The organism is Bradyrhizobium sp. OK095, from assembly GCF_900109945.1.
Taxonomy (GTDB): Bacteria; Pseudomonadota; Alphaproteobacteria; order Rhizobiales; family Xanthobacteraceae; genus Bradyrhizobium.
Genome location: NZ_FOBX01000007.1, coordinates 338,725 through 447,235 on the forward strand (window position 1 = coordinate 338,725; position 108,511 = coordinate 447,235).

General features: G+C 63.1%; 108 protein-coding genes, 3 tRNA genes and 3 pseudogenes (1 of these 114 cut by a window edge). 37 read left to right on the forward strand and 77 right to left on the reverse strand.

Annotated elements, in window-relative coordinates:
• The 4 genes from BMW89_RS20575 to BMW89_RS20585 form a co-directional block, all read right to left on the reverse strand.
• On the reverse strand, positions 1–840 hold the 5' portion of the coding sequence (locus tag BMW89_RS20575) for an MFS transporter (protein ID WP_092028808.1). Its footprint begins 411 nt before the window's first position; the window shows 840 of its 1,251 coding nt (coding positions 1–840); it begins with the start codon at positions 838–840; its stop codon lies beyond the left edge, outside the window.
• An 83-nt stretch (positions 841–923) separates the two neighbouring features.
• Complete coding sequence (gene panE / locus BMW89_RS20580; protein ID WP_092028809.1) at positions 924–1,844, reverse strand: 2-dehydropantoate 2-reductase; 921 nt, start codon at positions 1,842–1,844, stop codon at positions 924–926.
• Between the two features lie 3 nt (positions 1,845–1,847).
• Complete coding sequence (locus BMW89_RS38570; protein WP_283805329.1) at positions 1,848–1,982, reverse strand: hypothetical protein; 135 nt, start codon at positions 1,980–1,982, stop codon at positions 1,848–1,850.
• A gap of 183 nt (positions 1,983–2,165) precedes the next feature.
• Entirely contained in the window at positions 2,166–2,753 is a 588-nt protein-coding gene (locus BMW89_RS20585) for a bifunctional transcriptional activator/DNA repair enzyme AdaA (protein WP_092028810.1), read from the reverse strand.
• Between the two features lie 212 nt (positions 2,754–2,965).
• On the opposite strand from BMW89_RS20585, the pseudogene BMW89_RS38270 reads away from it, so the two are divergent.
• Positions 2,966–3,151: pseudogene (locus BMW89_RS38270) on the forward strand (glutathione-dependent disulfide-bond oxidoreductase); the annotation flags it as partial.
• A gap of 348 nt (positions 3,152–3,499) precedes the next feature.
• On the opposite strand, the gene BMW89_RS20595 reads toward BMW89_RS38270, so the two are convergent.
• Genes BMW89_RS20595 through BMW89_RS20615 form a run of 5 tightly spaced genes read right to left on the reverse strand, consistent with a single transcriptional unit; the run spans position 3,500 to position 8,904 of the window.
• Positions 3,500–4,543: an ABC transporter ATP-binding protein gene (locus tag BMW89_RS20595; protein ID WP_092028811.1), complete on the reverse strand. Its 1,044-nt coding sequence runs from the start codon at positions 4,541–4,543 to the stop codon at positions 3,500–3,502.
• On the reverse strand, positions 4,536–5,516 hold the full coding sequence (locus BMW89_RS20600; RefSeq protein WP_092028812.1) for an ABC transporter ATP-binding protein: 981 nt from the start codon (positions 5,514–5,516) through the stop codon (positions 4,536–4,538). The genes BMW89_RS20595 and BMW89_RS20600 overlap by 8 nt, the downstream gene beginning before the upstream one ends.
• Positions 5,513–6,334: an ABC transporter permease gene (locus BMW89_RS20605; protein ID WP_092028813.1), complete on the reverse strand. Its 822-nt coding sequence runs from the start codon at positions 6,332–6,334 to the stop codon at positions 5,513–5,515. Before BMW89_RS20605 ends, BMW89_RS20600 begins: the two co-directional genes overlap by 4 nt.
• A complete protein-coding gene (locus BMW89_RS20610; protein ID WP_092028814.1) occupies positions 6,331–7,254 on the reverse strand; it encodes an ABC transporter permease in 924 nt (307 codons plus the stop codon). The genes BMW89_RS20605 and BMW89_RS20610 overlap by 4 nt, the downstream gene beginning before the upstream one ends.
• Before the next feature lie 60 nt (positions 7,255–7,314).
• Entirely contained in the window at positions 7,315–8,904 is a 1,590-nt protein-coding gene (locus BMW89_RS20615) for an ABC transporter substrate-binding protein (protein WP_092028815.1), read from the reverse strand.
• 264 nt (positions 8,905–9,168) lie between these two features.
• Between BMW89_RS20615 and BMW89_RS20620 the strand changes: the two genes are divergently transcribed.
• Positions 9,169–10,050: a hypothetical protein gene (locus BMW89_RS20620; protein WP_092028816.1), complete on the forward strand. Its 882-nt coding sequence runs from the start codon at positions 9,169–9,171 to the stop codon at positions 10,048–10,050.
• A gap of 41 nt (positions 10,051–10,091) precedes the next feature.
• Here BMW89_RS20620 and mtnK read toward each other — a convergent pair whose 3' ends face one another.
• From mtnK to BMW89_RS20755, 27 genes are all read right to left on the reverse strand, one after another.
• Complete coding sequence (mtnK, locus tag BMW89_RS20625; protein ID WP_092028817.1) at positions 10,092–11,381, reverse strand: S-methyl-5-thioribose kinase; 1,290 nt, start codon at positions 11,379–11,381, stop codon at positions 10,092–10,094.
• 33 nt (positions 11,382–11,414) lie between these two features.
• Entirely contained in the window at positions 11,415–11,762 is a 348-nt protein-coding gene (locus BMW89_RS20630) for a hypothetical protein (protein ID WP_092028818.1), read from the reverse strand.
• A gap of 48 nt (positions 11,763–11,810) precedes the next feature.
• Entirely contained in the window at positions 11,811–12,086 is a 276-nt protein-coding gene (locus BMW89_RS20635; protein WP_092028819.1) for a DUF1467 family protein, read from the reverse strand.
• Between the two features lie 9 nt (positions 12,087–12,095).
• A complete protein-coding gene (mce, locus tag BMW89_RS20640; protein ID WP_092028820.1) occupies positions 12,096–12,500 on the reverse strand; it encodes a methylmalonyl-CoA epimerase in 405 nt (134 codons plus the stop codon).
• Positions 12,501–12,568: 68 nt separating this feature from the next.
• Positions 12,569–14,239, reverse strand: coding sequence for a ribonuclease J (locus BMW89_RS20645; RefSeq protein ID WP_092028821.1), 1,671 nt, complete (start codon positions 14,237–14,239; stop codon positions 12,569–12,571).
• Positions 14,239–15,045: a biotin--[acetyl-CoA-carboxylase] ligase gene (locus tag BMW89_RS20650; RefSeq protein WP_092028822.1), complete on the reverse strand. Its 807-nt coding sequence runs from the start codon at positions 15,043–15,045 to the stop codon at positions 14,239–14,241. Before BMW89_RS20650 ends, BMW89_RS20645 begins: the two co-directional genes overlap by 1 nt.
• Before the next feature lies 1 nt (position 15,046).
• Entirely contained in the window at positions 15,047–16,483 is a 1,437-nt protein-coding gene (gene nuoN, locus BMW89_RS20655; protein ID WP_092028823.1) for an NADH-quinone oxidoreductase subunit NuoN, read from the reverse strand.
• A gap of 22 nt (positions 16,484–16,505) precedes the next feature.
• A complete protein-coding gene (locus tag BMW89_RS20660; protein WP_092028824.1) occupies positions 16,506–18,014 on the reverse strand; it encodes an NADH-quinone oxidoreductase subunit M in 1,509 nt (502 codons plus the stop codon).
• Positions 18,015–20,090 carry an NADH-quinone oxidoreductase subunit L gene (nuoL, locus tag BMW89_RS20665; protein ID WP_092028825.1) on the reverse strand — a complete coding sequence of 692 codons (2,076 nt, stop codon included), beginning with the start codon at positions 20,088–20,090 and terminating at the stop codon, positions 18,015–18,017. It lies immediately after the preceding gene.
• An 8-nt stretch (positions 20,091–20,098) separates the two neighbouring features.
• Positions 20,099–20,407, reverse strand: a complete 309-nt coding sequence (gene nuoK / locus BMW89_RS20670; RefSeq protein WP_092028826.1) for an NADH-quinone oxidoreductase subunit NuoK — start codon at positions 20,405–20,407, stop codon at positions 20,099–20,101.
• Positions 20,404–21,042 carry an NADH-quinone oxidoreductase subunit J gene (locus tag BMW89_RS20675; RefSeq protein WP_092028827.1) on the reverse strand — a complete coding sequence of 213 codons (639 nt, stop codon included), beginning with the start codon at positions 21,040–21,042 and terminating at the stop codon, positions 20,404–20,406. Before BMW89_RS20675 ends, nuoK begins: the two co-directional genes overlap by 4 nt.
• A 9-nt stretch (positions 21,043–21,051) precedes the next feature.
• Positions 21,052–21,540 (reverse strand): NADH-quinone oxidoreductase subunit NuoI, encoded by a 489-nt coding sequence (nuoI, locus tag BMW89_RS20680; RefSeq protein ID WP_026232873.1) that lies wholly within the window; start codon positions 21,538–21,540, stop codon positions 21,052–21,054.
• A 14-nt stretch (positions 21,541–21,554) separates the two neighbouring features.
• The gene (gene nuoH / locus BMW89_RS20685) at positions 21,555–22,622 is read right to left on the reverse strand and encodes an NADH-quinone oxidoreductase subunit NuoH (RefSeq protein ID WP_092028828.1); all 1,068 of its coding nucleotides are present in this window, start codon (positions 22,620–22,622) and stop codon (positions 21,555–21,557) included.
• 4 nt (positions 22,623–22,626) lie between these two features.
• Positions 22,627–24,702, reverse strand: a complete 2,076-nt coding sequence (gene nuoG, locus BMW89_RS20690) for an NADH-quinone oxidoreductase subunit NuoG (protein WP_092028829.1) — start codon at positions 24,700–24,702, stop codon at positions 22,627–22,629.
• 13 nt (positions 24,703–24,715) lie between these two features.
• Positions 24,716–24,925, reverse strand: coding sequence for a hypothetical protein (locus BMW89_RS20695; protein WP_092028830.1), 210 nt, complete (start codon positions 24,923–24,925; stop codon positions 24,716–24,718).
• Positions 24,926–24,930: 5 nt separating this feature from the next.
• Entirely contained in the window at positions 24,931–26,256 is a 1,326-nt protein-coding gene (gene nuoF / locus BMW89_RS20700; RefSeq protein ID WP_092028831.1) for an NADH-quinone oxidoreductase subunit NuoF, read from the reverse strand.
• A 15-nt stretch (positions 26,257–26,271) separates the two neighbouring features.
• The gene (locus BMW89_RS20705) at positions 26,272–26,478 is read right to left on the reverse strand and encodes a hypothetical protein (RefSeq protein ID WP_092028832.1); all 207 of its coding nucleotides are present in this window, start codon (positions 26,476–26,478) and stop codon (positions 26,272–26,274) included.
• Positions 26,478–27,089 (reverse strand): NADH-quinone oxidoreductase subunit NuoE, encoded by a 612-nt coding sequence (nuoE, locus tag BMW89_RS20710; protein WP_092028833.1) that lies wholly within the window; start codon positions 27,087–27,089, stop codon positions 26,478–26,480. Before nuoE ends, BMW89_RS20705 begins: the two co-directional genes overlap by 1 nt.
• A 10-nt stretch (positions 27,090–27,099) precedes the next feature.
• A complete protein-coding gene (locus BMW89_RS20715) occupies positions 27,100–28,062 on the reverse strand; it encodes an FkbM family methyltransferase (protein WP_177196203.1) in 963 nt (320 codons plus the stop codon).
• The gene (locus BMW89_RS20720; RefSeq protein WP_092028835.1) at positions 28,062–29,258 is read right to left on the reverse strand and encodes an NADH-quinone oxidoreductase subunit D; all 1,197 of its coding nucleotides are present in this window, start codon (positions 29,256–29,258) and stop codon (positions 28,062–28,064) included. The genes BMW89_RS20715 and BMW89_RS20720 overlap by 1 nt, the downstream gene beginning before the upstream one ends.
• 2 nt (positions 29,259–29,260) lie before the next feature.
• Positions 29,261–29,875, reverse strand: a complete 615-nt coding sequence (locus BMW89_RS20725; RefSeq protein WP_092028836.1) for an NADH-quinone oxidoreductase subunit C — start codon at positions 29,873–29,875, stop codon at positions 29,261–29,263.
• An 11-nt stretch (positions 29,876–29,886) separates the two neighbouring features.
• Entirely contained in the window at positions 29,887–30,474 is a 588-nt protein-coding gene (locus BMW89_RS20730) for a NuoB/complex I 20 kDa subunit family protein (RefSeq protein ID WP_092028837.1), read from the reverse strand.
• On the reverse strand, positions 30,465–30,830 hold the full coding sequence (locus BMW89_RS20735) for an NADH-quinone oxidoreductase subunit A (protein ID WP_007603535.1): 366 nt from the start codon (positions 30,828–30,830) through the stop codon (positions 30,465–30,467). The genes BMW89_RS20730 and BMW89_RS20735 overlap by 10 nt, the downstream gene beginning before the upstream one ends.
• A gap of 261 nt (positions 30,831–31,091) precedes the next feature.
• Positions 31,092–31,307 (reverse strand): hypothetical protein, encoded by a 216-nt coding sequence (locus BMW89_RS20740; RefSeq protein WP_092028838.1) that lies wholly within the window; start codon positions 31,305–31,307, stop codon positions 31,092–31,094.
• Positions 31,307–32,443, reverse strand: a complete 1,137-nt coding sequence (locus tag BMW89_RS20745) for a PepSY-associated TM helix domain-containing protein (protein ID WP_092028839.1) — start codon at positions 32,441–32,443, stop codon at positions 31,307–31,309. The genes BMW89_RS20740 and BMW89_RS20745 overlap by 1 nt, the downstream gene beginning before the upstream one ends.
• 22 nt (positions 32,444–32,465) lie before the next feature.
• Positions 32,466–34,757 carry a TonB-dependent siderophore receptor gene (locus BMW89_RS20750; RefSeq protein ID WP_502686397.1) on the reverse strand — a complete coding sequence of 764 codons (2,292 nt, stop codon included), beginning with the start codon at positions 34,755–34,757 and terminating at the stop codon, positions 32,466–32,468.
• Positions 34,758–34,929: 172 nt separating this feature from the next.
• Entirely contained in the window at positions 34,930–35,445 is a 516-nt protein-coding gene (locus BMW89_RS20755) for a MarR family winged helix-turn-helix transcriptional regulator (RefSeq protein ID WP_092028841.1), read from the reverse strand.
• Between the two features lie 193 nt (positions 35,446–35,638).
• Here BMW89_RS20755 and BMW89_RS20760 point away from each other — a divergent pair, with 193 nt between their 5' ends.
• The 4 genes from BMW89_RS20760 to BMW89_RS20775 all read left to right on the forward strand — a co-directional run bounded on the left by BMW89_RS20760 (position 35,639) and on the right by BMW89_RS20775 (position 38,765).
• Positions 35,639–36,829 carry an aromatic ring-hydroxylating dioxygenase subunit alpha gene (locus BMW89_RS20760; RefSeq protein WP_092028842.1) on the forward strand — a complete coding sequence of 397 codons (1,191 nt, stop codon included), beginning with the start codon at positions 35,639–35,641 and terminating at the stop codon, positions 36,827–36,829.
• Between the two features lie 62 nt (positions 36,830–36,891).
• Entirely contained in the window at positions 36,892–38,184 is a 1,293-nt protein-coding gene (locus BMW89_RS20765) for a spinster family MFS transporter (protein WP_092028843.1), read from the forward strand.
• 140 nt (positions 38,185–38,324) lie between these two features.
• Entirely contained in the window at positions 38,325–38,528 is a 204-nt protein-coding gene (locus BMW89_RS20770) for a hypothetical protein (protein ID WP_092028844.1), read from the forward strand.
• Positions 38,529–38,688: 160 nt separating this feature from the next.
• Positions 38,689–38,765 (forward strand) — tRNA-Asp (locus BMW89_RS20775).
• Positions 38,766–38,975: 210 nt separating this feature from the next.
• On the opposite strand, the gene BMW89_RS20780 is transcribed toward BMW89_RS20775, so the two are convergent.
• Positions 38,976–40,844, reverse strand: a complete 1,869-nt coding sequence (locus BMW89_RS20780) for an acyltransferase family protein (protein ID WP_092028845.1) — start codon at positions 40,842–40,844, stop codon at positions 38,976–38,978.
• A gap of 229 nt (positions 40,845–41,073) precedes the next feature.
• Here BMW89_RS20780 and BMW89_RS20785 point away from each other — a divergent pair, with 229 nt between their 5' ends.
• From BMW89_RS20785 to BMW89_RS20815, 7 genes are all read left to right on the forward strand, one after another.
• The gene (locus BMW89_RS20785; protein WP_283805330.1) at positions 41,074–41,427 is read left to right on the forward strand and encodes an HU family DNA-binding protein; all 354 of its coding nucleotides are present in this window, start codon (positions 41,074–41,076) and stop codon (positions 41,425–41,427) included.
• A 103-nt stretch (positions 41,428–41,530) separates the two neighbouring features.
• Positions 41,531–42,781 carry a peptidase T gene (gene pepT / locus BMW89_RS20790; protein WP_092028847.1) on the forward strand — a complete coding sequence of 417 codons (1,251 nt, stop codon included), beginning with the start codon at positions 41,531–41,533 and terminating at the stop codon, positions 42,779–42,781.
• A 323-nt stretch (positions 42,782–43,104) separates the two neighbouring features.
• Positions 43,105–43,392: a hypothetical protein gene (locus BMW89_RS20795; protein ID WP_244547643.1), complete on the forward strand. Its 288-nt coding sequence runs from the start codon at positions 43,105–43,107 to the stop codon at positions 43,390–43,392.
• Positions 43,393–43,448: 56 nt separating this feature from the next.
• Positions 43,449–44,723 (forward strand): divalent metal ion exporter subunit IhpA, encoded by a 1,275-nt coding sequence (gene ihpA, locus BMW89_RS20800; protein WP_092028849.1) that lies wholly within the window; start codon positions 43,449–43,451, stop codon positions 44,721–44,723.
• Positions 44,720–45,697: a divalent metal ion exporter adaptor subunit IhpB gene (gene ihpB, locus BMW89_RS20805; protein WP_092028850.1), complete on the forward strand. Its 978-nt coding sequence runs from the start codon at positions 44,720–44,722 to the stop codon at positions 45,695–45,697. Before ihpA ends, ihpB begins: the two co-directional genes overlap by 4 nt.
• Positions 45,690–48,899, forward strand: a complete 3,210-nt coding sequence (gene ihpC / locus BMW89_RS20810; protein ID WP_092028851.1) for a divalent metal ion exporter subunit IhpC — start codon at positions 45,690–45,692, stop codon at positions 48,897–48,899. The genes ihpB and ihpC overlap by 8 nt, the downstream gene beginning before the upstream one ends.
• A gap of 2 nt (positions 48,900–48,901) precedes the next feature.
• Complete coding sequence (locus BMW89_RS20815; protein ID WP_177196204.1) at positions 48,902–49,852, forward strand: cation diffusion facilitator family transporter; 951 nt, start codon at positions 48,902–48,904, stop codon at positions 49,850–49,852.
• 129 nt (positions 49,853–49,981) lie between these two features.
• On the opposite strand, the gene BMW89_RS20820 is transcribed toward BMW89_RS20815, so the two are convergent.
• The 8 genes from BMW89_RS20820 to clpX form a co-directional block, all read right to left on the reverse strand.
• On the reverse strand, positions 49,982–50,842 hold the full coding sequence (locus BMW89_RS20820) for a class I SAM-dependent methyltransferase (RefSeq protein ID WP_177196218.1): 861 nt from the start codon (positions 50,840–50,842) through the stop codon (positions 49,982–49,984).
• A 120-nt stretch (positions 50,843–50,962) separates the two neighbouring features.
• The gene (locus BMW89_RS20825; protein ID WP_177196205.1) at positions 50,963–51,952 is read right to left on the reverse strand and encodes a metallophosphoesterase family protein; all 990 of its coding nucleotides are present in this window, start codon (positions 51,950–51,952) and stop codon (positions 50,963–50,965) included.
• Between the two features lies 1 nt (position 51,953).
• On the reverse strand, positions 51,954–52,793 hold the full coding sequence (locus BMW89_RS20830; RefSeq protein WP_092028854.1) for a hypothetical protein: 840 nt from the start codon (positions 52,791–52,793) through the stop codon (positions 51,954–51,956).
• 3 nt (positions 52,794–52,796) lie between these two features.
• Positions 52,797–53,441: a hypothetical protein gene (locus BMW89_RS20835; protein WP_092028855.1), complete on the reverse strand. Its 645-nt coding sequence runs from the start codon at positions 53,439–53,441 to the stop codon at positions 52,797–52,799.
• Positions 53,442–53,699: 258 nt separating this feature from the next.
• Positions 53,700–53,776 (reverse strand) — tRNA-Val (locus BMW89_RS20840).
• A gap of 64 nt (positions 53,777–53,840) precedes the next feature.
• Positions 53,841–54,245 (reverse strand): GFA family protein, encoded by a 405-nt coding sequence (locus BMW89_RS20845; RefSeq protein ID WP_092028856.1) that lies wholly within the window; start codon positions 54,243–54,245, stop codon positions 53,841–53,843.
• A 69-nt stretch (positions 54,246–54,314) separates the two neighbouring features.
• A complete protein-coding gene (gene lon, locus BMW89_RS20850) occupies positions 54,315–56,738 on the reverse strand; it encodes an endopeptidase La (protein WP_092028857.1) in 2,424 nt (807 codons plus the stop codon).
• Positions 56,739–57,063: 325 nt separating this feature from the next.
• Positions 57,064–58,335: an ATP-dependent Clp protease ATP-binding subunit ClpX gene (gene clpX, locus BMW89_RS20855; RefSeq protein ID WP_045003136.1), complete on the reverse strand. Its 1,272-nt coding sequence runs from the start codon at positions 58,333–58,335 to the stop codon at positions 57,064–57,066.
• A gap of 177 nt (positions 58,336–58,512) precedes the next feature.
• Here clpX and BMW89_RS37400 point away from each other — a divergent pair, with 177 nt between their 5' ends.
• Positions 58,513–58,719, forward strand: a complete 207-nt coding sequence (locus BMW89_RS37400; protein WP_143062800.1) for a hypothetical protein — start codon at positions 58,513–58,515, stop codon at positions 58,717–58,719.
• A gap of 75 nt (positions 58,720–58,794) precedes the next feature.
• On the opposite strand, the gene BMW89_RS20860 is transcribed toward BMW89_RS37400, so the two are convergent.
• The 3 genes from BMW89_RS20860 to BMW89_RS20870 form a co-directional block, all read right to left on the reverse strand.
• A complete protein-coding gene (locus tag BMW89_RS20860; RefSeq protein WP_092028858.1) occupies positions 58,795–59,427 on the reverse strand; it encodes an ATP-dependent Clp protease proteolytic subunit in 633 nt (210 codons plus the stop codon).
• A 302-nt stretch (positions 59,428–59,729) separates the two neighbouring features.
• Positions 59,730–61,091 carry a trigger factor gene (gene tig, locus BMW89_RS20865; protein ID WP_092028859.1) on the reverse strand — a complete coding sequence of 454 codons (1,362 nt, stop codon included), beginning with the start codon at positions 61,089–61,091 and terminating at the stop codon, positions 59,730–59,732.
• Positions 61,092–61,270: 179 nt separating this feature from the next.
• A tRNA-Leu gene (locus tag BMW89_RS20870) sits at positions 61,271–61,355 on the reverse strand.
• Between the two features lie 153 nt (positions 61,356–61,508).
• Between BMW89_RS20870 and BMW89_RS20875 the strand changes: the two genes are divergently transcribed.
• Positions 61,509–62,822 (forward strand): multicopper oxidase domain-containing protein, encoded by a 1,314-nt coding sequence (locus BMW89_RS20875; protein ID WP_092028860.1) that lies wholly within the window; start codon positions 61,509–61,511, stop codon positions 62,820–62,822.
• A gap of 4 nt (positions 62,823–62,826) precedes the next feature.
• On the opposite strand, the gene BMW89_RS20880 is transcribed toward BMW89_RS20875, so the two are convergent.
• From BMW89_RS20880 to BMW89_RS20895, 4 genes and pseudogenes are all read right to left on the reverse strand, one after another.
• Entirely contained in the window at positions 62,827–63,114 is a 288-nt protein-coding gene (locus BMW89_RS20880) for an addiction module antidote protein (protein WP_092028861.1), read from the reverse strand.
• A gap of 1 nt (position 63,115) precedes the next feature.
• Positions 63,116–63,412, reverse strand: a complete 297-nt coding sequence (locus tag BMW89_RS20885) for a type II toxin-antitoxin system RelE/ParE family toxin (RefSeq protein WP_092028862.1) — start codon at positions 63,410–63,412, stop codon at positions 63,116–63,118.
• A gap of 9 nt (positions 63,413–63,421) precedes the next feature.
• Positions 63,422–63,885: pseudogene (locus tag BMW89_RS20890) on the reverse strand (GNAT family N-acetyltransferase).
• Positions 63,885–65,384, reverse strand: coding sequence for an NAD(P)H-hydrate dehydratase (locus tag BMW89_RS20895; RefSeq protein WP_092028863.1), 1,500 nt, complete (start codon positions 65,382–65,384; stop codon positions 63,885–63,887). The pseudogene BMW89_RS20890 and the gene BMW89_RS20895 overlap by 1 nt, the downstream one beginning before the upstream one ends.
• Positions 65,385–65,764: 380 nt before the next feature.
• On the opposite strand from BMW89_RS20895, the gene BMW89_RS20900 reads away from it, so the two are divergent.
• Complete coding sequence (locus BMW89_RS20900) at positions 65,765–66,103, forward strand: P-II family nitrogen regulator (RefSeq protein ID WP_007603495.1); 339 nt, start codon at positions 65,765–65,767, stop codon at positions 66,101–66,103.
• A gap of 153 nt (positions 66,104–66,256) precedes the next feature.
• On the forward strand, positions 66,257–67,666 hold the full coding sequence (glnA, locus tag BMW89_RS20905) for a type I glutamate--ammonia ligase (RefSeq protein WP_092028864.1): 1,410 nt from the start codon (positions 66,257–66,259) through the stop codon (positions 67,664–67,666).
• A 215-nt stretch (positions 67,667–67,881) separates the two neighbouring features.
• On the opposite strand, the gene BMW89_RS20910 is transcribed toward glnA, so the two are convergent.
• Positions 67,882–68,145, reverse strand: coding sequence for a tautomerase family protein (locus BMW89_RS20910; RefSeq protein WP_092028865.1), 264 nt, complete (start codon positions 68,143–68,145; stop codon positions 67,882–67,884).
• 148 nt (positions 68,146–68,293) lie between these two features.
• On the opposite strand from BMW89_RS20910, the gene BMW89_RS20915 reads away from it, so the two are divergent.
• A complete protein-coding gene (locus BMW89_RS20915) occupies positions 68,294–69,271 on the forward strand; it encodes a GlxA family transcriptional regulator (protein WP_092028866.1) in 978 nt (325 codons plus the stop codon).
• A gap of 7 nt (positions 69,272–69,278) precedes the next feature.
• Here the strand turns inward: BMW89_RS20915 and BMW89_RS20920 are convergent, their stop codons facing one another.
• The 4 genes from BMW89_RS20920 to BMW89_RS20935 all read right to left on the reverse strand — a co-directional run bounded on the left by BMW89_RS20920 (position 69,279) and on the right by BMW89_RS20935 (position 71,677).
• Positions 69,279–69,656, reverse strand: coding sequence for a helix-turn-helix domain-containing protein (locus BMW89_RS20920; RefSeq protein ID WP_092028867.1), 378 nt, complete (start codon positions 69,654–69,656; stop codon positions 69,279–69,281).
• A 9-nt stretch (positions 69,657–69,665) separates the two neighbouring features.
• Entirely contained in the window at positions 69,666–69,944 is a 279-nt protein-coding gene (locus tag BMW89_RS20925; protein ID WP_244547639.1) for a type II toxin-antitoxin system HigB family toxin, read from the reverse strand.
• A gap of 137 nt (positions 69,945–70,081) precedes the next feature.
• Entirely contained in the window at positions 70,082–70,690 is a 609-nt protein-coding gene (locus BMW89_RS20930; RefSeq protein ID WP_092028869.1) for a hypothetical protein, read from the reverse strand.
• Positions 70,691–70,903: 213 nt separating this feature from the next.
• Positions 70,904–71,677 (reverse strand): gamma-glutamyl-gamma-aminobutyrate hydrolase family protein, encoded by a 774-nt coding sequence (locus BMW89_RS20935; protein ID WP_092028870.1) that lies wholly within the window; start codon positions 71,675–71,677, stop codon positions 70,904–70,906.
• A gap of 262 nt (positions 71,678–71,939) precedes the next feature.
• Between BMW89_RS20935 and BMW89_RS20940 the strand changes: the two genes are divergently transcribed.
• Positions 71,940–73,079 (forward strand): AI-2E family transporter, encoded by a 1,140-nt coding sequence (locus tag BMW89_RS20940; RefSeq protein WP_092028942.1) that lies wholly within the window; start codon positions 71,940–71,942, stop codon positions 73,077–73,079.
• Positions 73,080–73,083: 4 nt separating this feature from the next.
• Here BMW89_RS20940 and BMW89_RS20945 read toward each other — a convergent pair whose 3' ends face one another.
• From BMW89_RS20945 to BMW89_RS20970, 6 genes are all read right to left on the reverse strand, one after another.
• A complete protein-coding gene (locus BMW89_RS20945; RefSeq protein WP_080136963.1) occupies positions 73,084–73,380 on the reverse strand; it encodes an antibiotic biosynthesis monooxygenase family protein in 297 nt (98 codons plus the stop codon).
• Between the two features lie 114 nt (positions 73,381–73,494).
• Positions 73,495–73,731, reverse strand: a complete 237-nt coding sequence (locus BMW89_RS20950; RefSeq protein ID WP_092028871.1) for a hypothetical protein — start codon at positions 73,729–73,731, stop codon at positions 73,495–73,497.
• A 57-nt stretch (positions 73,732–73,788) separates the two neighbouring features.
• Complete coding sequence (locus tag BMW89_RS20955) at positions 73,789–75,021, reverse strand: GGDEF domain-containing protein (RefSeq protein WP_092028872.1); 1,233 nt, start codon at positions 75,019–75,021, stop codon at positions 73,789–73,791.
• A gap of 229 nt (positions 75,022–75,250) precedes the next feature.
• A complete protein-coding gene (gene rpsI, locus BMW89_RS20960) occupies positions 75,251–75,730 on the reverse strand; it encodes a 30S ribosomal protein S9 (RefSeq protein ID WP_092028873.1) in 480 nt (159 codons plus the stop codon).
• A 2-nt stretch (positions 75,731–75,732) separates the two neighbouring features.
• Positions 75,733–76,197, reverse strand: a complete 465-nt coding sequence (rplM, locus tag BMW89_RS20965; RefSeq protein WP_092028874.1) for a 50S ribosomal protein L13 — start codon at positions 76,195–76,197, stop codon at positions 75,733–75,735.
• A 158-nt stretch (positions 76,198–76,355) separates the two neighbouring features.
• Positions 76,356–76,784: a PaaI family thioesterase gene (locus BMW89_RS20970; protein WP_092028875.1), complete on the reverse strand. Its 429-nt coding sequence runs from the start codon at positions 76,782–76,784 to the stop codon at positions 76,356–76,358.
• 86 nt (positions 76,785–76,870) lie between these two features.
• Between BMW89_RS20970 and BMW89_RS20975 the strand changes: the two genes are divergently transcribed.
• The 3 genes from BMW89_RS20975 to BMW89_RS20985 all read left to right on the forward strand — a co-directional run bounded on the left by BMW89_RS20975 (position 76,871) and on the right by BMW89_RS20985 (position 79,724).
• Positions 76,871–77,695, forward strand: a complete 825-nt coding sequence (locus BMW89_RS20975) for an enoyl-CoA hydratase (protein WP_092028876.1) — start codon at positions 76,871–76,873, stop codon at positions 77,693–77,695.
• 25 nt (positions 77,696–77,720) lie between these two features.
• Positions 77,721–78,305 (forward strand): CoA-binding protein, encoded by a 585-nt coding sequence (locus tag BMW89_RS20980; RefSeq protein WP_092028877.1) that lies wholly within the window; start codon positions 77,721–77,723, stop codon positions 78,303–78,305.
• Positions 78,306–78,443: 138 nt separating this feature from the next.
• Positions 78,444–79,724 (forward strand): O-acetylhomoserine aminocarboxypropyltransferase, encoded by a 1,281-nt coding sequence (locus BMW89_RS20985; RefSeq protein WP_092028878.1) that lies wholly within the window; start codon positions 78,444–78,446, stop codon positions 79,722–79,724.
• A 65-nt stretch (positions 79,725–79,789) separates the two neighbouring features.
• Here the strand turns inward: BMW89_RS20985 and BMW89_RS20990 are convergent, their stop codons facing one another.
• Together BMW89_RS20990 and BMW89_RS20995 are read right to left on the reverse strand one after the other, a co-directional pair.
• On the reverse strand, positions 79,790–79,975 hold the full coding sequence (locus BMW89_RS20990) for a hypothetical protein (RefSeq protein WP_092028879.1): 186 nt from the start codon (positions 79,973–79,975) through the stop codon (positions 79,790–79,792).
• Positions 79,976–80,575 (reverse strand): ADP-ribosyltransferase domain-containing protein, encoded by a 600-nt coding sequence (locus BMW89_RS20995; RefSeq protein ID WP_092028880.1) that lies wholly within the window; start codon positions 80,573–80,575, stop codon positions 79,976–79,978.
• A gap of 148 nt (positions 80,576–80,723) precedes the next feature.
• Between BMW89_RS20995 and BMW89_RS21000 the strand changes: the two genes are divergently transcribed.
• A complete protein-coding gene (locus BMW89_RS21000; RefSeq protein WP_092028943.1) occupies positions 80,724–81,068 on the forward strand; it encodes a hypothetical protein in 345 nt (114 codons plus the stop codon).
• A 19-nt stretch (positions 81,069–81,087) separates the two neighbouring features.
• Here the strand turns inward: BMW89_RS21000 and BMW89_RS21005 are convergent, their stop codons facing one another.
• Entirely contained in the window at positions 81,088–82,170 is a 1,083-nt protein-coding gene (locus BMW89_RS21005) for a COX15/CtaA family protein (RefSeq protein ID WP_092028881.1), read from the reverse strand.
• A 94-nt stretch (positions 82,171–82,264) separates the two neighbouring features.
• On the opposite strand from BMW89_RS21005, the gene BMW89_RS21010 reads away from it, so the two are divergent.
• Entirely contained in the window at positions 82,265–82,486 is a 222-nt protein-coding gene (locus tag BMW89_RS21010; RefSeq protein WP_092028882.1) for a DUF2842 domain-containing protein, read from the forward strand.
• Here the strand turns inward: BMW89_RS21010 and BMW89_RS21015 are convergent.
• Positions 82,476–83,519 carry a polysaccharide deacetylase family protein gene (locus tag BMW89_RS21015; RefSeq protein ID WP_092028883.1) on the reverse strand — a complete coding sequence of 348 codons (1,044 nt, stop codon included), beginning with the start codon at positions 83,517–83,519 and terminating at the stop codon, positions 82,476–82,478. The genes BMW89_RS21010 and BMW89_RS21015 overlap by 11 nt on opposite strands.
• A 129-nt stretch (positions 83,520–83,648) precedes the next feature.
• On the opposite strand from BMW89_RS21015, the gene BMW89_RS21020 reads away from it, so the two are divergent.
• A complete protein-coding gene (locus tag BMW89_RS21020) occupies positions 83,649–84,830 on the forward strand; it encodes a GNAT family N-acetyltransferase (RefSeq protein WP_092028884.1) in 1,182 nt (393 codons plus the stop codon).
• Between the two features lie 5 nt (positions 84,831–84,835).
• On the opposite strand, the gene BMW89_RS21025 is transcribed toward BMW89_RS21020, so the two are convergent.
• Entirely contained in the window at positions 84,836–87,094 is a 2,259-nt protein-coding gene (locus tag BMW89_RS21025) for a GumC family protein (protein ID WP_092028885.1), read from the reverse strand.
• A gap of 203 nt (positions 87,095–87,297) precedes the next feature.
• Between BMW89_RS21025 and BMW89_RS21030 the strand changes: the two genes are divergently transcribed.
• The 3 genes from BMW89_RS21030 (at position 87,298) to BMW89_RS21040 (ending at position 91,511) form a co-directional block, all read left to right on the forward strand.
• Positions 87,298–88,431: a glycosyltransferase family 4 protein gene (locus BMW89_RS21030; protein ID WP_092028944.1), complete on the forward strand. Its 1,134-nt coding sequence runs from the start codon at positions 87,298–87,300 to the stop codon at positions 88,429–88,431.
• A gap of 120 nt (positions 88,432–88,551) precedes the next feature.
• On the forward strand, positions 88,552–90,099 hold the full coding sequence (locus tag BMW89_RS21035; RefSeq protein ID WP_092028886.1) for an undecaprenyl-phosphate glucose phosphotransferase: 1,548 nt from the start codon (positions 88,552–88,554) through the stop codon (positions 90,097–90,099).
• A 155-nt stretch (positions 90,100–90,254) separates the two neighbouring features.
• Positions 90,255–91,511 carry an O-antigen ligase family protein gene (locus tag BMW89_RS21040; protein WP_177196206.1) on the forward strand — a complete coding sequence of 419 codons (1,257 nt, stop codon included), beginning with the start codon at positions 90,255–90,257 and terminating at the stop codon, positions 91,509–91,511.
• Here the strand turns inward: BMW89_RS21040 and BMW89_RS21045 are convergent.
• Positions 91,480–91,956, reverse strand: a complete 477-nt coding sequence (locus BMW89_RS21045) for a MarR family transcriptional regulator (protein WP_177196207.1) — start codon at positions 91,954–91,956, stop codon at positions 91,480–91,482. The two genes, BMW89_RS21040 and BMW89_RS21045, sit on opposite strands and share 32 nt — an antisense overlap.
• Positions 91,957–92,103: 147 nt before the next feature.
• Here BMW89_RS21045 and BMW89_RS21050 point away from each other — a divergent pair, with 147 nt between their 5' ends.
• Positions 92,104–93,300, forward strand: a complete 1,197-nt coding sequence (locus tag BMW89_RS21050) for an FAD-dependent monooxygenase (protein WP_092028889.1) — start codon at positions 92,104–92,106, stop codon at positions 93,298–93,300.
• Between the two features lie 108 nt (positions 93,301–93,408).
• On the opposite strand, the gene BMW89_RS21055 is transcribed toward BMW89_RS21050, so the two are convergent.
• From BMW89_RS21055 to BMW89_RS21070, 4 genes and pseudogenes are all read right to left on the reverse strand, one after another.
• Positions 93,409–94,590 (reverse strand): saccharopine dehydrogenase family protein, encoded by a 1,182-nt coding sequence (locus BMW89_RS21055; RefSeq protein ID WP_092028890.1) that lies wholly within the window; start codon positions 94,588–94,590, stop codon positions 93,409–93,411.
• 28 nt (positions 94,591–94,618) lie between these two features.
• Complete coding sequence (locus BMW89_RS21060; RefSeq protein WP_092028891.1) at positions 94,619–95,797, reverse strand: saccharopine dehydrogenase family protein; 1,179 nt, start codon at positions 95,795–95,797, stop codon at positions 94,619–94,621.
• A gap of 15 nt (positions 95,798–95,812) precedes the next feature.
• Positions 95,813–96,596: pseudogene (locus tag BMW89_RS21065) on the reverse strand (DUF169 domain-containing protein).
• Positions 96,597–96,655: 59 nt separating this feature from the next.
• The gene (locus BMW89_RS21070; protein ID WP_244547640.1) at positions 96,656–97,372 is read right to left on the reverse strand and encodes a YdcF family protein; all 717 of its coding nucleotides are present in this window, start codon (positions 97,370–97,372) and stop codon (positions 96,656–96,658) included.
• A gap of 235 nt (positions 97,373–97,607) precedes the next feature.
• On the opposite strand from BMW89_RS21070, the gene BMW89_RS21075 reads away from it, so the two are divergent.
• The 3 genes from BMW89_RS21075 to BMW89_RS21085 all read left to right on the forward strand — a co-directional run bounded on the left by BMW89_RS21075 (position 97,608) and on the right by BMW89_RS21085 (position 99,495).
• On the forward strand, positions 97,608–98,549 hold the full coding sequence (locus tag BMW89_RS21075) for an acetamidase/formamidase family protein (protein WP_092028893.1): 942 nt from the start codon (positions 97,608–97,610) through the stop codon (positions 98,547–98,549).
• Positions 98,550–98,748: 199 nt separating this feature from the next.
• Positions 98,749–98,946 (forward strand): hypothetical protein, encoded by a 198-nt coding sequence (locus tag BMW89_RS21080; protein ID WP_007603456.1) that lies wholly within the window; start codon positions 98,749–98,751, stop codon positions 98,944–98,946.
• A gap of 72 nt (positions 98,947–99,018) precedes the next feature.
• Positions 99,019–99,495 carry a GcrA family cell cycle regulator gene (locus tag BMW89_RS21085; RefSeq protein WP_092028894.1) on the forward strand — a complete coding sequence of 159 codons (477 nt, stop codon included), beginning with the start codon at positions 99,019–99,021 and terminating at the stop codon, positions 99,493–99,495.
• Between the two features lie 268 nt (positions 99,496–99,763).
• Here BMW89_RS21085 and BMW89_RS21090 read toward each other — a convergent pair whose 3' ends face one another.
• Positions 99,764–101,320, reverse strand: a complete 1,557-nt coding sequence (locus tag BMW89_RS21090) for a porin (protein ID WP_092028895.1) — start codon at positions 101,318–101,320, stop codon at positions 99,764–99,766.
• Between the two features lie 408 nt (positions 101,321–101,728).
• On the opposite strand from BMW89_RS21090, the gene BMW89_RS21095 reads away from it, so the two are divergent.
• Positions 101,729–102,235 carry a MarR family winged helix-turn-helix transcriptional regulator gene (locus tag BMW89_RS21095; protein ID WP_177196208.1) on the forward strand — a complete coding sequence of 169 codons (507 nt, stop codon included), beginning with the start codon at positions 101,729–101,731 and terminating at the stop codon, positions 102,233–102,235.
• A 24-nt stretch (positions 102,236–102,259) separates the two neighbouring features.
• On the opposite strand, the gene BMW89_RS21100 is transcribed toward BMW89_RS21095, so the two are convergent.
• Together BMW89_RS21100 and BMW89_RS21105 are read right to left on the reverse strand one after the other, a co-directional pair.
• Positions 102,260–103,375 (reverse strand): alpha/beta hydrolase family protein, encoded by a 1,116-nt coding sequence (locus BMW89_RS21100; RefSeq protein ID WP_092028897.1) that lies wholly within the window; start codon positions 103,373–103,375, stop codon positions 102,260–102,262.
• Positions 103,376–103,650: 275 nt separating this feature from the next.
• Positions 103,651–104,622 (reverse strand): SDR family NAD(P)-dependent oxidoreductase, encoded by a 972-nt coding sequence (locus BMW89_RS21105; RefSeq protein WP_092028898.1) that lies wholly within the window; start codon positions 104,620–104,622, stop codon positions 103,651–103,653.
• Between the two features lie 505 nt (positions 104,623–105,127).
• Here BMW89_RS21105 and BMW89_RS21110 point away from each other — a divergent pair.
• Entirely contained in the window at positions 105,128–105,295 is a 168-nt protein-coding gene (locus BMW89_RS21110; protein ID WP_244547641.1) for a hypothetical protein, read from the forward strand.
• Between the two features lie 124 nt (positions 105,296–105,419).
• Here BMW89_RS21110 and BMW89_RS21115 read toward each other — a convergent pair whose 3' ends face one another.
• Positions 105,420–106,385, reverse strand: coding sequence for an alpha/beta fold hydrolase (locus tag BMW89_RS21115; protein WP_092028900.1), 966 nt, complete (start codon positions 106,383–106,385; stop codon positions 105,420–105,422).
• Between the two features lie 125 nt (positions 106,386–106,510).
• Here BMW89_RS21115 and BMW89_RS21120 point away from each other — a divergent pair, with 125 nt between their 5' ends.
• The 3 genes from BMW89_RS21120 to BMW89_RS38275 form a co-directional block, all read left to right on the forward strand.
• Positions 106,511–107,134 carry a TetR/AcrR family transcriptional regulator gene (locus BMW89_RS21120; protein WP_092028901.1) on the forward strand — a complete coding sequence of 208 codons (624 nt, stop codon included), beginning with the start codon at positions 106,511–106,513 and terminating at the stop codon, positions 107,132–107,134.
• 212 nt (positions 107,135–107,346) lie between these two features.
• A complete protein-coding gene (locus BMW89_RS21125; RefSeq protein ID WP_092028902.1) occupies positions 107,347–108,327 on the forward strand; it encodes a hypothetical protein in 981 nt (326 codons plus the stop codon).
• Positions 108,324–108,511: hypothetical protein (locus BMW89_RS38275; RefSeq protein ID WP_210187577.1), on the forward strand; the 188-nt coding region annotated here is incomplete at its 3' end. The genes BMW89_RS21125 and BMW89_RS38275, both read left to right, overlap by 4 nt.

Sequence of the window (108,511 nt, forward strand, 5' to 3'; positions counted from 1 at the left end):
TGCGGAGATTGTTGTCAGGCTCACGGCGAGCGCTGCGCCACTGGCACCAAATACGGGCGAAACCCGCGTGAGGAGATGAGACAGCAGACCGACTTGCGCAAAGAGCGCGAGCGCAAAGGCGGCAGTCAATGTCTGAAATTCCCTGGTTCTGATCAACGAGCTGCGCGAAAGACGTTGGACCGGGTCTGGCTCACTTCGTGGCGGTAACGGTAGGCCGCCATCGGCCGTGAGACCGAGATCCGCCGGCACTTTTCGGAGGTAGAAATGAGCCAGAGACCCGACAACCAACAGGACAGCAATGGCGACCAATATCGCAGTCGCCTGAAGGCCGATGCTCGCAATCAGCTGCACCAGAAGCGGCGGAAACACGATACCTGCGACACTCGCTCCATTGAAAGCAAGGCTGATCGCCTTCGGGCGATCTCGATCGAACCAAGGAGCAACCATGGCGTTTATTGCCGCACCACTCGTTACGGCCCATCCGCAACCGGAGATCAGGGCCGCAATGAAGAGCTGCCACGGTGCAATCGCCATCGACCAGGCGACGACGCCCACCGCCGTGAAGGCGGCGCCACAAATCGTGGTGGCCGCCAAACCAAAAGCGCGGTGCACTTCCGGCAGAAAAACAATGATCGCTGCCCCGCCGAAGAAGTGCGTCGTGATTGCGGCCGAGATCACCGCAATCGACCAGCCCTTCGTCTCGTGCAAGCTGTGAAGTAATACCCCGAGGCCATGGAAGCCGACGCCCCAGGCAAAAACGGCGACCACGAACGCAACCCAGGCGACCGACCAGCCGGCAAAACGTGCCGGCACTGCTTCCGATGCTGAACTGCACGCCATGATTGACCCGATTCTTATGATGCCAAATTGCCGGCCGGGCGATGAGGCGCAGCACCTGCATCCCACGGGTCGCGCACGCGCGATCAGCTGCGCGTTTGTTCGTAAGCCTTCAGATGCGTATAGGCCGTGCGCAGCCGCGGCACCGGAACTTTTGCGGTGTCAGCGCGCGCAATCAGGTCGCCAATCACATGATCGGCTTCGATCGGTTGGCCTGCCTTGATGTCGCGGAAAATCGATGCGGTGAGCGTCGAGCCTTCCGTGGTCAACATCCCTGTCGCGCGTTCCAGCGCAGGCGCGCGGGGCGGATAGCCCCCGGCGGTCGCGACCGCCCTGCATTCGTCGAGAATGCCAAGCAGGAAGTCCTTACCGCCGGGCGCCGCCAAGATCATGCCGATCGGGGCGCGCATCAAGCTGGTCGAGGCCGCGTTCGACGCGAGGAAAACCCATTTCTCCCACATGTCCTCCAGGACGGTTTCGCTCGCCGCGCCGTCGAAATTGCAGCTTCTGACGACGTCCGCGATGGCGCGAACCCGGTCTGACATTTTGCCGTCGCGCTCGCCGAAACCAAGCGATTGCACCGGGCCCAGCTGGACCACTTCGCGCTTCTCGTTCAGTGTCATCGCAGTCAGGCAGAGCCCTCCGAGCACGTGGCTCGCACCAATTTTTTTGTCGAGAACGTCCAGATGACGCATACCGTTGAGCAGCGGGATGATCGCGGTCCTCTCGCCTACCGCCGGCGCGAACGACTTGACCGCGTCGTCGAGGTCGTAAGCCTTGCAGCTCAACAGCACCGCGTCAAACTTGTCCTTGATGGTGTCGGCCTGGACGACAGGCGGATTCTTCAGCGTGACATCGCCGTTCGGGCTTTTGATCACGAGGCCTACGGCGGCAAGCTCCGAGGCACGGCGCGGCCGCACCAGAAAGGTGATGTCGCGACCGGCTTGCAGCATCCTGCCGCCGAAGTATCCGCCAATGGCCCCCGCGCCAACGATGAGAACGCGCATCTCTCAATTCCTCTTGTTGTTGCTAAAATAGCCGGTGCTGCAGCCGGCATTCGCGAGCAACACGACCGGAATGCCGGATCCCTCAAGGATGCATTCGGGCGTCGCGCCGCCGACCTTGATGTTTCGGTGCTGCTGCAATCTCAGTCTCCCGCAAATCGGCTGACGTTAGGTCCCAACCCGTCTCATGGCGGGCGGATCACCGTCCTGAGTGCTCGCGATCAGATGTATTGGGTCCAAACGGCCGTTGCTGGCCAAAACCGGACTCCATCCCCGAAAGGGAGCCTGGTCGGGGAGAGGCGGCGAATATTATCGCTCTCGTGGTTAGCGCCGCTTGCGACGAATCTCGCTTGGCGATCTGCCGTAGACTTCAGCAAAGGCGGAGTTGAAGCGTCGCAGGCTCCCGAATCCTGCCTGCATTGCGATCTCGGTCATCGGCAGGCTGGTCTCGTTGAGCAGGCGTTTAGCTCGCTGGACACGTGCGGTCCTTGCCACTTCTGAAGGACTAGCCTCGAGATAGCGCGCGAATAGTCGCGTCAGCTGCCTTGATCCCATGCCGAGGCGGTAGGCCAGGCGCTCGACAGTGACTCCCTCCTGATCGAGTGCTCGCTCTTCGAGGATGAGCCGTAGCGCCCGCTCGACGGTCGTCCGGCTGCCGATCCAGGCGTTGGAAAACGGAGCGGTTTCGGGCCGGCAGCGCAAGCAAGGGCGGAAGCCAGCCGTCTCCGCCGCAGCGGCCGACGGGAAGAACGAAACGTTAGCCGACCGGGGGCGCGCCGGACAGACCGGACGGCAGTAGATGCCCGTGGTACGAACGGCGGTATAGAAGAGCCCGTCATAGGCCGCGTCTCGCGCTATGCGCGCCCGATCACATTCCGCAAAGTCGAACGACAGGGGCTCCGGAGGGCGCATAAGTCATTGATCCTTGTTCTCGTCGTGGGAAAGGTGATTTACGAGAAGACGGCCGCCTTTGCGCCTGATGTCCGCGGACTGTGCCCTCCAGGTCTCCTTCCGTCAGCATATAGGTATCGCTAGGCAGATAGTTCGGTCTCGGCCGAAGCATGCCGCGTCGAGTTCGGCCTAGTCTGTGAGCGACACGCCCTTCTGCCAACATGGAGAGGTCGATGAGCACAAACGACGACGCTCCGCCGAAGGTGCAGACGCATCTCAAGCCGAATGGCGGCGTCTTCGAATCCATCAACCGCCCGAGCGCCGGAGCGACGTTCGAACGGGACCTGCCGAAAGGCAAACATCCGCTGCAACTGTACAGCCAGGACACTTGGAACGGCATGAAGGTCACGATGTTGCTCGCATTGTCTCGATCACGAATGTTCTTCGGAAAGTCTTTTCGACTTTCACACCCAACTTCATGCGGACCTCCTATCGGAGCGAGATGCTCTTGGATTTAGGAACGCTTCACGCCTGAATTCAGCAAAATCTCCGAGAAGCCTGCATGCTCTCGCACTAGATACGATTCACAGGCAACCTTGGGTTACACTCGCGGTATCGTTTGACGCCGACGTCTCAAGCATCATCCACCCGCGCCGGCAGCGGCTCTCCGAGAGCGCGCTCGTGCGTCCTCGATCAACTCGACAGTAATGTCGTCACGAGATCATCGCGGCCGTCGCCCTTCGAGGGCCGCTGAAGAAGCGGCCACCTCAGGGTGACGGTGATAGAGCGACGCTCGCTGCACCGATCTCCTCAGCCCGCCAACACCTCACCGCGTGCCCATCGGCCCGCGTCTCCAGCACCGGCCCCGGCTCGTGGCGGCACACGTCTTCCGCATAACGACAGCGCGGGCTGAACGCGCAGCCATTCGGCGGATTGAGCGGATTGGGAAGATCGCCCCCTGTCGTCGCCAGCGGCGCATGGCGCAGCGGATCGGGAATCGCGGCGATCAGCGCCTGCGTATAGGGGTGCGCCGGCCGCTCAAAAATTTCGCGCCAGTCGCCGTTCTCGACGATGCGGCCGAGATACATCACGGCGACCCGGTCGCTCATGTGCTCGACGACGCCGAGGTCGTGGCTGATCATGATGTAGGAGAGGCCGAGGGTGTCCTTCAATTCCAGCAGCAGATTGATGATCTGGGCGCGGATCGAGACATCGAGCGCAGAGACGGGCTCGTCGCAGATGACGATTTTGGGATTGAGGATCAGCGCGCGGGCAATGCCGATGCGCTGGCGCTGGCCGCCCGAGAATTCATGCGGGTAGCGGCCCGCCTGTTCGGGCCGCAGGCCGACATGCCGCAACATGGTCGCGACGCGGTCCTCGATCTCGCTTTTTGCGGTCACGCCGTGCACGCGCAAGGGATCTTCCAGCGTGCGGCGAACGGTCTGGCGCGGATTGAGCGAGGCGTAGGGATCCTGAAATACCATCTGCACAATGCGGGCCAGCGCCTTGCGCTCACCGGAGGGCCTGTTCGTCACGACCTGCCCGTCCACCACGATGCGGCCGCGCGTCGGCGCCAGCAGGCCAAGGATCGACAGCGCGACCGTCGATTTGCCGGAGCCGGACTCGCCGACGAGGCCAAGGCATTCGCCGCGCTTCAGGGTGAGATCGACGCCGTCAACCGCACGGAGCAGCCGCCGGTCGCGGCCGAGCCAGCCGCCGCCCATCGGAAAATGAACTGCGAGATCCTCGACGCTGAGGATGAGATCGTCATCTGGCCTCCCCTCACCCGATTTGTGCTTGGGCTCATGCATGGTGATGGCACCTCACCAGACCGCCAGCCGCCAGCAGATCCGTTGCCGGCGCGGTGGCGCGGCAAATATCAGTCGCCTGCGCGCAACGCGGATTGAATCTGCAGCCATCGGGGAAAGCCGTGATCGCCGGGACGACGCCCGCGATCTCCTTGAGCCTGGTCCTGCCAAGCGCAGCGCGACTGCCCAACCGTGGCAGCGAGGCCACCAGGCCCTGCGTATAGGGATGCGCCGGTGCGCGAAAAACATCGGCCGAGCCGCGCTCCTCGACGATGCGGCCGGCATACATGACGGCAACGCGGCGGCAGACGTTTGCGACCAAGCCGAGATCGTGGCTGATCATCAGGATCGCAGTGCCCCGCTCGGCGCACAGATTCCGCATCAGCTCGATGATTTCAGCCTGCACGGTGACATCGAGCGCGGTGGTCGGCTCGTCCGCGATCAGGAGATCCGGACCGCATGCCAGCGCAATGGCGATCATCACGCGCTGGCGCATCCCGCCGGACAGCTGGTGCGGGTAATCCTTCACGCGCCGCTCGGGCGCGGGAACGCGGACGCTCGCCAGCGCCTCAACCGCGAGTTGATTGGCCTCACGCCAGCTCTTGCCCATGTGCAGCACGAACATCTCGGCGATCTGCCGGCCCACCGGCGAGACCGGGTTCAGCGCCGTCATCGGCTCCTGAAAAATCATGGCGATGCGATTGCCGCGCAGCTCGCGCTGTTTGGCCGCCGAAAGGTGCTGGATCTCCCGCCCCTCAAACCGGATGACGCCGCTGCCGATCGACAAGGGCTGCCGCAACAGGCCAATCAGAGCGAGCGCCGTGATGCTCTTGCCGCAGCCGGATTCGCCGACCAGGCCGAAGGTCTCGCCACGATCGATGCGGAATGAAATGCCCTCGGCCGCCGCGACACGTCGCGATCCATCGTCGAGATCGATGCGCAAATCCTCGACTTCGATCAGCGGCACGCCTGTCATGACCGCCGGCTCCGCGACTGCGGATCGAGAATGTCGCGCAGGCCGTCGCCGAGCAGATTGAGGCCGAGCACCGTGAGGAAAATGGCAAGGCCCGGAAAAACCGAGAGCCACGGCGCCGTGGTGATCTGGTCGCGGGCGTCCGACAACATGCTGCCCCAGCTTGGAAACGGCGGGCGAACGCCGAGGCCGAGGAACGACAACGCCGCTTCCGACAAGACCGCACTGCCCATGCCCAGCGTACCGATGACGATGATGGGTCCGAGCATGTTCGGCAACAGCTGCGTGATCATGATGCGGAGATCGCCGTAGCCGAGCACGGTTGCCGCCTGCACGTAGCCCTGGCTCCTCAGCGACAACGCCGAGGCTCGCGCGATCCGGCACGTGAAGGACCAGTTGGTCAGCCCGAGTGCGATCAGCAGGCTGGTCAGGCCGGGTCCCAGCACCGCCATGATCGCAAGCGCGAAGATCAGCGAGGGGATCGCGAGCATGAGATTGGTCAACCCGTTGACGACATCGTCCCACCAGCCGCCCCAATAGCCGGCGCTGAGGCCCAGTGCCACGCCGATGACGCTGTTGATCAGCTGCGAGACGATGCCGACCGTCAGCGAGATCCGTGCGCCATAGACGACGCGCGAATAGATGTCGCGGCCCTGGTCGTCGGTGCCGAACCACCAGGTCCAGCTCGGAGGCTCTTCCGCATTCAGCAGGTTCGCGTCCAGGACGGGATCGGTGTGCGCCAGCCGGGGCGCCAGCAGACCGACCAGGATCGCAAGCGCGAACAACGCGCCACCGATGATGAGATTGGCGCGGAGCTTCATGCGTATCTGATCCTGGGATCGATCACCCCGTAGAGCAAATCGATCAGCAGATTGATCGCGAGAAAGGCCAGCACCACCACGAGAATGGAGCCCTGGACAGCGGGAATGTCGCGCTGCAGGACGCTGTCCACGAGCAGCGAGCCGATTCCCGGCCACGAGAACAGTTTTTCGACCACGACCGCCTGCCCCATCAGTGCGCCGAACTGCAGGCCAACGGTGGTGAGAATGATGACGAGCGCATTGCGCATCACATGCCACTTCACCACCCTTGTCTCGCTCATGCCCTTGGAGCGCGCGGTACGGACGAAATCAGCGGTCATGATCTCGAGGACAGCAGCGCGCGTCGTCCGGGCGAACAGCGCCATCGGCGAGACGCCGAGCGTCACGGCCGGCAGGATCAGATATTTCAAACCCCCGTCGCCATAGCCGAAACTCGGCAGCCAGCCGAGCTTCAACGCAAACAGATACATCAGCACCAGCCCGAGCCAGAACTTTGCAATGGAAAGGCCGGACACAGCCACGACCATGGCCAGCGTGTCGACGATGCCGCCGGGTTTCAGCGCTGCGATGAAGCCAAGCGGTACGCCGATCACGACGGAAAACGCCATGGCGGCGAAGATGAGCTGCAGCGTCGGCCACATCCGTTTGGCGATCATGGTCGTCACAGGCTCGCGCGTGCGGAACGAGGTCCCGAAATCACCTGTGGCGAGCTTGGCGATGTAGGCGCCGAACCGCACATAGACGGGCTGGTCGAGGCCGAGCTGCTTCTTCATGCGCAGCTCGATCTGCGGATCGCTGTCGTCGCTCATGGAGGAGACGATGCTGCCGGGAACGACGCTGAACAGCACGAAGACCAGCAGCACGACGGCGAGCACGGTCGGAATGGTTTGCAGGAGACGACGGATCAGAAAGGAGAGCATCTCAACTTTTCCTCGCTCCCTCCATCGTTCATCGCGATGGAGGGAGCGCGAGAGCGCGTGTCACTTCGCGGGCGAGGTCTCGTCGACCCAGAGGTCTTCGACGTTCTGGTGGGTCAGCTCCGTCGGGTTCAGCTGAACGCCATGGAGCCACGGCTGCACGGCCATGACCGCCTTGTTGTAGTTGAAGAACCAGACCGGAGCCTCCTCATAGAGCAGCGCATTGGCCTTTTGCAGCAGCTGGGTGCGCTTTGCGACGTCGTCGGCCTGCCCTGCCTCGTCAATCAGCTTGTCGAACTCGGCATTGCTGAATTTCATGTAGTTGCAGGCCGGCTGCGGCGTCGACGAGTGGAAGCATTTGAGCGCGGCCTGGGGATCCGGGCCGGTCGCCTGGGAATAGATGAAGGCCTGGTAGTCGCCGCTGCGCACCACCTCCGCCAGCACCGCGGTCTCGACCTGCTTGACCTTCGCCTTGATGCCGACCTTGTCCAGCATCGGGATCACGGCCGAGACGATCGGCAGGCCCCAGCTCTCATTCTGGCTGGTGGTCCATTCGAATTCGAAGCCTTGGGGATAGCCGGCCTCCGCGAGCAGCTGCTTGGCCTTGGCCGGATCGTAGGCGTAGGGCTTCATGGCCTTGTCGTAGGCGGGCGAGGTCAGCGGCAGCCAGCTGGTGGCGCGATAGGCCTTGCCCTTGACCAGCTTGTTGATGATCAGATCGGTATCGATCGCGTAGTTGATGGCCTGCCGGACGCGCTTGTCGGCGAACGGCTTGAACGCGGTATTCATACCCATGTAACGTGTGAAGACCTCGGCGACCTCGACGACGGTGCCCTTGAGATCAGCGTCGTTCTGATAGGCGACGTACTGCGCAGGCCCGAGCACCGAGGTGTCGATCTCCTTGTTGCGGAAGGCGACATCGCGGGCCGCGGCCTCGCCCATGACCGATACGATGACCTTGTCGGCATAGGGCTTGCCGGGCTTGTAGAACCGGTCCCAGCGCTCCAGGACGATGCGCGATCCCGGCACATGCTCGACGAATTTGAACGGTCCGAGACCGATCGGCTTCTGGATGAAACTTTCCTTGGCGGCTTCGTCCGCAGGATAAATCGACGTCAAAGCGGTGAAGAAATAGAAGCCGGGATCGACTTTCTCGGTCAGCTTCATCTCGATGGTGAAGTCGTCGATCTTCTTCAGGCCGGATATCTCCTTGGCCTGCCCCTTCTCGACTGCGGCCGCGCCCTCGATGACGCGAACGTAGCGCGCGCCGGGATAGGCCTTGGTGCCGTCCATGATGCGGTTGTAGGACCAGATGACGTCGTCGGCCGTCATCTTGCGGCCGTTGTGGAAATAGGCGTCGTCGCGCAGCTTGAAGGTGTGAACCAGACCTCCGCCCGAGACGACGTCCTCCTTGGCCAGTTCCAGAACCGGTTTGCCTTCCGCGGAATTCCAGATGTAGAGCGAGCGATGCAGGGCCTTGGCGTAGATTTCGTCCTGGGCGCGCTGTGTGGTGTGAATGTCCAGGCTGGTGAAACTCGAGCCGTAGGGCGCGGTCATGCGGATGGTTCCGCCCTTGCGCGGCGTCTCGGCCTGCGCCGTGGCGACGAGCGCCAGTCCCAAACCAGCGGCGATCGCCACTCTTCTCAACATCATAGGCCCTCCGGCAACGCGTATTCCGATCAGGGAGTTGACCATTCGTCGCCTGTCGAAAGCAAGCTTCGTTTTGGTGGCAATTGATGCCGGTTCCTGAGGCAGCGACCTCGTGGGTGAGGTTGCATGCTGCGGCGATGCAAGCCGACGATTGACGCGGTGCGTCATGGATCGAGACGACCAGTGAACATTTTTCGTGATCGATGCGACCAAGCTCAGGATCGTTATCTAAGTCCCGGGAATCGCGGAAAATCAGGATCGCGGAAAATGAAAGGCCGAACGTTAGGTATCCTGCTCGCGGGCAGTCTGGTTGCCGCGACAGCGGCGCTGGCGATGCCCGTCACCCCGGACCCTGCCCGGGACGGTTCGAGCGATACCATCCAGGCCGGCTGGTCCCACACCTCACGGTCAAACGGGGATGTCGCCGACATCTGGTGGGCGCTCAGGGACCGCTGCTCCCCCGACTATCTCGGTGAGCGCCTGCTCTGCGACGGCCTCAGGATGCTGGCGCGGGCCGCAAGCCGAACCTTCGAGAGCAAAGTGTCCACAGAGGTGGGCCTGCCACTCCCCGCGGGCTGGGGCCTGATCACCGCGAACAACTCGCCCTTCATCCGGTCGGCTCACGTCGAGCTCCCACTCGATCTCAAGACCGTGCTCGGCTTCTATCGCGCCGCGCTCACCAAAAACGGCTGGATCGAGAACGATGGCGCGGCGGTCGAGGCTGATCGGGCCGCGGTCGGCTTCACGACGTCAAATGGACCTGCCTCGCTTCGGCTCACCCGTCAGGACGGCAGAACCATCGCCGACCTTTCGCTGCACAAGTCGCGCGTCGCAACGGCAGGATTCCTGCCAAAGCCGGAGCAAGGACGGCTGATGCTCGGCAACAGGACGGACGACGCGGCCGTCGTCACCGTCAACGAGCGGACCATCAAGCTGGCGGCGCGCGCCGGAGAGAACCTGGCGAGTTCGGACGACGCAGCCGGCAAATTGCCGGACAGCCAAAAGCTCGATCTATCGCCGGGCAAATACAAGGTCACCCTGACGATGGACGGCAACGAGGCACGTAGCCGGGAATTCGAGGTTGCGGCCAACGAGACCTGGGGTCTGCTGGTCGAGCATGGCGTCCTGATGCCGGTGCATCTCTACTGAGGCGACGCCCGAGGGCCCTTCCCGGTATGGCCGCGACGCCCTCAGCTCGATAATTCCGGCATCCAATCCCTCAGCTTTCGCGCGGCGCCGGTGACGTCCGCGATCGTCCGAAACGCGACCGCTTCCACCATCATCCCGCGCGCCAGCCGCACGGCACGGGCTTCGCTGATCGCGCGCTTGCGCGAGTCTTCTATCAGCTCGAAATCGATGTTGTGGGCGAGGCCGAAGATGCGGCGGATGGTTTTGGCGGCGGCGAAGCCGACGGTGTCGGCGAACAACCGCTGCATATAGGCCTGCCGCTCGGCTTCCAGGCGCGCGGCTCCCTTCTCGCCGGCGAAGAGCGCGGGCGGGTAGGCATCGCCACGCGCTTCCGACCGCCAGAGGTCGAGGAATTTTCGCGAAAACTCGTTCCAGACCTGCTCGACCGTATCGAGCACCCAGCCCTCGAAGACCTGCCGCTCGCCGGGCGCGCGCTCGTGACCGGCGGAAGCAAAATAGGCCATCAGCAGGTTCGCCAGCACGGCGCCGACGTCGAATCCCATCGGACCGTAGAACGCGAATTGGGGATCGATCACCCGCGTCTCGCTCTCCGTGACCATGATCGAGCCGGTGTGGAGGTCGCCATGGAGCAGCGCTTCCGGGCTTGCCATGAATTTCAGCTTCAGCCGGGAGACCGCGACATGCAGGTCCATGTCATCGCGGAGGTGAGCTGCCAGGCCATCGAGATACGGCGCGGTCCAGCGGTTCTGTTCGGCGATGCGATAGGGATCGGTGAAGATCAAATCCTCGGTGATCTTGCAGAGCGCATGGTTGCCGGCAAAGGCCGCGATGGCTTCCTTCTTCTCGGCGGCGGAGAGCGCGAGGTCGGAGCTGAAGAACAGGGTTCGCGCCATGAAGGTGGTGATGTCATCGACAAAGCGCAGATATTGCGTCCCGGCGACCATCCCCTTGCGCATGATGATGTGGGGCTCGAGCAGCTCCATCACCGTCAGCGCCAGCGTCTCGTTGTGGTGCAGCAGGGCCGGCACGAGGCCCGGCGCGAGCTCGGCCTGTTTCGAGAGGGCGAGATACTCGTAGTGAGCCCGCGACAGCGGCAGCGGCCAACTCTCGCCGACGAGGCGGACGTAAGGCAGCGCCTGTTTCACGGCGACGCCACCCCTCGCGCCCTTTACAATGAAGACGAGGTTGAGATTGCCGTCGCCGACCTCGGTGATCGACCACGCAGCCGGCTCGCCGCCGAGCAGCGCCGCAAGTTTCGGTTGGCCTGCGAGACAGTCCCGCAAGTCGGCCTCATGCAGAATCCGATAATCCCCTGCCCGGTCCCCGGCCATGACGATCCCATCCCATTTGTATGGGCCGGATCGTTACTCCCGCTCCAGGAAGCTCGAGCCGATCTCGGCCTTTCTTTTGATGGGATCGTAATCACAATAAACGTTGTCCGCCACCAGCGTGTAGCTGGCGCTGACGTTGTATTTGTCCAGCTTGACCGAGTTGAGCCCGATCACCGAGGTGCTCTTGCCGCCGTTCCATTTGAACGGCGTCGAGCTCTTGGCCTGCTCACAGGCCAGCACCGCTTCGTTGAAGACATAGCCCTCGACGAACGCCTTCAGGGTGCGCACCTGTACCGCCATCCGCCACTCGACATAGCCGATGCCGCCGAGACCGGCGACGATCAGCACCAAAAGCGCGATGACGATCCTCTGAAAGGTCATTTGTTTTCCCCAAAACTACAACGCAACTGCGAAAATCCAGCAAGAAACCTAGAACGGCATTCCCATCAGCTTCGACAGGCGTTCGATCGAGAGATAGCCGGCGTGGTAGGCGGCCATCGCGAGGGCGTAGATGATCGCCGAGATGATCGTCGTCCAGATCAGCTTGCTCCTCATCCGCGTCAGGATCGGCGCGCCGGGGTCGGTGCCGGGCGTACCGACGCCGTCCTCGTGCTGGCTACGGACGCCGAACGGCAGCGTCAGGAACAGTGCGATCCACCAGATGACGAAGTAGATCGCGATCGCGGTCGATATCTGGATGGCCATGGGGCGGCCCTATGCCTGCTCGATTTCGACGAGCGCGCCGGAAAAATCCTTCGGATGCAGGAATAGCACGGGCTTGCCGTGGGCGCCGATCTTCGGCACGCCGTCGCCAAGCACCCGCGCCCCCTCTTTCACCAGCGTATCGCGCGAGGCGATGATGTCGACGACCTCATAGCAGATGTGGTGGATGCCGCCGTCGGCATTGCGCTCAAGGAATTTTGCGATCGGCGAGGTCTCGCCGAGCGGCTCGATGAATTCGATCTTGGTGTTGGGCAGCGTCGCGAACACGGTGATGACGCCATGCTCGGGCAGCGGAACCGCCTCTGAAATCTGCGCCCCGAACGCCGCGCCATAGATCTTGGCAGCCTTGACCGCATCCTTGGTCGCGATCGCGACATGGTTGAGCCGGCCCAGCATGTTTCTCTCCCTTAGAGCATGATCCGGAAAAGTGTGAAGCGGTTTTCCGAAGAGATCATGCTCAAACTTTACACTGTCAGGACGTGTACCAGACAGTTGGGCTTTTTGCCCCAATGTTCGTTGATGACCGACCGGACCGCGCGTCGCACTGACTCGGCCAAGGCGTCAGGATCGCGGCGGCGCGCCTTCGGAAGGCCTTCGATGGTGGAGACCACGGCGTCGAAGACGAGGTCGTCGAAGGGCTCGCCGGCCTTGTTTTTCTCGGGGATTCCGACCAGATCGACCTCGGGGTCGTCTACGAGCTCTCCTTGCGCGTTCATGGCGAAGGCGACGAAGGCGCAGCCGGAGAACGCCATGCGCCGCCGCTCAGTCACTGCACGGGACTTGGAATCCTCGAGGATGTTGCCGTCTTTGTAGAGACGGCCGGACGGCACCTCGCCGATCACGCCGGGATCGCCGGGGCCGAGCTTGACGAGATCGCCGTTGCGCACGACCAGCACGCGCGGCACGCCGGCGGCGCGCGCGAGTTTTGCGTGCTCATGCAGATGCAGAGCCTCGCCGTGGACGGGGATGAGGAGCTGCGGCTTCACCCAGGAAATCATGTCGCGCAGCTCGTCGCGGCGGGGATGGCCGGAGACGTGGACCAGATGGTCGCGGTCGGTGATGACCTCGACGCCCTGGAGGATCAGATTGTTGATGATCGCGCCGACGGCCTTCTCGTTGCCGGGAATGGTGCGCGAGGAGAAGATCACGCTGTCGCCGCGGTTGAGCGTGATCTCGGGATGGTCGTCATTGGCGATGCGTGCCAGCGCGGCGCGGGCTTCGCCCTGGCTGCCGGTGCACAGCGCCAGCACCTTGTCCTGCGGCAGATGGCCGTAGACGTCGATTGAGCGGAAGTTCTGCACGCCGTCGAGAAAACCGGTTTCGCGCGCGACCTGCGACACGCGCTCCATGGCGCGCCCGACCACGACCACCTCGCGGTCCGCGGCCTTCGCGGCATCGGCAACCGCCTTGATGCGCGCGACGTTGGAGGCGAAGGTCGTGACTGCAACGCGTCCCTTGGCGGCCTTGACCAGCTTGGTAATGGTCGCGGCGACCTCGGCTTCGGAGGGCGAGCGTCCATCGCGCACGGCATTGGTGGAATCGCCGATCAGGGCCATCACGCCCGCATCGCCCAATTCGCGCAGCCGCTTTTCGTCAGTCGGGCGGCCGATGATCGGGGTCGGATCGATCTTCCAATCGCCGGTGTGCAGCACCGTGCCGACCTCGGTGTGGATCGCCAGCGCATGCGATTCCGGAATCGAATGCGCGACAGGGATGAATTCGACGTTGAACGGGCCGATATCGACGCGCCCGCCTGATGGCACCACCGTCACCGGGATTTTCGGCGCGTTGCGCTCGGCCGCAAGTTTTGCCTCGAACAGCGCGGCGCTGAACTGCGTCGCATAGATCGGGCATTTCAGCCTGGGCCAGAGGTCGATGATCGCGCCAAAGTGGTCCTCATGGGCGTGGGTCAGCACCAGGCCCATCAGGTTCTTGCGTTCCTTCTCGAGGAAGCTGATGTCGGGCATGATCAGGTCGATGCCCGGCAAATGCTCCTCGTCGCCGAAGGAGACGCCGAGATCGACCGCGAGCCAAGCACGCTGCTGGCGATTGCCGAGGCCGTAGATCGACAAATTCATGCCGATCTCGCCGACGCCGCCAAGCGGTGCAAATACCAGTTCGTCAGACTTCGCCATCACGCAGCTCCCACGGAGGCGGCCGATCCAAAGAACACCTCGCCGGCCGCCACCGGCAGGCGTCGGCCGTCAGCGGTGCGGACGATCAGGCAACCGCTGTCGTCGATCGTGTCGAAAATGCCCTCGATCGTCATCGCTCCCGTGTTGATCGCGACCCGCTCGCCAAGACCGGCGGCGCGCTCCAGCCACAGCTTTCGGATCTCGGCAAAGCCGCGGCCATTGTCCCAGATACCACGGAACTCGACCCAGGCGTCCGAGAGCGCCAAGAACAGCTCTTCCGCGCTGATCTGGACGCCGAGTGCGGCCAGCGACACGGCGGGCGTGGGCGTCCCCTCGGGCGCCGCCACGACGTTGGTGCCGATGCCGACGACGATGGCCAGGCGATCGCCGACGGCCTCCGCTTCCAGGCCGATACCGACGAGTTTCTTGCCGTTGGCGAGGACGTCATTCGGCCATTTCAGGGCGTAGCGGGGCCTGTCAGGACCAAGCCGCAGCGCGGCCTCGAGGCTAACCTTCTCCAGGGCGGCCTCTTCCGCCAGCCCCGCCGCAAACCCGATGGTGGCGGCTACGCCGGGTGCGACGTCCAGGAGTTCGAGGACGCTGGCGGCGAGATTGCCCTTGGGCGCGATCCAGGCGCGCTGACGGCGGCCGCGGCCGGCGGTCTGCTCGGATGTGACGAACCACATCTGGCCGCTTTCGCCGGCCCGCGCGTGCTCGATCGCGTCCGTATTGGTCGAGCCGGTCCGCTCAAAAGCTGCGAGCCTGTAGCCCGCCGACAATGCGCGAGGACCGAGCGCGAAGCCCATCCTAAAACAGCGACTTGGCGGCGGCGGAGGCGATGCTCACCACGGGACCTGCGAACAGCGCGAACAGGATGGTGAACAGGCCCGCAACCGCCAGCACCGTCTTCACCTCGACGCGCATCGGATCGACCTGGCCGGCCGGCTCGTCGAAATACATCGTCTTGACGATGGTCAGGTAGTAGTAGGCGCCCACCACGCTGGAGAGCACGCCGATCACGGCGAGCGCGAACAGGTTCGCCTTGATCGCGGCGACGAAGACGTACCATTTGGCGAAGAAGCCGGCGAGCGGCGGAATGCCGGCGAGCGAGAACAGCAGCATCGCGAACATGAAAGCGAGCAGCGGATTGGTGCGCGAGAGACCTGCGAAGTCGCTGATCTGCTCCACGGCCTGGCCGTTGCGCTTCATGGCGAGGATGACCGAGAACGAGCCGAGCGTCATCGCGACATAGATCACGATGTACATCAGCACGCCCTGCGCGCCTTCGACTGTGCCGGCGGCAAGCCCGACCAGCGCGAAGCCCATGTGGCCGATCGAGGAATAGGCCATCAGGCGCTTGATGTTGCTCTGTCCGATCGCTGCAAAGGAGCCGAGCACCATCGAGGCGATCGCCACGAACACCAGGATCTGCTGCCACTGCGAGACGATGCCCGGGAAAGCTGTCAGCGTGACGCGGGTGAAGACGGCGAGTGCGGCCACCTTCGGCGCCGAGGCGAAGAAGGCGGTGACCGGGGTCGGGGCGCCTTCATAAACGTCCGGCGTCCACATGTGGAACGGCACGGCCGACACCTTGAAGCAGAGACCGGCGAGCAGGAAGACCAGACCGAACACCAGGCCGACATTCGAGGCCGTGGCCGCAGTCGCGATGCCTGAGAAGGTCACCGTACCCGTGAAGCCATAGATCAGCGAGGCGCCGTAGAGCAGCATGCCCGACGACAGCGCGCCGAGCACAAAATACTTCAGGCCGGCTTCGGTCGACTTGGCGTTGTCGCGGTTCGAGGCCGCCACGACATAGAGCGCGAGCGACATCAATTCGAGGCCGAGATAGAGCGAGATCAGATCGCCGGCCGAGATCAGCACCATCATGCCGAGCGTCGAGAGCAGCACCAGGATCGCGTATTCGAAGATGCGGCGCGACGGATCGGACAGGAACTCGGTCGACAGCACCAGCGTCACCGCCGAGCCGATCAGGGCCAGGATCTTCATGAAGCGCGCGAAGTCGTCGACGATGAAGCTGCCGCCGAAGGTCACCTGCTTGCCCGCGGGAAGCATGTATTCGAGCACGCCAACCACGACCAGGAGCAGCACCGCAAGCGAGGTAACCGCCCTGGTGGTCTCCTGCCCGCGATAGGCGCCCAGCATCAGGAGCGCCATGGCGCCGATCGCGAGCACGAGCTCGGGCAGCACCGGCGCCAGTTGATAACCTGCAGTCGAAAAGCTCATGGCGATATCCTGACCTGCCCGATCAATGGAGCAGTGCGGCGGCCTTCACGGCCGTCACAGCGGTGTTGTAATTGTTGACGAGTTGCTGAACCGAGGCGGCCGACATGTCGAGCACCGGCTTCGGATAGACGCCGAACAGGATCGTCAGCGCGATCATCGGGAACAGCGTCACGCATTCACGCAAGGTGAGATCCTTCATGCTCGCCAGCGACGGCTTGACCAGCGCCCCGAACACGACCTTGCGGTAGAGCCACAGCGCGTAGCACGCCGACAGGATCACGCCGAAGGTGGCGAAGAACGCGGTCGGGACCGAGACCTTGAAGGTGCCGAGCAGCGTCATGAACTCGCCGACGAAGCCCGACGTGCCGGGCAGACCGACATTGGCCATGGTGAAGACCATGAAAGTCAGCGCGTAGAGCGGCATCCGGTTGACGAGGCCGCCATAGGCCGCGATCTCGCGGGTGTGCAGGCGGTCGTAGACGACGCCGACGCAGAGAAACAGCGCGCCGGAGACGATGCCGTGCGAGATCATCTGGAACACGCCGCCGGCGACGCCCTGCATGGTGCCAGCGAAGATGCCCATGGTGACGAAGCCCATATGGGCGACCGACGAATAGGCAATCAGTTTCTTCATGTCCTCCTGCATCAGCGCCACCAGCGAGGTGTAGACGATGGCGATGGCCGAGAGCGTGAACATCAGCGGCGCGAAATCGTGCGAGGCCAGCGGGAACATCGGCAGCGAGAAGCGCAGGAAGCCGTAGCCGCCCATCTTCAGCATGATCGCGGCGAGGACCACCGAGCCTGCGGTCGGCGCCTCGACGTGCGCATCGGGGAGCCAGGTGTGCACCGGCCACATCGGCATCTTCACCGCGAAGGAGGCGAAGAAGGCCAGCCACGCCCAGGTCTGCAACGACCGCGGCACGGCGGTGTGCATCAGGGCCGGGATGTCGGTCGTGCCGCCGTTCCAGTACAGCGCCATGATGGCAAGCAGCATCAGCACCGAGCCGAGCAGCGTGTAGAGGAAGAACTTGAACGAGGCGTAGACCCGGCGCGGACCACCCCAGACGCCGATGATCAGGAACATCGGGATCAGGCCGCCCTCGAAGAACAAATAGAACAGCACGAGATCGAGCGCCGAGAAGGTGCCGATCATCAGCGTTTCCAGGATCAGGAACGCCATCATGTATTCACGGACGCGCTTGGTGATCGCCGTCCAGCTCGCAATGATGCAGAACGGCATCACGGCGGTGGTCAGGATCACGAGCGGCAGCGAAATGCCGTCCACGCCCATGTGGTAGGTGATGCCGGTGGCGAGCCAGTTCGCCTTCTCGACGAACTGGAAGTCGGCGCTGTTGGAGTCGAAGCGCATGACCAGGATCACCGACACCGCAAAGGTGATCAGCGTGGTCCACAGCGCGATCCAGCGCGAGTTGCGCTTGGCCGCCTCGTCATCGCCGCGGCTGAGATAAACGATCAGCGCGCCGACCAGCGGCAGGAAGGTCGTGACGGAAAGGATTGGCCAGGTCGTCATTTACTGGCCCCCAAAGCCGAACATGAACCACGTGATCAGGCCGGCGGCGCCGATCAGCATGGCAAAGGCGTAATGATAGAGATAGCCGGTCTGGATCTTCACGACGTTGCGGGTGATGTCCAGCACGCGGGCCGAGACACCGTCGGGGCCGAGACCGTCGATGATGAAGCCGTCGCCCTTCTTCCAGAGCTGGTAGCCGATCCACTTCGCCGGACGGACGAAGATGAGGTCGTAGAGCTCGTCGAAGTACCATTTGTTGAGCAGGAACTTGTACAGCATCGGCTGCGTGTTCGCGAGCTCGACCGGGAGATAAGGCCGGCGGATGTAGAACAGGTACGAGACCAGGAAGCCCAGCACCATCATCACCGTCGGCAGCAACGCGATGGACTCGGGGATGTGGTGCATCTCCTCGATGATGTGCGGGTTCATCTTCACGGACTCGCGGAAGAACTCCTCGATACCGTGACCGGCGAACAGCTCCTTGAACGGAAAGCCGGCGAAGATGGAGCCGACCGCGAGCACACCAATCGGGATCAGCATCCAGATCGGTGCCTCATGCGCAGCTTCGTAGTGCTGCTCGTCATGCGCCTCACCGTGGAAGGTCTTGAAGATCAGGCGCCAGGAATAGAACGAGGTCAGGCCGGCGGCGATGACCGTCATCAGGAAGCCGTAGGTCGCGAACGGGTTGTGCGAGGCGTAGGCCGCTTCGATGATCGCGTCCTTGGAGAAATAGCCGGCGGTGAGCGGGAAACCGGTGAGCGCCAAGGTGCCGATCACCATCACCGCGTAGGTGTACGGAATCTTCTTCCAGAGGCCGCCCATGTTGCGGATGTCCTGCTCGTGGTGCATCGCGTAGATCACCGAGCCGGAGCCCAAGAACAGCAGCGCCTTGAAGAAGGCGTGCGTGAACAAATGGAACATGCCGACCGAATAGGCCCCTGCTCCCATCGCCACGAACATGTAGCCGAGCTGCGAACAGGTCGAGTAGGCGACGATGCGCTTGATGTCGTTCTGGACGAGGCCGATGGTCGCCGCGAAGAACGCCGTGGTGGCGCCGAAGAACATCACGACGGCCTGCGCGTTCGGCGCCAGCTCGAACAGCGGCGACAGGCGCGCCACCATGAAGACGCCGGCGGTGACCATGGTCGCGGCGTGGATCAGCGCCGACACGGGCGTCGGGCCTTCCATCGCGTCCGGCAACCAGGTGTGCAGCAGGAACTGCGCCGACTTGCCCATCGCGCCCATGAACAGCAGCAGGCAGGTCAGCGTCAGCGCATCGGCATGCCAGCCGAGGAAGTCGATGGTCTTGCCGGTCAAGCTCGGCGCGGCGTGGAAGATGGTCTCGAAATCGGTCGAGCTGGTGAGATAGAAGATCGCGAAAATGCCGAGCGCGAAGCCGAAATCGCCGACACGGTTGACCACGAAGGCCTTGATGGCGGCGGCGTTCGCCGTTGGCTTCTGGTACCAGAACCCGATCAGCAGATAGCTGGCGAGACCCACGCCTTCCCAGCCGAAGAACAGCTGCACGAGGTTGTCGGCGGTCACCAGCATCAGCATGGCGAAGGTGAACAGGCTGAGATAGCCGAAGAAGCGCGGCCGGTTCGGATCCTCGTCCATGTAGCCGATGGAATAGAGGTGCACGAGCGAGGACACGGTGGTGACCACCACCAGCATCACCGCGGTGAGCGTATCGACCCGCAGCGTCCACCAGACCTGGAGGTCGCCGGAGAAGATCCAGGGCATAAGCTGGATCCTGATGTCGTGATGCATGAAGCCGACATCGACCAGCGTCATCCAGGACAGCGCCGCCGAGACGAACAGCAGCGCCGTGGTGACCAGCTCGGCACCGCGCGAGCCCGCCGCCGGCGGCTCGGCCGGACCATGGTCGTCGTGAGCGTGGTCGTCGTGGCCATGGTCATCATGGGTGGCCGACGCATGCGCGTCGCCGTGACCGTGCGCATCGTCGTGATGCTCGACCGTGTCGCCCGAGGGATTGCGGGCATGCGCGCCGAACAGCGCGATCAGGCCAGCAAGAATGGCGCCCAGCAGAGGCAGAAAGACAATTGCCTGGACCATGACTGAGCTCAGCCCTTCATCAGATTGACGTCCTCAACCGCGATCGAGCCGCGGTTGCGGAAATAGACTACCAGGATGGCGAGACCGATCGCGGCTTCAGCAGCCGCAACAGTCAGCACCAGAAGTGCGAAGACCTGACCGACGATGTCGCCGAGGAAGGTCGAGAACGCGACGAGGTTGATGTTGACCGAGAGCAGGATCAGCTCGATCGACATCAGGATGACGATGATGTTCTTGCGGTTCAGGAAGATGCCGAGAATCCCGAGCGTGAACAGGATCGCGCCGACCGCCAGATAATGTCCGAGCCCGACCGTCATTTCACCCACTCCGCCGCGTCAGAGTCCTGCAGCCCCTGCCCCGGTGCCACCTTGCGCATCGCCATCGCCATCTCGGGCGTGCGTGCGTTCTGAACGTTGATGTCCTGCCGCTTCACGCTCGCCTTGTGGCGCAGCGTCAGCACGATGGCGCCGATCATGGCGACCAGCAGCACCATGCCCGAGAGCTGGAAGTAGTGGATGTACTTCGTATAGAGCACCAGCCCCAGCGCCTCGGTGTTGGAGACGTTGGCCGGGATCGGCGCCGTGATGGTCTTGCTGACGCTGGGATTGATGACCCAGGCGCCGACGGTCAAGAGCAGCTCGAACAGGAAGATGCCGCCGATCACGACACCGACCGGCAAATACTGGATGAAACCTTCGCGCAGCTCGAGGAAGTCGACGTCGAGCATCATGATCACGAACAGGAACAGCACCGCGACCGCGCCGACATAGACGACGATCAGGATCATTGCGAGGAATTCGGCGCCCATCAGCACGAACAGGCCGGAGGCGTTGACGAAGGCCAGGATCAAATACAGCACGGAGTGCACGGGATTGCGCGAGACAATCACCATCACCGCCGAGGCGACACAGACGCCGGCGAAGAGATAGAAGAACAGCGCGGGAAGGATCATGCTCTCATCTCACCGGTACGGCGCGTCGAGCTCGATCGCTTTTGCGATCTCGCGTTCCCAGCGGTCGCCATTGGCGAGCAGCTTGGCCTTGTCATAGAACAGTTCCTCGCGGGTCTCGGTCGCGAACTCGAAGTTCGGACCTTCGACGATGGCGTCGACCGGACAGGCCTCCTGGCAGAGGCCGCAATAGATGCACTTCACCATGTCGATGTCGTAGCGCACGGTGCGGCGGGTGCCGTCGTTGCGGCGCGGGCCGGCTTCGATGGTGATGGCCTGCGCCGGGCACACCGCTTCGCACAGCTTGCAGGCGATGCAGCGCTCCTCGCCGTTCGGATAGCGGCGCAGCGCATGCTCGCCGCGGAAGCGCGGCGAGATCGGGCCCTTCTCGAAGGGATAGTTCAGCGTCGGCTTCGGCTGGAAGAAGTAGCGCATGGCGAGAAAGAACGCCGAGACGAATTCCGACAGAAGCAGCGAGCGTGCGGTGGCGTTGATGTTGATACCCATGACGGCCCTCACTTCGGCGCGATGTCGGCGAAGTGCAGCACACCGGCCACCACGATCACCATCGCCAGCGACAGCGGCAGGAACACCTTCCAGCCGAGGCGCATCAGTTGATCGTAGCGGTAGCGCGGCACGATCGCCTTTGCCATCGCGAACAGGAAGAACATGAAGAACAGTTTTAGCGAGAACCAGATGATCCCCGGCACCCAGTTGAAGGGCGGCAGATCCACCGGCGGCAGCCAGCCTCCCAGGAACAGGATCGTCGCCAGCGCGCACATCGTGGCAATCGCGACATACTCGCCGAGCATGAACAGCAGATACGGCGTCGAGCCGTATTCGACCATGAAGCCGGCGACGAGCTCGGATTCAGCTTCGACGAGGTCGAAGGGCGGACGGTTGGTTTCCGCCAGCGCCGAGACGTAGAAGATCACGAACATCGGGAACAGCGGCCAGACGTACCAGTTCAGGATGGTGAGCTGGGGCAACCCGATCAGGCTGGCAAGACCGCGGACATGCTGGGCCTCGACCACCGCCGACAGGTTCAGCGTGCCGGCGCAGAGCAACACCGTGATGATGACGAAGCCGATCGAGACCTCGTAGGACACCATCTGCGCCGCCGAGCGAAGTGCTGCCAGGAACGGGTATTTCGAGTTCGACGACCAGCCGGCCATGATGATGCCGTAGATCGACAGCGACGAGATCGCGAAGATGAAGAGGACGCCGACATTGATGTCGGAGATCACCCAGCCGAGATTGGTCGGAATCACCGCCCAGGCCGTGAGCGCGAGCACGCACGAGACCAGCGGAGCCAGCAGGAAGACGCCCTTGTTGGCGCCGGCCGGGATGATCGGCTCCTTCAGCACGAACTTGAGCAAATCGGCGAAGGATTGCAGCAGGCCCCACGGGCCGACCACGTTCGGGCCGCGGCGAATCTGCACCGCCGCCCAGATCTTGCGGTCGGCGAGCAGGATGTAGGCGATCGCGACCAAGAGGACGACGAGCACCAGGACGCTCTCCGCGATCATGATGATCAGCGGCCAGAGGAAACCAGTCCAGAATGCGCTTGCGAAGAATTCCATGAGCTCACTCCGCTGCGGTCAGCATCTGCCCGGAGGCAAGCCGCGAACATTCCGCCATCACGGCGGACGCACGCGCGATTGGGTTGGTCAGATAGAAGTCCTCGACCAGCGGCTTGAACGGCGCCTTCTCCGGCGAACCGCCCTTCCCCGCCAGCTTCTTGATCTGGTCGACGGAGCCGGCCTCGATCTGGTCGAGACGGATCAGATGCGGCACGGCCTTGAAGATCGCCTGGCGCAAGGCCGAGAGCGAGTCATAGCCGAGCTTCTTGCCGAGCGCTTCCGAGAGCGCACGCACGACCGCCCAGTCCTCGCGGGCTTCGCCCGGTGGGAACGCGGCGCGGCCTGTCATCTGCACGCGGCCTTCGGTGTTGACGTAGATCGCCGACTTCTCGGTGTAGGCGGCGGCCGGCAGGATGACGTCGGCGCGATGCGCGCCGCGGTCGCCATGGGTGCCGATATAGACGACGAAGGTGCCGTCCGACGGCTTGATCTCGTCGGCGCCGAGCAGGAACAGCAGGTCGAGCGTGCCGAACGTCGTCATCTGCGCGGCGTTCAGGCCACCGGCAGCGGCGGTAAAGCCGATATCGAGCGCACCGACGCGGGAGGCAGTCTCGTGCAGCACGCCAAAGCCGTTCCAGCCGTCCTTGAGCGCGCCGACATCGAGCGCGAGCTTGGCGGCGGCGGCGAGAATGGCGGCGCCATCGTGGCGCGAGGCGGCGCCTGCGCCGACCAGGATGATCGGATTCTTGGCGTTCTTCAGCACGTCCATGAAGGAGTGCTTGCCGGCCGCGAGCTCACTGAGCGTATCGGTGCCCGCACCGAGATGGTCGTAGTCGTAAGTGAGATCGGCCTTGGTGCCGATCACGCCGACCTTGAGTCCACCCGAGCGCCAGCGCTTGCGGATGCGGGCGTTGAACACGGCCGCTTCCTTGCGCGGATTGGCGCCGACGATGAGCAGCGCGTCGGCCTGCTCGACGCCTGCAAGCGTCGGATTGAAGATGTAGGAGCCGCGGCCGAGCGCGGGATCGAAGGCGTCGCCGCCCTGCACCGCAAGATTGCCCGAGCCGTACTTGGACAAGAGGTCCTTCAGCGCGAACATCTCTTCGACGCCGGCGAGGTCGCCGGCGATCGCGCCGATGCGCTTGCCGTCAGTGCGCGCCGCCTTGGACGCGATCGCGGCAAAGGCCTCGGGCCAGGTCGCGGCCCGCAGCTTGCCGGCTTCGCGGATATAGGGCCGGTCGAGACGCTGGGTGCGCAGGCCGTCGACGACGTGGCGGGTCTTGTCGGAGATCCACTCCTCGTTCACGGCCTCGTTGATGCGCGGCAGCACGCGCATCACTTCACGGCCGCGGGTGTCGACGCGAATCGCAGATCCAACGCCGTCCATGACGTCGATCGACTGGGTCTTGCCGAGCTCCCACGGGCGCGCCGCGAACGCATAAGGCTTCGAGGTCAGCGCGCCGACCGGGCAGATGTCGACGAGGTTGCCTTGCAATTCCGACGTCAGCGCGTGCTGGAGATAGGTCGTGATCTCCATGTCCTCGCCGCGGCCGGTGGCGCCCATCTCGGGGGCGCCTGCGACTTCCGCCGAGAAGCGGACGCAGCGCGTGCACTGGATGCAGCGGTTCATCGAGGTCTTGACCAGCGCGCCGAGGTATTTGTCCTCGACCGCGCGCTTGTTCTCGGCGAAGCGGCTGGTGTCGACACCATAGCCCATCGCCTGGTCCTGAAGATCGCACTCGCCGCCCTGGTCGCAGATCGGGCAATCCAGCGGATGGTTGATGAGAAGGAATTCCATCACGCCTTCGCGCGCCTTCTTCACCATCGGCGAACGGGTCGATATCTCCGGCGGCTCACCCTTCGGGCCGGGACGGCAATCGCGCACGCCCCAAGCGCAGCTCGCGACCGGCTTCGGGCCGCCCTTCACTTCAACGAGGCACATCCGGCAATTGCCGGCGATCGACAGCCGCTCGTGATAGCAGAAACGCGGAATCTCGGCGCCAGCGGCTTCGCAGGCCTGAAGCAGCGTGTATTCGGCCGGGACATCGATCTCTTTGCCGTCGATGATGAGCTTGGTCATTGGCTCAGTTCTCTCAATGCGTTGCGTCGGTCAGTTCGAGGCGTCTCTCGATCCGGTCGACGCGAATCTCCAGCCGATCAAGTCTACGGTTTACCCCGGCCAAGCCCTCTTCCATCCCGGTCACACGCACCTTCAGATCTTGCAGATCCTCTGCCATCCGCTCGGTCCGCTGATCGATCTTGCGCAACAAGGCAAGCACGATGTTGTCGGGTTCGTCGGTCATTCTTCCTACTCCGCCGCGACCATGTTCACGGGATCGCGGACGCCGGCATCGTCGATGTCGGCCTTGTGCGAATACTGGTCGATGCGCGCTTCGATCTCATGACGGAAATGCGCGATCAGGCCCTGGATCGGCCATGCGGCTGCGTCGCCGAGCGCGCAGATGGTGTGGCCTTCGACCTGTTTTGTGACTTCCAGCAGCATGTCGATCTCGCGCTTGTGGGCACGGCCATCGGCCATGCGGGTCAGCACGCGCCACATCCAGCCGGTGCCTTCGCGGCACGGCGTGCACTGGCCGCAGCTCTCATGCTTGTAGAAATAGGAGATGCGGGCGATGGAGCGGATCAAATCGGTCGACTTGTCCATCACGATCACGGCCGCGGTGCCGAGGCCCGAGCGCAACTTGCTCAGACTGTCGAAATCCATCGGCGTGTCGATGATCTGCTCGGCCGGCACCATGCGCACCGACGAGCCGCCGGGGATCACGGCCTTGAGGTTGTCCCAGCCGCCGCGGATGCCACCGCAATGCTTGTCGATCAGCTCACGGAACGGAATGCCCATGGCTTCTTCGACGTTGCAGGGCCGCTCGACATGGCCGGAGATGCAGAACAGTTTCGTGCCGACATTGTTCGGACGGCCGATGCCGGCGAACCACGCCGCGCCGCGGCGGAGAATGTCCGGCGCAACCGCGATGGACTCGACGTTGTTGACGGTGGTCGGGCAGCCGTACAGGCCGACATTGGCCGGGAACGGCGGCTTCAGGCGCGGCTGGCCCTTCTTGCCTTCGAGGCTTTCGAGCAGCGCGGTTTCCTCGCCGCAGATATAGGCGCCGGCGCCGTGCGCGACGTAGATGTCGAACGGCCAGCCGTTGACGTTGTCCTTGCCGACCAGCTTGGCCTCATAGGCCTGGTCGATCGCGGCCTGGAGATGCTCGCGCTCGCGGATGAACTCGCCGCGGACATAGATGTAGCAGGCATGCGCGTTCATCGCGCAGCTCGCGATCAGGCAGCCCTCGATCAGGAGATGCGGATCGTGCCGCATGATCTCGCGATCCTTGCAGGTGCCGGGCTCGGACTCGTCGGCGTTGACGACGAGATAGCTCGGACGGCCGTCGGTCGATTCCTTCGGCATGAAGGACCATTTGAGACCAGTCGGGAAGCCGGCGCCGCCGCGGCCGCGCAGGCCCGACGCCTTCATCTCGTTGATGATCCAGTCGCGGCCCTTGTCGATGATGTTCTTGGTGCCATCCCAGGCGCCACGGCGCCGCGCGCCCTCGAGCCCCCAATCGTGGAGGCCGTAGAGGTTCTTGAAGATGCGGTCCTTGTCCTCGAGCATATCAGTGCTTTCCGATCAACGGTTGGCTTGCTTGTAGGCAAGCCCGGCGGCGCAAACGGCGAAGGCCAGCGCCCAGAGCAGACTGGTTTCCAGCGATTCATGCATCACGAAACGCTGCAACAGGAACATGAAGGCGGCCGCGGCTGCGGCGTGCATCGCGATGAAGCCCCACTTCTTCACGGCGCCGCTCCCCTCCACTTGTGATGACGAAAGATCACGCATCAGGAGGTCTCCTTCAGCGTGGTCGGTCCGCCCGCCGGCGCCGAGAACTGGCGGCCGTTCTGCGGACCGGGCTTTGGCGGATTGCCCGAAGCAAAGCCGTCGAGCACCTTGCCGAAGCTTTCCTTGGTCAAATCCTCATAGGTGTCCTTGCCGATCATCACCATCGGCGCGTTCACGCAGGCGCCCAGGCACTCGACTTCTTCCCAGCTGAAATCGCCGTCCTTGGAGAGATGGAAGGGATCATGATGGATGCGGCTCTCGCAGACGTGGATCAGATCTTCGGCGCCGCGCAGGCGGCACGGCGTGGTGCCGCAAACCTGAACGTGGGCCTTCTTGCCGACCGGTGCGAGCTGGAACATCGTGTAGAAGGTCGCAACTTCCAGCACGCGGATATAGGGCATGTCGAGCATGTCGGCGATGACGCGGATGGCGGCTTCCGAGACCCAGCCGTCGTGCTGCTCCTGCGCGCGCCAGAGGATGGCGATCACCGCGGAGGCCTGACGTCCGGCCGGATATTTCGCGATCTGCTGTTTCGCAAACGCGATGTTCTCGGCCGTGAACGCGAAGCTCGCGGGCTGGACTTCCTTCGGTGCTAATCGGCGAACGGACATATCTTATCTCTCACTGCATGCGGCGCGCGGATTTGGCATTCAGGGCTTCGATCCTGTCCTGCCAGAATGCGCTTGCGGTGCCGAAAACGTTGTAGCCAACATGAGTCGAGACCTTGATGCGGTCGAGAATTGACAGCTCGGTCACGGTCTCCAGCCGGTTGGTGCGCGGATCGAGTACGATCAGCTTCATCGGGGTCTGTTCGAGGATGTAGCGCGACACCGCATGAGAGCGGTCGCTGCCGTGCTCCTCGCACATGATGACGCTGTCGGCCTGGAGCAGCCGGGCGCCGCCCTTGATCGCCTCGATCTCGACGCCCTCGACGTCGAGCTTGATCAAATACTTGCCGTTGGCCGCAACCTTGCCGTCGTCGATGAGGTTGTCGAGCGCGAGCACCGGCACTTCTTCACCGCCATCCGACGGAGCACCGGCGATGCTGAAAGCCTCGTGCTTGGTGCCTGACAGCCGCGCGGTGCCGCGCGAGGCGCCGATCGCGCATTTCAGGGTCTCGAAGCGGTTGCCGTTGACGCGGGCGTTGTTGGCAAGCTTCGGATAGTTCTGCCCCGACGGCTCGATCGCGATCGCCTTGTGCGAGCCGAACGGCTTGCTCGACACCAGCACCGACCAGTAGCCGTAATTGGCGCCGCAATCGAGCAAGGTGTAGTCGACGTCGATGGAGTCCGAGAACAGCAGCTCCAGCTCGTCCTCATAGCTGTAGGAGCGGTTGAGCAGCTTGCTCCAGTAACCGTCGCCGTAAGGGAATTCGAACACGGCGTCGGGGTTGAGCTTGATCGCGATGTCGCGCTTGGGCAGCGTCTTCGCCAACAGATTGGCGCAGGCGATGTAGCCCATATGCGAGAAATGCGACGAGATCTTCGATCCCGTCACCAGCGCCAAGGCAGCCGTCCGCTCCCACAGGTTGGCCCCTTCAAGGGCCCCCGAGGCACGGTCAAACTGGATTGGCGCCTGCGCCATCACCGATCGACCTCTCCGAACACGATGTCGAGCGAACCGAGGATCGCCGATACGTCGGCGAGCAGATGGCCGCGGCAGATGTGGTCCATTGCCTGAAGATGCGCAAAGCCCGGCGCGCGGATCTTGCACTTGTAGGGCTTGTTGGTGCCGTCGGAGATCAGGAAGACGCCGAACTCGCCCTTGGGCGCTTCGACCGCGGCATAGACTTCGCCCGCCGGCACGTGAAAGCCTTCGGTGTAGAGCTTGAAGTGATGGATCAGCGCTTCCATCGAGCGCTTCATGTCGCCACGGCGCGGCGGCGCGACCTTGTTGTCCTCGACGACGACGGGTCCCTTGCCGTCAGGCGCGTTCAGCTTCTGGATGCACTGCCTCATGATGCGCACGGACTGACGCATCTCTTCCATGCGGATCAGGTAGCGGTCGTAGCAGTCGCCGTTCTTGCCGATCGGAATGTCGAAATCCATCTCGGCGTAGCATTCATAGGGCTGCGACTTGCGCAGATCCCAGGCGGCGCCCGAGCCGCGCACCATCACGCCCGAGAAACCCCACTCCCAGGCTTCCTTCAGCGACACCACGCCGATGTCGACGTTGCGCTGCTTGAAGATGCGGTTGGCGGTCAGCAGCCGGTCGAGATCCTCGACCACTTTCAGGAACGGATCGCACCAGGCCTCGATATCGTCGACCAGCCTCTGCGGCAGGTCCTGATGCACGCCGCCGACGCGGAAGTAGGCTGCGTGCATACGGCTGCCCGAGGCGCGCTCGTAGAACACCATCAGCTTCTCGCGCTCTTCGAAACCCCACAGCGGCGGGGTCAGCGCGCCGACGTCCATCGCCTGCGTGGTAACGTTGAGCAGATGAGAGAGAATGCGGCCGATCTCGCAATAGAGCACGCGGATCAGCTGGCCGCGGCGCGGCACCTCGATGCCCAGCAGCTTTTCGGCCGCCATGCAGAAGGCGTGCTCCTGGTTCATCGGCGCGACGTAGTCGAGCCGGTCGAAATACGGGATCGCCTGCAGATAGGTCTTCTGCTCGATCAGCTTTTCGGTGCCGCGGTGAAGCAGGCCGATATGGGGGTCGACACGGGCGACGACTTCGCCATCCAGTTCGAGCACGAGACGCAGCACGCCATGCGCCGCCGGATGCTGCGGGCCGAAATTGATGGTGAAGTTGCGGAGAACTTCGGGTTGCTCGTTCATGATCAGACCTTCGGCCCTGCTTTTTCATCACCCGGAAGCACCGGATAATCGGCGCCCTCCCACGGAGACAAAAAGTCGAACTTGCGGAATTCCTGGTTGAGCCGGACGGGCTCGTACACCACCCGCTTCTCCTGGTCGTCGTAGCGGACCTCGACGAAACCGGTGGTCGGGAAATCCTTGCGCAGCGGATGGCCCTCGAAACCGTAATCGGTCAGCAGGCGGCGCATGTCGGGATGGCCGACAAAGAACACGCCATAGAGGTCGTAGGCCTCGCGCTCGAACCAGTCGGCGCCGGGGAACACCTCGATCAGCGACGGCACCTGCGTGGTCTCGTCAGCCTGGGCCTTGAGCCGGATCCGCGTGTTCAGGGCCGGAGAGAGGAAGTGATAGATCACGTCGAAGCGCTTTTCGCGCGAGGGATAGTCCGCCGCCGTAATGTCGGTGAAGTTGATGAACCGGCAGCTCGGGTCGTCGCGGAGGTACTTGACCACCTCAACGATCTTGCTGGCCTCGACATCGACCGTGAGCTGGTTGAAGGCCACGGAATGACCGATGGCGGCGCCCGGAAGCGCGCTCACGATCGTCTGCCCCAGGGCGTCGAGCTTGGCGTCGTCCATGACGTAAAACCTTAGCGTTCGATGGTGCCGGTGCGGCGGATCTTCTTCTGCAGCAGCAGCACGCCGTAGAGCAGCGCTTCCGCCGTGGGCGGGCAGCCCGGCACGTAGATGTCGATCGGCACGATGCGGTCGCAACCGCGCACGACCGAGTAGGAATAGTGATAATAGCCGCCGCCATTGGCGCACGAGCCCATCGAGATGACGTAGCGCGGCTCGGGCATCTGGTCGTAGACCTTGCGCAGCGCGGGTGCCATCTTGTTGGTCAGCGTGCCCGCGACGATCATCACGTCGGACTGGCGCGGCGAGGCACGCGGGGCGAAGCCGAAGCGCTCGACGTCGTAGCGCGGCATCGACACCTGCATCATCTCGACGGCGCAGCAGGCGAGACCGAAGGTCATCCACATCAGCGAGCCGGTACGCGCCCAGGTGATGAGGTCGTCGGTCGCGGCCGTGAAGAAGCCCTTGTCGGACAGCTCGGAATTGACCTCGAGGAAGAACGGATCATTGGCCCCGACCGGACGGCCGGTCGACGGATCCAAAATGCCCTTGGGGGCCGGCGCGATGGCCGGGCCAGCGGACGATGAAGGGTTCAATCCCATTCCAGTGCCCCTTTCTTCCATTCATAGGCGAACCCGACCGTGAGCACGCCGAGGAACACCACCATGGACCAGAAGCCGGTCGCGCCAAGCTTGCCGAACGCCACTGCCCAGGGAAACAGGAATGCCACCTCGAGGTCGAAGATGATGAAGAGGATGGCGACCAGATAGAAGCGAACGTCGAACTTCATGCGGGCGTCGTCGAAGGCGTTGAAGCCGCACTCATACGCCGACAGCTTTTCCGGGTCCGGCTGCTGGAACGCCACGATGAAGGGCGCGATCAGCAGCACCAGGCCAATGAGGCCCGCTACCCCTATAAAGACGACGAGTGGAAGATAGTTCTGTAGAATGCCGCTCATTGACGAGCCCTTTTTCCCGCGGCCTCGGGACAGCCACGGATTCGTCCAGTTTGGAATTGTTCTGAGCCTTAGCGCAGTGCACCAATGGGCGCAAGACACGCTCTTTTTAGGCCCTTTGCTGCTCCCAGACCGGTGGAAATCCCGGAATCACCCCGCGCTGGTATGGAGCAGATCGGAAAAGCCAGCAAGGGTGGCCACAGTTTTGCAGGGCAGCGCTTCTGAGATTGCGGCGCACGCGCCGAGGCAGCTACTTGCTGCGCATCACCCGGTCAAATGCTTGGATTTTTGCGTGCGGCGGCGCACCCAAACCCAGCAGATGACCAGCACCGGGGCCCCGACCGTCACCCAGGCGACATACTGGCCGACCGTTCCCCAGAGCAGCGCGGCCAGCAGACCCGTGATGGTCGAAACCGCGAGCACGATAGGTGCAGCAAAGACACGTATCCACAGGCGCGAGCGGTCAGGGGAGCCATGCATCAGGAAAGGACCGGGGCTCGTCTGGCGAATGCGTCGGCCTTGGCAGGCGCGCGCTTGCGCCGCCGCGCCAGCCAGAGATAGAGGCCGCTGCCGATCACAACGATGGTGAGCCCGTCGAGCGCGGCCCAGATCACCTTGAGCGGCAGCCCGCCATAGTCGCCGAAATGCAGCGGCTGCGAGATCAGCAGCGCCTGGAGATAGACCGGCAGCGCCCGGCTGTCGGCGACCTCCCCGGTTTCGCCATCGAGCAGCACCGGCTTGAGCAGCCGCGCGGTCAAGGCCGTATCGCCGCGCATAAAGGCGGCGAAGTGGTGCGAGGAGGTGAAGGGCGTACCCGGAAACGCGATGAAGGCGACCTCCATCCCGGGCGCGGCCTGCCTGGCGCGCGCGACAACGGCATCGAGCGTGGCGAGACGCGTCGGCGGCGGCTTGCCGGCATAGGGCGCGACCATGCTGGCGAGCTCGGTCACCTTCCACTGACTGAGCATCAGCTCGGCCCAGGTGTTGACGACGCCGGTTAGGCCCACCACCAGCGCCCAGGCGACCGTCACGACGCCGATCAGATTGTGCCAGTCGAGCCAGCGCACACGGCGCGAGGTGCTGTCGCGAATGGTGGCAAAGCGCAGCCGGCGGCTGAACGGCCAGTACAGCACCACGCCGGAGATGATGGCGATGGCGAACAGCAGCCCCATCCCGCCGAGGAACAGCTTTCCGGGCTGGCCGACGAACATGTCGGTGTGCAGCTTGAGCATGATCAGCATCGGGCCGACACCGACCGCCCCGAGCAGCTTTGTCGAGACCGCATCGAAAGCACGGACAGTGGTGTTGTCAGGTAACCCATCGACAGCGCTGTTGGTGAAGGCGGTGACGGTGCCGGGCTCGTCCTTATCCCACGAGATATATTGCAGCACGTGGCCGGGATCGGCGGCGAGCGCGGCGTCGGCGACCGCCTGGGTCGTCGCACGCGCCGCGCCCGCATGAGCTTCGGGCCGGGGGGCATAGCCCAAGAGCTCATCGATCTCGTGATGGAAGATCAGCGGCAGGCCGGTGAGGCAAAGCAGCAGCAGGAAAACGGTCGAGATCAGGCTGGTCCAGCTGTGGACCACGGACCAGAGCCTGACAGTGCGTGCCTTCACGAGGCCCTCCCCTCGCCCGCGCTTACCATTTGTAGGAAAGGCTCCCGGTTATGCGTCGGCGGTCTCCGTAGAAACAGGAACCAGCCGATGAACAACTCGCGACATAGATCGTGTCCGCAATGTTGATGAAGTTGACCGCCGCCCGCCAATTTTGCCACTCGTAGTGTACGGCAAGATCGCCGAGAACGACGGATGGCACCACCATCGTATTGGCTGTGTCCGCGAACGACGAGCCGACATATCGAACGCCGCCGCCAAAGCCGACCCCACTCAGCGCTCCCTCGCGGAATGTGTAATCACCCCAGAGCGAGGCAAGCTGCCTCGGCGTGTTCGTCGGAACAGTTCCAATCAGGGACGTATTGAGGTCCTTGCTGACGAACAGGTCGAAGTTGGTGTAGCTCGCTGTGACCTTGAAATCCGGCGTGATGTTGGCGACAGCCTCGAGTTCCACACCACGCGAGGTGACCTCTCCTGTCTGGATGGATCCGACGACGAAGGTCGGATCGCTGGTCAGAACGTTCTTTCGCTTCAGATCGAACAGCGAAATTCCGAAACGGGCGTTCAATCCTACCGGCTGGTACTTCAATCCGATTTCGGCCTGTTCACCGGTTTCAGGCACAAGCAGGTTGCCGGTGGAAGAATTGGTGCCGATGACCGGATTGTAGCTCGTCGCGTAGGAGACATAAGGAGCCAAACCCATATCGAAATTATAGATCGCGCCGACACGGCCCGAAAAACGGCTGTCCTCGCGGCTCTGATCTGCCCCGACATGATTGTTGTTGACGGTGCTGACCCAATCATTGCGTCCGGACAACACGAAAGTGAAACGTCCCAGCTTCATCTGATCCTGAACATAGAGCGCCTTCTGACTCTGCGTCAGATAATGGTTCGTGCCGGCCACCCCGCTGAACTCGGCCGTCGGCGCATACACCGGGTTGACGAGATTGAGCCCAGTGGCGCCGCCAAACCCTTGATAGTCGTCAATTCCGTAATGCTTCAGGTCGAGCCCGACGAGGAACGTGTGCGCGACGGGGCCTGTCGCCACCCGGTACTCGAATTGGGTGTCCACGTCGGCCTGCCCCGCCTTGTCGCGAACGAAGAAGTTTCCTCTGTTCAAAGTCACGTCGCCAGGCGTGGTCGTGCCCAGCCCGAACAGAGTTGAATAGAGCACGTCCACGTGGGCGTAACGTGCGTTCTGGCGGATCGTCACGCTGTCCGAGAGGTTCTTTTCGAATTGATAGCCGATCATCTCCTGATCGCGCCGCAAGCGATCAACGCTGGGATCGCTCGCGAACAGGCTGGTGGAAATGCGTCCATAAGGAGCGTTCACGACCGTCCCGACATACGGCAGGAAATTTTGACCACGGGTGTCGGTGTGGGAGACCTGGGCATACAGCGTGAAGCGGGTGTCGCTATCGGGCATCCACGTGAACGACGGCGAAAGAAAATAGCTGTTGTCGTTGGTAAAATCGACCTGCGTTCCACCACCGTGAACCTGACCGACGAAGCGATAGAAGAGCTTCCCGTCGGACTGGCTTAGTGTCGCCGGTCCACCAACGTCAAACTGGACATAGGAGTTGCCGAAGTTGTTGACCCCCGCCTCGATGAAGCGAATGGGTTCGCCGTAAGCGAGCTTGCTGACCGCGTTCACGATGCCGCTGGGGCTTGAGCCGCCGTACAGAACTGCAGACGGTCCTCGCAGAACTTCAACGCGATCAAGGCTCCACGGCTGAAGCTTCCAGGTCCCGAACGCAGTCGAGAACAGCTGCAGGCCATCCAGGAAAGTGCCGACGTCCTGAGACGGGAAGCCTCGGATCTGAAACCAATCCTGACGCGTGTCGTTGCCGAACGTACCGGCGAAAACGCCGGGAGTGTAGCGCAAGGTCTCGTCGAATTTCGTGTTGACATTTTGATCGCGAATTTGTTCGGCCCCGATCACAGACAACGATTGCGGAGTTTCCATGATCGGCGTGTTTGTCTTGGTGCCTGTCAACGAGCGGTTCGCGACGTAGCCGGTGACGGGCCCATTCGCGCGTTCGCTGGTGCCCGAGGCTGCAGAGCGGTCGGCCGCTGGTGCAGGGGCCGCGGCTGAGTTTGCACGTGTCCTTGCGCGAGCCGCCGTTCTCAAACCGCGCGCCTGGCGTTGAGCGGCAACTGCGGGCCGCGCTTGTTGCTTGGATGCCTCGACCGTCACCGACGGCAGATTCTGCGCGCCGCTTTGCGTTGACGATTGTGCGAGCGATGCCTCGGGCATCAATACCAAAGCGGACGCGGTCGCCAGGACGGCTGACCGCAACATACGAAGACTGTTCAACGCGCACCCCAAGATGTCTGTTTGCTTGCGTCATGCCGTCGTTCCCCCAACGGCATGCGTTTGCGGTGACGCTTAGGTGAGCGCGCGCGAATTCCCTAATTGAAAACTTCTTAGAGCAACTCTTAGAAAGGCTCTTAGAAGCGATCCAACATTTGCGGAGATTGCTGCGAGATCAGCGCGGAGTCTTCTCGGCTTCGAGCAACTTCTCGGCCGTCGCCGTGAGGCGATCGATCTGCGCCAGGAGGGTCTGGAACTCGTCCTTGCTCAACTGCTCCAGCAATTGGCGATTGCGGTCCTGCGCGCCTTCGACGATGGCATCATGCGCCGCGAGCCCTGCCGCGGTCAGCGAGACCAGCACCTCGCGGCTGTCCTTCGGGTTCGCCGATTTCGCGATCAGCTTGCGCGAGACGAGTTCGGCGAGCGCGCGGCTGATCTGTCCCTTGTCCTGGCCGACGGCTTCGGCGAGCCGCGCCACGCTCATCGGCGCGCGGCGGCCGAGCGAAGCGACGAGGCCGAACTCAACCGAGGACAATCCGGCAAGCCGCTTGTAGCGCAGGATGGCGCCGCGCTTGAGCAAATTGGCCAGCACCATCAACCGCGACGACAGCATCACGGTGATCGGCGCCGGCGAGTGGCTTTCGTCCGCATCGGGCGACGCGTGCCCATCCCTGCTCGATGTCTGGCTCATGATCCACCTCTGCCAAGAAAGCCGGGGCGTGCCAAGTGCTGGTCGTGTCTTGGTAGCGCAACCTCCCCAGCCTCATCGAAATGCGAAAAAGAGGCACTCGGAAGATCGTTGACATTGTCATTGAATTATTTTTCACTGGGACACCGCATCAAGAAGCGACCCGGCCACCAAGGCCCGCGGCGGGAGGAACAACATGACGATGACCCAGCGGGATCGCGATCTCGGCACCGGCTATGCGATGAAGCCGGCACACACGCGCAGCGAGCTCACCTCGGTCGTCCGGGGAACGCCGATGGGAGAACTGCTTCGCCGCTACTGGCATCCGGTCGGGCTTGTCAGCGATGCCACCGACACGCCGAAAAAGGTGCGTGCGCTGGGCGAAGATCTGATCCTGTTCCGTGACAAGCACGACCGCGTCGGCCTCCTGCACGCCCGCTGCTGCCATCGCGGCACCACGCTCTATTACGGCAAGGTCGAGGAAGACGGCATCCGCTGCTGCTATCACGGCTGGAAGTTCGACGCCGAGGGCCAGTGCCTCGAGCAGCCTTGCGAGCCCGACGGCGGTCAGTTCAAGGACAAGGTGCGCCAGCCTTGGTACCCGGTCGAGGAGCGCTACGGGTTGATCTTTGCCTATATGGGCCCGGCCGAGAAACGCCCGGTGCTGCCGGCTTACGAATGCCTGGACAACATGGACGACGGTGAGTTCGTCGAGGCCGACGATTCCTCGATCGGTGGCGGCGGACCAGCCATCATCCCCTGCAACTGGCTCCAGCATTTCGAGAATGTGGTCGATCCCTATCACGTGCCGGTGCTGCACGGCTCGTTCTCAGGCCCGCAATTTACCAACATGATGGCCTCGATGCCGGAGGTGACGTTCGACAAGACGCCGCGCGGCATCGCCGTGCGTTCGATCCGCAAGCAGGATGACGGCCGTGTGTTTTATCGCGTCACTGAAGCCGCCCTCCCCACCTTGCGCGTGGTGCCGAACCCGCGCGTGGCGCAATTTGCCCGCGTCGAGTCGATCGGCTGGACGCTGCCGATCGACGACACCTCGTTCCGCATCTACGTCGCCGGCCGCGTGAAAAACTCCGGCGACATCGGCCGCATGCGCTCAAAATTCAACGGAAAATTCTGGTGGGACATGACGGAGCAAGAGCACCAGCAATTCCCCGGCGACTACGAGGCTCAGGTCGGCCAGGGCGAGGTGACTATTCATTCCGAGGAGCATTTCGGCCAGAGCGACCGCGGCATCCTGATGATCCGGCGCATGCTGAGCGAGCAGCTGGACGCAATGGCCGCAGATCGCGACCCGGTCGGCGTGTCGTTCGACGCGAGTGCTGCGCCGGTCGAATTCGAAGCGGGGAATTACATCCGCGACGCATGATGCAACCAGCTCCAATCAGGGCTGGACCGACAACGATAACAAAGACAAATTGGGGGGATGCGATGGTCGATGTGACGTCACAGATGTCGGTGCAAACGACTGCTGCGGCCACGCCGTCGCCACGGCGCTATTACGTGCTGGGCCTGCTCACCATCATCTACGCGCTGAACTTCCTCGACCGCACGATCTTCAACGTCCTGATCGAGCCGATCAAGAAGGAGTTTGCCCTCAGCGACACCATGATGGGCCTGCTGGCGGGCTTCGGCTTCGCCCTGTTCTATTCCCTGCTCGGCATTCCCATCGCGCGCGTCGCCGACCGGCTCAACAGGCGCAACATCGTCGCCGCCGCCTTTGCGTTCTGGAGCGCGATGACGGCGCTGTGCGGCGCGGCTTCGAGCGTGACCTCGCTGGCACTGGCGCGCATCGGCGTCGGCATCGGCGAATCCGCGGGCTCGCCGGCCTCGCAGTCGATCGTTGCCGATCTCTTCGCCAAGAACGAGCGCCCGCGCGCCCTCGGCATCTACGCCATCGGCACCTATCTCGGCGTCTTCCTCGGCTATTTCATCGGCGGCTATGTCAACCAGCACTATGGCTGGCGGATGGCCTTCTTCGTCGCGGGCCTGCCGGGCATGCTGCTCGCTCTGGTCCTGTGGCTAACGATCTCCGAGCCGAAGCGCGGCGCGATGCAGGAGAGCTTTGTGCCCGAACCGCTCGGCCCGACGCTGCGCTTCCTGGCGTCGCAGCAGAGCTTCATCATCGTCCTGATCGGCTTCTGCCTGACCACCTACACCAATTACGCGACCGCGGCCTGGATCCCCCCGTTCCTCGCGCGCGTGCACCATCTGTCGAGCGCCGAGATCGGCACCTATGCCGGCACCTTCAAGGGGCTCGCCGGCATGGCCGGCACCCTGCTCGGCGGCATCGTGGTGGCGCAGATCAGCCGTCGCGACGACCGCTGGAAGCTGTGGGCGCCTGCGATCACTTCAGGCCTTGCCGGCCCCGTGTTCGCGCTGTGCATGCTGACCCAGGACTTCAAGATGATGGTGGCCATGCTGGCGCTGACCTCGTTCCTGGTCGGCTTTCATCTCGGCCCAATCTTTGCGATCGCGCAGACGGTGGCCAAGCCCAGCATGCGGGCGCTGGCCTCCGCCCTGATCGCGCTCACCGCCACCTGCTTCGGCCAGGGCGTCGGCCCGCTTGCCGTGGGTGTGGTCAATGACGCCCTGATGGGCAGCTATGGCGCTGATGCCGTGCGCTATTCCCTGCTCTCGGCGGCGGTCACGACCACGCTCGGCGCCCTGCTGTTCGTCTGGGCAGCGCGGACCATCCGGGACGATATCGGCCGGGCGGCTTGAGCCCGTCCTGCGCGGCAAGCCCCGGGAAACCAACCGGGCGTAAAGATGAAACCATTTTGCGGAACCCGCGAAACCATCCGGAAACAGATGGTCCTTAAGAAGGAGCCATAGACGGCGGCAAAGCCCGTCGGGAGGCTCAAATGAACCACTCAATTCATTCCGCTGATCGTGGTACCCACATGAAGATCGTGGTGGTGGCGCTGGTGGCCGGTATTGCAGTGGCCGCCTTCGGGATTGCAGCCCGCACCAACGCCGATTACAGCCAGACCGCCCAGTCGACCCACGTCATCAAGGCCGGCAAGCCGGTGGTGGTGACCAGCGCGGGCACGTCGGAGATTCGCTGATACGCCCTGTTTCAGGTTGACCAGAGGCCGCCGCCAGGCGGCCTTTTTCGTTTTCCAAAGCAATGCTTAGCCGAGATGCGCAGGCAAAGCGCAACGTCCTTGACTTCACCCAGCCCCGCCTTTAAGTCCCCCCTCGTTCCGCGCGCTTTCAGCGAACCACGCGGGAGTAGCTCAGTTGGTTAGAGCGCCGGCCTGTCACGCCGGAGGTCGCGGGTTCGAGCCCCGTCTCTCGCGCCATTCATGGCGTAATTTCAATTACTTAAAGCCGGTTTGACACGTCGTTTCTGGCGCTCTGCCGCCAATTCCTTCGAGGCTGCGGACTTTTTGGCTCCGTCGACCGCGAATCCAGGTTCGGAAATATCCTCGCCCCTTGCCCAGGCACCGCGGCGCGACCTTGCGGACCCATGTGCGCCGGAAGACAGGTGCGGACGGCCCTTTCTGCGCCCTTTAGCGCTCGTATAACCTCGGCGTTCCACCAAGGACCTTGTCAATAACGGCCGCCACAAGGAGGATCGATGCAGTCTCCCTGATATGGACGTTATCGCTGTAGGCCAGATCGCTCGCCGCCGGCCCGGTCCGCGTCAAGCATCCGCGCGTGTCGCACAGAACATCCCATGCAGAGATGAACTCCGCACCGAGTGGTTCGAGCTTCTGCCGCATGACGGCATCTTGCCAATTCGAGAGAAGGCCGCCACTTGACCGTTCCGGAATGAGTTCCTGGCGCCGCAAGTAGTACCAAAGCACCTCGCTCGGCAGCCCGCGGCGCCAGACCGGCACACGCCCTAAAACAACGACACGCGCGTGCGTACGCTGTTTGAGCGCCACAACGAGATCGGCGACGCCGTCGAAATTGATCCCCCAATAGGCATGCAGGAGCACTATATCAGGAGCTAGCTTCGCTGCGATTTCGAGCACCCGGGCGTTGTTGTCTCGACAAGGCGAAGGTCCGTCGAGCGCAGGAATGCAGGAGTTGGCAGTGAACTGTGCTATGCCAAAGCCGCGCGTCTCCTGGGCGCTCCGCAGTCCCGGCAGAAGCGCCCCGGCCGTCGAGTCCCCCCACAGCAAGATTATCGGATGGTTCTTGCGCTCAACGCACGCCTCCGCGTACTCGGTTTTGCGGCCGAGATCCAAAAGGCATTCGTTGATGCGCCACCCGGTTGCATCGGTCGCAACGAAAGCTATCGCGCGCACTTCTGGTGGTAACCGTGCGTCGAAGCCGTTCCAGCGGATCACAACGACGCCGGCAGCAGCGACCACCGCCATGCACGCAGCCAACGTGCGGGCTTTGAGCGCAGGACTGTTTCCACGCCGGATCGGAATTTCAACCAGCCGATAAGTGGCCCACGCCAGCAACATGCTCAGGCAGATGGTCAGCCCTCGTTCGATATCTGTCAGCCGACTGGACTTCACCATTGCGAAGAAGACGAGCAGCGGCCAATGCCAGAGGTAGTACGGATAACTGATCAGACCGATCCGCACCATCGGACGACTCGCAAGGATAAAGCGGTTACCCCACGCACCAGGCGCTGACAGCAAGAGCACGCTGCCGGCGGCCGGCAGTGCGGCCCTCCATCCGGGAAAAGCAACGGTGCTATCGAACGTCCCGGCCGCGAATGCGATCAACAATGCACCCGCCAAAGCCCGAGGATCGTGCCACCGCCCGTCACTCGTCTCGCGCCACCCGATGGCAAGCGCGGCACCGGCCAGCAGTTCGAAAGCGCGGGTGAAGGGAAGATAAAAGGTCAGGACTGGATATGAACCGACCAGCGACAGGTTCAGGAGAAACAAAGCCAGACCAAGAACCAGGGACACACGAAACAGACTTGCACCGAGCCGCGCAGAGATCGTCAGGATCAGCGGCCAAAGGACATAAAACTGCTCCTCGATTCCCAGCGACCACAAATGCAGAAGTGGCTTCTTTGCCGATTCCACATCGAAGTAGCCGGATTGCAGCATCAGGGCGATGTTTGCCGAGAACGCCGCGCTCGCAAAGGTGTCGATGCCCAACTGCCGATAGGCATCCGGGAGCATCCACCTGTAACCAGCGGCCATGGTCGCGCAAAGGACCAGCAGCAGGGCCGGGAAAATCCTTCGCGCGCGCCGCGCATAGAACTCGAGCAGATCGAAGCGGCCGCCGCCGACGTCCCGGGCGATGATGCCGGTGATCAGATATCCCGAGATCACAAAGAAAATGTCGACCCCGATGAAGCCGCCGGGAAGCTGCTCAGGAAAGGCGTGATACAGAACGACTAGAGAAACCGCGATAGCTCGAAGACCATCAACGTGCGGTCGGTACGCGCTGTCCTGATTGCCCATGCCTCAGCGCATAAATTGCGCCCCTTAGAAACATTTAGCAATAAATCGCAACCGACGCGTGTCTGCAACCTTCGGCGTGGAACAACCGGTCGGGACGGAGGGGTTTTCCCTTGTCCCGGGCGGTAAGATCCGATCGGACAGCCGCATTGGGCAGGAAATGACGAAAATACCCCGGCCGAACGGCTGGCGTAGTCAGTCCGCTCCCGAATCGTCTAGGCCTGCCGGAACTTTGCCGTTTAGGAGGTGGCGGGGCCGCCCGGGCAAAGAATCGAGGAGGCCAGACATGGCGAAGAAGGCAGCCGCGCCCGCCACTATCACGCTCAAGCACCTCGCCGCCGACATCGCGGAGAGCCAGGACCTGTCGAAGAAGCGCGCCGAGGCCGTCCTGACCGACATGGTCGAGCTGATCACCAGGCACCTGAAGAAGGGCGACCGCGTCCGCATCGTGGGCCTGGGCATCCTCCAGGTCCGCAAGCGCGCCGCCCGCACCGGCCGCAATCCCGCCACCGGCGAGGCCATCCACATCAAGGCCAGCAAGAAGGTCGCCTTCCGCCCGGTCAAGGAACTGAAAGAGGCGATCTGAGGTGCCTATTCGTTAAGCCCGATCCGCGCCGGTCCGGTCGCATCAAAGCCCGCTTTTCTGATATACCGCCTGCTTCCCCAAAACCCCGGCGGTTTGACCAGAAATGTCCTCCCTCAATTTCACGCACACCGTGACCGAGCGCTTCCTGCGCTACGTCACCATCGACACCCAGTCCGATCCGGCATCCCCGGCCTCGCCCTCGACCGAGAAGCAGAAAGACCTCGGCCGCGTGCTCGCCGCCGAGCTGAAGGCCATCGGCGTCGCGGACGCCCATCTCGACGATTACGGCTATGTCTACGGAACGATCCCGGCCACTACGACCAAGAAGGTGCCGGTGATCTGCTTCTGCTCGCACATGGACACCTCGCCCGACGTCACCGGCAAGGACGTCAAGCCGCAGATCGTGAAGGACTATCGCGGCGGCGATATCACGCTGCCGGGCGACACCAGCCAGGTGATCCGGTTCACTGAACATCCCGCGCTGAAGAACCAGATCGGCAACGACATCATCACCACCGACGGCACCACGCTGCTGGGCGCCGACAACAAGGCAGGCGTCGCCGAGATCATGGATGCCGCGTATTTCTTCATCAACAACCCCGATGTGAAGCACGGCACCATCAAGATCCTGTTCACGCCCGACGAGGAGATCGGCCGCGGCGTCGACAATGTCGACATCAAGAAGCTCGGCGCCGAGTTCGGCTACACCATGGACGGCGAGAGCGCGGGCTGCATCGAGGACGAGACCTTCTCGGCCGACGGCGCCACCATCACCATCAACGGCGTCAGCGCCCATCCCGGCTACGCCAAGGGCAAGATGGAGCACGCCATCAAGATCGCAGCCGCCATCGTCGAGCGGCTGCCGAAGGAAGGCTGCTCGCCGGAGACGACGTCAGGCAAGCAGGGCTTTCTGCATCCGATCGGCATCGACGGCGCGCTGGAGCAGGCGACGCTCTCCTTCATCGTGCGCGACTTCACCGAGGACGGGCTGAAGGAGAAGGAGGACCTGCTCGAGGGCATCGTCAAGGACGTCATGAAGGACTATCCGCGCTCGACCTACACCTTCGAGGTGCGCGAGCAGTACCGCAACATGAAGCAGGTGATCGACCGCCACCCGCACATCCTCGAATACGCCATCGAAGCGATCCGCCGCGCAGGTCTCCGCCCGATGCGCACCGCGATCCGCGGCGGCACCGACGGCTCGCGCCTGTCCTTCATGGGCCTGCCCTGCCCCAACATCTTTGCCGGCGAGCACGCGTTCCATTCGCGGCTCGAATGGGTGAGCCGTCAGGACATGGAGAAGGCGGTACAGACCATCGTGCACCTTGCGATGATCTGGGAGGAGAAGGCGTAGGCCCGTCCGGCAATAGACGAAATAATTTCTGCCCTCGACGGAACGATCCAGCAATCGGCAGGTTGGACGTTCAAGTCCCAAGGATAGAGATTGTGAGCACAGAAGGCCTCAGCCGGTCAGCCCCGGGCTGGGGCCTTTTTTGCGTTTGGCGTGTGCGACATCGAGTTCCCCACATGTAACACTGTTGCGGGTCGACACTGTTCGGGCCGCCATGCTACCGCAGGCGGATCAGGAACCTGAGTGCAACAGTGACTGCGATCCGCCCCTACAGTCTTCGCCGCCTGCGCCATTGGCGCGGGCTGCTGGCTGTGCTCGTCGCGGTCATGTATCTGCTGTCGGGCGTACTGCACGGCGCGCACGACATCGATGTCACCAGCCCCTCCGGCGGCTCGGAGATCGCCTCGATTCTCGACGGCGGCGCTGCCGACCACAGCGATCACAAGACGCTCGGCGGCCATCACTGCCATGGCTGCTTCTCGGTCGCCGTTGTGCAGCCTCTGCACGCGGGCGCCGCGGCCGATATCATTGCCGCACCGGTCGCGCAGCAGCAGCCGACGCTCGTCGGCATCGCACCCGACACGACGTCCCCGCCTCCCAAACACCTGACCTGAACCGATCAGCCGGGCGCCACGCGCGCCCACGATGCTTTTGTTCACAGGTCATCTTCATGTCTTGCAGACGGACTGCCGCGCGCCTTGCGTGCGCGATGGCGATTTTCGTTGGCCCCTGGCTGACGCAACACGCGCACGCCCAGACCCTGACGATGCGCGCGGCGCTGTCGCGCGCACTGGCCGCGAGCCCGCGCCTGACGGCGGCGGAACGCGATGTCGGCATCGCCACCGGACAGCGGATCCAGGCCGGCGCGCTCCTCAATCCGGAACTGTCCTATGAGCAGGATAATTCGTTCGGCTCGGGCATCCATCGCGGCACCAGATCGGCCGAGACCACGCTCCAGATCAGCCAGGCTTTTGAGCTGTTCGGCAAGCGCGATGCGCGGATCGCTGCGGGCGCGGCCGGAATCGAGGTCGCCGCGATCCAGCGCAAGGCTGTCCGGTTGGAGGTGCTGTCGGAGACCGCGATCGCGTTCCTCAGCGTGCTCGGCGCGCAGCGGCGGATCCAGATCCTCGACGAACAGATCACCGCGATCGATCAGTTGACGCCGCTGCTCCGCCGCCGCGTCGAGGCCGGAGCGTCTTCACCGGCCGAGACCGGCCGCGCCGAGGTGGCGTCCGCGCTGGTGAAAGCCGACCGCGAACGCTTCAAGGCGACGCTGGCGAGCGCCCGGCGCGAGCTTGCGGTGCTGATGGGCGATGCTGCGGCGAAATTCGGCGAGGTCTCCGGCCGGCTCGACACCATGGGCAAGACGCCGACATTCCAGTCGGTCGTCGCCGCCATCGATGCCAATCCGCAGCTGGTGCGCTGGACCGCGGTCTATGCCCAGCGCAATGCCGAGCTGCTGATGGCTCGCTTAAGACCCTATCCCGACGTGCGGATCGCCGCCGGCTGGCGCCATTTCAACGAGACCAATGACGATGCGGCACGCCTCACCGTCTCGGTGCCGATCCCGGTGTTCGACCAGAACCAGGGCAACATCCTCTCGGCGCAGGAAAGCCTCGCCAAAACAAAGGCCGAGCGCGAGGCCAACCGCAACACGCTGATCGTGATTGCAGGCCGCGCCTACGACTCGCTGCAAGGCTCGCTGCGCGAGCTCGCAGTGTTGCGCGAGACTGCGATCCCGAAGGCCACCGAAGCGTCGGACGCGATCGCGCAAGGCTACGGACAGGGCCGCTTCACCCTGCTCGAAGTGCTCGACGCCCAGGCCAGCGTCACCCAGGCGCGGCTGCGCGAGCAGGAAGCGCTCCAGAATTTCCATGCCGGCGTCGCGACCATCGAAGGCCTCGTCGGCAATCCCTTTGCGCTGGCCCGGGAGGGCGCACGATGAAGACATCCTCCACCATCCTCATTGCCATCGTTGCCATCGCACTCGGCGCTTACGGCACGTCCCTGCTCGCCCCGGCCAAGGTGACGCACACCGAGCACGCCGAGGAAAAGAAGCCGGAGAAGCCGAACGACCATGTCGAGCAGGACGAGCACGGCGCCGACCGCATCCGCATCTCCGACGTCAAGCTCGCCGCCGCCGGCGTCACGCTGGCGGAAGCCGCGAGCGCGACGTTGACCGACACGCTGTCCTTCAACGGCATTTTGCGCGCCAACCAGGAGGCCGTCGTTCAGGTGACGCCGCGCTTTCCCGGTGTCGCAAAATCGATCCTCAGGCGCATCGGCGACAAGGTCGGCAAGGACGATCTGCTCGCCACCATCGAGAGCAACCAGAGCCTGACCGTCTATGAACTCAAGGCGCCGATCGCCGGCACCGTCATCGAGCGCCAGATCTCGCTCGGCGAATACGCCTCCGAGCAGAAGCCGGCCTTCGTCGTCGCCGACCTCACCACCATCTGGGTGGATCTGTCGATCTACCGGCAGGACCTGAAGCGCGTCCGCATCAATGACGGGGTGCTGATCGATCCCGATGACGGCCGCGGTGAGATCAAGGGCACCATCTCCTACATGGCACCGATCGGCTCGAGCGAGACCCAGACCGCGCTTGCGCGAATCGTGCTTCAAAATCCCGACGGCCGGCTTCGCCCCGGCCTGTTCGTCACGGCACGGCTGATCCTCGCCGCCCGCAACGTCGTGGTCGCTGTGCGCCGGAGCGCGATCCAGACGCTGGAGAACAGGACTATCGTGTTCGTCCGCGAGGACGGCGACAAGATCGAGGCGCGCCCGGTCGAGCTTGGGGATTCCGATCCGAGATTCGTGGAGATCCGCGCCGGCCTCTCCGCCGGCGAGCGTTACGTTGCCGAGAACAGCTTTGTCGTGAAGGCGGAGATGGGCAAGGGAGACGCCGGTCATGATTGACGCGCTCCTCTCTTTCTCGGTTCGGCAGCGCTGGCTGGTGGTCCTGCTCGCGCTCGCAGCCGGCGCCTTTGGCGGCTGGAATTTCACCCGCCTGCCGATCGACGCCGTCCCCGACGTCACCAACGTGCAGGTCCAGATCAACACGCGCGCACCGGGACTGTCGCCGCTCGAAGCCGAGCAGCGCATCACCTTCCCGATCGAGACCGCGATGGGCGGCCTGCCAAAACTCGACTACACCCGCTCGATCTCGCGTTACGGGCTGAGCCAGGTCACGGTCGTGTTCCAGGATGGCACCGACATCTATTTCGCCCGGCAGCTCGTCAACGAACGCATCCAGCAGGCAAAGGACCTGTTGCCTGCAGGCACCGAGGTCGCGATGGGGCCGATCTCGACCGGGCTCGGCGAGATCTATGTCTATTCGGTCGAAGCCAAGGCGGGCGCGAAATCGCCTGCCGGCGCCGAGTTCACGCCGACGGAGCTGCGGACCATCCAGGACTGGATCATCAAGCCGCAGCTGCGCACCATTCCCGGCGTGGTCGAGGTCAACTCGATCGGCGGCTATGAGCGGCAATTCCACGTGCTGCCGATCCTCGGCCGGCTGATGGCCTACAAGCTCGGCTTCCGCGACATCATGACGGCGCTCGCCGCCAACAACTCCAATGTCGGCGCCGGCTATATCGAGCGCAACGGCGAGCAATATCTGGTCCGCGCGCCCGGCCAGGTCGCCAACATCGAGGACATCCGCGACATCGTGATCGGCTCGCGCGGCGGCGTGCCGGTGCGCATCCGCGACGTTGCCGACGTGCAGGAAGGCCAGGACCTGCGCACCGGCGCTGCGACGGCGAACGGCAGCGAGACCGTGCTCGGCACCGCCATGCTGCTGATCGGCGAAAACAGCCGCGGCGTCGCCCAGCGCGTGAAGGCCCGGCTCACGGAGATCGCAAAATCGCTGCCCGACGGGGTGATCGCACGCGCGGTCTATGACCGGACCCATCTGGTCGAAGCCACGATCCAGACCGTCGAGAAAAACCTCGTCGAGGGCGCGGCGCTGGTGATCGCGGTGCTGTTCCTGATCCTCGGCAATATCCGCGCAGCGCTGATCACGGCCTGCGTCATCCCCCTGTCCATGCTGTTCACGATCACGGGCATGGTCGAAAGCAAGGTCAGCGCCAATCTGATGAGCCTCGGCGCGATCGATTTCGGCATCATCGTCGACGGCGCGGTCATCATCGTGGAGAACTGCCTGCGGCTCCTCGCCGCGGAGCAACACCGGCGCGGCCGGCTGCTCTCGCTGGAGGAACGGCTGGAGACGATCCGCGCCGGGAGCAGCGAGGTCATCAAGCCGAGCCTGTTCGGCACGCTGATCATTGCCGTGGTCTATCTGCCGGTCCTGACCCTGACGGGGACCGAGGGCAAGATGTTCACGCCGATGGCGCTGACCGTGCTGATGGCGCTCGCAGGCGCGGCGCTGCTGTCGGTGACTTTCGTCCCCGCAGCCGTGGCGATCTTCGTCACCGGCAAGGTCTCCGAGAAGGAAAACATCTTCATGCGGGCGGCAAAGCGGTTCTATGTGCCGCTGCTCGACCGCGCCATCCGCTATCGCGGCAGCGTCGCGTTTGGCGCCATGCTGATCGTCGCCGGCAGCCTGTTCGCGGCAACGCGCATGGGCGGCGAATTCATTCCGAGCCTCGACGAAGGCGACATCACCATCGAGACCATCCGGATTCCCGGCACCAGCCTGACCCAGAGCGTCGACATGCAGCTCCGGCTGGAGAAGGCGGTCAAGCAGGTGCCGGAGGTCGCGACCATCTTCTCCAAGGTCGGCACCGCCGAGATCGCCAACGATCCGATGCCGCCGAACGTCGCCGACACCTATGTCACGCTGAGACCGCGCGAGGAATGGCCCGATCCCGGAAAGCCGAAGAACGAGGTGATCGAGGAGATCGAACGTGCCGCCAACACCCTGCCCGGCACCGCCTATGGCATGACCCAGCCGATCCAGATGCGCTTCAACGAGCTCATCGCCGGCATTCGCAGCGACGTCGGCGTGAAGATTTTCGGCGACGATCTCGAATTGCTCGCCAATGTTGCCCAACAGGTCAACGGCGTCATTCGCGGCATCGAGGGCGCGGCCGACGTCAAGACCGAGCAGGTTGCGGGCCTGCCGATCCTCACCGTCAAGCTCGACCGCCAGGCGCTGTCGCGCTACGGCCTCAGCCTCAGCGAGGTGCAAAACGTCGTCGAGATCGCGATCGGCGGCAAGCCGGCCGGAAAGCTGTTCGAGGGCGATCGCCGCTTCGACATCGTGGTGCGGCTGCCCGAAAGCCTGCGGGCCGATCCGGACGCGATCAAGTCGCTGCCGATCCCGCTGCCGCCGGGCGAGGACGTCGCGGCCGTCACCAAGACCGCGTGGCCGGGGGGAAGCACGGCGCTGCGTTACGTGCCCCTGTCCTCCGTCGCGGCGATCGAGATCGCCCCGGGCCCGAACCAGATCAGCCGCGAGAACGGCAAGCGCCGAATCGTGGTGATGGCCAATGTCAGGGGCCGCGATTTGCGCTCCTTCGTCGCCGAGGCGCAAGGTGCCGTGACAGAGAAGGTCAAGCTGCCGCCCGGCTACTGGATCGGCTGGGGTGGACAGTTCGAGCAGCTGGTCTCGGCGACCAAGCGGCTGACCATCGTCGTGCCGGTGGCGCTGCTGCTGGTGTTTCTGCTGCTGTTCATGGGCATGGGATCGGCGGCGGATGCCGCCCTGGTGTTCTCCGGCGTACCGCTGGCGCTGACCGGCGGCGTCGCGGCGCTGCTGCTGCGCGGGATTCCCTTGTCCATCAGCGCCGGCGTCGGCTTCATCGCGCTGTCGGGTGTCGCCGTGCTCAACGGCCTCGTCATCATCGCCTTCATCGAACGGCTGCGCAACGAGGGACGGCCGATCGCAGAGGCCGTGCGCGAGGGTGCGCTGACGCGGCTGCGCCCGGTCCTGATGACGGCGCTGGTCGCCTCCCTCGGCTTCGTGCCGATGGCGCTCGCCACCGGTGCCGGCGCCGAGGTGCAGCGGCCACTGGCGACCGTGGTGATCGGCGGCATCATCTCCTCGACCATCCTGACGCTGCTGGTGCTGCCGGCGCTCTACCTGCTGTTCCGCCGTGACGTCGCTAGCGAAACGCCTACAATGGCGGCTGATTTGGCCGCTTCCGGGGAGCGCTAGATTTGGGCAGCCACGACCATCACGACCACGACCATGATCACGCCGGCCACGACCACAGCCACGGCGGGCATGTCCATGCGCCCGCCAATTTCGGCAAGGCCTTTGCGATCGGCATTGCCCTCAACAGTGCGCTGGTCGTGGCGGAAGCGGTCTACGGCTATCTCGGCAACTCCACGGCGCTGCTGGCGGATGCCGGCCATAATCTGTCCGACGTGCTCGGATTGATCGTAGCCTGGTGCGCATCGATCGCGGCGCGGCGCGCGCCGAGCGGCCGCTTCACCTATGGCCTGCGCGCCTCCACCATTCTGGCAGCGCTGGCGAATGCGGTGTTCCTGCTGGTCGCGACCGGCGCGATCGGCTGGGAAGCGATTTTGCGGCTGCGCGAGCCGGAGCCGGTTGCGGGCGTGACCGTGATGGTGGTCGCCGGCATCGGCATCCTCATCAACGGTTTTACCGCCATGCTGTTCGCCAGCGGACGCAAGGACGACATCAACATCGAGGGCGCTTATCTGCACATGGCCGCTGACGCTGCGGTCTCGCTTGGCGTCGTGGTCTCGGCGGCGCTGATCATCTGGACCGGCTGGCTCTGGCTCGATCCCGTCACCAGCCTCGTCATCTGCGCCACCATCCTCTGGAGCACGACGAGCCTGTTGCGCAGCTCCATCGACATGTCGATGGCGGCCGCGCCGAAGGGCACCGATCTCGCCGCGATCAGGATGTTTCTGCTGGAGCGGCCCGGCGTCTCGGCGATCCACGATCTCCATGTCTGGCCGATCTCGACGACGGAGACGGCGCTGACCTGCCACCTCGTGATGCCTGCAGGTAGTGGCGATGCGTTCCTGATGGAAACGGCGCAGCAGCTCAAAGCGTCGTTCCGCATCGGCCACACCACGCTTCAGGTCGAGACGCATCCCGACAATGGCTGCGCGCTGGCGCCGGATGATGTGGTGTGAGGCGTTCTGCCTCCGCGTCGTCATTGCGAGCGCAGCGAAGCAATCCAGACTGCCTCCGCGGGAACAGTCTGGATTGCTTCGTCGCAAGACCTCCTCGCAATGACGACGCGGAGAGAGCGCGACGCCGCCCTACGAAGCCTTCGCTGTCACGATCCAGATCGCGCCCTGCAATGCCACCGACTGCCCCTTCAGGAACGGCGCGAGCATCTCGCGGATCGAGGCTTTTGCCGCTGCATACGTCTCCGGCGGATGCCCTTGCAGTGCGCGGCTGGCGGGGCCGATCTGGAGCGAGCCTTCGACCGCCGCCTCGAGTCCGCCGCCGATTGCAACGTCCATCGCAAGATTGTGCGGCTCCATTGCCACGTCCGCGAAACCGGCACCTGTCAGGATGCGCATCACGCGCTCTTCCGAAGCGAAGGCGAACGGGCCCGGCTCCTCCGGCCCGACCGGTGGCATTTTCGGCACGTGCTTGTAGACCGCCATCAGCGGCGCCATCATCCACGGGTTCTCCTTCGGCTCGCGCCAGCAGGCAAAGGCGAGCCGCCCGGACGGCTTCAGCGCGCGGCGGAGATTGGTGAAGGACGCGACGGGATCGGCGAAGAACATCACGCCGAAGCGCGAGGCAAGCAGATCAAAGCTCGCCGGCTCGAACGGATGCACGGTCGCATCCGCCAGCGCGAAATCGAGCGGCAGACCTTTTGGCGCAAACGCGCGCGCCTGCGACAGCATCGGCTCGGAGACGTCGAGGCCGAGCGCAAATCCGTTCGGAGCAACAGCTTTCGCGAACGCAAAGGTCGTCGCACCGGAGCCGCAGCCGACATCGAGGACACGCTCGCCCCGCTTCGGCCTGGCGCGGTCGATCAGCACATCGGCAATGGGTCCGAGCAGGCTTTCCTGCGCCGCGTGGCGATCGGCCCAGCGCTGCCCGCTCGGACCGTTCCAATAGGCGATCTGGTCGGCGTTTTGGTCGTGTACACTGGGCTGACGAATGGTGTTCATCGACCACTTTTTCGAGTTGGCGCTTTCACATGCCGAGCTAATTGCGCTGTTACTAAGACAGTCGTTTTACCCGCTTTGCAAGAGGTCCTAAGCTAATGATCGCTGGAGAAACTATAGTATCCGCGAAAAACTTGTGCCAACAAAGTCGCCGACATTATCGTTCCACACAAAATCATTCTTGCGCACCTCCCTCACTTCGCCTCCCTCGCACTCAATCTCGATTCCGTGAATCCAGTTGTGGTCGGTGCCTTCGCATACACACATCGATCCGCCGCAAATTACGGGCGTTTGATTAGGCGAGAGGTCTACTTGATTTCGGTGCAAATGACCCGCCAAGACCAACGCCACACCATAGCGCTTGGCTTGCGAACGGAAATAATCGGCATCAATCAAAACCAGCGGGGACTCCTTCCACGGGAGCCCGATTGGAGGGAAGTGTACCACCCAGATCGCAATTAGGTCGCTGTACTTCCCGCGTAAATTTGCCGTCCGCGAGATCATCTCATCAACGACTTCTGCGTGAGCTTTTCCTCTTCCCAGCCTGTTGAGCCCGCTGGCCTCATCGTCTGTCGCCAAACAAAAATCGCCGGCCACTACTGCCAAATGGCTATCGCCGTCTTGTATCACCCGATGCTGAACGCCGTGCGTTGGCCTCCAATACTTCGTAAAAGCCCTGTCAAATTCAGGCGAAGCAGTCCCGCCGAAAATATCGCGGTATCGATCATGATTGCCAGGAACGAGAAAGAACCGCTCTTCATCCGCCCCGAGTGTAGGCCGCCATTGGGAATTGAGGTACTCGTGAACTCGTTTGTCATCAATGAAATTGAATGCCGCAGCAATTGATTCCTTTGTGCCAATCGTAGCAACGTCACCTGAAACCACAAAAAGATCGAAATTCTCGCCTTCCTCTAGCACAAATCTCGCAGATGCCTCGGCCATTTCATCCGAATAGCTAGACGGAAATGTAGCAATACTGATGGGGCCGCTGAAATGTCGCAGGGTAAGGCTCGGAGGGTCCTGAAACAAGCGGGACCAATTCTTCCGATTTGGATGAACGCAGAAATGAAAATCTGAAATATGTAATATGCGAAATAGGCTCACGTTATTCGAGGACTTTAGCGCGAGCCCTTCCCTCAATTTTAGTGACAGATTGTCGTGGAGAAATCTCCAGCAAAATTAGTTCATGATCAATCCGCAATCGCCCCCACGAGCCACCAATTTGTTGCCCAGACTCCAACCATTGCATGAGCTCAGTTAGAAGCAACGAGAAGAAGCGAGAGCTGTCGTCCGGCCTGATCGGCAAACGATCGAGGACAAGATGTTGGAACACTAATGAGAACTGGCCGCCCTTAGCCAAAGGCCAAGCCCCCTCGATTCCATAACGCTGGCGATTCCCAATCGTCGCCATTATTCTCTGCAGCCGCACACCAAATTCATCAACTACCTGTTGGCGCGACATATTCAGAAACGCTTCGAAGCGTGTTCGATACTCTTTCGAAATCTGCATTTCCCGCAGATGATCCAACACACCTTGCAACCAGACCGCAGTTAGCTCCGGACTAGGCCGGAAAACCGGAAAATCGGACGTTATATGGATTGCAGGTGCGACCCTCCGCACCTCTTTGAATGACGGCCGTACATCACTCTTTGTCGCTAGCGCCTCTGCTACAGAGTCCATGACAACCGAGCCAGCGATCCTCTTTATCTCAGATGAGGAAACCGAGGCGGTCGCGTAGCCGACAAAATCGACGTGTTTCGCAAATTGTTTGCCTCGTGGGCGCACCGTTACCAACTGCCCTCGAGAGCGCTCCAATCGCCGGCGTCGCGCGACCGTTTCGTACTCAACCTTCCACTGAGATAAATCAGGCTTGTCATGCACCGCAAAATCCGGCACATCCACAACCAAATTCAAACTAGTTTCAAGTACCGAAAAATTCAGCATGACTTATTTATTTGAGATTCGGTCTAGCGAATAGCCGCTGGACTCCATAAGCGCGACCTTTTTTTGGGCATCGACGACAGCTTCCAGCAGCTTGGATAGGGCCTCTGAATCCAACTGCATCAAAATCGTAGGCTCTTCATCATCGCGATCAGTCGATATTTGCATTTGAACAATCGTAACAAAACCATCTATAGCGGTGCGATCCTCATTCAGGGCCGGACGCAAATCGACAAAAGTCGAGAATGATTTAGCGTTGCGCAGAAAGCCTTTGCGAAGTCTAAGAATCTTCCGGTGAAAAACAGCGCCATCGGAATGAGCCGCAAGAGTCAGTAGTCGTTGTTTTAACCTATGAACAGTGCTGGCGACTTCCTCAGGGGTCTCATCCTCGTCATGTTCGACTTCGAAATCCGAAAGTAGCGAGTCGATCAGAAGAGCGCGCTCCGCTTCGTTCGACGCCTTTTTATCGAGTTCAGTGTTCAAGAATGCCAAGAAAGAAAAAAGGTACTCTACGATCTCGCGGTCAAGACCAAGCTTTTCCGCCAAAATGTCCCAACGTGCATTGTCAGAGAGAGAGGCCTGCGGCCTCTTCATCTCAGATTCGATAACGTCGATTTGCGTATCGCTAAGCTGCGCGATTTCCGCGAGCATTGCACCTATCGATAGAGGCGGAAAGAGACGCGGCGATACCATTAACTCAAATCCTCACCCTTGGCTTCCAATCTTACATTGGAACCGTAAAGAGCGTCTTTCCTGGTTCAATGCACGCCGACAAAGAGCGAGACCCCGCATCCAAACCCAAACAATTCCGGAATACAAGACCGCGACTGATCCATAAAGTGGGACGAACTACATACAAATCAATAAGTTGCGACAAAATATCCTTTCTGCAACTAACTTTAGAAGCTCTGGTGGGCGGTCACGGATTCGAACCGCGGACCCTCTCGGTGTAAACGAGATGCTCTAACCAGCTGAGCTAACCGCCCCACGGCGCTTCTTTATCCCTACCCGCCCCGTGCGGGCAAGTACGGAACGCCCATTCCCAGGCCCTCAATCCCCCGGCCTGCCCGGCAGCGACGGCACCGCATCGATCCACACTGCCGCCGACTGGCACCAGATCTGCCTGACGGGGCGCAGGGCGTCGCGCTGGCGGATAGAGCCCCAGCGGATGCCCCAATCGTCGGCCTGGTCGCCCTCGCCGCTGGTGAACAGCGGGGAACCGCAAGCGGCGCAGAAGTGCTGGAAGCGCATCCGGCCATTGTCGCCGCGCTTGCCGTAGACCTTTGGCGTGCCGGCGGTGAGCTTGACGTCGGCAGCGGTGCAGATCGCCGTGACCCGGAACGGCGATCCCGTTAGGGTCTGGCAGTCCCGGCAATGGCACACCGAGACCGTCTCGGGGTCGATCTCGGCCTCATAGCTGATCGTCCCGCAATGGCAGTGACCGTCGACCTGCATCGCATCCCTTTCCCCAAAACAAAAACGGCGCCCGAAGGCGCCGTTTTATCATCTTTTCGAATTGCGATCTCAGTGAGCGGTCAGGCCGCCGGGGGCTTCGTCGCCATCCGGCTTCACCGTCACCTTGGTGTCCTCTTCCCAGACGATCGGCACGGGCTTCTTGACCAGCGCCCTGGCGACGACGTCGTCGAGACGCGAGACCGGGATGATCTCCATGCCGCCCTTGATCGCATCGGAAATCTCCGTGAGATCCTTGGCGTTGTCCTCGGGGATCAGCACCGTCTTGATGCCGCCGCGGGCCGCAGCCAGCAGCTTCTCCTTCAGACCGCCGATCGGCAGCACGCGGCCGCGCAGCGTGATCTCGCCGGTCATCGCGACATCATGGCGGACCGGGATGCCGGTCATGACCGAGATGATCGCGGTGGCCATGGCCACGCCCGCCGACGGACCGTCCTTCGGCGTCGCGCCTTCCGGCACGTGCACGTGGATGTCGCGCCGGTCGAACAGCGGCGGCTCGATGCCGTAGACGATCGCGCGCGAGCGGACATAGGACGCCGCCGCCGAGATCGACTCTTTCATCACGTCGCGCAAGTTTCCGGTGACCGTCATCTTGCCCTTGCCGGGCATCATGACGCCTTCGATGGTCAGGAGCTCGCCGCCGACATCGGTCCAGGCAAGTCCGGTGACGATGCCGACCTGCGGCTCGCTCTCGATCTCGCCGTAGCGGTACTTCGGCACACCCAGAAGCTCTTCCAGAGTCTTCTCGGTGACCTTGACCGACTTCTTCTTGGAGATCATCAGCTCCTTCACCGCCTTGCGGGCGAGTGTCGAAAGCTCACGCTCCAGATTACGCACGCCCGCTTCGCGGGTGTAGCGGCGGATCAGAAGCAGCAGCGCGTCGTCGTCGATCGAGAACTCCTTGGAGTCCAGGCCGTGCTTGGACACCGTGTTCGGGATCAGATGCTTGCGCGCGATCTCGACCTTCTCGTTCTCGGTGTAGCCCGCGATCCGGATGATCTCCATGCGGTCCATCAGCGGTCCCGGAATATTGAGCGTATTCGCGGTCGTGATGAACATCACGTTGGACAGATCGTAGTCGACCTCGAGATAGTGGTCGTTGAAAGTCCCGTTCTGCTCGGGGTCGAGGACCTCGAGCAAGGCCGAGGACGGATCGCCGCGGAAATCGGCGCCCATCTTGTCGATCTCGTCCAGCAGGAACAGCGGATTGGACGACTTCGCCTTCCGCATCGACTGGATGATCTTGCCGGGCATCGAGCCGATATAGGTGCGGCGGTGACCGCGGATCTCGGCCTCGTCGCGCACGCCGCCGAGCGAGACGCGCACGAACTCACGTCCGGTCGCCTTCGCGATCGACTTGCCGAGCGAGGTCTTGCCGACGCCGGGAGGCCCGACGAGGCACAGGATCGGGCCCGTCAGCTTGTTGGCGCGCGACTGCACCGCGAGATACTCGACGATGCGTTCCTTGACCTTCTCCAGCCCGTAGTGATCGGAGTCCAGGACGCCTTGCGCCGATTCCAGATCCTTCTTCACCTTGGACTTTTTGTTCCACGGGATCGACAGCAGCCAATCCAGATAGTTGCGCACGACGGTCGCTTCCGCGGACATCGGCGACATCTGGCGCAGCTTCTTCAATTCATGCTGCGCCTTCTCGCGCGCTTCCTTGGAGAGCTTGGTCTTGGAGATCTTCTCTTCGAGATCGGCGAGTTCGTCGCGACCGTCGTCGTCGCCCAGTTCCTTCTGGATCGCCTTCATCTGCTCGTTGAGATAATACTCGCGCTGGGTCTTCTCCATTTGTCGTTTAACACGAGAACGAATCCGCTTCTCGACCTGCAACACCGAAATCTCGCTCTCCATCAGGCCCAGCACCTTCTCCAGGCGCGTGGTGACGGACAGCGTCTCCAGGATCTGCTGGCGATCGGCGATCTTGACGGCGAGATGCGACGCAACGGTGTCGGCGAGCTTGGCGAAATCGGTAATCGCCTGCACGACGCCGACGACCTCGGCCGAGATCTTCTTGTTGAGCTTCACATAGCTCTCGAAGTCGGACACGACAGAGCGCGACATGGCTTCCGCCTCGACCGACTTGCCGTCGGTGTCGGCGAGCGCAATCGCGGTCGCTTCGTAATACTCGCTGCGATCGGTGTACTTCTGCACGCGCGCGCGCTCGAGCCCTTCGACCAGCACCTTCACGGTGCCGTCGGGAAGCTTCAAGAGCTGGAGCACGCTGGCAAGCGTACCGGTCTCGTAAATGGAATCGGGCGCCGGATCATCGTCGGACGCATTCTTCTGCGTCGCGAGCATGATCAGCGCGTCGTTCTTCATCACCTCTTCGAGCGCGCGGATCGACTTCTCGCGGCCGACGAAGAGCGGAACGATCATGTGCGGGAAGACGACGATGTCGCGCAACGGCAGCACGGGATAGGCGTGCGTTTCGCCATGGACAATGGTTGGCCGGGGTTTTGGATTGGTCATGGCCTTTTCCTTTTGCTTTGCCCCCCTGCACGCAGCCCGCCATGATCATGCGCAACCGCCACAAGGTGCCGAGGTGATCCGTAAAACCGGTCTACCATTGGTAGGTTGGACCGGGCTTGCCGGATCGGAACTAAGGCGAATCTTGAACAGAATTCTCGCTCGCCGTCGACATTAGGTGGCTATCGACCGGGGGGGTGTCAAGTCATTGAAAGACGCGCGCCATCAGGCGCTTACGCACGCGAACAAGCGACGCAACACCGGCTGCGGAGAACCCTTCCGCAGCCGTTACTATCAAAGACGATTGGAAGCGTTCCAGCGCCGCAAATCAGGCGCTGGCGTTCTCGACCGCACGATCGGACCGATCGGCGTAGATGTAGAGCGGACGCGCCGTTCCTTCCACGACTTCGCGGGAAATCACGACTTCTTCCACACCTTCCAGACCCGGCAGGTCGAACATGGTCTCAAGCAGGATCGCCTCGAGGATCGAACGCAGACCACGCGCGCCGGTCTTGCGCTCGATCGCCCTGCGGGCGACCGCGCCAAGCGCCTCGTCGGCGAAGGTCAGCTCGATGTTCTCCATCTCGAACAGCCGCTGGTACTGTTTCACCAGCGCGTTCTTCGGCTCGACCAGGATCTTCTTTAGCGAGGCCTCGTCGAGATCCTCGAGCGTCGCGACCACCGGCAGGCGGCCGACGAACTCGGGGATCAGGCCGTACTTCAGCAGATCCTCAGGCTCGACGTGACGGAAGATTTCGCCGGTGCGGCGATCTTCCGGCGCGAGCACCTGGGCTGCGAACCCGATCGAGGTCGAGCGTCCGCGCGCCGAGATGATCTTTTCGAGACCCGAGAACGCACCGCCGCAGATGAACAGGATGTTGGTGGTGTCCACCTGCAGGAATTCCTGCTGGGGATGCTTGCGGCCGCCCTGCGGCGGGACCGAAGCCACCGTGCCTTCCATGATCTTCAACAGCGCCTGCTGCACGCCCTCACCCGACACGTCGCGCGTGATCGAGGGATTGTCGGACTTGCGGCTGATCTTGTCGATCTCGTCGATGTAGACGATGCCGCGCTGGGCGCGCTCGACATTGTAATCGGCGGACTGGAGCAGCTTCAGGATGATGTTCTCGACGTCCTCGCCGACATAGCCGGCTTCGGTCAGCGTCGTCGCATCCGCCATCGTGAACGGCACGTCCAGGATGCGGGCGAGCGTCTGCGCGAGCAGCGTCTTGCCCGAACCGGTCGGACCGATCAGCAGGATGTTCGACTTCGCAAGCTCGACGTCGTTGTGCTTGGTCTGGTGGTTGAGGCGCTTGTAGTGATTGTGCACCGCGACCGACAGGACCTTCTTCGCATGGCTCTGACCGATCACGTAATCGTCCAGGACCTTGCAGATTTCCTTCGGCGTCGGAATGCCGTCGCGCGACTTCACCAGCGAGGATTTGTTTTCCTCACGGATGATGTCCATGCAGAGCTCGACGCACTCGTCGCAAATGAAGACCGTGGGACCCGCGATCAGTTTGCGGACTTCGTGCTGGCTCTTGCCGCAGAACGAGCAATACAGCGTGTTCTTGGAGTCGCTCGTGCCGACCTTACTCATTCATGTCTCCGTCCGCGGTTCGATCTCGTCCGCTCGATCGTCCCATCCCGCTACATCGGCGGGCAAGGGACTCAAATAGAGCAAATTCCGTACCAAAAAAGACCCTACGCGTTACATACCGTGCGAATCACGGTCACTCGATTCTCCGCGATCATAGCCGATCGTTCGTAGCCAACCATGCTGTCACCCGACTATCAAGAATTCGCTAATCGGGGGTCGCCGGCTACCCGTGACAATACCGTGATTTCCGGTCTTGGCACGGGCGAAGTGATCGAAATCACCCCGACGTTGCTGGATTGCCACGAAAAACAAGCACGAAAGCGGAACTTTCTGCTTGTCGCAGGGCGCAAAACACCGTTTTGCATTGCGCGCACGCGCACCTAACGTGAACACGCCCCTGACGGTCACAGGCGATCCCCAAGAGTTTTCAGGAGGGATCGCCGTGACAAACCAGTAGTGCTACGGGGCCTTCGCCGCAGGCTCTTCGACGCGCTTGTCGATGACCCTGTCGACCAGGCCGAACTCCTTGGCGTCGTTCGCGGTCAGGAACTTGTCGCGTTCCAGCGCATCCTCGATCGTCTTATAAGTCTGGCCGGTGTGCTTCACGTAGATCTCGTTGAGCCGCTTCTTCAGGTTCAGGATTTCCTGGGCGTGGAGCATGATGTCGGTGGCCTGGCCCTGGAAGCCGCCGGAGGGCTGGTGCACCATGATGCGCGCGTTCGGCAGCGAGAAGCGCATGTCCTTCTCGCCGGCGCAAAGCAGCAGCGAGCCCATTGACGCGGCCTGGCCCGTGCACAGCGTCGAGACCGGCGGGCGGATGAACTGCATGGTGTCGTAGATCGCAAGGCCCGACGTCACCACGCCACCCGGCGAGTTGATGTACATCGAGATTTCCTTCTTCGGATTTTCCGCTTCAAGGAACAGGAGCTGCGCGACGATCAGCGTCGACATGCCGTCCTCGACCGGCCCGGTCAGGAAGATGATACGCTCCTTCAGCAGGCGCGAGAAAATGTCGTAGGCGCGCTCGCCACGGTTGGTCTGCTCGACCACCATGGGCACGAGGTTCATGTAGGTTTCAACCGGATCGCGCATGAGTCACCTAGGGTTTCGGACGCAGACACCGCCTGTCTTGGCTGCCAGTTTGGCTGGATTTGCCGGAAGGCGATGGACGTCCCGTGATGCAGAATTTGTTCGTAGAGAAACTCGGGTACAGGGCGTACCGACAGATATAGCCCAATTCGCGCCAGACAAGTGCGGAGCGAATTAAGGCTTAATCCACCGGGCACTTGAAGCTGATTCTTGCAAAAAGGCCCAGCCAGCCACATGGCTAGCCGGGCCCTTCCGCTGATCATCCTTAATAGAAGGCTTCCTCAAGAAGGGATTGCTCAAAGCCTTCAGGCCGCGGTCTTTTCCGCCTCGTCGTCCTTGTAGAGATCCTCGCGCGAGACCTTCTTCTCGGTCACGTTGGCGAGCTCGAGGATGAAGTCGACGACCTTGTCCTCGTAGATCGGTGCACGAAGCTGGGCCAGCGCCTGAGCGTTGCTGCGATAGAAGTCCCAGACTTCCTTCTCGCGGCCCGGCATCGAGCGCGCGCGCTCGATTACGGCGCGGCCGACCTCGTCGTCGGTCACGGTGATCTTGTTCTTCTCGCCGATCTCGGAGAGCACGAGGCCGAGGCGCACGCGGCGGTCGGCGATCTTGTGGTACTCTTCCTTGGCCTTGTCCTCAGTGGTGTCCTCGTCGGCAAAGGTCTTGCCGGCGGAGTCCATCTCGGCCTTGACCGAGTTCCACATCAGGTTGAACTCTTCGTCAACCAGCGACGGCGGCGCCTCGAAGCGATGCGCCTCGTCGAGTTGGTCGAGCAGCGCGCGCTTGACGCGCTGGCGCGTCGCACCCGCGAACTCGGCGGAGAGACGCTCGCGTGCGGCTTCCTTCAGCTTGTCCAGCGATTCGAGGCCGAGCGTCTTGGCGAACTCGTCGTCGATCGCGACGTCCTGCGGCGCCTCGATCAGGGTCGCGGTGGTCTCGAACTCGGCCGGCTGGCCGGCGAGCTTGTCATTCATGTAGTTCTTGGGGAACGACAGTTTCAGCGTACGCGTCTCGTTGGCGCCGATGCCGATGAGCTGCTCCTCGAAACCGGGGATGAAGGTGTTGGAGCCGATCGCAACCTGGATGCCTTCGCCGGTGCCGCCCTCGAAGACTTCGCCGTTGATGCTGCCCTTGAAGTTGATGGTGACGCGGTCGCCCGATTCGGCCTTCGCGCCGTCAGCCTTCGCGGCATAGCCGCGGTTGGTGTCGGCGATGCGCTTGATCGCCTCGTCGACATCGGTGTCGGAGACGTCAGCGACGGGCTTCTCGACCTGGAAGGCCTTGAAGTCGGCGAGCGCGATCGCGGGCACCACCTCGATCGCGACCGTGTAGGTCAGATCGGTTTTGCCGTTGAGCAGCTCCTCGACCTCGGCCTGCTCGCTCGGCATGGTGATCTTGGGCTCGGTCGCGAGCTTGAAGCCGCGCTCGGAGAACAGCTGGGTGTTGGTGTCGCGGATGGTCTGGTCGATGGTCTCAGCCATCACCGAGCGGCCATACACCTTCTTCAAATGTGCGACCGGCACCTTGCCGGGACGGAAGCCGTTGATTTTGACCTTGTCCTTGAGGTCGACGAGCTTGGCACCGGCCTTGGCGTCGAGATCAGACGCGGGGACGCTGATCTTGAACTCGTGCTTCAAACCTTCCGAGAGGGTTTCTGTGACCTGCATGGCGTCCAATCTTCTTCTCGTTCGGTCCCGGCACGCTATCGCGTCGGGACGCTGTCATTAATCGATCCGGCGCGAAGCAAACGCCTCAACGACGGTGGCTCATCGAACCCGGCCCCAGGCGGACAAACATCCGCGCGGAGCGAGGCCCCTCAGTAATCCGTGCAAACGCTGAAAGCGCTTGGTGCGGGCGGAGGGACTCGAACCCCCACAACTTTCGTCACTGGAACCTAAATCCAGCGCGTCTACCAGTTCCGCCACGCCCGCGTAAATTTGCATCAAGACCGGCCGCGATGCCGCGGGCGGCGGGCTTATAGCATGTGCCCGCCTGTTCGCAGCAAAAAAATGGCCGTGTAGACGCCTGCTTGAGGTAAGCGTCGCTGCTGGACTTATCCAGCGCCACATGGTCCGCATTGCCACATGAAAACGCGGATTTTTGCTCCGACGAGACGTGAGGTTTTGGCTGGCCTTGGCGCCTCCCTTGGAGCCCCGGCGGCCGGGCTGACGGCCGGCGGCGCGGGCCCGCTCGTGACCGCCCAGCTTGCGCTTCAGGCAAGGGCAGCGACCCTGGATCTGAGGCCGGGTCAGCCAGCTACACCAATCTGGGAGCTGGCCGCTGTAAGCCACCTTGGGGACGTCCGTCTCAAGCGTTTTGACAACTGCCAAATGGTGTTCCGGAACGAGCTGCCTGTGCCGCTTGCACCAGTCTGGTACGGCCTCAATGCCCCGACCATGACAGATCAGTTCCGGGGCCGCGCGCCGGTGGCGCCGGACACGACTGAAACATCAATGATTTCAATACCAAACGCAGGGACCCTGCTGGCCGACTTCCGGCTCTTCGAGGACGGCCAGAAGTACCCCGCGCGTCCGCTTCCGATCATCGTCGCCGAGTCCAGCCGAGTTGCCGTCGATCGTGACGTGGTCCTCCTGATCGAGGAATGGCACCTGCGGCCGGACGGGACTGCGCTTCCTCCGGGTCGAGACCCCAAGGCCACGACGGCGCTCTATACAATCAACGGCAAGACTTCATTCGAACTCTCAGCTTCCGCCGGCGAGCGGCTGCGGCTGCGCTTTATCAACGGCTCGCAACGCTCTGTTCTGGCGATCAAATTGGAGAATCACGAGGTCCAGATCATGGCCCTCGACGGACAGCCGGCCGAGCCGTTCCCGGCGCGCAACGGCGCCCTGGTGCTGGCCCCCGGCGCGCGTGTCGACGCCTTTGTGGATGCGGCCACATCGGCTCCATTCCTGCTCCATGACGGCAAGGAGGCACGCCAGATCGGAAGCCTTGCGATCTCTGGCAAGCTGGATCGCCCGCCGCTGTTGCCTCCCCAGCCGCTCCCCTTGAATGACCTGCCCGAGAAGCTCGACCTGAGAGGCGCCCTGCGGTTCGATGTCGCGCTCGGCGCACCCGAGGCAGGTTGGACGCGGCCAGCGAATTTCTCGACCGCCTCCGCCCCGACGTTCCGCGCCAAGACCAGCCGCACCGTCGTACTGGCCCTCAAGAACCCCGGCCCGGTCGCGACTGTCTTCCACCTTCACGGCCACCATTTCCGCCTGCTCGACAAGCTCGACGACGGCTGGAAGCCCTATTGGCTCGACACGCTGGCGATCGAACCCGGCCAGACCCAGCGCATCGCCTTCGCTGTGACCTCACCCGGGCGATGGCTGATCGAATCGGTCGTGGCGGATTGGGCGGCGCCGCGCTTGGTGCGGTGGTATGCGGTGGAGTGAGGCGCTAGGCGTGCGGCTTGGCCGTCAGTTCGATTCCGAGCGCCTTCATCACCGCGATCGTCGTTTTGAGCGTCGGATTGCCGTTGGTGCTGAACGAGCGATAGAGCTGTTCACGAGAGAGGCCGGTCTCCTTGGCGATTTGCGTCATCCCCTTGGCGCGGGCGACGACGCCAAGCGCATGCGCGATATAGGCCGCGTCCTCGGTCTTGAACGCTTCTTCCATGAACACAGCAATGGATTCATCGGACTGCAGGTCCTCGGCCGGATCGTAAGTCGTCAGCTTCTCGCCCATCTCATTCGCTCCACATCTCGGCAAGGCGCTTGGCCGCCTTGATGTCTTTCACCTGCGTGCTCTTGTCGCCCCCACACAGCAGAACCACGATTGTGCTGCCCCGCTTCTGAAAATAGATGCGATAGCCGGGGCCGTGATGGATGCGCAGTTCGCTTATTCCATCGCCGACCGGCTCGGCATCACCGGCGTGCCCTTGAGCCAACCGATCCAATCGCGACGCAATCAGCGCTCTGGCACGCTCATCCCGGAGACGCGATCGCCACTTCCGAAAAGTCTCAGTTTGCTTGAGTTCGACCACCTGTAGTTTTTAGACTACAGTCGGTCGCAGATCAAGTGGTTTGCAGGTCCAGAGATAACGAGCGTCCGGCTCCCTCTCCTCGTTCCGCGCTACGTCGGTCTGCTCGACCAGAGCAAATCCGCGCGCTTCGTAGAAACGCCGCGCTGGCGAATTGCGCTGGAAAGTCCAGAGCTCAAGCCTTTCGAAGGCGCCTTTAGCGACGTCGAGGAGTTCGGTGCCGACGCCGCGGCCCTGGGCACCCGGAAGCACGTAGAGCTGCTCGACCCAGTCGTCGTGGAAAGCGATGATCCCGATCAGTTCGTCATCGTCGAAGCGGCCCCACCCGGGCATGTCGGAAAGACACGCTCGCGGTAGAACCAGCGGTCCTCTTCCGGCGTATGCAGCCCAACGAGCCACGGCATCGCCTGGTCGAACGCCATCCGATGGACCTGCGCGGCTGCGCCCATGTCGGCGAGCGCAAGCTGCCTGAGCACTAGTACTCTACCCCCAGCGCACCATAGATCCGCCGGTGCACGGCCGGCAGCGTCTCGGTCAGGTCCTCCGCGATCAGGCCCGGCCCGGCCTCGCTGCCCGCCTCGCCATGCATCCAGACGGCGATGCTGGCGGCTTCGAACGCCGGCACGCCTTGCGCAAGGAGGCCTGCAATGATGCCGGCAAGCACGTCACCGGCGCCGGCCGTGGCGAGCCAGGGCGGCGCGTTGGCGGCGATGGTGGCGCGGCCGTCGGGCGCGGCGATGGTGGTGTCCGGGCCCTTCAACAGCACCACCGCGCCGCAGCGCTCGGCAGCGGCGCGGACGCGCTCGAGCTTGGAGCGGCCCGGATTCTTGTTGCTGAGGTCGGAGAACAGGCGCGGAAACTCACCCTCGTGCGGCGTCAGCACCACCGCATTATCCCCCGAAAATTTGATCGATTCAAACAGCCGCTCGGGATTCGCGGCAAAGCTCGTCAACGCATCCGCGTCTAGCACCAGATGCCGCTGCGCGCTCAGCGCCGTGTGGACGAAATCGCAGGTGCGGTCGCCGACGCCCGTGCCGGGGCCGATGATGCAAGTGTTGTAGCGCTTGTCGCCGAGCAGCTCGCCGAACTCGATCGCAGTGTCGACGGGACGAACCATCACCGCGGTGAGCGCGCTTGCGTTGATCACGAGCGCATCGCGCGGCGTTGCCAATGTCACCAGGCCCGCGCCTGCGCGCAGCGCCGCCCGCGCGGCGAGCCGCGCAGCACCGGTCGCGGCCGCATCACCTGATACCGCGAGCACATGCCCCCGCGCGTATTTATGGCCGTCGATGCGTGGCACCGGAAAGGCCGCGCCCCAGAAATCCGGATCGTTCTCGAAGATCGCAGGCCTGATCTCGTCCAGTACCTGTGCGTCGATACCGATGTCGGCGACACGCACATGCCCGCAATGCATCCGGCCCGGCAGCAACAGATGCGCCGGCTTCTTGCGGAAGAAGGTGACGGTCTCGGCGGCGTTGACCGCAACACCGAGTACGGCCGCACTGGTGCCGTTGATGCCGCTTGGCAGATCGACCGCCAGCACCGGCGCACCGTTGGCGTTGATCGCCTCGATCATCGCGCGCGCCTCGCCCTCGACGGGACGGCTGAGGCCCGCGCCGAACAGCGCATCGATGATCAGCGCCGGCTTTCCGATCGCCTGCGGATTGAACGGGAGCACCGGATGCTTCCAGCCGCGCGCGGCGGAGGCGGCATCGCCCTGGAGCTGGTCGCGCTCGCACATCAGGATGATCGAGACCTCACGGCCCTGGGCGGCGAGTTCGGCGGCTGCGACAAAACCGTCGCCGCCATTGTTGCCGGGGCCGGCTACAATCAGGATCGGCCCCTCCTCCACCAGCGCATTGGCGGCCGCAGCAACCGCCTGGCCCGCGCTGAGCATCAGCTTGAAGCCGGGCGTGCCGGCCGCGATGCTGAGCTGGTCGGCGCGCTGCATTTCAGCGTTGGTCAGAACTTCCATGCCACTTCCCTAGCCCAAACGCCTTTACAACAGGCACGTTTCGTGCCGATCCATACACCGGAACAGTGACCTGCACAGAAATTGAACTGTTTGCCTATTTCGTGGTCTGAGGTATTTTAGGCCGGTCGGCCCCACCTATCAGGGACGCTCGTTAAAAGGCTGATAACGCTCCAATAATCAGGGCATTTGCAACTTGGCATAGACCCTGCTTTCGAGGAAGCCGCTTCGGTTCGTCGCGCTCACTGGCATTCATCAGGGTGTGACCGGCCGCCGCTGGGCTGGTCAGGCATCCCGGCATAGCGAAGACAAGATCGTGCGTTAAGAAAAGCGCATCCTGACGAAGACGTTGCTATTTGTTCGATAAGGCCGGGAGGCGCGCAGTGAAGAAAATCGAAGCCATCATCAAGCCATTCAAGCTCGACGAGGTGAAGGAAGCGCTTCAGGAAGTCGGCCTGCAAGGCATCACCGTGACCGAAGCCAAGGGCTTTGGCCGCCAGAAGGGCCACGCCGAGCTCTACCGCGGCGCAGAATACATCGTCGACTTCCTGCCCAAGGTGAAGATCGAGATCGTGATCGGCGACGATCTGGTCGAGCGCGCCATCGACGCGATCCGCCGCGCCGCGCAAACCGGGCGCATCGGCGACGGCAAGATTTTCGTCTCCAACATCGAAGAGGCGATCCGCATCCGAACCGGCGAATCCGGGCTGGACGCTATCTGAGCCGGGTGCTATCCCGCATTTTGCGACACTCTGACAAGAAATAAGGCTGCTTCGGCGGCCTGATTTCGTTTATGCGGTCGCGCAAAACTCGCCCAAAAGCGAGAATAATTTTGCTCATCTGGAAACCGACCCGCAGAGCCAAAAGGGGTATGCATGAAGACCGCCAAAGACGTCCTGAAATCGATCAAGGACAACGACGTTAAGTACGTCGACCTGCGCTTCACCGATCCGCGCGGCAAGTGGCAGCATGTGACGTTCGACATCAGCATGATCGATGAAGATATCTTCGCCGAAGGAACGATGTTCGACGGCTCCTCGATCGCTGGCTGGAAGGCGATCAACGAGTCCGACATGTGCCTGATGCCGGACCCGGTGACCGCGACGATCGATCCGTTCTTCGCCGAGACCACCATGGTCATCACCTGCGACGTGCTCGAGCCGACCACCGGCGAGCCCTACAACCGCGACCCCCGCGGCATCGCCAAGAAGGCGGAAGCCATGGTGAAGTCGATGGGCGTGGGCGACAGCGTGTTCGTCGGCCCCGAAGCCGAGTTCTTCGTGTTCGACGACGTGCGCTTCTCGTCGGGCCCCTACAACACCGGCTTCCGTCTCGACTCCTCGGAGCTGCCGACCAACTCCGACACCGAATATGAAGGCGGCAATCTCGGCCACCGCATCCGCACCAAGGGCGGCTACTTCCCGGTCCCGCCGCAGGACTCGGTGCAGGACATGCGCTCGGAAATGCTCGGCGCCATGGCCAAGATGGGCGTCAAGGTCGAGAAGCACCATCACGAAGTTGCTTCCGCCCAGCACGAGCTCGGCATGAAGTTCGACACGCTGACGCTGATGGCCGACCACATGCAGATCTACAAATACTGCATCCACCAGGTCGCGCACATCTACGGCAAGACCGCCACTTTCATGCCGAAGCCGATCTTTGGCGACAACGGCTCGGGCATGCACGTGCACCAGTCGATCTGGAAGGACGGCAAGCCGGTGTTCGCCGGCAACAAATACGCCGACCTGTCGGAGACCTGCCTCCACTACATCGGCGGCATCATCAAGCACGCCAAGGCGATCAACGCCTTCACCAACCCGTCGACCAACTCCTACAAGCGTCTGGTCCCGGGCTATGAGGCTCCCGTGCTGCTCGCCTATTCCGCGCGCAACCGCTCGGCCTCCTGCCGCATCCCCTACACGTCGAACCCGAAGGCCAAGCGCGTCGAGGTCCGCTTCCCCGATCCGCTCGCCAACCCCTATCTCGGCTTCGCTTCGATGCTGATGGCCGGCCTCGACGGCATCAAGAACAAGATCGATCCGGGTCCGGCGATGGACAAGGACCTCTACGATCTGCCGAAGGAAGAGCTGAAGCAGATCCCGACCGTCTGCGGTTCGCTCCGCGAGGCGCTGGAAAACCTCGACAAGGACCGCGGCTTCCTCAAGGCCGGCGGCGTGTTCGACGACGACTTCATCGACGCTTACATCGAGCTGAAGATGACCGAAGTCGCCCGCTTCGAAATGACCCCGCATCCGGTCGAGTTCGACATGTACTATTCGGGCTAAGCCGCTCGAACAGGACACGACACGCGAAAGGCGCCCCTCGGGGCGCCTTTTTGTTTTGGGCATGGGATGCGGAGACTGAAAGCCGTCAACTTTCGTTCTGCATCTGACTCCACTTCGTTCTCAAAGAACGAATCGGAGTCGCGAAAATCGGCGTGCACCAATTCTTGCTGATTGGTTTATTCCGTCCAGGATATTTCGAACGCAGTCCTATCGCTCTACGGCTTGGGCCTTGCGACCCGCACCCCATCGGCCCCGATCGCGCCGAACGTGCTCGCGATGATCTCGCTCGTCGGCTGCATGCCGCCGAGCGACCAGTGCGATGGCTCCTGCTCCTCGATCCGGACCCAGATATTTTTGCGGAACTCCGGGCTGCCGTGCCCTTCGACCTCGACCATCAGGTCGGTGACGCGTTCGAGCAGCGTCTTCTTCTGCGCGGCGTCCAGAATTCCGCGGACGGTGGAAATGGTGATGTAAGGCATGTCTCTCTCCAATCATGTCGTGTGACGACGGAGCGAATTTGGACCTGGCAAGCCCGGCGAGGCAGTGGCGGATAAGACAGAGATCGGGCAATTTCCGCCACGCATCGCCCGGCCTGATCGGATAGGATCGCGGCAGTCGGGAGATCCCATGAAGCTCGCAATTCTCGCACTGGAAGGTTGCATGCACTCGGCGATCGCCGGCGTCGCCGACATCCTGTCGATCGCCAATCACGTGATGCAGCAGAGCGAGGCAAGACCCCGCTTCACCTGGCAGACGCTCTCGCTCGACGGCAGCGACGTGCGCGCCGGCGGCGGCCAGATGGTCACGGTCGATGGCGCGATCGGCAAGCGCGCGAGCTTCGATGCGATCCTCGTCCCCGGCAACCTCGTCGATCACGTCACGGCCGAGCGCCTGCAACCGCAATATGCGCGCGCTGGCGCCTGGCTGCGGCGGCAGCATGCGAACGGCCGGCTGATCGGCGCGTTTTGCAGCGGCGTGTTCCTGCTGGCAGGCAGCGGCCTGCTCGACAACCGCCGCGCCACCATCACCTGGTGGCTGCAAGGCGAGCTGCGGCAGCGTCACCCCGCCGTCGACCTTGCCGCCGACGCGGTCGTCACCGTGGCCGACCGCATCGTCTGCGCGGCCGGCCCGATGTCGTGGGTCGATCTCCTGCTCCGCCTGATCGAGATCGTCGACGGCAAGGACATCGCAAAACTCTGTGCGGACTATGTCGTCATCGACACCGCCCAGCGTACCCAATCGATCTTCATGCCGGTCGGCTATCTGCTCTCGCAGGACCCGATGCTGACCAAAGCCGACCTGCTGGTTCGCCGCACCGGCAAGAGCCCGATGACGGTCAAGCGCCTTGCAAGCGCGCTCGGCCTCAGCGAGCGCACGCTGAACCGGAAGTTTCAGGAGCTCACGCGCGAGCCGCCGCAGGCCTTCATCATGCGCCGCCGCGTCGAGCATGCGCGCACGCTGCTGGAGACGACGACCCAACCGGTCAAGACCATCGCACGCGCAGCCGGCTATGAAGACGAGAGCAGTTTTCGCAAGGCGTTCCGCAAGCTGACCCTGATGTCGCCGCAGGCCTATCGCGCGCGGCGGATGGAGCGGGCGGCGTAAACTTCCGCTAGGCCGCCTTCAGACGATACGGCTTGACCAAAATCTCGGCCGGCACCTTCCAGGCCTCACTGATCCTGAAGATCATCTCTACGGTCAGCGCACGCCTTCGGTTCAATATCTCGGACGCACGTGAGCGTGAGCCCAACAAGTCCGCAAGCTCTGCCTGAGTATGGCCGCCCTCGTCGATCAAATAGTTCAGCATATCGATGGGATCCAGGCGCGACGTATCGATCGGCCAATGCGCGGCCTCGTATTTCTCAACGAGCGTCGCGAGAATATCGAGCTTGTCGCCGTCATCGGTTCCGGGCTCTGCGTCCCAGAGCCTCTGGATCTCGGCGACAGCGGCATCGTAGTCCGCTTCTGTCCGAATAGGATGGATATCCATAGCGCCTCCTCAGTACATCGCGACCGTCAGAGCATCGATCTTGTCGTATTCCGCATGCGTGCCGACAAACTTGATGAACGCAATTTGATGCTTGAATGCGAATGCGACGATCAGACGGAAATTGCCGCCCGCAATTTCAAACCGCGCTCGCTGTCCATTCAGAACAACCACCCCGGGTACGGTCATTTGGATGTCGTTCATCGAAGTCCATTGGGCGGCCCTCACGAGTTTGATCCATCGGGCAATCGCAGGCTTCGCCTTGGGATTTGCAGCAACGAACTTGGCCAATGTGGATTGCTTTATGATCCTCACGAGATACATTCCCATATTGGGAACATGCCGTCAAGCAGGTTGGATGCGCAGGGGCCGATAGTTGGAGCCCGAATGATACTCGCGCCAGTCTGTGACCCGAGGTCTCCACGTCGTCACTTATCCGGAAAATTCACCCCGATCTCCGTGACCACCGGCGCCCATTTCACCAGCGCCGCGTTGTCGGAGGCGGCCTTCACGCCGTCACCAAGCAGCGACTTCGGCGCGGCGGCGTTCTTGCCGAAGCGGATCGTCACCGTGCAGCCGCCCTGCAATGGGCGTACGAGCGCGCCGCCCTTCCAGTCGGTGACGAAGCCGCCATAATCCCATTCGAAGCCGCTGACCATGAACGGCTTGCCGTTGGCCTTCTGCACCTCCGCAAGGCTCGATCCGATCGTGACGCCGCTAACGTTCCAGCGGCTGGTCCTGGCGGTGTCGCGCAAGGTCAAGCCGGAGGCGCGCTTGGCCTTGTCGTCGGTGAAGGCGACCTCGATGCGGCGGTCCATCGCCTTCGGAAACAGCACGACGCCCTTGTATTTCTCGCCCTCGGCGCCCGGCAGGTCCTCCACCACGGCCTCCTTGCCGAAGCGCTGTTTCAGGCTTCGTTCGGTGTCGTCAGGCGCAACAGGTGAAGCGCAAGTGACCGGGCCTTCCTGCGGCGGGGCGGTTTGGGCGAATGCGGGGGAAGCGAGCAGGACAAGGGCGGCGGCAATATTGCGTATCATCGGGCTGCAATTCCAATTTCAAAACCGAATTGAAACGTAGCGCGCCCGGATGATCCGGCACAACTCGAATCGCGATAGTGCTTCCTCCTCGTCATTGCGAGCGCAGCGAAGCAATCCAGACTGCCACCGCGGAAAGACTCTGGATTGCTTCGCTGCGCTCGCAATGACGATGCCGCTGGAGAGATGCGCCAAACTCCCCTCTCCGCGCGCGGCTCACGCCGTCGCGCGCTGGCGTTCGACCAGGGCTTCGCCGAAAGCCTGGAACAGCTTTCGGTTGATCGGATTTTGCTGCGGGTCGTATTCGGCGTGCCATTGCACACCGAGCGCGAAGGTCGGGGCTTCCGCGATGCGGATCGCCTCGATGGTGCCGTCTTCGGCGACGCCTTCGATCAGCACGCGCTTGCCGGGATCGAGGATGCCCTGGCCATGCAGCGAATTGACCCTGATCTTCTCGCAGCCGAGCAGTCTTGCGAACGCGCCGCCCGGCGTCAGGTCGACGTCGTGACGGTCGGCGAACACCACGGTCGGATCGGGATGGATCTCGCCGTTCTCGAGCCGGGGCATGCGGTGGTTCATGCGGCCGGGGATTTCGCGGATCTCGGGGTGCAGCGAGCCGCCGAAGGCCACGTTCATCTCCTGCAGTCCGCGGCAGATGCCGAACAGCGGAACGCCGCGGGCGACGCAGGCGACCGAAAGCGCCAGCGCGACCTCATCGCGATGGATATCGTAGGGTTCGTGCCGCTCACACGGATCGACATTAAAGCGAGTCGGATGGACGTTGGCGCGGGCGCCGGTGAGCACGATCCCGTCGACCACGTCGAGCAGCGCGCTAATATCAGTGATATCAGGCGAGCCCGCGAACATCATCGGCAAGCCGCCGGAGACCTCGGCCACGGCGCGCAGATTGCGCTCGCCGACCATCTGCACCTGAAATCGATTCTCGATGCGAGTGGCGTTCCCGATTACGCCGACGACCGGCTTTCTCATCTCCCGTTCCGACCTCCTTGCCGAAAAAGATTCTCTAAACATGCCCCTCCGATGGAACAAATTCAACAGAAGGGATCGCGGGACGGCAATGCTATTTTCGCGCAAATGCCTCCCTAGGTCCTGCCAAGGGCCGTTATGGCACCACTTCGCGCCCACGGCGTTGGCCAAAGGCGCCGCAATCGCTTCAAACCGGGCGCGGCCCGGCTTGATCCTCGGCAGGATTTCGCGAAAGAGTGCCCGCCAGCTGCCGCAAGGACATGATGTGACAATTCCTGCAAATGAACGGCCCCGGAGCCGCGACGACTTGGCCTGGGCAATTTCGGTCGGCGGCATTGGCGTGGTGCTGTTCACCGCGCTGCTGGTCTTAACCTGGTATTTCGCGGCCACCGTGCTCCTGATCTTCGCCGGCGTACTGCTCGGCCTCGGCCTCAACGCGTTGACCAATGCGCTCGGCCGCCACGTTCACCTGCCGCATGCCGTCCGGCTCGCGATAGTCTGCGTGGCGCTGGCCCTGATGCTTGCGGGTGTGGCCTATCTCGGCGGCGCAACCATCGCCGATCAGGCGTCGCTGCTCAGCAAAACCATCAAGTCGCAGCTTGCCAACGTCAAATCCTTCCTCGACAGCCACGGCGTCGACACCAGCTTCTTCGACTTCGGCAGCTCGGCGCCCGCCTCCCCAGACGCGACACCGGCCGATTCCAGCCCCTCGCCCGGGGCCGCGCCAAAAAGCGGGTTGTCCGGCGCAGGTGCCCTCGCCTCAAGTGGCGGGGCCATCGTGAGCCAGACCTTCAAGCTGCTGTTCGGCGCGATCAGCGCCGTCGGCAACATCTTCATCGTGCTGTTTCTCGGGCTCGCCTTCGCCGCCCAGCCCAGCGTCTATCACGATGGCCTGCTATTCCTCGCACCGGCGAAGCATCGCACCCGCATCGCCCTGATCATCGACCGCATCGGCGAGACGCTGGAGCGCTGGCTGGTCGCGCAGATCGTCGTCATGCTTGCTGTCGGCGCGGTGACCTGGATCGGACTTGCCATCATCGGCATCCCCGGCTCGTTCATCCTGGGGATCCAGGCCGGCCTGCTCGCCTTCATCCCGACCGTGGGTGCCATCATCGCCGGCGTCGTCGTGGTGCTCGCGAGCCTCGCCTCGGGCTGGATCCCGGCGCTGTCGGCCTTCATCCTCTTCATGGGCGTCCACGCCATGGAGAGCTATGTGCTGACGCCGATCCTGCAGCGGCAGGCGCTCGACATCCCGCCGGCGACACTGTTCGCGTTCCAGATCCTGCTCGGCGTTGTGTTCGGAATCTGGGGCCTCGCGCTGGCGCTGCCCCTCGTCGCCATCGCCAAGGTCATGATCGACCATTTCAAGACGTATGAGGCGCCGCCTTTGGCGGAGGCGGCTTAACCCTTCAAGTCGTCAGCACGGTCTCGGTGTGCTCGACCTCGGGCGGCGCGGCAAAATACTGGCCGACGAGGCCGCGCCATTCGGTGAAGTTCTCGGAGCCGCGGAAATCGACGGTATGGTTTTCCAGCGTCGCCCATTTCACCATCAGCCGGTAACGCTGCGGCTTCTCGATCGACTTGTGCAGCTCAAAACCGTGAAAGCCCTTGGCGCGGCCGAAGGCGGCCTTGGCCTTGGCGACGGCGGCCTCAAAATCCTTCTCGCTGCCCGGCTTGACGTCGATTTGCGCAATCTCGGTGATCATCGGTTTCCACCCTTTATTGTTCGATGGGCGTGTCTACCGCAGCTGCGGGCAAAGAAAAAGGCGCCGAAACGGCGCCCTGCCAAGTCCAAAACAAGGTCCAAAAATGCAGATCACTCAGGCGAACAGCAGCACCGTGGCCGCCACGACCAGCGCACAGCCGGCGAACAGCGCGATCGGCCAATAGCTGCGGCTCTGGGTATAGCGCCCCTGGGCGCGGCGCTCGGCGATGAGCGCCGTCTCGTATTCGTCCGCGGTCGAGAACAGACAGGCGAAGCCGCCACGTGCCGAAGCAGCGTGAGCTTCGAGCGACATCAGGGCAGCCTGCGGGTTCTGTCGACGGATCGATTCCATGACCGCAATGGTAGGGATCGAATGGTAAACAGGGGATTACCGCTAGGCCCCCGCGTATCAGGCCGTCGCCGGCTGTGTCTTGGATTGTCCCTTGGGCACACCGATCCGCGCGGCGCTCTGGCGGCGCCAGTTCTCCAGCGACAGCGGCAGCTCCTCCGCCGCCTCGACGCGGTTACGACCGCCGCGCTTGGCCTGGTAGAGCGCGGTGTCGGCCGAGGCCAGCAGCACCTCGAGCTCGGTGCCGGCCGGACCACCGGCGACGCCGATGCTGACGGTGGTATCCACCGGACCTTCATCGACCACGACGCCGGAGGTCTCGAACGCTTCGCGCACGCGCTCGGCGACCAGCACGCCCTCCTCCAGCGAACACGGCAGCAGGGCGGCGAATTCCTCGCCGCCGATCCGGCCCGACATGTCGGTCATGCGTAGATTGTTGACGACGACGGTCGAGAACAGCTTCAGCATCTCGTCGCCGGCGGGATGGCCGAAGCGATCGTTGATCGACTTGAAATGGTCGATGTCGAAGATCATCACGGTCACGGGACGCCCGGCCTTGGCCTCGCGCTCGATCACACGGCCGCAGGCTTCCGAGAAACCGCGGCGGTTGAGCATGCCGGTCAGAGGATCGGTCGACGCGGCGGTCCGGTGCGCGGTCACCGTACGCTCGGACACCAGCATGAAGATCACGAACACGGTGCCGACGGCATAGAGCACCAGTTCGACCGCGAATACAGTGACCCAGATGCTGGTGGAGAAACCGGCATCATACGGGCGCAGGAAGCTGCCGAGCAGGATCGGCAGCATCAGCACGCAGCCGTGCATCACCGGCACGACGAAGGCCGGCCAGCGCCGTTGCAGGCTCTTGCGCCGTTCGACCCAGAGTTCGCTCGCGGTCAACGCCGCATAGACCGAGACGATGCCGGCGCCGACGATCATGCGCAGCATGGACGCCGTGGGATCGAGCAGCGTGGCGGCCGCGGCCCAGCCGAGAGCGCCTACGAGGAGGCCCGGCCAGTTCGGCTTGCGGCCGTGGAAGACGCGCGCCGCGTTCCACACCATGCCGCAGGCGACGAAGCCGACTGCGTTCAGCGCAAGGTAAAGATGCGAGCCGAGCTTGTCGCCGGCCGCAGTCCACAGCGCAACGGAAGCGGCGCCGAGGAGATACGCGGTGCCCCACCATTTCAGCGCAGGACTGTTCTCCTGCCTGCCAAAGAACACCATCATGGCGCCGAGCAGTGCGGCAACCATGGTGGCAACCAAATAGAGCGTGATGCTATCGAGCGACATCATGTCGGCCCCCTCTTAAACATAGCAGTTACGCGACCGGTACATCCGATTTGCGCGCCCTTCCAAATGCGACGCTATGTCCGGCGGGTTCCATTCAGGTTTTCAAGCAAGACCAAGTTTTCGGGAAACACGCCATCAATTTGCGTACAAACGAACAGCAAAAAGGGCGCTGAAATCAGCGCCCTTTTGCATCTCATTGAAGCCGCTTTCGCGGCGAATGTGACCGAAGCGATTAACGCTTCGAGAACTGGAAGGACCGGCGGGCCTTGGCCTTGCCGTACTTCTTGCGCTCGACCACGCGCGAGTCGCGGGTCAGGAAGCCGCCCTTCTTGAGCACGGTACGCAGCTCGGGCTCGAAATAGGTGAGCGCCTTGGAGATGCCGTGACGGACAGCACCGGCCTGACCGGACAGACCGCCGCCGGCGACGGTGCAGACCACGTCGTACTGGCCGGAACGCGCAGCCACCGAGAACGGCTGCTCGATCATCATGCGCAGCACCGGACGGGCGAAATAGACCTCGACCTCGCGCGCGTTGACCGTGACCTTGCCGGCGCCCGGCTTGATCCAGACGCGGGCGACCGCGTCCTTGCGCTTGCCGGTGGCGTAGGCGCGGTTGAACTTGTCGACCTTCTTCTCATGCTTGGGCGCGTCGGGAGCGACGACGGTCTTGAGCTGCGAGAGCTGATCGAGCGACTGAATGGATTCGGCCATGATTATGCGGCCCTCGTGTTCTTGCGGTTCAACTTGGCGATGTCGATCTTCTCGGGCGTCTGGGCCTCGTGCGGATGATCGGCGCCGCCGTAAACACGGAGGTTGCCCATCTGGACGCGACCGAGCGGACCACGGGGGATCATGCGCTCGACAGCCTTCTCGAGCACGCGCTCGGGATGCTTGCCCTCGAGGATCTGGCGCGCGGTGCGCTCCTTGATGTGGCCGACGTAACCGGTGTGCTTGTAGTAGGTCTTCTGCTCGCGCTTGCGACCGGTGAGGACCGCATGCTGCGCGTTGATGATGATGATGTTGTCGCCGCAATCAACGTGCGGGGTGTAGGTCGGGAGGTGCTTGCCGCGCAGGCGCATGGCGACGATGGTGGCGAGGCGGCCGACGACCAGACCCTTGGCGTCGATCAGCACCCACTTCTTCGTCACCTCAGCCGGCTTTGCCGAAAAGGTTTTCATGTCAGAGTTTCCGTGGACGGGGAGCATCGGCGCGAACACCGCACCGGACTGAGCGGTTTTCTAGAGAAGAGACCCGCAACGGTCAATGCCCGAAGATGGAAATAAGTCGTTTAAAATCAATAGCTTAAAAATATGGTGTTATATTACCCTCAAAAAGTTCAAACATTTGGAATGGAATAGGTCGAGGTGACATGGGCGATCGGATCCGGCGAGCTGCCGGACAGGAGCTTCACCTCCCCGACCGCCAGGCGCTTACCGAGCTTGAGAAGCCGGGCCTCCGCCAGCACGTCCTGCCCGGGCAGCCCCTTGCGCAGGAAATTGATATTGAGATTGGTGGTGACCGCGAGCCCAATCGGCCCGATTGCGGACAGCAGCACCACGTACATGGCGAAATCGGCCAGCGTCATCAGCGTCGGACCGGACACGGTTCCGCCCGGCCGCAGCATCCTTTCGCTGTAGCGCTGGCGCAAAAGGCAGGTCTGGCCGTCCGCGCTCTCGATCGTGATGTCGTCGCCGCTGAAGGCCTGGGGAAACTCGTCGCGGAGAAACTGCTCGACCTCCGCCACGCTCATTTTCGCTAACGCCATGCTTCGCCTCACCCTCGCTTCACATCCCCTGTTACATTAAGTTATCTGCGTCATCCAAACGCAATAATCCAATCGGAAACGCCTCGATGTCCGCCCAGGCCGCCCGCGCCCCCTCCCCGCAACCGCCAATTCTGCTGCGCGAAATGGTCGGCCCCATTGCGGTCCTGACGCTGAACCGCCCGGCCGCCCGCAACAGCCTGTCGGCGGCGATGATCGCAAGCCTGCATGCCGAGCTCAACGAGATCCGCGACGACAAGGCGGTCCGTGGCGTCGTGATCGCAGCCAACGGTCCCGCCTTCTCCGCCGGCCACGATATGAAGGAGCTGACCGCGCGGCGCACTGACCCCGATCGCGGCCGCTCCTTCTTCGCCGAGATGATGACTGCCTGCAGCGCGATGATGCAGGCGATCGTGCATCTGCCCAAGCCCGTGGTCGCTGCGGTCCAGGGCATCGCGACCGCAGCCGGCTGCCAGCTCGTCGCAAGCTGCGATCTCGCGATTGCCTCGGAAGCGGCGAGCTTTGCCACGCCCGGCGTCGACATCGGCCTGTTCTGCTCAACGCCGATGGTGGCGCTGTCACGCAACGTCCCGCGCAAGCAGGCGATGGAGATGCTGCTCACGGGCGAACCTGTCACGGCCGCACGCGCCCGCGAGATCGGGCTGATCAATCGCGTCGTCGCCGCCGGCACCGAGCGCGATGCCGCGATTGCGCTGGCCGACCAGGTCGCGCTGAAATCCGCCTACACCGTCAAGCTCGGCAAGGAGGCGTTCTACCGCCAGGCCGAGATGAGCCTTGCGGACGCCTATCGCTATGCGGCAGAGGTGATGACCGAGAACATGATGGCCCGCGACGCCGAGGAAGGCATCGGCGCCTTCATCGAGAAGCGCACGCCGACATGGCGGGATGAGTGACCCCGTCAACAAGAAAAGACCAACAATGAATCACGACGCCTATCCCGACAATTACATTCGCGCCATCCTCAACAGCGTGAAGTCGATCGCGATGGTCGGTGCCTCGCCGCAGAATGTGCGGCCGAGCTATTTCGCGTTCAAATATCTGGCACAGCGCGGCTACGACATGATCCCGGTCAATCCCGGCCATGTCGGCAAGGACCTGCTCGGAAAGCCGTTCGTCGCCTCGCTGTCCGACATCGAGGGTCCTATCGACATGATCGACATTTTTCGCAACTCCAGCCACATCATGCCCGTGGTCGAGGAAGCCCTCACGCTCGATCCGCTGCCGAAGGTGATCTGGATGCAGCTTGGCGCCCGTGACGAAGCGGCGGCTCTGAAAGCAGAATCGGTCGGTATCAAGGTCGTGATGAACCGCTGCCCCAAGATCGAGTATGGCCGCTTGTCGTCCGAAATCTCCTGGATGGGCGTCAACTCGCGCACGCTCAGTTCGAAGCGCGCGCCGGCGCCGACACAAGGCATGCGGCTGTCCCTCAATCGGATGAGCGTCGGCGGCGGCGACACTGCGGCCTCCGATCGCGCTGCAAAAAACAAGACCGAGCAAAGCTGACGCAATCGCGAAGCATTCATTTCGCGAACGCGACAATGCGTAGCAAGATCATTTCGATGTGAAGCGGCGGCTTGACGGCAGCCGCGACGCCGATCAGCATGCCGCGCGATTTCAAGCCACAAGACATAGGACGCCCCAATGAGCGATCGCCTTCCGGGATTTTCAACCCTCGCCGTGCATGCCGGTGCACAGCCCGATCCCACCACCGGTGCGCGCGCCACTCCGATTTATCAAACGACGTCGTTCGTCTTCAACGACGCCGACCACGCGGCATCGCTGTTCGGCCTGCAGGCGTTCGGCAACATCTATACCCGCATCGGCAATCCCACCAATGCGGTGCTGGAAGAGCGCGTCGCCGCGCTCGAAGGTGGCACGGCCGCGCTTGCGGTGGCCTCAGGCCATGCCGCGCAGGTCGTGGTGCTCCAGCAACTGATGCAGCCTGGCGACGAGTTCATCGCCGCGCGAAAACTCTATGGCGGCTCGATCAACCAGTTCACGCATGCGTTCAAGAGTTTTGGCTGGAACGTGGTGTGGGCCGATCCCGATGACATTGCGAGCTTCGAGCGCGCGGTGACGCCGCGCACGAAGGCGATCTTCATCGAGTCCATCGCCAATCCCAGCGGCAGCATCACCGACATCGAGGCGATCTCGACGGTGGCGCGGAAAGCAGGGGTGCCGCTGATCGTCGACAACACGCTGGCCTCGCCCTATCTGATCCGTCCGATCGACCACGGCGCCGACATCGTCGTGCACTCGCTGACGAAATTTCTGGGCGGCCATGGCAATTCGCTCGGCGGCATCATCGTCGATGCCGGCACGTTCGATTGGTCCACGGGCGGCAAATATCCGATGCTGTCGGAGCCGCGGCCCGAATATCACGGCATCCGCTTGCAGGAGACGTTTGGCAATTTCGCCTTCGCGATTGCCTGCCGCGTGCTCGGCCTGCGCGACCTCGGGCCGGCACTGTCGCCCTTCAACGCCTTCATGATCCTCACCGGCATCGAGACGCTGCCACTGCGCATGCAGAAGCACTGCGACAATGCGAAAGCGGTCGCCGAATTCCTCGCCGGCCATCCGGCGGTGGCCTCGGTCAGCTATGCGGGCCTTGCGAGCGACAAGTACAACCAGCTCGCGCGCAAATATGCGCCGAAGGGCGCGGGCGCCGTGTTCACCTTCGGCCTGAAGGGCGGCTATGACGCAGGTGTCAGCCTGGTGTCGAAACTGCAGCTGTTCTCGCACCTCGCCAATGTCGGCGACACCCGCTCGCTGGTCATCCACCCGGCTTCGACCACGCACAGCCAGCTCGATGACGCCGCCAAGGTGAAGTCCGGCGCCGGCCCCGACGTGGTCCGGCTCTCGATCGGCATCGAGGACAAGGAAGATCTGATCGCGGACCTGGAGCAGGCGCTGAGCGCGTAAGGCGGGCTACGCGGCGGAGGCCCGGGCTTGTCCCGGGCCATTGCTATGACGGGACAGAGGTCCCGTCAGCCGCCCGAACTTTGCATGCGTTGCTGAAGTCGGGATGCCGGCCAGTTGGACTCTGGCTTGACCGAAAAAAAGCGCTCGATGATTTTGGCCTCAGCCGGCGTTATCCGGCCCGAAGACACGCTGTCGGCCAAGTGCTGCGCGGTGAGTTTTGCGTCGGGTCGGTCATCTTTTCGATCGGTCATCTAGGCCTCTTTGATCTCCTGGAGGACGACGACGAGCTTGACGGGCTTGCCCCCGACTGACTGAAATTCCCGATCGACGATCCGAAACACGCAAGCTGTAGGAAGCAACGCCTCTTCTTCATGAAAGTTAGGCGTGAGCCACCAGATCGCTCTCGCACTTAACGCCCGAATGATAAACAACACGTTCCCACCGAATGCTCCAGACTCGGCGAATGAAGCGCTCGTAAAGGCAGGAAATCTGACAATCTCGCTCTGCATGTAGTGTGCAGCAAAGGCCTCCAAATTCGTAACGGAGTACCCCCGGTAGACTGTTCCCTGACTGCCGGCGATGGCAACAATCTTGTTCAGACCCGAGTTCAACATCTTTGCAAATGCTCGGACTTCGGGCGCAGGCTCTCCCGACCAAAGTTGCTCGTTTATGTAAGTGTGCCAACCGTTGGCCGTCGAGTAGACATAGAAGGCGAGCGCCTCCGCGTTGGTCATTTCACCGTGAAACATGTCGTCGAGAGCGTGCTTATTGCAAATCTTCCGCAGACATCTCGCGGTCTCATCGACGCCAATTAACCGCTGCAACGCGTCGAGGAATTCTGCGCCACCCACGCGACTTGCACCCAAAAGATGAACGTTTGAAAGTCACACGCAATAGCTGTTATTAACGAGACGCTAACCAATTAACAAGTAGGTAAGGGAGCAATTTACCGGCTGCGCGATGCAGGCGCTGCTGCGCAAACCTGATTCGGAGCCGACGATGCTGCGCTGGATGGTGCCTGCCCTTGCGGCGATGCTGACGGTCTCAAATGCGCTTGCCGCCGATCTGCCGGCCACACCGAAGCGGCGGGCCGCCGCTTCGCCGCAGGAGCCGCCAAAGGTCTATGTCGAGACCGATCCGGATGCACTGATCTCGCCGGCCTATGGCATCGGCAGCTACATCAGCAACCTCCCGGGCACGCCGCTGTTGCCGGGCGCCCACACGCTGCCGGGCAATTACGGCCGCCCCTGGGACTACGATTATCAGGGCTCGTATTACGGCGGGAAGCAGGTCGATTATTTCTGGCGCCTGCCCTATTCGTGCGGCATCTACGGCTATTGCTGATCAGCCGGGCTGATAGTGATCAGCCGGGCTGACCAAGCGGAACCACGCGCGGCTGCGTCTCAGTAGGCTGCCGTGAGGCCAGCCGCTCCACCTGCATCACCGCAAGCGTGAGCACTGCGATAGCCACCGCCTGGTGCGACAGCGCGAGGTCGATCGGCACCTGGTTGAGCAGCGTGAGAATGCCGAGCACCGCCTGCACGCTCACGGCCGCCAACAGCCAGAGCGCGCCACGCGCAGCCAGGCCTGCACGCGAACGCACCGCGTCGAACGCATGCAGCGCCGCCAGCGCGAACAGCGCATAGGCGGTCATGCGGTGCTCGAACTGCACGGTGAGCACATTGTCGAACATGTTGCGCCACCACGGCGTCTCGAACCACAGCCGCTCCGCCGACGGAATGAACGCGCCGTCGATCTGCGGCCAGGTGTTGTAGGCGCGCCCGGCACGCAGACCCGCGACCAGCGCACCGAAATAGATCTGCACAAAGGTCACGACGAGCAGCAACGCGCTGGTGACCCGCAGTCGCGCAGGGACTGCGATCGGCGGCCGTTCGGCGAGCCGCCGCACCGTCCAGACGATGCCGGCGAAGATCAGCAGCGCGAGCACCAGATGCGTCGCCAGCCGATATTGCGAGACTTCGACACGTTCCGTCAGGCCCGAGGCCACCATCCACCAGCCGACCGCGCCCTGGAGCCCGCCGAGCCCGAACAGCAGCCACAGCCGTCGCTTCAGCTCACCCGACAGACCGCCGCGCCACAGGAAGAACAGGAACGGCAGCAAATAAGCGACCCCGATAAAGCGGCCGAGCAGCCGATGGCTCCACTCCCACCAGAAAATCTCCTTGAACTCGGAGAGCGACATCCCGGCATTGAGCTCGCGATATTGCGGGATCTTCTTGTAGGCCTCGAACGCGTCGATCCACTGCGCCTCCGACAGCGGCGGAACGCTGCCCGTCACCGGCTTCCACTCGACGATCGAGAGGCCGGATTCCGTCAGGCGTGTCGCGCCGCCGACCAGCACCATCAGCGCGATCAGCGCGGCCACGGAAATCAGCCACCAGCGCACGGCGCGATGCGACTTGATCGGAGCGGAAACGGTCGTCATTTCAGGGCAAAACCAGGGCTTGAACCGGACTGCGTGCCCCTTATAGTCCCCCGCTCCCACAGCGCAAGTTACGCGAAAGCCGCAGCATTCCACCATGACGATCCGCACCCGCAAGTTCCTCGGCGCCATCCTGCTCCTGGTGCTCGCCACCGTCTGGGCCCTGCTCGGCATGGCGGCTGCGCAGATGCCGTGGATCGCCGACTCCGGCTGGCGGCAGGCGATCTATTACGTGGTGGTCGGCATGGGCTGGGTGTTGCCGGCGATGCCGATCGTGAGCTGGATGCAGCGGCCCGATCGCGTCAAATCTAGCTCGTAGCGCCGCCCGTCGGTTTCACCGGCGCATACGCGACACCCGAGACCAGCACGCGCAACATGCGCAGCGAGCGCACGCGCCCGTCCCAGGAAACCCGCGGCAGCGCGTGCAGATTGGTGCGCCCCTCCGCGTCCACGATGCCCGGGATCGTCGACACCGCGCTGGCAAAGCCGGCCTCCTCCGCCATCACGACGTGGCTGCGCCGGAAGGACGAGCGATCGCCGAACGGAAAGGCGAGATGTGTGATCTCGCGGTGGAAGGCCGATTCCGCCACCGCCTTGCCCATCGTCATCTCGCGCAACGCGGCTGCGTCCTTCATGTTGGCGAAAACCGGATAGTTCACGGTCGCGCTGCCGATCGTGACCAGCGGATCAGCGGCCAGCTGCGCCAGATCCTCCCAATTCATCGACGCCTCGCGCGAGAGCGCGGCGAGATCGATCCGGTAGCGCGTGCAGAGATCGGCGATCGCGGCCGACAGATCCGCCGGCGGCAGCGAGCGCAGCCAGCTCTCGATGAACGCGAACAGCGCCTGCTTCTCGGCATTATCCGTGACGACGAAGCGCTGCTCCTTCTCGCCCATCATCAGGCTGATGCGGCTCTCGCGTGCGATCACCTGCTCAAGCCCGAGCCACCAGGCCTCGCCAACGCCATCGGGAAACGCAGTGGGCACATAGATCGTGAAGGGCACGCCGTGGCGAGTAAGCACCGGATAGGCGAAGCTGATGAGATCCTTGTTGGCGCCGTCGAAGGTGAGCGCCACGAAGCGCCGCGTCTCCGGCAGCGTCACCGCGCGCCGGCAGACCTCGTCCATGCCGATAATGTCGTAGTTCCAGCGCTTCAGCGCCCGAATGGCGCGGTCGAGGAATTGCGGCGTGATCTCGTGCTCGCGCAGCGGCTGAAACGCGCCGCGTCGCCGTGGCCGCACATGCGCAAAGCGCAATATGGCGCCGGCCCCACGGCTGCGCAGCGCGGCCTGACCGGTGAACCAGGTCAGCTCAAGGCGCAGCCGTTCCAGCCATCTGTCGTCGGATGCCAATATCCCACCTTCGCGCTCGCCGGCGACGTGTTCCCTCGCCCATAGTCATTACCCTTTGTTGACATTTCTTTGCAAAGGTCGGCCACGGGCCCAGATACGTATTTTTCGTTTTCTCGACAGGTTTCGCGAATGACCATGGCTGCGGCGATGCAAAGCCGGACGGCAGAAGCGCCCGCGCGGTCGAAAGCGAGCCGTATCGCGCATGTCGACATCGTCACCGATCTCGGCGAGGCCGAAGCCGTCTGGCGCGCGCTCGAGGAGAGCGGCCACCTTTTCACGCCCTACCAGCGCTTCGACCTGCTCAGCCCGTGGCAACGACTGGTCGGCGGCTGCGAAGGCTCACGCCCCTTCATCGTCATTGCTCGCGACGCCGAGCGCCAGCCGCTGCTGCTGCTGCCGCTTTCGCTGCGCCAAAGCCACGGTGTGCGCACGGCCTGCTTCATGGGCGGCAAGCACACCACCTTCAACATGGGACTGTGGGACGCCGAATTCGCGGCACAGCTCGGTGCAGCCGATCTCGACGCACTGCTTGCGCCGCTGCGCGAGCATGTCGATGTGCTGGCGCTGACGCAGCAGCCGTTGCGCTGGCACGACCAGCAGAACCCGTTTGCGGCTCTCCCGCGCCAGAGCGCGATCAATGGCTGCCCGCTGCTGGCGATGGAGCCCGGCGGTCCGCCCGCATCGCGGATCAGCAATTCCTTCCGCCGCCGCCTCAAGAGCAAGGAGAAGAAGCTCCATGCGCTCGCCGGCTACCGCTATCACCTCGCCACCACCGACGCGGACGTCACCCGCCTGCTCGACTGGTTCTTCCGCGTCAAGCCGGCGCGGATGGCGGAGCAGAAGCTGCCGAACGTCTTCGCCGAACCTGGTGTCGAGCAGTTCATCCGCAGCGCGTGTCTGGCGCCGCGCGGCGAAGGCCGCGTCATCGACATCCACGCGCTCGAATGCGACGAGGAGGTGATCGCGATCTTTGCCGGCGTCGCCGACGGCCAGCGCTTCTCGATGATGTTCAACACCTACACGATGTCCGAACACGCCCGCTACAGCCCCGGCCTGATCCTGATGCGCTACATCATCGATCGCTACGCCGAGCGCGGCTATCGCTCGCTCGACCTCGGCATCGGCTCGGATGAGTACAAGCGGATGTTCTGCAAGGGCGACGAGGACATCTTTGACAGCTTTGTTCCGCTGACCTCGCGCGGAAAACTCGCGGCGATGGCGATGTCCTCGCTGAGCCACGGCAAGCGGCTGGTGAAGCAGAACCAGATGCTGTTCGATCTGGCGCGACGGCTGCGCCAGGCGTTCGGGTAAGAAGTCTACGCCGCCACCACGCGTAGCGTCTCTGGCCCATTCGACGGCTGCACCGGCCTGCTCAGCATCGTCACGTCGCTGAAGCCGACGGCCAGCAATTGCTCACACATCAGCGTGCGCGCATCCGGCGTCATCGCGGCATCGGGCACCACGACGGCGCGGGCGTTCGCCGTCAGCAGCTCGGCCGGAAGATCCGAGGCACTCCCGGCGTCGAGCAGCACGTAATCGTAGGCGCGGAGCAGCGCGTCGATCGCGAGCGTCACGCGCGGCGATTGCAGCAGGCTGCGATCGAAGCCGGGACGGCCGGCCAAGACCAGATGCAGCCGCGACAGCTTGTCCCTCGTGATGATCTGCGCGAACGAGGCCTCCCCCCGCATCAGCTCGGCAAGGCCGGGCGCCGAAGCATCGACGGACACCGCGGCAATCGTCGGCGAGGACGCGGCGAGATCGACCACGACGACGCGGGCGTCGCGCGCCAGGTGCCGGGCCAGCGTCAGCGTCGACAGCGTGATGGCCTCGCCCGAGGCGGTGCCAAGCACCGTGACCTTCTTCGCCGCCGCGCCCGCGGCGCGCAGGCTGTCGGCGAGACGCTCGATCTCGGCGAATCCGGTGACGTCGGCGTCAGTCGTCATCTCCGGCTGAAGCGGCGCAGGGTCTTTCATCACCGGCTCGACGACCGGATCGACCTCCGGTTCATGCCTGACCGCCGCCCGCACCGGCGCCGGCGTCAAGACAGCCACCGCGCGCGGCGCGGTCTGGCGCAGCAGCTCGCCGGTGACGACGACGCCTGACGAGAGCAACAACGTCGCGATCGTCGCGATCAGCACGATCGGCAGCTTCTTCGGATAGGCCGGCGTGTTCGAGACGATGGCGCGCGAGATGACGCGGCCTTCCGCCGGCGCGGTGTCGATGCTCTCGCGGGTGCTGGCCTCGCGGTACTTCCCGAGATACGTCTCCAGCAGATCCCGCTGCGCCTTGGCCTCGCGCTCGAGCGCTCGGAGCTGGACATCCTGACCGTTGGTCGACGTCGCCTGCTTCTTGAGTTGCTCGAGGCTCGTGATCATGCCGTCGACCCGGCCGCTGGCAATGCGTGCATCGCTTTCGAGCGAGCGCGAAATCTTGGCCGCCTCATCGCGAATTTGACCGTCGAGGTCGCCGAGCTGGGCCTTCAGCTCCTTGATCCGCGGATGGTTGCCGAGCAGCGTGGATGATTGTTCGGCGAGCTGCGCACGCAGCGTGACCCGCTGCTCGGACAGTCGCCGCATCAATTCGGAGTTCACCACTTCGGATGCTTCGATCGGCTTGCCGCTCTGGAGCATCTCCTTGATCAGCCGGGCCCTGGATTCCGCATCCGCCTTCATCGAGCGCGCGTTGTTGAGCTGGGTGTTGACCTCGCCCATCTGCTGGTTCGACAGCGTGGTGTTGTTGGTGCCGACGAACAGCGACGACTTCGAACGGAAATCCTCGACCTTGGCTTCGGCGTCGGAGACCTTCTTGCGCAGGCTTTCGATCTCGCCCGAGAGCCACTGGCTGGCATTGCGCGCCTGGTCCTGGCGCGCATTCTGCTGGAGCACGAGATAGCCGTCGGCGATCGAATTGGCGACGCGCGCGGCAAGGTCCGGATCGGCGGACTGGAACTCGACCACGATCACGCGCGACTTGTCGACGGCGTAAGCCTGGAGCCGCTCGTAATAGGCATCGAGCACGCGCTCTTCCGGCGTCATCGAAAACGGGTCGCGGCCGATGCCGACCAGCGCCGCCAGCGACTTCAGCGGCGAAATGCCTTGCAGCACCGGATCGAATTCGGGCCGTTCCGCGAGCTTGTTCTTCTTGATGATCTCGCGCGCGAGATCGCGTGACAACACGAGCTGCACCTGGCTGGTGACGGCCTCGGCATCGAGCGCCTGCCGCTCCTCGGTGCTGCGGTCGCTGCTGGGACGCAGGAACACGTTCTCGCGGCCGTCGATCAGGATGCGCGACTCCGACTTGTAGCGCGGCGTGACGAGATTGACGACAGCGACAGACGCGACGAGCGCGAGTACCGTCGGCACGATGATCCAGCCGCGCTTGCGGGCAAGTGCGCCGCCGAGCGCGTGCAGATCGATGTCACCGGATTCGACTGGCACCTGCTTCGCCGCAACGGGCGCAGGCCTTGCTTCAACCTTGGGTGCGGCTTCGGCCACCCTGGCTTCGGCCTTGGGCTTCGCAACAGCCCGCTCGACCACAGCCTTGTCCTTGCCGGCACGCCAGAACGCTAAACGCATCGAACACTCCCGCAGGGCAACGCTGCGACTTGACCTCAACCGAAGCGATTACACTCCATTAAGGTTGCTGCTGGGTTAATCGCGACGTCGCGCGAACGGCGCACACGCGCTCGACACCATTTGTTAACCACGAGGGCTCTTAATCCATCTCGATATTTCGAGAATTGTTCGAGCATTCGCCGCACGCCGCGCTGGTTTTGATCATGCCCCCCTCGCCCGACCAGCCGCTTCGTATCCTTCACGCCGTCCGCGCTCCCGTGGGCGGCATCATCCGCCACATCCTCGATCTCGCCAACGGCCAGGTCGATCGCGGCCATCATGTCGGCATCCTCGCCGACAGCCTCACCGGCGGCGAGCGCGCGGACAAGGCGCTGGCCGAGCTCGCGCCGCGGCTGAAGCTCGGCGTACACCGCCTCGCGATCCACCGAGAACCGTCGCCTGATGATGTCCTGGTGTGGCTGCGGATGCGACGCCTGATCGGCGCGCTCAAGCCTGACGTCCTGCACGGCCACGGCGCCAAGGCCGGCGCCTTCGTCCGGATGCGGCGCCGCTCCGACGACACCATCCGCATCTACACGCCGCATGGCGGCTCGCTGCACTATCCTCTGAACACTCTCAAGGGCGAGTTTTACGCGCGGCTCGAGCGGACGCTGATGGACGCGACGGATTTGTTCCTGTTCGAGAGCGCATTTGCCCGCGACACCTATCAGCGCATCGTCGGCACGCCCAAGGGCGTGGTGCATTGCGTCTTCAACGGCGTGACGCCGGAAGAATTCGAGCCTGTTGTCATCGCGGACGATGCCACCGACCTCGCTTATGTCGGCGAGTTCAGGCACATCAAGGGCGCGGATCTGCTGGTCGATGCGGTCGCGCGTCTGCACCAAGGCGGCAAGAAGGTCACGCTCACGCTCGGCGGCGACGGCGAGGAGACGGCAGCGCTGAAAGCGCAGGTCGAGAGGCTCGGCCTCACGAGCGCGATCCGCTTCATCGGCCACGTCAAGGCGCGCTACGGCTTCTCCAAAGGACGCCTGCTGGTCGTGCCCTCGCGCGGCGACTCCATGCCCTATGTCGTGATCGAGGCCGGAGCCGCCGGCATTCCCATGATCGCGGCCCGCGTCGGCGGCATCCCCGAGATTTTCGGGCCCGAAAGCTCCGCCCTGTTCGCGGCGAGCAACGCCGAGGCGATGGCGGAGGCGATCGCATCCGCGCTCGACGATCCGCAAGGCACCGCGCAACGCGCGTCGTCCTTGCGCGAGCGCATCTCCGCGCATTTCTCGCAAGCCGCGATGGTTGATGGCGTGCTCGCGGGTTATCGCGACGCATTTACCAATCACTAACCATCCTTAAGGCCCGCTTTAGAGAATCTTCCGATTTGTCCGATAATCCAGGTGCCAGGGGATGCTCGCCCGGGGCGCAAGGACGCGTCCCGCGGGTTTTTGGAATGGACGTGGACGCCCGTGGAACCGCTCAACGCACGCTCGATGCTCGATGCCGCGACCAGCGCCGCCGCGAGGCCCGCTGACCAGCCCTTTGTGGAACGTCGCCGCCGCCTGACGCCGGCAGCGCTCGAGGTCGTCAACCAGAAGGTCGCCCGCGCCTATTCGCCGATCGTCATCACCGGCTTCGTGCGCGTGGCCGATTTCACGCTGCTGAGCCTTGTCGGCATTGCAGTCTATGTCGGCTATGTCATGCCGCTTATCGGCTTCAGCTGGGTTTACCCTGCCGAGATCGTTGCCGTCGCGATCGCCGCCGTCGTTTGCTTCCAGGCCGCCGACATCTATCAAGTGCAGCTGTTTCGTGGACAGCTGCGGCAGATGACGCGGATGATCTCGTCCTGGTCGTTCGTCTTCCTGCTGTTCATCGGCATCTCCTTCTTCGCCAAGTTCGGCAGCGAAATGTCACGGCTGTGGCTTGCCGCCTTCTACTTCCTCGGGCTTGCCGCGCTCGTCGCCGAACGCCTGGTGCTGCGCTCGATGGTGCGTGCGTGGGGGCGCGAGGGCCGGCTCGACCGCCGCACCATCATCGTCGGCTCCGACAGAAACGGCGAGCAGCTGGTCGAGGCACTAAAGGCGCAGGAGGATTCCGACATTCACGTGCTCGGCGTGTTCGACGACCGCAATGACAGCCGCGCACTCGATACCTGCGCCGGCGCGCGCAAGCTCGGCAAGGTCGACGACATCGTCGAGTTCGCCCGCCGCACCCGCGTCGATCTCGTGCTGTTCGCGCTGCCGATCTCCGCCGAAACGCGCATCCTGGAGATGCTGAAGAAGCTCTGGGTGCTGCCGGTGGACATCCGCCTCTCCGCCCACACCAACAAGCTGCGCTTCCGTCCCCGCTCCTATTCCTATCTCGGCGAGATCCCGACGCTCGACGTGTTCGAGGCGCCGATTACCGACTGGGATCTGGTGATGAAATGGCTGTTCGACCGCATCGTCGGCAGCCTCGCGTTGCTCGCAGCGCTGCCGGTGATGGGACTGGTCGCGCTGGCGGTGAAACTCGACAGCCCCGGCCCCGTGTTGTTCCGCCAGAAGCGCTTCGGCTTCAACAACGAGCGCATCGACGTCTATAAATTCCGCTCGATGCATCACCACCAGGCCGACCCGACGGCATCGAAGGTCGTGACCAAGAACGATCCGCGCGTCACCCGCGTCGGCCGCTTCATCCGCAAGACCAGCCTCGACGAGCTGCCGCAGCTCTTCAACGTGGTGTTCTCCGGCAATCTCTCTTTGGTCGGCCCGCGCCCGCATGCGGTGCAAGGCAAGCTCCAGAGCCGCCTGTTCGACGAAGCCGTCGACGGCTATTTCGCCCGCCACCGCGTCAAGCCCGGCATCACCGGCTGGGCCCAGATCAACGGCTGGCGCGGCGAGATCGACAATGAAGAGAAGATCCAGAAGCGCGTCGAGTTCGATCTCTATTACATCGAGAACTGGTCGGTGCTGTTCGACCTCGTCATTCTCCTGAAGACGCCGATCGCGCTGCTGACCAAGAACGAGAACGCGTATTGAGTTCCGTCATGCCTCGGCTTGACCGGGGCATCCAGTACGCCGTAGCGCCAGCCGTTTTCCGCAATGGGCGCCGCGGAATATTGGATCGCCCGGTCAAGCCGGGCGATGACAGCGGTGTTTGTGGCGTACGAGTAGCGTAGGCGTATGAGCGTATAATGGCGTATGCGGTGACAGCCGGTGGAATGAACGTAGCCGCACCGGCCGCGCCCGGCGTGCTGGCGCTCCAGCGCGCGCTGGTGTGGCTGGTCGGCGCCTCCGGCGCGATCGTCTTCATCGAACCGAGCCCCTACGAGATCGTGACGCTACTCGCCACCGTCACCTTCTTCGCCACCGGGCTCCGCCTGCGACTCGCGCTGATGCCGCTGATCCTGATGCTGGTGCTGCTCAATGTCGGCTACACTATCAGCGCGATCCCGCTGTTCGAGCAATCCGAGGTGGCGAGCTGGATCGCTACGTCCTGGTACATGGCGGTCACAGTCGTGTTTTTCGCGATGATCACATCCGAGGACACCGCGGCCCGGCTCGACATGCTCCGCCGCGGCCTCGTGGTCGGCGCGATGATTGCCTCGCTGTCGGCGGTCGCGGGCTACTTCCACCTGGTTCCCGGCGGAGACGATCTGCTCACCCTCTACGGACGCGCACGCGGCACGTTCAAGGACCCGAACGTGCTCGGCGCCTTCCTGATCCTGCCGGCGCTGTTCGCGCTCCAGAGCGTAGTCTCGGACAGACTGGCGAAGGCCTTCCGCAACGTCTTCGCCTTCGGCATCATGTCGCTGGCGATCCTGCTCGCCTTTTCTCGCGCCGCCTGGGGTGGCCTCGTGCTGACCTCCGCCTTCATGCTGGCGCTGATGGTGCTGACCAGCCGCACCAATGCGCAACGCTCGCGCATCGTCGTCATGGCGATCGTCGCCGCGGTGCTGGGTATTGCGCTGATCGCGGTGCTGCTGTCATTCGATGCTACCGCCGAGATGTTCAAGCAACGCGCGAGCTTCGACCAGAGCTATGACGAGGGCCGCTTCGGCCGGTTCGGCCGGCACATCCTGGGTGCGGAGATGGCGCTCGACCTGCCATTCGGCATCGGCCCTCTGCAATTCCACCGCTTCTTCCCCGAAGACACTCACAATTCCTATCTGAACGCCTTCATGTCCGGCGGCTGGCTCTCCGGCATGTGCTATCCCGCGCTGGTGTTCACCACTGTGATCATGGGCTTCCGGCACATCTTCGTCCGCGTGCCCTGGCAGCGCGCTTATCTGGCGGTCTTCTCTGCCTTCGTCGGCACCGTCGGCGAAAGCTTCGTGATCGACACCGACCACTGGCGCCACTTCTGGATGATGCTGGGCGCGATGTGGGGCATGATCGCCGCCGCGCAGATCTACAAGATCAGGTACGGCCAGGACGCTTCTTCAGTTTGAACGCGGGACGCTTCTCCGGCGGCGTATCGATCAGGCCCTTCAACGCCGCGGTCGCAGCCAGCACGCCTTTGTAGCCTTCGGTCGCGAAACGCAGCAGCAGCCGCAGCTCTTCATCCGTATAGGCGTTGAAGACCTTCTCCATCGCCTGCTGCATCGGCACGTAGAGCTGGCCGATCTTCATGGCCGTCTCCGGCACGACTGCGATGAAGACCTTGCGGCGGTCGGCCTCGTCCCGCTCGCGGCGCACCAGCCCGGCCTTCTCGAGGCGGTCGACCACACCGGTGATGGCGCCGGTCGTCAGCCCCGTGACCTCGGCGAGCCGGCCCGCCGTGACGCGTCCTTCGAGGTAGAGAATGTCCATGCATTCGAGGTCGGAATTGGCAATTCCGGCCACGTTGGCAACGGTCTGGCCATAGAGCACGCCCTGCGCCGACGACCGCCGCATCGCCTCTTCCAGTTCCCCCAACAACGCCGCGCGCGCCTTTGCCCTTGACAAGGTCGACCTCATATCTTAGCGATCATATATCTTAGTCACTAAGAGATTTAGCAACCGTAATTCCTCCTATCATCGCGGAAGCGTCCGGAGCAAGTCATGTCCTATCGTCCCCGCAAGGCCCTGATCATCGGCGCCGGCATCGCCGGGCCCGTTGCCGCGATCCTGCTCCGCCGCGCCGGCATCGAATCCGCGATCTACGAAGCCTGGCCCTACTCCAAAGGCATCGGCGGCGGCCTTCAAATCGCGCCGAACGGCATGCATGTGCTGGACGAGATCGGGCTTGGGAACGAGCTGGTCAGCCGCGGCTCGATCGCGGAGTCCTTCGACTTTTATTCGCAAGGCGGCGAACGGCTCGGCTCGATCAACCGCGACATGGCGCGGCGCTTCGGCCAGCCCGCCGTCAACATCTGCCGCGCCACGCTGAACGAAATCCTGATCGACAAGGCCTGGTGCTCCTGCGTCTCGCTCTATTTCGACAAGCGCCTGATCAAGATCGAGGACCGCGGCGACCAGCCGATCATCGCCTATTTCGCCGACGGCACCACCGCTGAAGGCGATTTCCTGATCGGCGCCGACGGCGTGCATTCGGTGGTTCGACGCCAGGTGATCCCGGACGGGCCGCAACCGTTCAACACCGGCCTGATCGGCTTCGGCGGCTTCGTGCCGCACGCCGTCCTCGACGGCAGGCCGATCGGCCGGCACGTCGAGACCACGTTCGGGCAGAGCGGCTTCTTCGGCTACGGTTATTGCAGTCCCGATCCGAACGACGGCGTGATGTGGTGGAGCACGCAGCCCGCGCACGGCATGGACGCCGCGATGTTCCGCGCGCTCGACCCGGCGACGCTGAAGCAGCATCTGCGCGGCTTCCATCACGGCTGGCACGATCCGATCCCTGATATCATCGAAGCCGCCGAGAACATCGTCGTCACCGACACGCTCGACGTCGCGACCCTGCCGACCTGGTCACGCAAGCGCTCGCTGCTGATCGGCGATGCCGCGCATGCGACCAGCCCCCATGCCGGCCAGGGTGCCTCGCTCGCGCTCGAGGATGCGATGCGGCTCGCGCGGCTGATGCAGGAGGGACAGGAGCTCGGCGCCACCTTTAGGGCATTTGAGGCCGAGCGCCGCCCGCGCACCGAAAAGATCGTCGCCTTGGCGCGCCGCAACGGCAACAGCAAGCGCGAGTTCAGCGCCACCGGCGCATGGATGCGCAATCAGATGATGAAATGGCTGCTGCCGCTGGGCTCGAAGAGCATGGAATTCATGTACGCTTATGACGCGCGGGCGGTGTAAGTATACACTGCCGTAGGGTGGGCAAAGGCGCAACGCGCCGTGCCCACCATCTCTCCGCAACCGCGATCGAAGCGGTGGGCACGCTTCGCTTTGCCCACCCTACGGAAGCTACGCCTGGGCTTCCACCGCGAACGTCAGCCCTGCATTCTCCTGCAGCCGCTTGATCAGCTTGTGCTGCATCGCTGCGCCCGGCGTCCAGAGACCGGGCGGGACATCAGGCGTGTCGCGCAACAGGCAGATCGCGCATTCGGAGATCATCTTCGCCGTTGACGCATAGCCGGGATCGAGATCGCCCTTCACCGCCGCACGAACCTGACGGCCATCGGGCGCGACCGCAACATAGAGCAGGTCGTAATGACCGTTGTCGCGCTCTTCCTTCGACGGTCCCTCGCCGGGCTTGAGCGCTTCAGGGCCGGTCTTCTCACTGTTGGCCGCCATGACGAGCTTCGCGTTGGCCTGGCCTTCATCGCCGGCCCCCGTCAGCACCATCTCGTCGTAGACGAAATCCCTGCCATACGGGAATCCCATCAGCATGTTGGAGCGATGGACATTGCGCGTATTGAGGATCGCCATCGCGAACGGGGCCGACCAGGATTGCAAATCCTCCTCGAAAACAGGCTTGTTGCCGCGCGGCTGTTTGGGCCCTTCGAAGCCGGGTGTGAATGCAAAGGGGTCTTTCAGGATCGACACCAGACTGAGATCCTGCGCGACCGCTGCGAAGGTGAGCCTCGCGCTCGCCGAGGTGCCGCCGGAGAATTTCCAGCTGAGATCGCGGACGCGTCCTTTGACGCGCGGCGCCGGCGTTCCGAACACACGCCTTGCTTCCTCCTGAACGAAGAACGCACCGAGCTCGAACGGGATTGAATCGAAGCCGCAGGAGAACATGATGCGCGCGCCGCTCGCCCTGGCGGCCGCCTCATGCCGGTCGATCATCTGCTTCAGCCAGATCGGCTCGCCGCAGAGATCCATGTAGTCGGTGCCTGATGCCACGCAGGCGGCAAGCAGATCGGAACCATAAAGCTGGTATGGACCAACCGTGGTGACGACCAGCTTCGCCTGATCGACCATCGCGCGCAACGACGCGGGATCGGCGGCGTCCGCGACGATGAGCATCGTGTCCTTAGGTGCGCCGATCGCATCGCGAACGGAGGCGAGCTTGTCTTGGCTGCGCCCGGCCATCGCCCATGTCGGGGGCCCGTCACCGACATAATGCGCGGCGAGATACTCGGCGACGAGCTGGCCGGTGTATCCCGTCGCGCCGTAGACGACGATGTCGAACTTTGCGGACACGGATCGACTTCCTCGGGGATCGTGGACTTTACGCTTCCACCGCGAACGTCAGCCCCGCATTGTCCACCAGCCGCTTGATCAGCTTGTGCTGCATCGCCGCGCCCGGTGTCCAGAAACCAGCCGCAACATCCGTCGTGTCGCGCAGCAGGCACATCGCGCATTCGGAGATCATCTTCGAGGTCGAGCCGTAGCCGGGATCGCGGTCGCCGGTGACGCCGGCGCGGACCTGGCGGCCGTCCGGCGCGATCGCAACATAAAGCAGATTGAAGAGACCCTTCTCCTGCTCTTCCTTCGAAGGCCCCTCGCCCGGCTTCGGCGCATTCGGGCCGGTCTTCTCGGCATTGACCGCCATCACGCGCTTCGCATTGGCTTCGCCGTTCTCGCCGGGACCGGTCAAAACCATCTCGTCGTAGACGAAGTCCTGGCCGTAGGGAAAGCCCATCAGCATGTTGGAGCGATGGACGTTGCGCGTGTTGATCAGCGCCATCATGAACGGCGCGGCCCAGGATTGCAGATCCTCCTCGAAGGCTGCCCTGTTGCCTTTCGGCTGCTTCGGACCGGTGAAGCCGGGCGTCAGCGCGAAGTGGTCGTTGAGAATGGTGACGAGGCTGAGATCCTTGGCGACCGCATCGAAGGTCGCTTTCGCACTCGCCGCGGTGCCACCGGACATCGTGCCGCGCATGTCGCGGACCCGGCCCTTCACGCGCGCGGCCGGCGCGCCGAATACACGCTTGGCCTCTTCCTGCACGAAGAACGTACCGAGCTCGAACGGCACGGAATCGTAGCCGCAGGAGAACACGATGCGCGCGCCGCTCTCCTTGGCTTCCGCCTCGTACTTGTCGATCATCTGCCGCATCCAGATCGGCTCGCCGCAGAGATCGAAATAATCGGTGCCGGTGGCGACGCAGGCCGCGAGCAAGTCCTCGCCATAGAGCTGATACGGTCCGACCGTCGTGATGACAGACATCGTCTGCTCCGCCATCGCCTTCAGCGAGGCCGCGTCCGACGCATCCGCGACAATCAGCGGCGTATTCCCGGGCGCGCCGATCGCATCGCGCACCGATTTCAGCTTGCCGAGGCTACGGCCTGCCATCGCCCATTTAAGCTGCTTGTCGCCCTTGTAATGCCGGGTCAGATATTCGGCGACGAGCTGGCCGGTGAAACCGGTCGCGCCGTAGACGACGATGTCGAATTTCGCAGAGCCCATGGTCGACCTTTATTTCTACTTCTTCGCGTAACTCACGCCTCATGCCGGCACGGACGTCGCTTTGAATACCATAGGGCGGGATCGGATAGCGCAGGCCGTTCTTGGCCAGCGCCTTCATGCCCTCGATTGCCTTGGCGAGATGTTCGGGCTTCAGGGCCATCAGCATCTCCTCGTCCGGCACGCCGCCATAGCGCCGTTCGGCATAGCATGGCAAGGACAGGCTGGGCTCCCCGCTTTTGAGCGCGCGTCCCCAGGAATCCGCGCAGGCGGTCTCGCCGACCACGCCCCATTCGAACTTCTTGTAGCCGGTATATTGCAGCCCGTTGATCAGGATGATCATCTGCCCGGGCGTCGCATAGACGAGGCAAATATCAGGCGGATCGAGCCGGCCGCTGGCGAGCGGACTGACCGCGAGCGCCTGATACTGCCCGAACGGAACCACATCCAGCGCCTCCTGGCGCTTGCGCGCGTCCTCGGCCGTGCCGTGCCAGACGCCGACATAGTTTTCGCCGGCTAGCCATTTTTCGTCCTGCGGGCTAAGCCCGATCACCGCGCGGCACTGCGCACCGACGAGATCGTCGCCGGTGATGCCGACGGTCCAGCCGAGCCGCGAGGCCATGCTGACGATCTGGTCGGTGGTGTGGACCGCATTCGGCCGGCGGATCTTCGGGATCGCCTCCATGTCGGCAGCATGCGCGAACAGCTTCATGCCGATGACCGTCGTCTTCAGCCGCAACAGGTTGTTGAGATCGGCGACGAGACCGGCAAGATCGATCCTCTCGGCACTCTGCTGCTGCATGGCGTCCTCCCGGCCGGCGGTCACGCGCCGGTCTGTGTTGTTGTTTTGCAGCCCTCGTTCTAGTCCTTGCCCGGCCCGGGAAGCAACTCGCTGGTCCTGCCCATGAGGCGGTATGTCAGCAGGCCAATCCATTCGCGCATCGCAACGTCGGTCCTTAAGAGCCCCTCCTTGCCGAGATGGGAGAACGCGAAGAGATCGTCACGCCCGCCCATTCGCCAGTCCACCGGATAGGCCTCGACGTCAAACCCGGCCTTGTGAAAGATCCCCATCGCACGCGGCATGTGGAAGGCCGATGTGACCAGCAGCCAGCGCTCGCCGGGCTTCGGCGACACCAATTGCTTGGTGAAGATCGCATTCTCCCAGGTGTTGCGGGACTCGCGTTCGACGATCAGGCGCTCCTTCGGGATGCCGAGGCTTTCGAGGATCGGCGCGGAGTAGTCGGCTTCCTTCGCATCGGTGGCGACGAGGTTTGCCGTGCCTCCGGTGAAGACGATGCGCGCATTCGGATAGCGGCGCGCCAGTTCAGCCGGCGCCAGCATGCGATCGGCTGCGGACGAGACCACCGGCGTGCGGTGCGCCGCCGACAAATCGGTGTCGACGGAGCCACCGAGCACGATGATGCCGTCGGGGGCGCCCCGCGACGGGTCCCACTTCGGAAACCGCGACTCCAGCGGATAGAGCAGCAGATTGCCGAGCGGCGAAAACGCGACCAGTGCCAGCAGGGCCAGCGTGGTCACGGCGAGCTTGCGGCCGAGCGCGGCAAAGCGCGTCAGCATCAGCAGCAGCGACAGGATGCCGAGCTCAACCAGGAGATTGATCGGCAGCAGCGCGGCGCCGAGGGTCTTGGACAGAACGAAATACAGGGGAGCCTCGCTGGAATGATCGTTGGCACGGGCTTGACCGGCCCATCCGTCTTCAGAAATCTTCTTGGAAGAGGATCGATTGCCCGGTCAAGCCCGGGCATAACAGGTTCTCATGACGAGTTCTGATGAAACCGATTGGACGCGGCAAATGACCCATCACCACCTGCATTCCAGCCCCGAGACCTGTCATTGGGGCTTTTTCGAAGCCGCGCTCAAGCCCGTCCTCACCGTCAAAAGCGGCGACGAGGTGACGGTCGACACCATCAGCGGCGGACCGGACCAGCTGCCCGATCGCGACAAATTCCACATTCCGCCTGAGATGCACGAGGTTCACGCCAAAAACGAGCGCATGCTGCCCGGCCACATCCTCACCGGTCCGATCGCGGTCGAGGGCGCCGAACCCGGCGACGTGCTCGCTGTCGAGATCCTCGACGTCCAGCTCCGGCAGGATTGGGGCTGGAACATGATCAAGCCGCTGTCCGGCACCCTGCCCGACGATTTCCACGAGACGCGCCTCCTCAACATCCCGCTGGACCGGACGCGGATGGTCGGCCGCATGCCCTGGGGCCTCGACCTGCCGCTCAAACCGTTCTTCGGCGTGATGGGCGTGTCGCCGCCGCCGGCCTGGGGCCGCATCTCTTCGCTCGTTCCGCGCGCGATGGGCGGTAATCTCGACAACAAGGAGCTCGGCGCCGGTGCAACGCTGTATCTGCCCGTGTTCGTTCCGGGCGCGATGTTCTCCTGCGGCGATGGTCACGGCGTGCAGGGCGACGGCGAGGTCTGCGTCACCGCGATCGAGACCGCGCTGCAGGGTCGCTTCCGCCTGACGCTGCGCAAGGACCTCAAATTCGACTATCCCCGCGCCGAGACGGCGACGCACTACATGACCATGGCGATGGACCCCGACCTCGACCAATGCGCGGTCCGGGCGCTGCGCGACATGATCGTGCTGCTCGGCGAGACGCGAAACCTGTCGCGCGAGGACGCCTACACGCTGTGCAGCCTGGCCGCAGATCTCAGGGTGACCCAGACCGTCAACGGCTCCAAGGGCATCCATTGCATGATCGAAAAGGCGATCGTGCACGGCTAAGCGGACCAGCCTCTCCTGACCTGTCGACGCTCCACCGCCGCCCGGTCCTCCGCGCGGCGCGCTGAGCCGCGCCTAATTTTCTGTGCGATTCCAATAGGCTGAGCGTCAAGCTCAAGCTCCATTTGACTTCCGCCATCGAACCTAAATAGAGTCTTAATCGTTACTTTTATGTACCTGCGTAAGAGGCTAGCGTTTAGGCATGGCCACCGAAAAAGCCGAGACTGACCGCATTCCCGTAACCCTGGCGCTCTCGACCATCACCTACCTGGAGAAGTTGGTGAGACAGGGCACCCACGGCACCAGCGTTCCCGGCGTCGCACGAACTCTGATCGAGGAAGGCATCCGTCTCGCCATCAAGGACGGGCTTTTGTCGATTCGCGACAACGGCAGAACGTGAGCGCGCGCGGTGCGTGAAGCGGACGGATCTCGAGAGGCGGATGGCCGACATCTGCAACCTGGGACCGTTACAATGCCTGTTCTCTCACCAACCTGGACTGACGAGCGAATTGAACTTCTGAAGCAGCACTTCGAGGCCGGCCTCTCCTGCCGCGAGATCGCCGCCGATATCGGCGTCAGCCGCAACGCCGTGATCGGCAAATTGTCCCGGCTCAATCTGACGCGCAGCCGCGCGGTCGAAGACCGCAGGCTCGAGCGCAGCCTTGCGCCGGCCCGTGCGCCGAGAACCGTGCCGCGGCTGCAATATGAAATGCTCGCCACGATCTATGGCGAGACCGATACGCCAATGGTCGCAGGTCCAATCGACGACGCCAATCGCTGCTCGCTGCTGGAGCTTGCCGAGAACCGCTGCCGCTGGCCGATCTCGACGCCGGGGGCGGATGATTTCTGCTTCTGCGGCAACAGTGCGGCCGACGGCCAGTCCTACTGCACCGGTCACAGCCGCCTCGCCTACCGGCCGAACTCGCGCGCCCGCATGATGCGCGCCTGAAAACGCGCCCCAAAAATTGAAAACCTCCGGCGGGGCATCGCCGGAGGTTTCTGGAGGCTTAGCGTGAAGCTAAGAGCCGCAACTTTCGTATTTGGCTGAGATCTATATAGCTGATCAACTCAGGTAAGTAAATAAGTTTGGGGGTGATCGGGCCGCATAGCTCGTCTTCGTGCCCCGCACGGCCCATCTGATTTTCAGAAATCGATTGTCATGAAAAAGCCCCGGCGGTTTCCCGCCGGGGCTTCATCAGCACCGAAAACCTGGCAGCTTACCAATTGCGCTGGGCGCGGATCAGCATGCTGTAGGTGTTCTGGTCCTTCATCTCGTAGGTTGCCGCAGGCTTGGCAACCGACGTGAGCGCCGGGGTCGTGAGCGTGCCCGAGTACTTCTGGTCGAGATGGCTGTAGGTGAAGTCGGTCGAGAAGGTCAGGTTCTTGACCGGCGTCCAGCGGGTGATGACACCCACCTGGCTGATGTTGAAGTCCGGGTTACAGGTGCCGGTCAGGGTGGCGAACGCGGCGCTGCCGCAGATCAGACCCTTGGCCGTGCCGCTGTAGTTGACCGCAGCCCATGCGCCGTAGAGCGCCGTGTTCCAGTACGGGTTCCAGTTGTGGGTGAAGGCACCACGGAAGCCGTAGGTCTTGGTCAGCTCGAGGCCGCCGCCGGGAGCGAACACCGCGTCAGACACGCCGGCAAAGCCGATGCTCTGATACGCGCTGCTCGAGCCGCCGAACATCGAGTAGCTGGTCGCTGCCAGCGACTGGAAGTTGTAGCGGCTCGCGCCCTCGGTGTAGACGCCCGAAATGTTGATCACGTCGCCCGCACCAGTCGGAATGTTCTTGATCCCGAGAGCGAGCTGGACGGCCCAGCCCCACTTGTCTTCGGGGTGACCGGTGACTTCGCTCGCGCCGTAGTAGCCGACGTGGTTGTCGTGCGCGGCAACCGACGCCTGGAACAGACCCCAGGCCTGGTCGACACGGAGCATGGCGACGAGGTCGGGAGACCGGGTGCCGCCGATGTCGTTCGAGCCGTAGGCGCCGCCGAGCACGCCCGTGGTGCTCATGCCGGCGGTGTTCCAGACGTTGGTCGTGAAGAACTGACTCTGGTCCTGCGCCGAGAACGCGGCCGTCACGCCCTGGCCGAAATCGGCCGTGTAGGTGAACTGGGCGACGCCGTTGACCGAGCCACTGCCGCCGACGAGCTGGTCGAAGTTGTTGCCGGGGTAGTTGGTCCAGGGCGCGTCGAACTGCGACACGGCCTTACCCATGGTGAAGCCGGCGAACTGGATGAAGGCGTAGTAGACGCCGAGCGCACCGCCCGAGATGTTGCCGTCGGTGGCGTTGACGTTGCCGCTGCCCGAGCCGACGAGGCCGGTGCCGGCCGCGTTGAGGCCGAGCGAGCCGCTGTACTGGGTTGCGCCCGTGCCCGAACCGGCGCCGACGTAGTTGCCGCTCGTCCAGGTGAAGACCGCATCGAAGTAGGTGCGGACCACGCCGTACTCGGTCGCGGTGCGGGTGTCGATGTTGAGATCTTCACGAGCGCGCATCGAGTAGTAGTTGGTGAGGCGGTTGTTGGCCGCGAACACGCCGTTGTACTGGGCGCTGTAGTTGCCGCCGGCATTGAGCGCGACTTCAGCACGCAGGTAGCCACCCAGCTTGATGCAGGTGTCGCTGCCCGGGATGTAGTAGAAACCCGCACCATAGAGCGTGCAGATCTTCACGTACTCGACGGCCTTGGCCTTGACCGGAAGATCGGCCGCCTGGGCACCACCTACGGCGATCAGACCCGCCGCAGTGCCGAGCAAAAGGCTCTTCACCACTTTCATTGTAAAACCTCCAAGTTGCTCATTTTTCGGAGACCGGACCGTCACGGCCCCCCAGATCCCCGGCTCTTCAATCCGCTCGGCCGCTTCGCGCTTTTGGACACACCCGCATTCGACGCGAGGGACGTGAGCGAACCACCTGCAACGGGACGATCGAGTACCCCCCACCGTCACGAGGCAATATGCCTGCGCCGTTCCGCTAATCAAAATAGTTTATTTGGTAAGCCTTCGGGTTTCGCTAAACCTGTGCTCTGCGCGCAACACTGCGGCCCGGTAAAAATACTGACCTGCTCATGTTTGTAATTTTAGTGACAAGATTACCCTGCCCTGCACTTGCGTCAGAGCAGGCTTGCGTGGACTATGGTCATCCACGAACACCGGCCTGAAGAATTAGTTCACGGGAGTCATGTTGTGTCCGCGACGAGGAAAGAAGGAGCGCGCCTCCGCCCGATCGGCAATCTGGATATCATCCGGCGCTTCACCTGGGAGATATCGTCGATCAACATGCATCTGGAGGAGCTGCGTCAGTTCTGGGCGAGGACGCTCGGCATCAGCGGCCCGCAATGGCTGATCCTGATGGCGATCTCCGACCTCGACAAGGACGACGGCGTGCCGGTCAACGTGGTCTCCAAGCTGCTCCACGTCGACCCGTCCTTCGTCACCACCCAGTCCAAGCTGCTGGAGAAGAAAGGCCTGCTGCGACGGCGGCCCTCGCCGACCGATGCCCGCGTGGTGCGGCTCTCGCTGGTCGACAAGACGCAGAAGCACATCGCGAGCCTCAACGATCAGTACAAGACGATCCGCGAATTCGTGTTCCAGGAGTTCGACGAGAACGAGCTCACCGAATTCACCACCAAGCTCGCGACGCTGAAGACCCGGCTCGAGAAGGCCTGCGTCAGGATCTCCCTCGATTACTAAAGCAGGAAAGTGCGAAGGCGCCGCTCAGATCCGCCGGCCGACGGCGCCGAGCTGCGATTCCAGCCAGTCGAAGATGTATTCGTTGGCAAGGCTCGGATTGTCCGCGTGAGCCTGCGCCGCGCCGGTCTCCGCCGCGGTGAATACCTTCAGCACGATATCGGAGCTGCCGAGCCGCGACTTCTGCAGGATTTTCCGCGCATGGTCGGCCTTGAGCCAGCCGTCCTCGCCAAGCGTGATCAGCACCGGACAGTCGGCGCTGGAAGCCATTAGCGGCGCAGACGGCACCGGCACGATGCTGAGATCGCTCATCGCAAAACGGCTGGCGAAGAAGGATCGCTCGTGCAGGTCCCACAGCCCGCCGTCGCAGACGGCCGCAGCCAGCCGAGGCTCCTGCAACACAGCGCGTGCGACGAAGGAAGAGCCCCACCCGTCCGCAACGATGGCGACACGATCGAAATCGACGTCGCCGCGCGTTTCCAGATAGTCCATGGCGCCGGCAATCGAGCTCTCGAGATCGCGGCGCTGGAGAAGCGTATCGACGTAATCGTCGCGCTGGTCGCCCAGCAGGTCCAGCGCCAGCATCGACAATCCGCGCTCGCGCGCATGCGGCGCGAGCTTGAACAGGAATTCCTCCTTGCGGTGGCCGGGCTCGCCGACGCAGATCACGGTCGGAGCCCGCCCGCCTGCCGACGACGCGGGCAGGAAGTAGCCTTGCAACGAATGGTCCTCGACCCAGGGAATGGTGACGACTTCGCCTGTCGGCGCGCGCGCCGTGAGGTAGCGGCGGGCGCATTCCTGCATCGCCAGCACCGCGACCCAGCGGCGCTCGTCGGCCTGGTCAAGCGGCATCGCCGCAGCACCGTAGTAATTCAAAGCCCGCAGCCAGTTGCGCTGCGCGGTCGCCATGTGGCCCTCCGCGAACGCCGCTTCGGCGCGGTGGCGGTTGGCGCGTGCAAGCTTCTTCCACTCGCGGTGCCATGATTGCTCGCCGCCCTGCTTGAGCTGCCGTGCGATCATCAGGCATTCAGCGATGGTGGCGCCGCCCTCCTGCGCGGCGGTGAGAAGCCGCGTGAATTCAGCGGAGATGTCCTCTCTCTCCGCGCAAAGGGTCAAGTCGTCGGAGAGGCATGCGGGCATCATCGGGAGCTACGCTCTGTCATCGCGTTACCCGTGATTCACTAAACTATTTTGGTTCCCTGACCAAGCCGCGGTGCGCCGAATGAGAGCCGTTTCACATCACCATCGCTTGAACTCGGGAATTTATTGCATGCGTAACATTCCGTTTCGTCATAGGCGCCGAAAACTGGCAAGAGATGGCCGTAAAATTACCAGCGTAAAATTACCTGCTCACCTCTTGCCATGATGATCATCATACCTACGCGCGCGCGATCGTTGACGATCTCAGCCAAACAGATTCAGCCGAGCTTCCAGCCGACTTCCTGCGTGAAGCTTTCGTAGAAGGATCTTTCATAGGCCTGCTCGGGCGTAGCACGAACGCGCTCGTCGAGACGCTTTGCATCCTCGCCCACAAGAATGCGCCAACGCTCCGCCTTGACGCCGTCGAGGATGATCTTCGCGGCCTGCGCAGCCGTCGTCGGCGCGTCCTCGAGGAAGCTGCGGGCGCGCTCGGCGAACACCGCCTGGATGTCGTCGTCCGACATCTTGTCGGCATCCGACACGCCGGCTGCGACCATGCGCTTGCGGGTCAGCACCACCTCGTCGGCGTTGAGGCGCTCCGAGCCATCGGCGCTCTGCACCTTGCGTGAGTTGGAGACGATCGAGGTGCCGATATGGCCGGGCATCACCACCGAGCATTTGACGTGCGGCGCGTGCAGGCGGAGGTCGTTGATCAGCGCCTCGGTAAATCCCTTCACTGCGAACTTGGCCGAGCTGTAGGCCGTGTGCGCTTGCCCCATGCCGATCGAGGCCCAGAAGCCGTTGACGCTCGCGGTGTTGACGATATGGGCTTCGTCCGCCGCCACCAGCATCGGCAGGAAGGTGCGCACGCCGAGATAGACGCCGCCCCAGCAGATGTTGAAGGTGCGCTCCCATTGCTCGCGCGTGTTGGTGAACAGGCTGCCGCCGCCGCCGATGCCGGCATTGTTGAACAGAAGATGGATCTTGTCGGTGTTCTGCTGCTCGGCAAGCTCATCGCGAAAACGCTTGAGATGATCCTCGATCGAGACGTCGGCGACATGCGTGGTGATGCGCAGCCCCTGCGGCAGCTTCTCGACCTCGCAGAGCCGCTTGGTCTCGGCCATCGCGGCCTCCGAGACGTCGCACATCGCGACATTGCAGCCCTCGGCAACGAGCTGCCGTGCGAGCTCGCGTCCCATTCCCGTGCCGCCGCCGGTGATCACGGCGATCTTTCCTGCAAAATCCTTCATGGGACTTTCGGCCCCTCCCCTTATCGGTTTGTTTCTTCATCGCCTCCCGTTCGGCAAGGCTCGCGCGAAATGTAGCAGCGCCGCATCCGCAGGTAAAAGCGGGTGGACCACGATCGACATCCGTTATTTCGACGCGCGGACTATTCGAAAGGGTTGTGCACGACCTGCGGGTGCTGCCGGCGCCGAATCCCGCCCGTCATGACGCGCTGATTCGGCCCCGCCGCCGTGGCACCGCCGCCTCAGGCGATTGACGCGTCGGGTCCCCCGTATTTTTCCGGCTTCGGTTTAAGGGCAATTTTTTTACAATCCGAATCGTCAAATGGGGGTGGACGCTGGGTCGAGTCGGCCAGGCCAGCGTGTTGTTTGTGTCACAGGCTCTGGCACTCCGCTTGCATCCTCTTCGTGGTCTGAAACTACCGATGAGGTGACTGGAATGTTCGTGACCGTCGTAGCCGTGCTCTGCCGGCTTAGCGCAGCTAGCTCAGGCAGTTGCGTCGAGGAAATCGTGACCGACAGCAACATGACGCCCGAAATGTCGATGATGGCGTGTGCGGTCGGCGCGCAGGCGCCCTTGGCGAAATGGATGGGCGAGCATCCGATCTATCACACCAACTGGCGTCTCGACCGCTACAAATGCGTGCCGGGCCACTACGAGATCAAGGGCCACGCCTAAAGGCCCCGCAAAATTACGTCTATCGAGGAAACGCCCGGGGCAGCCTTTTCCCTGCGCGAGCTTGCAACGCCAGGCCGGCCCACCGAGGCTGCGCGCCCTGTGACATCAGTCACACCTTCCCGCCTCAAGCTATTGCGCGCATGATCAGCGCACGCGCCTGCCGCCCCTCCGGCGTCGGCATCAGCGCATAATTGTGCGGCTGGTCGCGGAGCAGATGCAGCTCGACCGAAACGCCCACCGCCCTCGCCCGCTCCGCGAGATCGACGCTGTCAGGATAGAGCAGATCGCGCGTGCCTGAGAAAATCGTCATCGGTGCGAGCGCGCGCAAGGCGCCGTTGAGCGGGCTGACGAAGGAATGGCCGACATCGAGATCGCCGGCATAGAGCCGTCCCGCTTCGCGTATGCCCGGAATGTCCTGGATCGGATCGCGGCCTGCGATCTCGATTTGCTCCGGACGGCTGACCGACGCGTCGGCCGCAGGCGAGATCAATATCAATCGGTTCGGCTGCCGGTGCCCGCGATCGCGCAGCCACTGGCACGCGGCGAGCGCGAGGCCCGCGCCGGCGGAATTGCCGACCACCGTGACCTTCGCGGGCCCGGCATCTTCGAGCAGCATCCGCAACAGCTCGGCCGTCGCCGGCACGACCTCCTTCGCGGTCGCGCGCGGCGCCAGCGGATAGATCGGTACGACGCAAACCACGCCCGCCTTGCGCGTCATCTGGCCGACGAAGCGCCAATGCGCCGGCACGATCTCGTTGATGTAGCCGCCGCCATGCAGGAACATGATCTGGTTGCAGCCCTCATGGCCCGACGACGGCGCCGTGTAATAGACCGGCCATCCCCCCATCTTGGTCAGGATCGCCTCGACGCCGCGCCCCAACCCCGTCGGCTCGAAGGAAGCCGGCTGCAATGCGAGCTTCTGAACATGTGCCTGCACGGCCTCGGCCGACGCCAGCTGCTGCTTGTAGGGAAGCAGCCCGAGCAGCGCGTTGAAGCCGCGGCTCTGCAAGCTCGGCCCGGGATCGCGGCTACGCGGCGCGCAGATATCAGGACAAAACTGCAAGGCCGACACAATTCGTGCAACGCTCATGCTCGGTTCTCCGCCTGGCCCGGCATTCCATATGGCGACAAAGAGGCTTGCCGACAGGGCCCACCCCGCGACTATAATGCGAGCGATCACTCGCTTTTTCTACTCGCATTGGGGATCGCAAATCCATGGCGCGCACGCCGCCGACAAAGCCCCGGAAAAATGCACTGCAAGCACGATCGCGCGCCACCGTCGACGCGCTGGTCGAGGCGACTGCTCGCATTCTGGTCAAGGAAGGTTTTGAGAAGACCAGCACCAACCGCATCGCCGAGATCGCCGGCGTCAGCGTCGGTTCGCTTTACCAATATTTTCCCAGCAAGGAGGCCCTCGTCGCCGCCGTGATCGACCGCCACAACGAGGAGATCATGGGCCTCGTCCGCGCAGCGCTGGCAGAGGTCGCCGACCTCCCGATCGAGAAAGCCGTGCAAAAACTCGTCACCGTCGCGATCGAAGCCCACCGCATCAATCCGAAACTGCACCGGGTGCTCGCCGAGCAGATCCCGCGCACGGGCCAACTCGCCGACGTCGAAGCCTTCAACCGCGAGGTCCACGCTCTCGTGCGCGCCTACCTCGAAAGCCGCCGCAAGGAGATGCGCAAGATCGATCCGGGGCTGGCGACCTTCATCTGCGTCAGCGCGATCGAAGCGGTCGCGCACAACACGGTGCTGAACGAGGCGGAGGTGCTGTCGGAGAAGACGGTGCGGACGCTGGTGGAGGAGACGACAAGGATGGTGGTGGGGTATTTGAGGTAGCGGTTCAACCAAGATAATTCGACTAGACACGAAAGAACGCCCCCTCGTTGAGGCACAACCGTCGATCGAACTGAACACAACAGCGTTGAGCCAGCACAGCCAGTGCCGTCGAGTCGTTTGCGGCAGCATCGCGACGCAAATGAAGGGCGGCTTCAATCTCTTCTCAACTCAAGATATGCTAGGAGCGATAATACCATCAAAGGCAGGCAATTATGAAACGCTTATGGCTCACTTTTATTATTGCAGTTCTATTTCAATTTAACAGCTCGAGCGTATCGGCTCAACAGGTCGCACAAGCCATCGAGTTCTCAAATACCCTCGAGGGCAAACTTGCTATCGCAGTGGTATCCGCTGTTCTGTCGCTGCTAGGTGGCTATATTCTGTACTATTTGAAAGACCGAAAGGAGGCGCGCTGGGAAATTTCCTACGACGTGGACGCCAAGAAAGGCTTGCTAGGGATAGAGGAGCGCCTAGCAAAAGATCTGAGTATTTCTTACAAAGGCAGACCAGCGGAGAACATCGGCTACATTCGTTGCGAGATGGTCAATAGCGGCACCGCTATCATCCGCAAACAGCAGCTTCGTTTCGAATTTCCGACTAGTCTGGAAATTTTGGATTGGAGCATTGACCCTGTGCCGCCCAAAGAGCTCGCATTTTCCGCTGATGTCGGAACGGACGGGATGAACGAAAAGACTGCTTTGCTCGGGTATTTTCCGGTGGGTCAGCGAGTCACGCTTCATTTCATCCTGTCAGGCAACGGTACGCCCGCTGTGAAAGTCTTTGGCTTCAACGAAGAAGAGGATGTGCAGGTCATTCCCGGAAACGTCGGTGTAGCCCTTGATGATCGTCGCCAACTAGAGAAGTTTATCTTGCTGTATCTTCTTACACTGTTTGTGCCGCGTGCCTTCGATGGCATTCCGGTGTTCGGAGAATTGGCTAGCAGCGCCTACTATCTTGTAGCAGTGTTCATTGCTCTTCGTTTAGTCCCCACAGTAGCGCGTATACTGGCCGCATTGATTTCCTCGGGTACTGCCGCCCGCTACCCCACAGTTTCTATTGGCACCGTAAGCAGTTCAGGCACATTCGCTCTTGGCGTGGGGGCAGGAGCACAGACTTCAGTTTTTGGCGATACAAAGGATCGCCCTGAACGCAGCAATTCCGTTCAAATCGAAAATGTCTCTGCTAAGGAATGACCGAACATCATCCCGCCAGACACGGAAAAGAGACCTATTCGGCAGATTCCTGCGACATTATGGGGGACGCGTTAGATCAATTGAACGCACTGGACTGCACCCCTCAAGTGAGACACGATAATCTCGGTGACAGGGCGGTTGCCACGACGTTTTATCTTGCCTTGTTTTGCGCGAACGCGGCTTC

Coding starts and splice junctions, on each gene's coding strand:
- panE (WP_092028809.1), bottom strand. CDS start 1,844: ATGCGCGTTCTCATCGTTGGCGCGGGGGCCATTGGCGGATACTTCGGC.
- BMW89_RS20585 (WP_092028810.1), bottom strand. CDS start 2,753: ATGCGCCCTCCGGAGCCCCTGTCGTTCGACTTTGCGGAATGTGATCGG.
- BMW89_RS20595 (WP_092028811.1), bottom strand. CDS start 4,543: ATGCATGAGCCCAAGCACAAATCGGGTGAGGGGAGGCCAGATGACGAT.
- BMW89_RS20600 (WP_092028812.1), bottom strand. CDS start 5,516: ATGACAGGCGTGCCGCTGATCGAAGTCGAGGATTTGCGCATCGATCTC.
- BMW89_RS20605 (WP_092028813.1), bottom strand. CDS start 6,334: ATGAAGCTCCGCGCCAATCTCATCATCGGTGGCGCGTTGTTCGCGCTT.
- BMW89_RS20610 (WP_092028814.1), bottom strand. CDS start 7,254: ATGCTCTCCTTTCTGATCCGTCGTCTCCTGCAAACCATTCCGACCGTG.
- BMW89_RS20615 (WP_092028815.1), bottom strand. CDS start 8,904: ATGATGTTGAGAAGAGTGGCGATCGCCGCTGGTTTGGGACTGGCGCTC.
- BMW89_RS20620 (WP_092028816.1), top strand. CDS start 9,169: ATGAAAGGCCGAACGTTAGGTATCCTGCTCGCGGGCAGTCTGGTTGCC.
- mtnK (WP_092028817.1), bottom strand. CDS start 11,381: ATGGCCGGGGACCGGGCAGGGGATTATCGGATTCTGCATGAGGCCGAC.
- BMW89_RS20630 (WP_092028818.1), bottom strand. CDS start 11,762: ATGACCTTTCAGAGGATCGTCATCGCGCTTTTGGTGCTGATCGTCGCC.
- BMW89_RS20635 (WP_092028819.1), bottom strand. CDS start 12,086: ATGGCCATCCAGATATCGACCGCGATCGCGATCTACTTCGTCATCTGG.
- mce (WP_092028820.1), bottom strand. CDS start 12,500: ATGCTGGGCCGGCTCAACCATGTCGCGATCGCGACCAAGGATGCGGTC.
- BMW89_RS20645 (WP_092028821.1), bottom strand. CDS start 14,239: ATGGCGAAGTCTGACGAACTGGTATTTGCACCGCTTGGCGGCGTCGGC.
- BMW89_RS20650 (WP_092028822.1), bottom strand. CDS start 15,045: ATGGGCTTCGCGCTCGGTCCTCGCGCATTGTCGGCGGGCTACAGGCTC.
- nuoN (WP_092028823.1), bottom strand. CDS start 16,483: ATGAGCTTTTCGACTGCAGGTTATCAACTGGCGCCGGTGCTGCCCGAG.
- BMW89_RS20660 (WP_092028824.1), bottom strand. CDS start 18,014: ATGACGACCTGGCCAATCCTTTCCGTCACGACCTTCCTGCCGCTGGTC.
- nuoL (WP_092028825.1), bottom strand. CDS start 20,090: ATGGTCCAGGCAATTGTCTTTCTGCCTCTGCTGGGCGCCATTCTTGCT.
- nuoK (WP_092028826.1), bottom strand. CDS start 20,407: ATGACGGTCGGGCTCGGACATTATCTGGCGGTCGGCGCGATCCTGTTC.
- BMW89_RS20675 (WP_092028827.1), bottom strand. CDS start 21,042: ATGATCCTTCCCGCGCTGTTCTTCTATCTCTTCGCCGGCGTCTGTGTC.
- nuoH (WP_092028828.1), bottom strand. CDS start 22,622: ATGGAATTCTTCGCAAGCGCATTCTGGACTGGTTTCCTCTGGCCGCTG.
- nuoG (WP_092028829.1), bottom strand. CDS start 24,702: ATGACCAAGCTCATCATCGACGGCAAAGAGATCGATGTCCCGGCCGAA.
- BMW89_RS20695 (WP_092028830.1), bottom strand. CDS start 24,925: ATGACCGACGAACCCGACAACATCGTGCTTGCCTTGTTGCGCAAGATC.
- nuoF (WP_092028831.1), bottom strand. CDS start 26,256: ATGCTCGAGGACAAGGACCGCATCTTCAAGAACCTCTACGGCCTCCAC.
- BMW89_RS20705 (WP_092028832.1), bottom strand. CDS start 26,478: ATGCGTGATCTTTCGTCATCACAAGTGGAGGGGAGCGGCGCCGTGAAG.
- nuoE (WP_092028833.1), bottom strand. CDS start 27,089: ATGTCCGTTCGCCGATTAGCACCGAAGGAAGTCCAGCCCGCGAGCTTC.
- BMW89_RS20715 (WP_177196203.1), bottom strand. CDS start 28,062: ATGGCGCAGGCGCCAATCCAGTTTGACCGTGCCTCGGGGGCCCTTGAA.
- BMW89_RS20720 (WP_092028835.1), bottom strand. CDS start 29,258: ATGAACGAGCAACCCGAAGTTCTCCGCAACTTCACCATCAATTTCGGC.
- BMW89_RS20725 (WP_092028836.1), bottom strand. CDS start 29,875: ATGGACGACGCCAAGCTCGACGCCCTGGGGCAGACGATCGTGAGCGCG.
- BMW89_RS20730 (WP_092028837.1), bottom strand. CDS start 30,474: ATGGGATTGAACCCTTCATCGTCCGCTGGCCCGGCCATCGCGCCGGCC.
- BMW89_RS20735 (WP_007603535.1), bottom strand. CDS start 30,830: ATGAGCGGCATTCTACAGAACTATCTTCCACTCGTCGTCTTTATAGGG.
- BMW89_RS20740 (WP_092028838.1), bottom strand. CDS start 31,307: ATGCATGGCTCCCCTGACCGCTCGCGCCTGTGGATACGTGTCTTTGCT.
- BMW89_RS20755 (WP_092028841.1), bottom strand. CDS start 35,445: ATGAGCCAGACATCGAGCAGGGATGGGCACGCGTCGCCCGATGCGGAC.
- BMW89_RS20760 (WP_092028842.1), top strand. CDS start 35,639: ATGACGATGACCCAGCGGGATCGCGATCTCGGCACCGGCTATGCGATG.
- BMW89_RS20765 (WP_092028843.1), top strand. CDS start 36,892: ATGGTCGATGTGACGTCACAGATGTCGGTGCAAACGACTGCTGCGGCC.
- BMW89_RS20770 (WP_092028844.1), top strand. CDS start 38,325: ATGAACCACTCAATTCATTCCGCTGATCGTGGTACCCACATGAAGATC.
- BMW89_RS20780 (WP_092028845.1), bottom strand. CDS start 40,844: ATGGGCAATCAGGACAGCGCGTACCGACCGCACGTTGATGGTCTTCGA.
- pepT (WP_092028847.1), top strand. CDS start 41,531: ATGTCCTCCCTCAATTTCACGCACACCGTGACCGAGCGCTTCCTGCGC.
- BMW89_RS20795 (WP_244547643.1), top strand. CDS start 43,105: ATGTATCTGCTGTCGGGCGTACTGCACGGCGCGCACGACATCGATGTC.
- ihpA (WP_092028849.1), top strand. CDS start 43,449: ATGTCTTGCAGACGGACTGCCGCGCGCCTTGCGTGCGCGATGGCGATT.
- ihpB (WP_092028850.1), top strand. CDS start 44,720: ATGAAGACATCCTCCACCATCCTCATTGCCATCGTTGCCATCGCACTC.
- ihpC (WP_092028851.1), top strand. CDS start 45,690: ATGATTGACGCGCTCCTCTCTTTCTCGGTTCGGCAGCGCTGGCTGGTG.
- BMW89_RS20830 (WP_092028854.1), bottom strand. CDS start 52,793: ATGCTGAATTTTTCGGTACTTGAAACTAGTTTGAATTTGGTTGTGGAT.
- BMW89_RS20835 (WP_092028855.1), bottom strand. CDS start 53,441: ATGCTCGCGGAAATCGCGCAGCTTAGCGATACGCAAATCGACGTTATC.
- BMW89_RS20845 (WP_092028856.1), bottom strand. CDS start 54,245: ATGCAGGTCGACGGTCACTGCCATTGCGGGACGATCAGCTATGAGGCC.
- lon (WP_092028857.1), bottom strand. CDS start 56,738: ATGACCAATCCAAAACCCCGGCCAACCATTGTCCATGGCGAAACGCAC.
- clpX (WP_045003136.1), bottom strand. CDS start 58,335: ATGAGTAAGGTCGGCACGAGCGACTCCAAGAACACGCTGTATTGCTCG.
- BMW89_RS37400 (WP_143062800.1), top strand. CDS start 58,513: ATGCTGTCACCCGACTATCAAGAATTCGCTAATCGGGGGTCGCCGGCT.
- BMW89_RS20860 (WP_092028858.1), bottom strand. CDS start 59,427: ATGCGCGATCCGGTTGAAACCTACATGAACCTCGTGCCCATGGTGGTC.
- tig (WP_092028859.1), bottom strand. CDS start 61,091: ATGCAGGTCACAGAAACCCTCTCGGAAGGTTTGAAGCACGAGTTCAAG.
- BMW89_RS20875 (WP_092028860.1), top strand. CDS start 61,509: ATGAAAACGCGGATTTTTGCTCCGACGAGACGTGAGGTTTTGGCTGGC.
- BMW89_RS20880 (WP_092028861.1), bottom strand. CDS start 63,114: ATGGGCGAGAAGCTGACGACTTACGATCCGGCCGAGGACCTGCAGTCC.
- BMW89_RS20895 (WP_092028863.1), bottom strand. CDS start 65,384: ATGGAAGTTCTGACCAACGCTGAAATGCAGCGCGCCGACCAGCTCAGC.
- glnA (WP_092028864.1), top strand. CDS start 66,257: ATGAAGACCGCCAAAGACGTCCTGAAATCGATCAAGGACAACGACGTT.
- BMW89_RS20910 (WP_092028865.1), bottom strand. CDS start 68,145: ATGCCTTACATCACCATTTCCACCGTCCGCGGAATTCTGGACGCCGCG.
- BMW89_RS20915 (WP_092028866.1), top strand. CDS start 68,294: ATGAAGCTCGCAATTCTCGCACTGGAAGGTTGCATGCACTCGGCGATC.
- BMW89_RS20920 (WP_092028867.1), bottom strand. CDS start 69,656: ATGGATATCCATCCTATTCGGACAGAAGCGGACTACGATGCCGCTGTC.
- BMW89_RS20930 (WP_092028869.1), bottom strand. CDS start 70,690: ATGATACGCAATATTGCCGCCGCCCTTGTCCTGCTCGCTTCCCCCGCA.
- BMW89_RS20935 (WP_092028870.1), bottom strand. CDS start 71,677: ATGAGAAAGCCGGTCGTCGGCGTAATCGGGAACGCCACTCGCATCGAG.
- BMW89_RS20945 (WP_080136963.1), bottom strand. CDS start 73,380: ATGATCACCGAGATTGCGCAAATCGACGTCAAGCCGGGCAGCGAGAAG.
- BMW89_RS20950 (WP_092028871.1), bottom strand. CDS start 73,731: ATGGAATCGATCCGTCGACAGAACCCGCAGGCTGCCCTGATGTCGCTC.
- BMW89_RS20955 (WP_092028872.1), bottom strand. CDS start 75,021: ATGATGTCGCTCGATAGCATCACGCTCTATTTGGTTGCCACCATGGTT.
- rpsI (WP_092028873.1), bottom strand. CDS start 75,730: ATGGCCGAATCCATTCAGTCGCTCGATCAGCTCTCGCAGCTCAAGACC.
- rplM (WP_092028874.1), bottom strand. CDS start 76,197: ATGAAAACCTTTTCGGCAAAGCCGGCTGAGGTGACGAAGAAGTGGGTG.
- BMW89_RS20970 (WP_092028875.1), bottom strand. CDS start 76,784: ATGGCGTTAGCGAAAATGAGCGTGGCGGAGGTCGAGCAGTTTCTCCGC.
- BMW89_RS20975 (WP_092028876.1), top strand. CDS start 76,871: ATGTCCGCCCAGGCCGCCCGCGCCCCCTCCCCGCAACCGCCAATTCTG.
- BMW89_RS20980 (WP_092028877.1), top strand. CDS start 77,721: ATGAATCACGACGCCTATCCCGACAATTACATTCGCGCCATCCTCAAC.
- BMW89_RS20985 (WP_092028878.1), top strand. CDS start 78,444: ATGAGCGATCGCCTTCCGGGATTTTCAACCCTCGCCGTGCATGCCGGT.
- BMW89_RS20990 (WP_092028879.1), bottom strand. CDS start 79,975: ATGACCGATCGAAAAGATGACCGACCCGACGCAAAACTCACCGCGCAG.
- BMW89_RS21000 (WP_092028943.1), top strand. CDS start 80,724: ATGCTGCGCTGGATGGTGCCTGCCCTTGCGGCGATGCTGACGGTCTCA.
- BMW89_RS21005 (WP_092028881.1), bottom strand. CDS start 82,170: ATGACGACCGTTTCCGCTCCGATCAAGTCGCATCGCGCCGTGCGCTGG.
- BMW89_RS21010 (WP_092028882.1), top strand. CDS start 82,265: ATGACGATCCGCACCCGCAAGTTCCTCGGCGCCATCCTGCTCCTGGTG.
- BMW89_RS21020 (WP_092028884.1), top strand. CDS start 83,649: ATGACCATGGCTGCGGCGATGCAAAGCCGGACGGCAGAAGCGCCCGCG.
- BMW89_RS21025 (WP_092028885.1), bottom strand. CDS start 87,094: ATGCGTTTAGCGTTCTGGCGTGCCGGCAAGGACAAGGCTGTGGTCGAG.
- BMW89_RS21030 (WP_092028944.1), top strand. CDS start 87,298: ATGCCCCCCTCGCCCGACCAGCCGCTTCGTATCCTTCACGCCGTCCGC.
- BMW89_RS21040 (WP_177196206.1), top strand. CDS start 90,255: ATGGCGTATGCGGTGACAGCCGGTGGAATGAACGTAGCCGCACCGGCC.
- BMW89_RS21045 (WP_177196207.1), bottom strand. CDS start 91,956: ATGCGGCGGTCGTCGGCGCAGGGCGTGCTCTATGGCCAGACCGTTGCC.
- BMW89_RS21050 (WP_092028889.1), top strand. CDS start 92,104: ATGTCCTATCGTCCCCGCAAGGCCCTGATCATCGGCGCCGGCATCGCC.
- BMW89_RS21060 (WP_092028891.1), bottom strand. CDS start 95,797: ATGGGCTCTGCGAAATTCGACATCGTCGTCTACGGCGCGACCGGTTTC.
- BMW89_RS21070 (WP_244547640.1), bottom strand. CDS start 97,372: ATGCTGACGCGCTTTGCCGCGCTCGGCCGCAAGCTCGCCGTGACCACG.
- BMW89_RS21075 (WP_092028893.1), top strand. CDS start 97,608: ATGACCCATCACCACCTGCATTCCAGCCCCGAGACCTGTCATTGGGGC.
- BMW89_RS21080 (WP_007603456.1), top strand. CDS start 98,749: ATGGCCACCGAAAAAGCCGAGACTGACCGCATTCCCGTAACCCTGGCG.
- BMW89_RS21085 (WP_092028894.1), top strand. CDS start 99,019: ATGCCTGTTCTCTCACCAACCTGGACTGACGAGCGAATTGAACTTCTG.
- BMW89_RS21090 (WP_092028895.1), bottom strand. CDS start 101,320: ATGAAAGTGGTGAAGAGCCTTTTGCTCGGCACTGCGGCGGGTCTGATC.
- BMW89_RS21100 (WP_092028897.1), bottom strand. CDS start 103,375: ATGATGCCCGCATGCCTCTCCGACGACTTGACCCTTTGCGCGGAGAGA.
- BMW89_RS21105 (WP_092028898.1), bottom strand. CDS start 104,622: ATGAAGGATTTTGCAGGAAAGATCGCCGTGATCACCGGCGGCGGCACG.
- BMW89_RS21115 (WP_092028900.1), bottom strand. CDS start 106,385: ATGAGCGTTGCACGAATTGTGTCGGCCTTGCAGTTTTGTCCTGATATC.
- BMW89_RS21120 (WP_092028901.1), top strand. CDS start 106,511: ATGGCGCGCACGCCGCCGACAAAGCCCCGGAAAAATGCACTGCAAGCA.
- BMW89_RS21125 (WP_092028902.1), top strand. CDS start 107,347: ATGAAACGCTTATGGCTCACTTTTATTATTGCAGTTCTATTTCAATTT.